Here is a 113,471-nt window from a genome sequence, read left to right on the forward strand (position 1 = left end):
GCCTCATCCGCGGCGGCCTGGCCGTCGACGAGGGCACCGTGCTGATCGTGGGCCAGGGCACCCTGGGCGTGGCCGGAACCGGCAGCGTCTGGACCGTGAGCGAATCCGAGGGCGGGGTGCTGGTGAGCACCTTCGGCTCCTGAGCCGGATGCCCGCACCGATCGCCCCCGCGCTGATCGAGCCCGGCTGGGCGCGGGCCTTCGGGCTCGGAGAGCATGCCGGCCCCGTCGACGTCAGTGCCGTGGCACCGTTTGCGGCCCCGCTCGCCTTCGCTCGGCAGCGGGCCACGGCGGGCGCCGAGGTGCTGCCGGCGCCGGAGAACATCCTGCGCGCCTTCCGGCAACCGTTCGACGAGGTGCGCGTGCTCATCGTGGGCCAGGACCCGTACCCCACGCCCGGGCATCCGGTGGGCCTGGCCTTCTCGGCGGCCGGTGAGGTGCGCCCGGTGCCGCGGAGCCTGGCGAACATCTTCACCGAGTTGCACGACGACCTCGGCCTACCGAAACCGGACGGCGGCGACCTGACCCCCTGGACCCGGCACGGGGTGCTGCTGCTCAACCGGGTCCTCACGGTCGAGGCCGGCGCCGCCGGGTCGCACCGCCGGCACGGCTGGGAGGCCGTGACCGAGCAAGCCATCCGGGCGCTGGCCGGCCGCGGCACGCCGCTGGTCGCCATCCTCTGGGGCAGGGACGCCGAGAACCTGCTGCCGCTGCTCGGGTCGACCCCCGCACTCGTCTCGGCGCATCCCAGCCCGCTCTCGGCCCGGCGCGGCTTCTTCGGCTCCCGCCCGTTCAGCCGCGCCAACGCGCTGCTGGCCGAGCAGGACGCGGCGGCCGTGGACTGGGCGCTGCAGTAATCTGATTCCCATGTGGAGAGGACCCATCCGGTGCTAGAAGAGGAATACCAGCCGCGTCGACGGCTGCCGCGTCACCTGACGCCGGCGCCCGCGCCCGAGGCGCCGTTCGAGTACTCGCTTCGGGATGCGGTGGACACAGATCTTCCCGACATTCGGGAGATCTACAACTACTACGTGGCCAACAGCACCGTCACCTTCGACGAGGATGCGATGACCCTCGCCGAGTGGCGCGACAAGTTCGCCTACCTGAGCAAGCTCGGCATGCCGTTCATCGTGGCCGAGTCGCCGGCCGGACAACTGCTCGGCTACGCGCTGGTGAGCCCGTGGAAGCAGAAGAAGGCGTACCGGTTCACGGTGGAGAACTCGATCTACCTGGGCGCGGCATCCACCGGGAAGGGCCTGGGACGGGTGCTGCTGACCGAACTCATCGAACGCTCGAAGGCCGCCGGTCTCAAGGAGATCATCGCCGTGATCGCCGACCAGGGGGCGGAGGCGTCGATCAAGCTGCACCAGGACTTCGGCTTCGAGGAGATCGGCCGGATGGGCAAGGTCGGCTTCAAGTTCGAGCGCTGGCTGGGCACCGTGCTGTTGCAGAAGAGCCTCAAGTAGGCCGTAGCCCGGCGCTCACCGGCGCGACAGCCGCCCGGTCACCGTCACCACGGTGCGCCGGGGCGACACCGAGGCCAGCCAGGCCAGCAGTCGGTTCTGTCCGCCGCTGACCGCGTGTGGGGGAGTGCGGGGCGTATCGAGCGCATCGAAGGCCGTGCGCATCACCTCGTCCACACTGGCCAGGCGGCGGGGGCCGGCCGTGGAGCGGTGGGCGACGGTGTAGAACTCGGTCTCGGTCGGGCCGGGGCACAGCGCGGTGACCTTGAGCCCGGTACCGCGGGTCTCGTACCAGAGCGCCTCGGTGAGACTGAGCACGTAGGCCTTGCTCGCGGCGTAGACGGCCAGCCGGGGTACCGGCTGGAACGCCGCCGTGCTCGCGACGTTCACCAGCGCCGCGCCCTGCGGATGCGTGAGCGCCGCGCTGAGCAGGCCCGGCAGGAGGGCATGGGTGAGATCGGTGAGCGCCTGGACGTTGACCGCCACCTGGTCGTGCACCGGTGCCTCCGGCGCATCCACCATGCTGCCGAACAGGCCGAAGCCGGCGTTGTTCACCAGGGTGCTCACCCGGACTCCTCGGTCGTCGAGGTCGTGCACGAGCTCGGCGACGGCGCCGGGGGCGGCCAGGTCGAGCGGGATCACGGTGGACACCGTGCCGTATTTCTCGGCCAGGTCCACGGCGAGGGCCTCGAGCCGGTCCAGCCGGCGTGCGGTGAGCACCAGGTCTGCGCCCCGGCGGGCGAGCTCGTGGGCGAAGCCCACGCCCAGTCCGCTCGACGCCCCGGTGATCAGCGCGGTGGTGCCCATCGGGTTGTACAGAGCGGCAGCGTCAGTGCGGGTCATCTTCAGAGGCTACCCGGGCGCAGGCTCCCGCTGCCAGTCCCGGCGCCCGGCGCCCGCATCCGTCCCGGCCGCCGGCCCAACTGGCCCCGAAGCGGACATCTGGTCCCGGCACACCGGGTGCAGATGTCCGGAACGGGGCCAGTTGGCGCGCAATGGGGCGGCGACCGTCCGCCTGCGGCCCCGGGCCGGGGCGGTGATGGGCTCGGTCGCTAGGCTCGGGGGATGGCCGACCTCCACGAACTGACCGCCCTCGAGCAGTGGCGCTCCCTGCAGCAGGGCGAGATCAGCCCCACCGAGCTCACCCGGCACTACCTGACCCGCATCGAGCGGCTGAACCCCGGGCTCGGCGCCTTCGTCACCGTGACCGCCGAGGCCGCCCTCGCCCGCGCCAGGCAGGTGGAAACCGAGGTGCCCCGCACCCGGCCACTGTGGGGGCTCCCCTTCGCCGACAAGGACCTGCAGCAACGCGCCGGCGTGCCCGTGGGGTTCGGCTCCCGGCTGATGCGCGGCACCGTGCCCGAGACAAGCGACCTGCTCGTGCAGGCCCTCGACGAGGCCGGCGGCGTGAGCCTGGGCAAGACCGCCACCCCCGAATTCGGCCTGCCGTCATACACCGAACCCGTGGCTGGCGCTCCGGCCCGCAACCCCTGGAACCCGGCGCTGGGCGCCGGCGGCTCCAGCGGGGGCGCCGCCGTAGCCGTGGCGGCGCGGATGCTGCCGTTCGCCCCGGGCAGCGACGGCGGCGGATCGGTGCGCATCCCGGCCGCCGCCTGCGGTTTGGTCGGGGTCAAGCCGTCCCGCGGCCGGATCCCCGCGGCGAGCGGCCTCGACGTGCCAGGGGGTCTTCCCGTGGCCGGCCCGCTCGCGCGCACCGTGGCGGATGCCGCGCTGCTGCTGGACGCCATGATCGCGCCGGACGGCGGCCGGCCGGCGCATCCGTTCGCCGTGCGGGCACCCGGGGAAGACGAGCAACTTCTCGGCGCCGCCGTTCGCGGCGAAGGCCGCTACCAGCTGGGCGTGATGACCACCTCGGCCTGGGATGACGCCTACGAGATCAGCCTGGACCCGGAGGCGCTGGCCGCGCTCGCCGTGGCTGTCGACGGTTTCACTGCCATGGGCCACGGCATCGAGCAAACCGCCTTGGAGCCGGACCCGAGCTACGCGCCGGCGTTCCGCGCGCTCTGGCAGCTCAGCGCCGCCCGGATTCCCGCCGAAACCACCGAGCAGGAGGCCCTGCTCGAACCCCTCACCCGCTGGCTGATGCACCGCGGACGGGCGTTGGCCGGCCGCGACGTGGCCGAGGCGCTGACCACCTTGGCGACCTACGAGCGCTCACTGATCCGCCAGCTGGGCCGGTTCGACGCCGTGCTCACCCCGGCGCTGGCACTCACGCCCCGGCCCGTCGGCTGGTACGACGCCGTCGACGGCGAACGCAACTTCGCCCAGCAGGTGCAGTACACGCCGTTCACCTCGATGGTCAATGTGTCCGGTCTGCCGGCCATCACCCTGCCAGTGGCCCAGACCCCGGACGGCCTGCCGATGGGCGTGCAGCTGATCGGCCGGCCGGGCGGCGAGGCCACCCTGCTGGCCCTCGGCGCGCAACTGGAGCGCCGGCTGCGCTGGCAGGACCGGGTGCCGCCCGGCGTGTGACGCCTCCGACGGCTCGGCTCGGCGTGTCTTATTTTGAAGGGTTCAAAACAACTGCTACCGTGAGGCATGGCCGCAGCTCGAACGATCACCGCGGAGCAGCGCTCTGCCGGTCAGCACGCGACCGGCCACCACGCCGTCGACCTCGCGACAGACAGCCACGCGGATGACTTCGCCGCCGTCATCCGCGCCGCCGGCCTCAAAGTCACCGCGCCCCGCCTCGCCGTGCTCACCGGCCTGGCCGACTCGGCCCACGCCACCGCCGAGCAGCTCTTCGATACGGTGAGCGCCGGGCTCCCCGGCACCAGCCTGCAGGCGGTCTACGGCGTGCTGAACGCCTTCACCAGCGCGGGACTGGTGCGCCGGATCGAACCGGCCGGCTCCGCCGCCCTGTTCGAACGACGGGTGGGCGACAACCACCACCACCTCATCTGCACCGGCTGCCGCTCCGTGACCGACGTCGAGTGCGTCGTGGGCGAAGCCCCGTGCCTGACACCCGGCGACTCCGCCGGCTTCATCCTGCAGACCGCCGAGGTGACCTTCTGGGGCCTCTGCCCCGCCTGCCAGGCCGGCGCCTTGGCATCCGCCCCCGATCTCTGAACGACACCTTCTGAATGACCTGAACGACCAGCACATGACACAAAGGAGCACCATGACAACACTGCCCCCCACCACCACCCAGACCGGAACCCCGGTCCCGAGCGACGAGCACTCCCTCACCGTCGGCTCTGAGGGCGTCACCGCCCTGCACGACCGCTACCTGGTCGAGAAGCTCGCCCAGTTCAACCGCGAACGTATCCCGGAGCGCATCGTGCACGCCAAGGGCGGCGGAGCACACGGCGTCTTCGAGGTCACCGGCGACGTGTCCGCCTACACCCGTGCCGCGCTGTTCCAGCCCGGCGCCCGCACCGACACCCTGCAGCGCTTCTCCAGCGTCGCCGGCGAGCAGGGCTCGCCCGACACCTGGCGGGACGTCCGCGGCTTCTCGGTCAAGTTCTACACCACCGAGGGCAACTACGACATCGTCGGCAACAACACCCCGGTGTTCTTCATCCGCGACGGCATCAAGTTCCCCGACTTCATCCACTCGCAGAAGCGCCTGCCTGGCTCGGGCCTCCGCGACGCCGACATGCAGTGGGACTTCTGGACCCTCTCGCCCGAGTCCGCTCACCAGGTGACCTACCTGATGGGCGACCGTGGCCTGCCGCGCTCCTGGCGCACCATGCCCGGCTTCGGCTCGCACACCTACCAGTGGATCAACGCAGCCGGCGAGCGCTTCTGGGTGAAGTACCACTTCACCTCCAACCAGGGCAACGTCGAGATGGAAGGCGCCGAGGCCGAGCTCATCGCGGGCGCCGACGCCGACCACTACCGTCGCGACCTCTACGAGGCCATCGACGCCGGCGACTTCCCGTCCTGGGACGTTCACGTACAGGTCATGCCGTACGAAGAGGGCAAGACCTACCGGTTCAACCCGTTCGACCTCACCAAGGTGTGGCCGCACAGCGACTTCCCGCTGATCAAGGTGGGCACGCACACCCTCAACCGCAACCCGGGCAATTTCTTCGCCGAGATCGAGCAGGCCGCGTTCTCGCCGGCCAACTTCGTGCCCGGCATCGCGGCCAGCCCCGACAAGATGCTCATGGCGCGCATCTTCTCCTACCCGGACGCGCAGCGTTACCGCGTGGGCACCAACTACAACCAGCTGCCGATCAACGCCCCGCAGGCACCGGTGCACAACTACTCGCAGGATGGCGCCGCCCGGTACCACTTCAACGACGCCAGTGCGCCGAACTACGCGCCCAACTCGCTCGGCGGCCCCGTCGCCGACGAGGCCCTCGCGGGCGACGGCACCTGGGAGAGCGACGGTGCGCTCGTGCGGAGCGCCGCGATCCTGCGCGCCGACGACGATGACTTCGGTCAGGCCGGCACGCTGTACCGCGACGTCTTCGATGACGCGGCCAAGGCCCGGTTCCTCGAGACGATCACGGGAGCCGTCGGTGGTGTCACCCGCCCCGAGGTCAAGGAACGCGCCATCGCGTACTGGACGAACGTGGACGCCACGCTCGGCGCGAGCCTGCGGCTGAACCTGGCGGACGGCGAAGCGGAGGCCACCTCGGCCAACGTGTCCGCCGAGCCCGTCGGCGTCGGCGAGTATTAAGCACTACTGCACCCCTGGGCCGTGCGGTCGACTCTGGTCGGCCGCGCGGCCCATCCGCGTTTCGCGCCCCGATCGCCGGACGAGCCCCGGTTCACTGGTCGGGCCCCCGTCCGCTGGTCGAGCCCCGGTTCGCTGGTCGAGCTTGTCGAGACCCGGTGAGCATGTCTGCGCTCAGAGGTCGGCTCGCGGGATCTCGACAGGCTCGATCGACGATCGGCTGGCTCGAGCGCGGAGGGGCTCGCGGTATCAGCGGGGGCCGGCTCGATCTCTCAGTTGGCAGACCCTTCCCAGGGTCATACTGAGGTTAGGCATGCCATACTAAGGGCATGCTTACTTCGACAGTCGCTCCTGCGCCGACCGCACGTGTGCGGGCACCGCGCCCCAGCTACCGCCCGTTCGCCGTCTCCGTGGCGCGCGTCCAACGGCTGTCGACTAACTTCACCCGGGTGACCTTCACGGGCCCCGACCTGCATGAATTCGGCACCGCCGGCCTCGACCAGCGCATCAAACTGGTGCTGCCGTTGCCCGGGGTAGGTGTTTCACCGTTCCCTCGCACCGACTCCTGGTACGAGACCTGGCGGGACCTGCCCGATGAGCACCGCAATCCGCTGCGCACCTACACGGTGCGGCACGCCCGCCCGGAGCACCGCGAGGTCGACATCGACTTCGTCACTCACGGTGACGCCGGACCCGCGTCGCGCTGGGTGCGCGCCGCGATCGTCGGCGACGAGGTCGCCATCGTCGGACCGGTCGCCGACGGCGACAACCCGATCGTGGGCATCGAGTGGGCCCCCGGCAACGCCAACACGGTCCTCATCGCCGGCGACGAGACGGCCGCTCCGGCCATCTGCGCCATCCTCTCGGCCCTGCCGCGCACCGCTCGCGGTTGCGCCTACATCGAGGTGCCCGAAGACGGCGACGCGCACGAGACCAACGCTCCCGACGGGGTCACCGTGACCTGGTTGGCCCGGAACGGCGCCTCCCACGGGTCACGGCTCGAAGCCGCCGCCCGGAGCTGGACCGCCAGGTTCATCACCGCCCACCACAGCGACACAGTGCTCCCCGAGATCGACGTCGACGAGTCCATCCTCTGGGAGGTGCCCGACGGGTCCGGCCTGGACGGCGAGCTTTACGCCTGGCTGGCCGGGGAGGCCAGTGTGATCAAGCGTCTGCGCCGATTCCTCGTCACCGACGTCGGCATCGACCGCCGTCAGGTGGCGTTCATGGGGTACTGGCGCGACGGTCGCGCGGAGCACGCGTGACCACCCGCTTCTTCCGCAGGTAGCCGCCCTTTTCCAGGCCCGCTTCGATCTCGTAGCGGTTCTTCAGCGGGTCGCGCCCCGCGATGAAGTACAGCAGTGGGAACAGCATGCCGTAACGCTGCCACTGCACCTTGTGCACGGCCTCGTGCTCGAGCACATCCGCCGTCACGTTCTGGTTGGTGAGGTAGACCGCGCCCACGCAGGAGCCGCCGCGGCCGAACGCCCAGGCGGGAAGGCCGCGGAACACGACCAGGCCGTTTCGGCGTTCGATGCGGCCGGTGCTCCAGATCGCGCCCCAGATCAAACCGACCGTCGTGGCGTAGAGGTACCCGGCCCGGCTGAGCGGTGAGTCGAACAGGATGCGCCGCATCAACTCACCCGGGAGGCCGCGGGCGGGCGACCGTACTCCTCGAGCAGCCGCAGCCAGACCTCGCTGAGGGTGGGGTAGCTGGGCACGGCGTGCCAGAGACGCTTGATCGGCACCTGGCCGACGACGGCGATGGTGGCCGAGTGCAGCATCTCACCCACCCCGGCGCCCACAAAGGTGACCCCGAGCAGCGTCTCGGTATCGAGGTCGACGACCGCGCGGGCCTGGCCGGTGTACCCGTCGGCCAGAACGCTCGCGCCGGCCACGCCGGCGAGGTCGTAGTCCAGCACCCGGGTGCGGTATCCGGCCTTCTCCGCTGCGGCGGCGGTGAGCCCGACCGAGGCGACCTCCGGGTCGGTGAAGGTGACCTGCGGCACGGCCGCGTGGTCGGCGGTGGCGACGTGGGTGCCCCAGGGGGCGTCGTCCACGGCGAGGCCGGCGGCGCGCGCCGCGATGACGTCGCCGGCGGCGCGGGCCTGGTACTTGCCCTGGTGGGTGAGGAGGGCCCGATGGTTGAGGTCGCCGGTGGCGTAGAGCCAGTCACCGGCCAACACGGGGGAGTCACCCTGCACGAGCATGGTGTCGTCCACGCTCACCCAGTCGCCGGGGGTCAGTCCCACGGTCTCCACGCCCAGGTCCTGGGTGCGTGGCGTGCGGCCGGTGGCCACGAGAACCTCGTCGGCCGTGACCGTGCGGCCGTCGGCGAGAACCAGGGTCACCTCGCCCGTGTCGGTGCGTCGGGCGCGGGTGGGGCTCGCGCCGGTGAGCACCTCCACCCCCACATCGGTGAGGGCGGTGGCCACCATCTCGCCGGCAAAGGGCTCCTGGTCGCGCAGCAGTGAGCTGCGCACGAGCAAGGTCACCTTCGCGCCCAGCGAGCGGTACGCGGCGGCCATCTCCACGGCCACGACACCGCCGCCGATGATGGCGAGATGGCCGGGTACGTGCTTCACCGAGGTGGCGTCCCTGCTGGTCCACGGGGAGACGTCGGCCAGGCCGTCGATGTCGGGCAGCAGCGCGCTGGAGCCGGTGCTGAGCACGACGGCGTGTTTCGCGGTGACGATCACCGGGCCATCCGCGGTCTCGACGGTCACCTCGCGGATGCCGCTGAGCCTGGCGGCCCCGCGCAGCAGGTCGATACCGGCGGAATCGAGCCATTCGACCTGGCTCTCGTCGTTCCAGTCGTGGGTGAACTCGGTGCGGCGTTTGAGCACCGCCGCCACGTCGACCTGCCCGGTCACGGCCTCGGCCGCGCCGGCCACCCGGCGGGCGGCGGCGAGCACCGCGCCGCTGCGCAGCAGCACCTTGGAGGGCATGCAGGCCCAGTAGGAGCATTCGCCACCCACCAGTTCGGCCTCCACGATGAGGGTCGTCAGCCCGCCCTGCACCGTGCGGTCGGCCACGTTCTCGCCCACGGCGCCGGCGCCGATCACGATGACGTCATAGCTGCGGGCGGCAGGCGTCGAGGGGGTGGCTGATGTCGGAGTTGTGTCGGGTGTCGAGGTCGTGTCGCTCATCGTCGCAGCCTACCGACCGTACCCGGGAGGAAGCCAGAGTTCGCCATCCGCCGACTTGCCACTTGACGCCCTCTCCCGGTCGTTGAGCGGGCACGAAGTGGCAACTCAGCAACACTCATCCCGGTGAGTTGGCAGTTGACGCCCGGTAGACCCTCGGGTGGGGGCGTGAACTGGCAACTCAGAAGCGTGCGGTGGTGGGGAGCGGCCGTCACCGGCCCTGGAACTCGGCCGGGGTGCGGGAGAGGAACGCCTCCATGCCGATACGGGCGTCCGTCGTGCCGGCCAGCTGGGCCAGGGCGGGCTGCAGTTCGGCCTCGGCCGCGGCGGGGCCGTCCCGCAGAGCGGTGCGGGCGCTGGCCAGCGTTGCCTGCACGGCCAGCGGGGCCTGCGCGGCGATCCGTTCGGCGAGTTCGATGGCGCGATGCAGCTGGCGGCCGTTGGGCGCGATTTCCTGCACCAAGCCCATCCGGTGGGCCTCGCGGGCGTCGAACAGGTCGCCGGTGAGGAGCCAGCGCATCGCATTGCCCCAGCCGGCCGCGCGCGGGAACCGGATCGTGGCTCCGCCGAAGGGCAGGATTCCCCGGCTCACCTCGATCTGCCCGAACCGAGTGGATTCCGCGGCGACGACGATGTCGCTGGCCAGCATCAGCTCGATGCCCAGAGTGAGGCAGGTTCCCTGCACGGCCATGACCACGGGCTTACTCAGGGCGGTACCGTCGACCTGCCACGGGTTGATGCCGCCGTCCGGCACCATGTCCAGCCCCTCGGGGCCCAGCCGCGGGCCGATGTCGGCCAGATCGAGCCCGGCGGTGAAGTGCTCTCCGACGGCGTGCAGCACGCCCACCCGCAGCTCAGGGTCACGCTCGAGCTCCCCGTAGGCCAGGGCGAGTTGCTGCAGCAGGGCGAAGTCCGCCGCATTGCGCTTCTCCGGCCGGTTCAACCCGATCAGGAGCAGGTGCCCCCGGCGTTCGAGCAGGACGCGCGGTTGTTCGAGCAGGACGCGCGGGTCATCCGTGGTCACGTGTGATCTCCTTCGATCGTTCCGTACCTCCCGCGAACTGTGAGTAAAGCCCCGAAAACCCGAGGTTTTGGGCTCTTCTGACATATCCGTGGGTGGTTTCCGCGTGGCTTAACGAGCGCACGCCGCTTTCTGTCTAGGTTTCTGACTGTCAAAGGTTGGAAACTGAAGAACGGAAAACGGCGTGCGTACTGCAAGGATATGGCGGACTCTGCTCGGTGTCGAAAAGACCATCGTTGACGACGTCGATTACGACGACGATGCGGGCGTTTTGGTCGTCGCGGTCCGGCCGATGAAAGCGGCCCGGAACCGGTGTGGGCTGTGCCACCGGCGCAGCCCAGGCTACGACCGTGGTGAGGGTCGACGACGCTGGCGGAGCCTGGATGCTGGCATCATCCAGGTCGTTCTCGAGGCAGACGCCCGCCGGGTGGCGTGCCGTGAGCATGGCGTCACGGTCGCGTCGGTGCCGTGGGCTCGGCACCAGGCCGGACATACCTACCTCTTCGACGACCACGTCGCGTGGCTGGCTACGCAGTCTTCCAAGACCGCGGTTACCGCGTTGATGCGCATCGCTTGGCGCACCGTCGGCGCGATCGTCACCCGGGTCTGGGACGACGCCGCGACCCTGCACGACCCGTTCGATGGCCTCACCCGCATCGGGATCGATGAGATCTCCTACAAGCGTGGCCACAAGTTCCTCACCATCGTCGTGGACCACGACACCGGTCGTCTCGTCTGGGCTGCACCGGGCCAAGACAAAGCCACCCTCGGCACGTTCTTCGACGCCCTCGGCCCCGAGCGTTCCGCACAGATCACGCATGTTTCCGCGGACGGTGCGGCCTGGATCGCCAACGTTGTCGCGGCCCGCTGCCCGAACGCGGTGCGCTGCGCGGACCCGTTCCACGTCGTCAAATGGGCCACCGAAGCCCTCGACGAAGTCCGCCGCGCAGCCTGGAACGACGCCCGCAAAGCCGCCCGCATCAATGACGCCGCGCGGGGCCGCGGCCGACCCCGGAACGGAGCCCCCGAACGCCCCGACAGCGCTCGCGCGGCCGGCATCAGAAACAGCCGTTATGCGCTCTGGAAAAACCCCGAGAACCTCACCGAGAAACAACAAACCAAGCTGGCCTGGATCGTCCAAACCGACCCCCGACTGGCCCGCGCCTACTACCTCAAAGAAGGCCTCAGAGTCATCTTCAAACTCCCGCTCGACCAGGCCAAGGAAGCCCTCGACAAATGGGTCGCCTGGGCTCGCCGCTGCCGCATCCCCGCGTTCGTGAAGCTGCAACGAAGCATCGTGAAGCACCGCGTCGCGATCCTCGCCTCGATAGAACACAACCTCTCCAACGGCCGCATCGAATCCATGAACACCAAAATCAGACTCCTCACCAGAATCGCGTTCGGCTTCGCCTCACCTGACGCCCTCATCAGCCTCGCCATGCTCAGCCTCGGCGGCCACCGACCAGCCCTCCCGGGCCGGAAATGACCCACGGAAGAGTCAGGAGAGCCAGGTTTTGGGGCTTTACTCACAGTTCGCGGAGGGGGGGACTAGCGGGTGAGGGCGCTGATGATGCGCAGGATGCTGGGCAGGTCGTCGCCGGCGGCCTCGGGGGAGGACGGCGCGAAGCCCGCGATGGTGGCCCCGGCCAAGCTGAACTCCGCCCGCAACGCCACGATCGCGGCCGTGAGGTTCTCCACGGCCAGCCCGAACGGGTAGATGTTCGACAGTCCGACGATGGTGGCCGGGTCGAGCACATCCAGGTCGATGTGTAGGTAGATGTGACCGGCGCCGGTGCGCTTGACCGCGGCCACGATGGCGTCGGGCGTGCCGAAGCTCTCCACCGGCACCAGGGGGATGCCCTGCTCGGTGATGTAGACATCCTCGGCCGGGTCGATGTCGCGCACGCCGGCCAGCACCACCCGGTCGGGCGTCAGTCGCGCATCGGGACCGAGCGCGAGGCCGTCCACGCCGTCGCCGAGGATGGCGCGCAGCACCATGCCGCCGAAACCACCCGACTGCGAGGACTCGCTGGTGTGCAGATCGGGATGGGCGTCGAACCAGACCAGCGCGATCTCCCCGGGATGCCGGCGGGACGCGTGCTCCACGGCGCCGAAGGAGACTCCGCAGTCACCGCCGATGGTGAGCACGGGCTCGGAGCTGGTGCGCAACACCGCCAACTGACGATCCCGCACCGCCACCAGCGACGAGAACCGGTGGATGCCGGTGTCCTGCGAGTCGCCGGCCTCGACGGGAACGTCCACGGGGTACGTGACCGAAGAGGGCAGGTCGCCCCGGATCGCCTCCGCCCCGTCGACGAGGCGCATAGCGCGGGGGGAAACAGAACCTTGCCACTGTGGGACGACCACGTAGTTGGGGGACACCCCCTCAGTATGCTCCCTGCCCGCCGCCCGCCGCATCTGCCAGTTCGCGGGCCACCACCGCCGGCCCGCCGGCTAGAGGGCCTGCGGCATATCGCGGTAACGGATGGCCGCGGTCACGGCCTCGCGCAGCTCGAAAGCGTCCAGGCGCGTGCCGTAGCCCGGGGTGTCGCGCTGAATGCGCCATCCCTCGGCGAGCGGACCGAGGTCGACGCTGTCGAATCCGAAGTCGTCCAGAAGCGCGCTGACGCTCTCGCGGGCCTCGGCATCGTTGCCGGCCACAATGAGAGCGCGCCGGTTCTCGGCTCCCGCGGGGAGACCGTCTGTGCTGAGGTCGGCGGCGTAGATGTGGTTGAACGCCTTGACGACCCGCGACTCGGGCAGCAGCTCCTGCAGCAGCTCGGCGGTGGTCGTGGTCTCCTCGTCGAGGGCGACGATGTTGCCGTCCCGCTCGGGATAGTAGTTGTTGGTGTCGATCACAAGTTTGCCGGCCAGGTCGGCAACCGGCAGCGTGTCGATGGCGTGCAGCGGAATGGTCACGATGACGAGGTCGCCGGCCGAGGCCGCCTCGGCCGGGAGTGCCGCGCGAGCGCGCGGCCCCAACTCCGCGATCAACCCGTCGAGGGTGGCGGGGCCGCGGGAATTGCTCACCACGACGTCGTATCCGTTGGCCACGCCGAGGCGTGCGAGCTGACTGCCGATAAGTCCGGCACCGATGATTCCGAGAGTTGTCATGACCGTGACACTACAGAACGGCCCCGGGATGTTCCCGAGGCCGTTCCGTGTGAGGCGCTGTTCCGCCGTGCGCTACTGCTCGATCGACGAGGGCGTGCCGGCCTTCAGAGCGGCCAGGCGGGCATCCACCTCGGTCAGTTCGCCGAGGTCGTCGAGGCTCTCGAACTGCGCGTCGAGACTGGAGGCGGCGAGCTCGCTGGCGCCGCGCACCTTGGCCTCCTCGCGGCGGATCTTGTCTTCGAAGCGGCTGACCTCGCTGGTGGGGTCCATGATGTCGATGCTCTTCACGGCGTCCATCACCTGGGCCTGCGCGGCCGCCGTCTTGGAGCGGGCGATGAGCTCGTCGCGCTTGGAGGTGAGCTGACTCAGCTTGGTCTTCATGGTGTTCAGGCCGGTCTTGAGCTGCTCCACGATCGCGCTCTGGCTGGCAATCTGCGGTTCAGCGTCCTTCGCCTCCTTCTCGGACTGCAGCTGGCGGCCGAGGGCCACCTTGGCGAGGTTGTCGAACTTGTCGGCGTCCACGGTGTTGCCGGCGCCGCGCAGCTCGTCGGCCTTGCGGCTGGCGGCCAGGGCCTTGCGGCCCCATTCGCCGGCGGCCTGCACGTCTTCGCGGTGGTCGTCTTCGAGCAGCCGCAGGTTGCCGATGGTCTCGGCGATCGCGCTTTCGGCGTCGGCGATGCTGTTGGTGAAGTCCCGCACCATCTGGTCGAGCATCTTCTTCGGGTCTTCCGCGGAGTCCAGCATCGCGTTGATGTTCGCCTTGGTGAGCTGGGCGATGCGGCCGAAGATCGACTGCTTGGTCATGTGAGTGTCCTTTCGAAGGGGGTCAACGCTTAGAAACTACCGCGTTCACCTCCGCAAGTACCTGTGTGACCCAGGTCAGGACGGGATACAGAGGGGACGGATAGTGTGAGTTCACACGCCGAAACGCCCAGCCGAACAACTGTCGAGGATTCCGACCATGCCCACCCCCCTGAGCCTGACGATCGTGCCGGGCATCAACGACTCCACCGAGAAGCACTGGCAGACCCGGTGGCAGGCGACGCAGACGGATGCCGTGCGCATCCGCCCCACCTCGTGGGACGAACCCGATCTCGAAGATTGGGTCGCCGCCGTGGACGCGGCCGTCAGCACGCCGGACACGATCATCGTGGCGCACAGCCTGGGCTGCCTGGCCGTCGGCGCCTGGTTGGCGCAGAACCCCGGGCGGGTGCGCGGCGCGCTGCTGGTGGCCCCGCCCGACCGGTCAGGACCGGGCTTCCCGTCGGCGGCCCCGACCTTCCGGGAGGCCGAACCGGCCGTGCTCGGCACCCCGGCCCTCGTTGCCGCCAGCGCCGACGACCCGTACTGCGCCCTCGGCACCGCCCGGAGCCTCGCGGCGGCCTGGGGTGCCGGGTTCGTCGAGGTGGGCAAGCTGGGTCACATCAACATCATGAGCAAGCTCGGCGCCTGGCCGGCCGGCCGTGCCCTGCTCGACGAGTTCGCCGAGAGCCTCGGCGGGATGGTGCGCTGATGACCGACCCGGAGGTGCTCACCCGCCAAACCGTCGACCTGCTGCGCGACCTCATCCGCAACGCCTGCGTCAACGACGGCACCGCGGACTCCGGTGGAGAGCTCCGCAGTGTGCGCACGCTGGAGGGCTTCTTCGCCGGCTCCGGCCTCGACCTCGAAGTGGTTGAGCCGCACCCCGGGCGGGCGTCGCTGATCGCGCGCATCCGCGGCACCGACCCGACCGCGCCGTCGCTCGCCCTCGTTGGCCATATCGACGTGGTGCCCGTGGACCTCGACGGCTGGAGCCGCGACCCGTTCGCCGCCGAGCTCGTCGACGGCGAGATCTGGGGCCGCGGCGCCCTCGACATGCTCTACCTCACCGCCAGTTACGCGGTTGTGATCCGCGACATCGCGATGGGTTCGTTCCGGCCGCGCGGCGACCTGATCTTCGCCGCCGTTGCGGACGAGGAGAGCGGCAGCCGCTACGGAGTCGGCTGGATGACCGAGCACCGGCTCGACCTCATCGACGCCTCCTTCGTGCTCACCGAGTCCGGCGGGGCGCCCGTGGGCGTGCGGCCGTCGATCACCACCACGGTGGGGGAGAAGGGCATCGCCGGCCGGCGCCTGGTGGTGCGAGGCACGCCCGGGCACGGCTCCGCCCCGTGGGGCGCCCGCAACGCGGCCGTGATCGCGGCCGAGGCCGTGGGCCGGCTGGCCCGGTTCGAGGCCCCCGTACAGATCACCGCGGACTGGCGGCACTACGTGTCGGTGCTCGGCCTGCCCGCCGAGCTGGCCGAGCGGCTCACCGACCCGGCCCGCATCGACGACGCGGTGCACGAGCTGGGCAGCCTGGCCGGCTTCGCGCACGCCTCCAGCCACACCACCATTTCGCCCAACATCGTGCGCGCCGGCGAGAAGGAGAATGTCATCCCGTCGCTGGCCTCGGTCGACCTGGACATCCGGGTACTGCCCGGCGTCGACGCCGCCCAGGTAGACGGTTACCTGCGGCACGCCCTCGGCGAGCTGATGGTGGACATCGAGATCGTCGGCGACAGGTTCGAGGCGGCCACCCGGTCGCCCGTCGACACCCCGCTGTTCGCCGCGCTGAGTGCGGCCGTGGCCCGCGCCTACCCCAACGCCGACCTGCTGCCCGTGCTCAGCGTCGGCGGCTCCGACGCCCGCTTCTACCGCCGCCGGGGCATCCCCGCCTACGGGTTCGGCCTGCTCAGCAGGCGCTGGGACTACGGCACCTTCCGGATGCTCTTCCACGGCAACGACGAACGCATCGACGTGGATTCGATCGCGCTCACCGTGGCCGCCCTGGACTTCACCGTGCGGGAGGTACTGGCGTGACGGTGGCACCCGCACTCGTGCAGCTCCACGTCGTGGACTGGGCCGACCCGCGGGCCGTTGGCCTGCGCCGCGCAATGGACGAGGAGGTGGGCCCCCGCTACGCCGACCGGTTCGACAACCCGTCGGCAGAGACCGCCGCCGAGCTGGCGCAGGCGTTCGCGATCGACCCCGACACCATGGTGCTCACCCTCATCGCGACCGTCGACGGTGTGCCCGCCGCGCACGCCGCCCTACGCATGCTCGGCACGGAATACGAGCTGAAGCGCTTGGTCACCCTGCCGGAATACCGTGGCCGGGGTCTGAGCAAGGCACTCATCCGCGCGATCGAGTCGGCGGCGGCCGAGCGGGGCGCGCGCCGGCTGATCCTGCAGACCGGCGACCGCCAGCCCGAGGCCGTGCGCCTCTACGAACACCTCGGGTATAGTCCGATCCCGATCTATCCTCCCTACAGTGCGATCTGGTTCTCGCTCTGCTACGAAAGGATGCTGCCCGCATGACCACGCAGGTTGACACGCTCGTCATCGGTGGAGGAGCCATGGGCTCGGCCGCCGCCTGGGAGCTCGCCCGCCGGGGCCGCGACGTGACCCTGCTCGAGCGCTTCGCTTCCGGGCACAAGAACGGCGCTTCACACGGCGCCTCCCGCAACTTCAACCTCAGCTACACCGACCCCATCTATGTGGCCATGCTCGTGGAGGCGCTGCGGCTCTGGCGCGAGCTCGAGGACGAGACCGACACCCGGCTGCTCGAGCAGGTTGGTCTGGTGAACCACGGGCAGGGGCAGCCGTTCGCCGAGGTGCATGCGGCGCTGTCCGCCGTGGGCTTCGACCCGGAGTTGCTCGGTGTCGAGGCGGCAGCGGAGCGGTGGCCGGGCATCCGTTTTGATACCGACGTGCTGTACACGCCCGAGGCCGGCCGAGTGAACGCGGATGCGTCGGTGACGGCCCTGCAGCGGGCCGCGACCGCCCATGGCGCCCGGGTGCAGCACGGCATGGCGGCCACCCGCCTCACGGTGCAGGGAGACGACTCCGTGCTTGTCGACACCGACACCGAGCAGTTCCGCGCCCGACGGGTGATCGTCACGCTCGGCGCCTGGACCGGCTCGCTGCTCGGCGACCTACTGCCGTTGCCCAGACTGGTGGTGACCCAGGAGCAACCGGCGCATTTCGCCGCGCTCGATACGAGCTTCACCTGGCCGGGCTTCAACCACGGCTACCGGCCCGGCACGCCCGGGTACGAGTACTGGCGCTCACCGGTCTACGGCATGCACACCCCGGCGAGGGGATCAAGGCCGGCTGGCACGGTGTGGGCCCGGTCGTCGACCCCGACCATCGCGACTTCGCCTCGGAGCCTGAGCAACTACTGGCCCTCCGCCGGTACGCCCGCGAGTGGCTGCCCGGCGCCGACCCGGATGCCTTCACCGAGATCAGCTGCACCTACACGACTACCCCGGACTCCAACTTCATTCTTGACCGCCACGGCCCGGTCATCGTGGGTGCCGGCTTCTCCGGCCACGGCTTCAAGTTCACCCCCACCGTCGGCCGGATCCTCGCCGACCTCACGGTCGACGTGCCCGCCCCGCCCCTGTTCGCCCTCGCCCGCTGACCCGGCGTGCCGTGAGATGGCAGTTCAGGCCCTCTGGCGCGCTCCCATTGGGCCTCAACTGGCATCTCACGGGCGGGTGGTTGGGTGAGATGACAGTTGGGGCCCATTTGGCGCGCCGGAGGGGGCGTCAACTGGCAAGTCGCGGGCGCGCAGGCGCACGGTGAGGGCTCGCCGCCGGCGCGAGCGCGGCGGAGGGGCTGCCGCCCGGGCGGGGCTTCTCGCGAATTGCGGCAGAGTGCCTTTTCCGCCGTGCGGACGGGGACTCTTGCGGCAACTCGGTGGAGGCAAGGTCACCGAGTTGCGGCAAAGTGCCCCGTCCCAGGTGCGGCGAGGGGACTGTGCGGCAATTCGAGGGCGCTGCGCTCTGGGCGGCTCAGAATCGGCCGCCACCGCCGCGGCGACCGCGCGTGCCCCCGCCGCCGAAGCTGCCCGGGCTGCGCCCGCCACCAAAGCCTCCACCGCTCGAGCGCCGACCGCCGCCGCCTCCCATCCCGCCGAAACCGCCCCCGCCGCCGAACATGCCGCCGCCGCCCCCACCGCCGAGGATCTGACCGATCAGGATTCCCCCGAGCACGGCGCCCATCGACCCGTTGCTGCCACCGCGGCGACTCACCCCGCCGCCGCCGAAGAAGTCACCGAAGTCGTCGCCGTCGGTGGAGAACCCGTCCACGTCGCGGCGCGCCATGGCCGTGGCCTCGGCGGCCAGGGAGCCGGCCCGCTGCGACACGGCCAGGGCCGCCGCCGGATCGCTCGCCACGAGAGACTCGGCCTGGGCGGTCAACCGGCCGGACTCGGCCAGCCGGGTGCGGGCCTCTGCGCCGACCGCTCCCCGCCGGGCGGTGATGAAGTCCTCCGCGGCCGACACCTGGCTGCGGGCCGCCTGCAGGCTCTGCGTGAGCGTGGCCTGCAGCCGCTGAGCCTGCACCTGGGCGTTCCGCACGCCCTGCAGCGTGGCATCCATGGTGGCGTTGGCGGCCTCGAGGCGCTGGAGCAGTTCGACCGGGTTCACCGGCGGGGCCGCCAGAGCGGCGCGCACACCGCTGAGCGTCTGCTCGGTGCGGGCGATCACACCCGGAACATCGGCCGACGCCTGCCCGGCGGCGGGCAGCTCGCGCGCCGTCGCGAGGTCGGTGTCGAGATCGGCCAGCACCGCCGGGATGCCGGACTCCGCGCGCTGCAGATCGACGGCGAGCCTCTCGACGGCGTCGACGAGCAACTGCGCCTGGTCGACGGCCTCCTCCGCGGCGCGGATGCCGACCGCTGCGGCACTCGGCTCGCTTGCAGCCAGTCGCGCGCGGGCCTCGGCCAGCGCGTTGGTGGCGAAGGTGAGCCGTTCGGCGGCCTGGTCGGGGTTGTCGGCGACCGTGGCGATCGCCTCGGGCGTGTAACGGGTGGACAGCTCCTCCACCCGGGCCTCGGCCCGGTCGAGGCGGGCGTCGATGGCCCCCAGTTCGGTCTCCAGCCCGGCCGCCGCGGCCGGGGCGTCGGCCTCGAGCTTCCGCAGCTCGTCGAAGTCGGCGGCCTGCTCGTCGAGCAGCCGGTTGGCCTCGGTGCAGAGTGCGATGATCTGCCGATACCAGTCGCGCACCTGGTCCTCGGTGTCGGGTTCGGCGTCGTCGAGCCGCTGCTGCAGGGTGAACGCCTCGGACAGCTTCGCCGCGGCGGCGCCCACCGCCGTCTGGAAGGGCGCAGCGGTATCGGCGCCGTACTGGGCGACGGCGAAGCCCACCTCCTGGCCGCTGGTCTTGATGGCGTCGTCGGTCGCGATGAGGGCGCTGGAGGCGTCGCGTTTCAGCTCGGGTGTCGACGCCTCGGCGCCGCCGGGCCTCGCCACCGGGGCCGTGCCGCGGCGCCGCAGCACCCAGATCACCACGGCGATGATGCCGCCCACGACGGCGAGCACGAGCAGCACCGCGATCCAATTGGGAAACCCGCCGCCGCCCGGGCTGGCGTCCCCGGGGGTGACCACCGGGTCGCTGAGCGGCTCGCCGGCCACACTCTGCTGCATAGCCGTGGCCCCGTTGATCGCGGCGCCGGCCCAGTCGTTCACCCGCAGCGACGGTTCGATGGCGGTGCTCTGCACCGCGGCGAGCTCTGCTTCGTCCAACACAAAATCCGTGGCAACCGACAGCTGGTACTGCCGGTCCTGGACCGCCACGGCCAGCAGCACGTCACTGTCGCCGAACCCGTTGTTCACGGCCGTCTGGTCGGCCCAATTCGACGGATCCCCGACACCGTCGAAACTCGACACGTAGGCCACGAAAAGGTCGATCTGGGTGTCGGCGAAGAGCGCGTCGAGGGCGGCGACCACCTCGGGTTCCCGGTCTCCGAGAGCCCCGACGGTGTCGACGATGTGGCTCTCGCCGAAGTTCACCGGGTCATCCGCCCTGGCCGGCGCGGCCGCTCCCAGCCCGGTCCCGACCAGCGCAAGGGCGACGATTGCGATGAGCGCTGCCACGCGGGCGGTAAGCCCGGAAATCGTCGGTCGGATGCGCGGGTGGCCTGGCTGCATGGGGTCCATTTCCTCGGAAGCGCTCACGTGCGGCGTATTTCCCTCGAGCATAGAACCCCTCGCTCTGTTGCGCTCTGTTACCGCCGACCAGATGCCGGCCGGCCGGCTCGGGCACACTGGAGCCACACCAGCACCCGCTGCACCCTGCACGTCACGAGAGGCGAGCCATGACCACCCAGACGCTCGCCACGATGACCGCCCTGCCCACGGCCCGCGAAGACCGCCCCACCCTCGCCGTCGTCGAGGTCACCCGCAGTCGGCCCGACCGCCCCGAGTACCACGCCAAGGTGCAGACCCTCAACGCCACCGTCGTGGACGCCGGGACCGACGGTGGCTGGACCGTCGTGCGATTGGCCGCCGCGGACCTCGACCCCGCCGACCTGCTCGACCTCACCGACTCGGCCGACGCCGTGGTGATCGTCGGCGGGGAAGACATCGACCCGCGCTTCTACGGGGCCCACTCCGGCTACGAGGGCGAGACGGTGCACTTCACCGACGCCGACGCGGGCCAGATCGCGCTCGTGCAGCGCGCCGCCGAACGCGGCACCCCGCTGCTGGGCATCTGCCGCGGACTGCAGATCATCAACGTGGCCCTCGGCGGCGACCTCGTGCAGCACATCGACGACGGCATCCACCGTAATGTCGGCGTGCCCATCGACGAGATCCTCTCGACCCACGCCGTCGTGCTGCGCTCCACGAGCACCCTCGCCGCGGCCCTCGGTGACACCCGCATCTCGGTGCAGAGCGCGCACCACCAGAGCGTCGGCCGGCTCGGCGCGGGCCTCACGCCCGTGGCCACTGCCCCCGACGGCCTGGTCGAGGCAGTGGAACACCGCACTGCGCCGATCACGGGCGTGCAGTGGCACCCCGAGGCTCCGGATGCGCCGGCCGCCCAGCTACCCCTGCTGCTGGCCTCCCTGCAGATTGCGCTCACCCGCTCCGAGGCCGCCCGCGCCGCCTAAACGCGCTTCCCTCATCCGCGAACTGTGACTTAAGCCCCCAAAACCCCGAGTTTTCGGGGCTTAAGTCACAGTTCGCGGGAGGGGACGGGGCGCATCCGGGAGAGGAAGGCGGGCACGTCGAGTTCGTGCTCGAACGGTTCGGCAAGAGTGGTGGCGTCGTAGTAGAGCCCGTCGGCCAGCAGCATCGTGGCACGGGCCAGTTCGGGGTCGCGCAGGTCGTCATTCAGGATGTCGAAGTAGCGGCGGCGCATCTCGAGGACCACGCCGCGGGCGCGGGGGTTGCGCCGGGCCAGTGTGCCGCCGGCCAGCGTGGCGCGGTCCAGAGGACTGTCGACGTACTCGGTGAGCGTCACGTAGTAGGCAGCCGCGCCGTTCGGTGCCGCGCGCATGCGGTCGTACTCTGCCGCGGCGAGCGTCTCAAGCCGCTCGATCAGGGCGGTCTCCAGGCCGTCCCGCGAGCCGAAGTGATAGAGCAGGCCACCCTTGGTCACGCCCGCAGCCTGCGCGACCGCCTCGAGCGAGGCACCGGACCCGCTCGTGCCGATGAGCAGTTCCTGGAACGCGGTGAGGATGCTCTCCCGCGCGCTGTCGCGATGTTGGGCCATGACCGCCACTTTACTGTACCTGGTGGTATAGTCATACTCTGCTGTACCAGATGGTGCAGTAAAGCCCGTCGTTCCGCCCGGAACTCGTTCTCCAGCCAGGTTGATATGAGCACTACGCACCCCATCCGCACTCACTCGGACGCCGAGCCGACCGGTCACCGCGCCGGCCGACGCGAATGGCTGGGCCTGGTCTTGCTGATGCTGCCCGTGCTGCTCATCTCGGTGGACAACACCGTGCTCAGCTTCGCCCTGCCGGCCATCAGCCTCGACCTGCGCCCGAGCAGCACCACGCTGCTCTGGATCGTCGACATCTACCCGCTCGTGCTCGCCGGCCTCCTTGTGGCCATGGGCACGCTCGGGGACCGGGTCGGCCGCCGCAAGCTGCTCCTGATCGGCGCCACCGGTTTCGCCGTGGTGTCGGCCCTGGCCGCCTTCGCGCCCACGGCGGAGCTGCTCATTGCGGCTCGTGCGGTCATGGGCTTCTTCGGCGCCATGATCATGCCGTCCACGCTGTCGCTGCTGCGCAGCCTGTTCCTGGATGCGCGCCAGCGTACCCTGGCCATCGCCGTATGGGCCGGCGCCTTCGCGGCCGGCTCGAGCTTGGGCCCCATCGTCGGTGGCGTCGTGCTGCAGCACTTCTCCTGGGGATCGGTGTTCCTGATCGCCGTGCCCATCCTGGTGCCTCTCCTGCTGCTCGCCGGGTTCCTGATCCCCGAGTCGAAGGACCCGGCGCCGCTCCGGATCGACCTCGTCAGCGTCAGCCTGTCGCTGCTCACCCTCGCGCCGCTCGTCTTCGCGATCAAGACGCTCACGCACGACGGCGTGGGGCTGGTCGGCATCGGTGCACTGGCACTCGGGCTGGCCGCCGGAACTGTGTTCCTGCGCCGACAGCTACGCATCGCCAATCCGCTGCTCGACCTGAGCCTGTTCCGGCACGCGCCGTTCGCCGGGTCGGTGCTGGCCAACTTCCTCGCCGTGTTCAGCCTGGTCGGCTTCCTCTTCTTCGTCTCCCAACACCTCCAGCTCGTGCTCGGCCTCGACCCGCTCGCCGCCGGCTTGCTGTTGTTGCCCGGCGCGGTGCTCTCGGTAGCGGCCGGTCTGACCGCGGCCTATCTCGTCCGCCTCGTGCCGCCACGCCTCGTGATCGTCGCGGGAATCCTGCTCTCGGCCCTGGGCTTCGGCGTGATCATCCTGCTGCGGGACAACCTCACCGCCGGTGTGGTGGCGCTCGCCTTCGGCATCCTGTCGGTGGGCGTGGGCGCTGCCGAGACCATCTCCAACGACACGATCCTCAGCTCGGTACCGGCCGACAAGGCCGGGGCTGCCGCCGGTGTCTCCGAAACCGCCTACGAGCTCGGCGCGGTGCTCGGCACGGCCGTGCTCGGCGCCATTCTCGCGGCGTCCTACCGGGCCAGTGTGGTGCTGCCCGAGGGACTCGGTCGCGCCGAGACCGCTCAGGCCGGCGAAACCCTGGGCGGGGCACTCGGGGTGGCCGGTGACCTTCCTACCGCTCCGGCGGCGGCGCTCACCGAGTCGGCGAGGGCGGCCTTCGACAGCGGGGTGGGCGTGACGTCCCTCATCGCCGTGGTGCTGATGCTCGTCGCGGCGGTGGCCGTGCACCGCAGCATGCGCCCCTCGCGGTAAGCCCTGGCCGGGGTGATACTCAGGGCATGACCTCAACCGGTAGTCACCGCACCCTCGCGCCCAGTCGTCCGCCCGTGCGCTCCGGGGCGGAGAAAACCCTGATCACAGTGGAGGCCGTCACCAGCATCTGCGCGCTGGCCGGCGGGGTTCTATTGATGCTCGCTCCCGACGGTTCGCTGCTCGCCGCGGACCCCGCCGTGCTCGAGGGCAGCCCGTTCGATGACTGGCTGCTGCCCGGCGCCGCGCTCACGCTTTGTGTGGGCGTGGGGTTCGCCGTGGCCGCGGTCTGGCAGTGGCGCCGCGGGCCTTACGCCCGGTTCCTGTCGCTGGCCGCCGGTGTCGGGCTCGTGGTCTTCGAGATCGTGCAGTTCACGGTGATCGGGTCGCATCCGCTGCAGGCCGTGTTCGGTGTGGTCGGCGCGGCCACAGCGTACCTGGCCTGGCGGTTGCCATCGGCTAGGCACGGAGCGACCGGCGCCGCGCGCTAAAGAGCCCGGAACCCGCGCAGGCGCAGGCTGTTGGTCACCACGAACACCGAGGAGAGCGCCATGGCGGCGCCCGCGATCAGTGGGTTGAGCAGCCCGAGCGCGGCAAGCGGAATCGCGGCCACGTTGTAGGCGAACGCCCAGAACAGGTTGGTCTTGATGGTGCCGAGGGTGCGCCGCGAGAGCCGGATGGCGTCGACGACGGCCAGCAGATCGGACCGCACCAGGGTGATGTCGGCGGCCTCGATGGCCACGTCGGTTCCGGTGCCCATAGCGATGCCGAGGTCGGCCGCGGCCAACGCGGCGGCGTCGTTCACCCCGTCGCCCACCATGGCCACGACGTGCCCGGCGGCCTGCAGGGCGCGTATCCGTTCGACCTTGTCGGCCGGCAGAACGCCCGCGAAGACCTCGTCGATGCCCACCTGGGCGGCCACGGTGCGGGCCGCGGTCTCGTTGTCGCCGGTGAGCAGCACAGGCGTCAGCCCCAGACGGATCAGCTGTGCCACGGCAGCCGCACTCGACGGCTTGACCTCGTCGGCCACGACCAGGATGCCCCGGGCGACCCCGTCCCAGGCCACGGCGACGCCGGTCTGCCCGGTCGCTTCGGCGGTGTCGAGCGCGGCCCGCAGTTCACCCGCCAGGGTGATCTGCCACTCGTCGGCCAGCCAGCGTGGTCGGCCGACGAGCACCAGGTGGCCGTCGACCGTGGCCTGCACGCCGAATCCCTGCGCCGAGGCGAACGCCGTGGCGGCCGGCAGTGCGCCCACTCTTTCGAGCGCCCCCTGCGCGATGGCGACGCCGATCGGATGCTCCGAGCCGGCCTCGGCCGCTCCGGCAAGACGCAGCAGCTCGGTGGGGGAGGCCTCGTCGGCCGATGTCGGTGTGATGCCGTGAATCTCCAGCAGCGCCATCTTCCCGGTCGTGACCGTGCCGGTCTTGTCGAGCACAATGGTGTCGACCCGGCGGGTGGACTCGAGGATCTGCGGTCCGCGGATGAGCACGCCCAACTGTGCTCCGCGACCGGTACCCACCAGCAGTGCTGTGGGGGTGGCCAGCCCGAGCGCGCAGGGGCAGGCGATGATCAGCGTCGCCACGGCGGCGGTGAACGCCTGCTCAGCGCCTGCGCCGAGCGCCAACCAGGTGGCCAGGGTACCCAGCGCGATGACGAACACAATGGGGACGAACACCGCCGACACCCGGTCGGCGAGGCGCTGCACGGGGGCCTTGCCCGACTGGGCCTGCTCCACCAGGCGGCCGATGCGCGCCAGTTCGGTATCGGCGCCCACCCGGGTGGCGCGCACCGTGAGCCGGCCGCCCGAGTTGACGGTGGCGCCGACGACGGCGTCGCCCGGGCCCACCTCCACGGGCACGGCCTCGCCGGTGAGCAGGCTCGTGTCGATGGCCGAGATGCCGTCGACCACAACACCGTCGGTGGCGAGTTTCTCACCGGGGCGAACCACGAAGATGTCACCCACCGACAGCTCGGCGATGGGGATGCGCCGCTCGACGGAGTCGCGCAGCACAGCCACGTCCTTCGCCCCCAGGTTGAGCAGCGCCAGCAGCGCCGCGCCCGAACTGGTCTTGGCACGGGCCTCGGCGTAGCGCCCGGCGAGAATGAAAACTGTGACGGCGGCCGCGACCTCGAGGTAGATCTCCGTGCCGCCGGTCATGCTGAAGCTGAGCTGCATGGTCATGCCCGGCACCCCGGCGTCGCCGAGGAACAGGGCGTAGAGCGACCAGCCGAAAGCGGCCAGCACTCCGACGCTGATCAGGGTGTCCATGGTCGCCGCGCCGTGGCGGGCGTTCAGCCAGGCGGCCCGGTGGAACGGCCAGGCACCCCAGACGGCCACCGGGGCGGCGAGCATGAGGGCCAGCCACTGCCAGTTGGTGAACTGCAGGGCCGGAATCATCGACAGCAGGGTCACCGGGATCGCCAGTGCCGTGGAGATCAACAGGCGCTGGCGGAGTGCCGCGGTCTCGGCATCCGGGATGGCCGGGGCGTCGGCCGGGGGCTCGACCGGGGGCGGCGCGGGCAGGGTGGCCGTGTACCCGGTGGCGACGATGGTGGCGATGGCGTCGTCGATGCTGGTGCCCTCGGGGAGCCGCACGGTGGCCTTGTCGGTGGCGTAGTTCACGGTGGCCTCGACCCCGGGCAGTCGGTTGAGCTTCTTCTCGATCCGGGCGGCGCAGGACGCGCAGGTCATGCCGCCGACGAGGAGGTCGACGGGGTCGCTCACGCGGCGGCGCCCGCGTGGGCCGGGTCCTGCAGGTCGTAGCCGGCCTCATCCACGGCGGCCCTGATCTCGGCCAGGTCGGGGGATGCGGCGCTCGTGACATGCACGGTGCTCATGGCGCCGGCCACGAGGTCCACGGTCACCGCGCTCACACCGGCGACCAGGGACACCTCCTCGATCACGCTGGCCACGCAGTGCGAACAGGTCATGCCGCTCACGAGGTAATCGGTGACGGTGTCGGAAGTGCTGTCGAGCTGAGCCATGAGACGAACCTTCTTGTGTTGAACCGGATGCTGCCGAAACTGAGACGGGGCTTGGATACCCCCTCCGGGTACTCTAGCGCACATTCATGATACCGTGAGGGGGTATAGGGCCAGCCGACACCAGGAGCACACCATGACGACCGACGCCGCCGTTCCCGACGCCATCGATCCCCACGCCGACCATTCCCACGACGGTCCGCACGGCTACATCTCCAACAAGGACGATTACCTCAAGCGCCTGCGCCGCATCGAGGGCCAGGCGCGGGGCCTGCAGGGCATGGTCACCGACGACAAGTACTGCATCGACATCCTCACCCAGGTCTCGGCCATGACCAGCGCCCTGCAATCCGTGGCCCTCGGCCTGCTGAACGACCACCTCAGCCACTGCGTCGTCGACGCCGTCGCGACGGGCGGCGAGGAGGCCCAACTCAAGCTCAAGGAGGCCGGCGACGCCATCGCCCGGCTGGTGCGCTCCTAACGCCTCGCGCGTGGGCGCTGCAGCCGCTGGCATTCAAGCCGGCGTCGTCTCTAGGCTGAGCGCATGACAGACGTGCGGGGCATCAGATTCCACCGGCGGATGACCGCGCGCGACACCGCAGAGCCGCACCGGGTGTCGAGCCCCTCGAGCTGCTCTTCGACCTCACGTTCGTGGTGGCCGTGGCGCAGCTGGTGGTGCAACTCGCGCACGGCCTCGAGAGCGGCCACGGGGTCGACGAGATCGCCCCGTTCCTGATGGTGTTCTTCGCCATCTGGTGGGCGTGGATGAACTTCACCTGGTTCGCCTCGGCGTACGACACCGACGACGTGCCCTACCGACTGCTCACCCTGGTGCAGATGGGTGGGGTGCTGGTGCTGGCAGCCGGGGTGCCGGCAGCGTTCGTCGACCAGGATTTCCGGGCCATCACGGTGGGCTACCTCATCATGCGGTTGGGTCTCGTGGTGCAGTGGCTACGGGCCGGCGCCGAGCATCCGGACGGGCGCACGACGGCGTGGCGGTACGCGGCCGGGGTGAGCCTCGTGCAGCTCGGCTGGTTGGTCCGGCTGGCGCTGCCCGAGCAGTTCGGCCTGGCGTCATTCGTGGTACTCGTGGCGCTTGAGCTCGCCGTACCGCCGTGGGCCGAGCGCCCCGGCAGCACCTTCTGGCACCCGCACCACATAGCCGAACGGTACGGGCTGTTCACCATCATCCTGCTCGGCGAGGGTGTGCTCGCCGCTATTTACGGCGTGCAGGATGCGCTCGAAGCGCGCGGGTTCAGCGGCGACCTGGTGCTCGTATCCGTGGCGTCGTTCATCACGGTGTTCGCGCTCTGGTGGCTCTACTTCCTCGAACCGGCCGGGGAGGGGCTCGCGGCCAACCGCGGTCGCTCCTATCTGTGGGGCTACGGGCACTACGGGGTGTTCGTGTCGTTGGCGGCCGTCGGCGCGGGACTCGAAGTGGCCGTGGCCGATGCCGGCCATCACGTCGAGGCGTCGGCGACGACCCTCGCCGTGGCCGTGGCGCTGCCGGTGGGTTTCTTTCTTCTGCTGCTCTGGGCCACTCACGCCGTGCTGGATACGCGGTCGCAGGTGCGGCCGGCCGTGATCCTGCCCGCGGCGGCGGCCGTGCTGCTCGTTCCGCTGCTTGCCGGAACGGTCGGGGTCACCGTCGTCGTGGTCGTCATCGCGGCCATTTGTGTCCTCATCGTGGCCATCACCGTCGCCGACCAGTTGCGCCGAGCCCGCGGCTAGGGCATGGGCACCCAGTAGCCCACCCGCCCAAGCAGCTGGGTCTCCCGGTCGGCGTCGGAGGGGACCTCCACTTCGGGTGGGAACACGCCCATGGCCCGGAACCCCTCGACCTGCGGGCCGATCACTTCCCAGAGGGTGTCCACCAGCGGGGCGGGCAGGGAATAGTCCCAGCCGAGTTGCCGGGCGATCGACCAGGCTTGGAAGGCCCGGTAGATGCTCACGTGCTCGAGGTACTCCCGCACCGGGAAGTCGCCGTAGCTGAGGTGCACGATCTTCTCCGGGTCGAGGTCCTCGCTCACGGCCCGGGTGGCCACGTCGTTGAGCCGGTCGTACGCGGCGATCGGGTCGGCGCTGAGCAGGTCACCGTCGTAGGTGCCGGCGGCGTCGTCGATGGTGCGACCGAGCAGCACATCGGGCACCCAGGCCTCGTCACGGGCGTGCGCGGCAAGCACATCGCGGAGGGTCGGGTCGGGCGTGGAGGACCACGCGGCCGGTGCCGGCAGGCTGAGTTGCTCGGGAGTAATCCGGTCGATGACGGAGCGCAACGCGGCATCCGCCTGGAGGAAGAGCTCTCTCTGCTTCATGCTGGCACGCTAGCACCGGCCCCGGACACGCCGGCAGGGGTAAAGTCTGCATGTGCCCGTCCCGTTCTCTACCTCCGAAGTCACCGACGTGATCGTGGGGTTCCTCGACCCGGCCGCACGCAAGAATCTCGGAATCGCCGTGGCGCTGCTGGGCACGATCTTCCTGGCCCTCGGGGCTCAGCTGCAACACCGTGGCGTGGGCAAGGCCGCCCGGATGCGCGCGTCCGACCGTCAGCGGATGAGCGCCGGCCAACTCCTCGCTCTGCTGCGGCGGCCATCCTGGCTGCTCGGCACCCTGCTGCTGGGCTGCGCGATCCTCCTGCAGCTCACCAGCCTGGGCCTGGCGCCGCTGCTCGTGGTGCAGCCTCTCGGGGTGGCCGCCCTCGTGCTCTCCACCGTCGTCGACTCCCGGCTCGCGCACACCCGGCTCGACGGCACGGTGTTGCGCTCGGTAGCGCTCTCGGTGGGCGGGATCGTCGTGTTTGTGACCATTGCCGCGGTGTACGCCGCCGACCGGCCCATCCGACCGCCGCAGGTGACCATCATCCTGATCCTCCTGGCCGCCGTGCTGGTGGGCTTCGGTCTGGTGTTCGTGTTCCTGCGCGCCCGGCTCACCGCCGTGGCCTGGGTGGTCGGCGCCGGAGTTCTCTACGCCTTCGTCGCCACCCTCGCCAAGCTCACCATCACCCAGCTCGTGTCCGGCCAGATCTCGCTGCTCACCCTGCTGTGCGTGGGCGGCGTTCTGACCGCGGCCGTCGTCGGCGGTATCTTCGTGCAGATCGCCTACTCCTCCGGACCACCCAATCTGGTCATCGCCGGCCTGACCGTGGTAGACCCGCTCGTGGCGGTCGGCATCGGCATCGTGGTGCTGGGCGAGGCCTCCGCCGCGCCGCCCTACGCGCTGGTGGCGTTCGTGCTCGCCGGCGCCGTCGCCGCGTACGGCGTCGTCGGGCTGTCCCGGCACCGACCGCAGTCGACGCTGGAGCCGGCGCCGCTGACGCCAACACCGCCGGAGTAGAGGCCGCCGGACAGGCGCTCTGGATGGGCGAGCCCCACACTGGCAATACCCTCCGAAAGCACGCCCGAATCACGGAGGGCGCCCAGACAACGTCGGTAGCATCGATCTGATGTCAACCGTTCATTCGAAAACCCACCGCGTAGGCCGGTCTTTCGTCGTACTCGGTGTGCTGCTGTTCGTCCTCACGGGGTGCGGGGCGGCCGGGGTGGCCCAAAGCTCTCTGGTGACGTCGTCCGAGACAGACGACACCACTGAGGCGACCGCGACCGACGATGCCGGTGAGCCGGCCGTAGAGGCCACCGGCTGCCCGGCCACTCCGGCCGAGATGCCGGCCGGCGTCGTCAGCGCCGAGATCGCGGATGTCGACGGCGACGGCGAGAACGACACCGAGTGGTACTCCGAAGCCAGCTCTCCCTTCATCTACGGCATCACCACGGCATCCGGGGCCACTCACACGCTCACCGACGATCTGGCCGGGCCTGGCGCGCACAGCGGGTGGACGGCGGCCCTGCACAACGGTGTGGTGGTCACTGTTCTCGACGACGGGCGCAGCGCCAGCCTGCACGCTTTCGTGGACTGCGAATACGTCACCCCGATCGGCGTGGACGGCCGGCCGTACTCCTTCGACATGCAGAACCTGCGCGGCAACGGCACCGGTGTCGGCTGCCTCGAGGTAGAGGGCGGGCTCGAGCTGAACGGCCTGCAGGTCGCCGAAAAGCACGGGGACACCTACGCCCTGATGGCCACCGGGATCACGGTCTCCGAGAACGGGCTATCCGCCATGAACGGCTACACGGCAGTGTCGGGCTCGGTGCCGGAGGACGATAGCCGGGTCACCGCAGCGCAGACCTCGTCCTGCGCCAACGCGGCCGTCGTGAGCACCAGCGGTCAATAGCGTTCACGCCTGACGTGACGGACCAAAGCGCCGCAACCGCTCACCGGCCGCGTTCGTACCGGCTCAGGTTGAGGGTTTCGTCGGCCATGGCCTCGTCCCAGCCCCGCATCGGATTCAGCCAGAGCAGATCGGCCATGGTGATGCTGAACCGGTCGGCGATGGTCTCCAGAGCGTCGAGCGGCGCCACCACATACCCCGACGGGTTCCCCGCGCTGTCGTAGATCACGGTCCCTCGAGCGGTGGGCACCTCGCCCGTATCCCTGACCGCCAGGTCGGGGTGCAGATCCGGCATCGTCCAGGCGAGTTCGGCCGTGGCCAGCACCCGCCCGAAGGTGATGCCGCCGACCTGTTCCCAGAGCACGGCCGTGCGCATCCAGCTGGGATCGTTCGTGATCAACTGGTCGCCGTACCCGTTGCCGGAGGCGATGTCGAAGCTCTGCCGGTCTGCCGTGAGCACCGGGGCGTCGGCGACGTAGCTGTGCGCGGTTCGGAAACGGGCGGTCGACGCGTCGTGGGTGAGGGCGTTGAGCTCGAGGGTCACGGTGTTCTCGGTGGGGCCGAGGTCGAGGTTGAGCACGCTCAGGGTCAGCCGGCCGGAATCCGTGCTGATCTCGACGCTTCCCGACACGGAAACCGTGGTGCTGGCGTCGAAGGTGCCCGTGCCCAGCACGGTGCCGGCAGCCAGGTCGTACAGCTCGGTGATGGGCTGGGGAGCCGGACTGGCGGTGCTCGGGCTCGGAGAAGGGGCGAGCCCCTGACCGGTCGTACACCCGCTCACAGCCACCAGGACCAGGGCAATGCCCCACACTCGCCGCCGCGTCGCACCCGTCATCGTGACCCCCCGGCTGCAATCTAGCAGTGGCCTGGGCCGGCACACAGCGCCACGGGAATTGCAAACACGAGGTGTACCTGAAACTCTATGGAGTGGGGGGCTTCGAGCGCGAGGTCCAATCAGACACGACGGAGAGAGCGCGACCATGACGCAGCGGGGGCTCGGGGCGGCACACGGCGCGGTGGTGCGGCTCGTTCCCGACTATGCGGGTACGGTGCTCTGGTTTCCGCATCCGGTGGCGTACGTGCATACCCGGTTGCATCCCGATCTGATCACAGACCTGATCCGCTGGGAGCTCGGGTACTACGACGCCCTCGATGCCGACTTCAACTGGCAGAGCCCAGCCCACGCGAGCGCCTTCACGAGCAACGGCGTCGCCCTCGCCTTGCGTCTGGCCGTGCAGCTGGGCGCCGGCTTCGACGTCGAGTTCGCAACCTACGAAGCGGGCGTGGCCAGCCGACGGTTCCGCAGTGAACTGCCGGCCGACAACCCGCGCGCCGCCGCGGCCTTCACAGCGCTGTCCGCCCGGCCGGCCGCCAGCTGGGCTCCGACCGGTTGGTCGACTCGAGCGCTGCGCGACACCATCGGACTGTGATCCCGGTGCTGCCCGAACTCACGGCCCCTCCCGTCACGGCCCAACGTCTCCCTGCCCCTGCCCTGACGCTCGCTCCTCGCTGAGCCGCCCGTCGGCGTCGAGGGCGAGCCAGTCGGTGATGCCCAGTCGGGCGAGAAAGACATCGTCGTGGCTGACCACCAGCAATCCGCCGCGGTAGGAGCCCAGCGCCCCGACCAGCTGGTCGACGCTCTGCCGGTCGAGGTTGTTGGTGGGCTCGTCGAGCACGATCAGCTGCGCCGGCGGGTCGGCCAGCAGCAGCCGGGCCAGACCCACCCGGAACCGCTCACCGCCGGACAGGCTGCGCACCGGCCGCCCCACTGCATCCCCGCGCAGCAGGAATCGGGCGAGCCGGCCGCGCAGCTCACCGGGGGAGGCCTGCGGGGCCGCGGCGCCCAGATTCTCCAGGGCGGTGAGCTCCCCGTCGAGCCCGTCGAGCCGCTGGCTGAGGTACCCGATGCGCTCGGTGTGCGCGGTCGCGGTGGCCAGGCCCTGCCGGGCCGTCTGCGGATGCACGAGAGTCTCGAGCAGGCTCGTCTTACCCACTCCGTTGGGCCCGGTCAGGGCCACCCGGGCCGGGCCGTGCAGCAGAAACGTGCGATTGCTGCCGGCGAGCTCGGCCAGCCGCTTACCGCTGGGCACCTGCGGGTCGGGCAGGTCCACGCGAATGCTCTCGTCTGAGCGCACCCGGTCGGATGCGTCGGCCGCCGCCCGGCGCGCATCCGCCACCTTGCCGTCGGCCTCGCGGTGCAGCTTGCCCGCCGACACCTGCGCGGCGGACTTGCGCAGCCCCATCACGATCTTGGGCACGCTCTTGTTCTCGTACTCGCTGCGCGCGAAGCGGCTGCGGCGGGCGAGCTTGGTCTCGGCCTCGATGCGCTGGGCCTTCTCCTTCTTCACGGCCTGGTCGGCGGTGCGCTGTGCCTGCACCGCCGCGGCTTGTTCGCGGTCGCGGTGCTCGAGGAAGGCGCTGTAGGGTCCGCCGAAGACCGTGAGGCCGCCCGCGTACAGCTCAGCGGTGTCGTCCATGAGCTCGAGCAGCGTGGTGTCGTGGCTGACCACGACGAGCGCGCCCGGCCAGGAGCGCACCAGGGTCGCCAGCCGGGCGCGGGCCGCCCGGTCGAGGTTGTTGGTGGGCTCGTCGAGCACGGTGATGGGCGACTTCCTCAGGAGAAGGCCCGCGACGGCCACCAGGATGGCTTCGCCGCCGGACATCGCGCCCACGGGTCGGTCCAGGTCGGCCTCGGCCAGCCCCGCCGAGCGCAGCGCCTCGCCGGCCTGGCTCACCAGGTCCCAGTCGTCGCCGAGCACGTCGAAGTGCCGCTCCTCGACATCGCCGGCCTCGATCGCCCGCAGCGCGTCGAGCTTGGCGCGCACCCCGAGCAGGTCGGCCGCCGTGGCGGTCACGCCCAGGGTGAGCGTCTGCGGTAGGTAGCCGACGTCGCCGGACAGCACGACGCTGCCCGTGCTGGGGCTCAGCTCGCCGGAGATCAGCCGCAGCAGGGTGGACTTGCCGGAGCCGTTGGCGCCGACCAGGCCGGTGCGGCCCCGGCCGAAAGCGGCGGTGAGGCCCGTGAGAGCGGCGGAGCCATCAGGCCAGCTGAGGCCCACATCCGTCAGAACAATGGTCGAAGCGTGTGCAGGTGAAGTGTGTGTCGCAGCCATGGGGCTCCCCGTCGTCAGTGAAAGCACTGACCCCGGATGCCGCGGCACGGCCGATCGACGGGTGTCAGCGCGTGAGCGCGTAAACGGCGAAGAGCTTCACTGGTTGAGCCTGACTCTGGAGGATGGGACCGTTCCAGTCTGGCATGGACCGGGCGGTGTCGTCCATGATTCCCCGGAGGAGAGACACCGCGCGCTCGGTTGAGCGAGGGGATCGCTCTGTGGCAGCTCACAGTGTCAGGTCGAGACTAGTCAACCTCCGCGCGCTACCCTGAGGCCACAGCGAGAGAATGCGGGGCGTGCGGTGTTGGGATCGTTATGGGTGTGGATCGTCCTGGGCCTGATCGCCCTCGGCTACGCGGCCGCCATCGGTTTCGCCACCCGGTCATTGCTGGGCACCACGGTGGGTTGGCTGCGCACCACGCTCGTGGCGGCGCTGGTGTTCATCGGCTGCTGGCCGTTCGCCTACTTCACCGCCACCCAGGCGCGGCTGATCACCGAGAACGGCGACCTCAAGGTGCCCGCGATCGTGTTGGTGCTGTTCGTCGCGCTGGCCTTCGGTTGGGTATTCGCATTCGGCATGGCGCTGTTGGTGGCGACGGAGGCTCTGTGGCCCACCACCGCCGCCAACCCGGTGGATGCGTTCCGGGCCGCACTGCACCGGCGTCGGCGCACCAAGCGCTATCTGCAGATCCTCACCCTGCTCTCCCGGCACGGTATCGGCTGGATCGTGCAGGAGCGCCCCGGCGCCGCTCTGCGTCAGCAACGGGTGGGTGGCCGGGCGCCGGAAGCCTTGGTTGCCGCCATCAACGATGCCGGCGTCACCTTCGTCAAGCTGGGCCAGCTGCTGTCCACCCGTCGGGACCTGCTGCCGCACAGCTACACGGTGGCGCTCGCGTCATTGCAGTCGGGGGCCACGACACTGCCGTGGCCTGCCGTACGCGCCGTGATCGAGGCGGAGCTGAAGGCCCCGCTGGAGACCGTGTTCGCCACCGTGAACGAGGAGCCCCTCGCGGCGGCATCCGTGGCGCAGGTGCACGCCGGTACCCTGCTCGACGGCACGGCGGTGGTGCTCAAGGTGCAGCGCCCAGCGGCCGCCGCCCAGGTGGCCGCCGACATCGACATCATCGTGCGGCTCGCTCAGCGGGTGGAGAACCAGACCAGCTGGGGCCGGGATTTCGGGGCGGTGTCGCTCGCGGAGGGGTTCGCGAGGTCGCTCCGGAACGAGCTGGACTACCGCATCGAATTCGCCAGCACGCAGCAGATCGGCAGTGTCGTCGCCTCGTCCGCCGCCGCCGAGGTACTCGTCGTGCCGCGGGTCTACTCGGAAGCCAGCACCCGGCGCCTGCTCACCATGGACCTCATGGATGGGGTGCCGCTGAACGCGGCGGGGGAGCAGCTCGACCAGATGTGGCCGGAGGAGCGGGCCGCGCTCGCCGCGGCGCTGCTCGACGCCGTGCTCGAGCAACTGATCGTCACGGGCATCTTCCACGGCGACCTGCACCCGGGCAACCTGATGCTGCTCGGCGACGGCCGGATGGGCATGATCGACTTCGGCAACGTCGGGGTGCTCGAGCGCAGCATGCGGGAGGGCCTGGTCACCCTGCTGCTGGCCGCGGCCCATGACGATGACGTCGCCACGACGGATGCGCTGCTCCTCGTGGTCGAGGCGCCGGCCGACGCCGACATCAAGGGTCTGCAACGCGACCTGGGCCGCATGCTCACCCTCGCCCGGCACAGCGCTGAGGGCGAGGGATCGGTCTTCACCGCCATGCTCGACATCGTGCGGGAACACCACCTGGCGATCCCGTCCACCCTCGGCCTGGCGCTGCGCTCGCTCACCACGCTCGAGCGCTGCCTGGCGATCCTCGACCCCAACTTCGACATGGTGAGCACCGCGTTCGAACGGGTGCCGCACTTCCTGCGTCGGCTGTTCACCCCGCAGTCGGTGCTTGGCTCGGCCCAGGCTCAGGTGGCCGTGCTGCGCACCACCGCCCGTCGGCTGCCGCGCCGGTTGGAGACCATCAGTGCGGCGCTGGAGAAGGGCACCTTCAGCGTACGCATTCGCGCCTTCTCCGAACCGGACGACCGCTGGTGGCTCGGCTCCGTGGTCATCGAGACCATCGGCGCACTCATCGCGATCGCCGCGGTGAGCCTGGGCGTGGTGCTCGTGGTGTCCGACGCCGGTCCCGACCTGGTCTCCGGGGTGCGGCTCTACGCCTTCCTCGGCGCCACCATCGGCCTGGTCGGCTTCGTGCTGATCATCCGGGCGCTCCGGCAACTGTTCCTGCGGCATCCGCAGTAGCCTCGCCGGCGGCCCGTTTCCGGAACGCGACCATGTTCATCCGGTTGCCGCAACGCACGCTGCAGAACCGCTTAGACCCGTTGCGGGACAGGTCCACCAACAGCCCGTCGCAGTGCTCCGCCGCACAGGCGCGGAGCCGCCCGCTCTCGTCGCTGCGGATCACGTCGACGAGAGCCAGGGCCACCTCCACCAGAATCCGTTCGGCCAGCGGGGCGGCCGGGTCGGTGGCGTGCAGGTGCCAGTCCATGCCGTCGTGCCGCATCAGCCGGGGGAGCGCCTGAGCGCTCTGCAACAGGCCGTTCACCTCGAGGGCCGCGTGGTCGCGATCGAGCGTCCAGATGCGCCGCAGACGTTCCCGGGTGGCGCGCACCTCGGTCAGCTCGGCCTCGGTGCGGTCCAGGCGTCCGGAGAACCGGTGAGCGTCGAATAACTGCACGACCTGGGCGGGGGAGATGAGCTCGTCGAGCCCGCTTTTGGTGGCTCCGGCTACGGTGTTGGCGAGGTCGACGGTGAAGGCCAGACTCGCCTCGGCGTCAGGGGCAAAATGCAAATTGACTCCTTACTTATGATCACACTATCTTCATGATTAGCGCCCCGGCAAGACCGCTGACCCGCCCGGCGTACAGGAGCCCCATGAACCGCTCGTCCACCTCGCTCGGCCTGGTCATCGCAGTCGTCGCCGCGGCCACCTTCGGCCTGTCCGGCGCCCTGGCCAAGCCGCTGCTCGAGAGCGGCTGGAGCCCGGCTGCGGCGGTCACCGCGCGGGTGCTGATCGGCGGAATCGTGCTGTCGCCGCTTGCGGTGCTGTCGTTGCATGGCAAGTGGGCACTGCTCTGGCGCGCCCGCTGGCGGGTGCTGGCGATGGCACTGATCGGCGTCGCGGCCACACAGCTGCTCTACTTCGGGGCAATCGAACGCATCCCCGTGGGTACGGCTGTGCTCATCGAGTACATGGCGCCGTTGCTACTGGTGGGCTGGGCGTGGGCGCGCAGTCGGCGCAGCCCCAAGGCCGTCGTGCTGATCGGCTCCGTTGTGGCCCTGGCCGGCCTGGTGCTCGTGGTGTCGCCGGGCGGATCGGCCAGCTTCGACGTGCTCGGCCTGCTGCTGGCCCTGGGGGCGATGGTGGGGTGCGCTATCTACTATCTTGTGGCGGCGCATCCCAGCGACGGGCTGCCGGCTGTGGCGCTAGCCGGATTCGGCCTGCTGCTCGGCGGCCTGCTGCTGGGCCTCGTCGGGCTGTCCGGGCTCGTCCCGTTCCGCACGTCCACTGCCGACGTGCCGATGTTCGGCGCCGAGGTGCCGTGGTGGCTGCCGCTCCTGATCATCGGCGTGGTGGCCACGGCCGTCGCCTACTCCACCAGCATCGCCGCCAGCGAGATGCTCGGCTCCCGGCTGGCGTCGTTTGTGGGCCTGCTCGAGGTGGTGGCCGCCACCTTCTACGCCTGGCTGCTGCTGGGCGAGCAGCTCACCGTGCCGCAGCTCCTCGGGGGGCTGCTGATCCTCATTGGCATCGGTTTCGTTCGCTCGGAGAAGACGGATGCCGTGATCGAACCGGCATCCGTCCCCCTCGTGGAGCCCCTCGGGACCGAGGAGCTGCCCGGCCAACCGGGCTAGTGGGCGACGACGGGTTCGGCGTCCTCGCTCAGGTGCGCGTTGGCCAGGGACAGGCCGTGGCCCATCCGGCGGAAGAGCAGCGCCGCGATGATGCCGCCGACGGCGAAGAACCCGGCGCCCCACCAGTACGCGGTGGCGTAGCTGGTGACGGCGGCCTGAGCGGCCACCTCGGCCGTGGCCGGTAGGTGCGCGGCCACGTAGTCGGCCGCCGCGGTCGCCGCCAGGGTGTTCAGCAGGGCCGTGCCGATGGAGCCACCGACCTGCTGGCTGGTGTTCACCATGGCCGACGCGACGCCGGCGAATTGGCGGTCGACCCCCAGCGTGGCGGTCTGCATCGAGGCGGGCATGATCGAGCCCATCGCGAAGCCCAGGATCAGCAGCGGCGGCAGCACATTGGCCGCGTAGGTGCTGTCGAGGTCCAGGTTGGTAAGCAGGATCATGCCGATCATGCCCAGTGCCATGCCGAACGGCACCATGATCTTCGGGCCGAACCGGGGCACGAAGATGTTCGTCGACAGCTGCGCGGCAAGCACCAGCATCGCGATCATCGGCAGGAACGAGAAGCCGGTCTGCATCGGGGTGAAGCCCAGCGAGGTCTGCAGGTAGTACGTGACGAACAGGAAGATCCCGAACATGCCCGCGCCGGCGACCATCACCGAGAGGTATGCGGCGCCGCGGTTGCGGTCGAGCACGATCGAGAGTGGCAGCAGCGGATGCGCGGCCTTCCGCTGCCAGAGCACGAACGCCACGAGCAGCACCACGGCGCCGCCGAGCATTCCCCAGGTCAAGGGCGAGTCCCAGCCATCGGTCTCGGCGTTGGAGAACCCGTAGACCAGGCCGAAGAGGGCCGCGGAGACCAGGAGGGTGCCGGGGATGTCGAGCTTGGGCCGGGGACCGGTGCGCTGGAGGGTGTCGACGAAGATCGCGGCGCCGATGACGGCCACGACGGCGATGACGACGTTGATGTAGAGGTTCCAACGCCAGTCGAAGTACTCGGTGAGGAAGCCGCCGAGCAGCAGGCCCACGGCGCCGCCCGCGCCGGCGATCGCACCGAAGACACCGAAGGCGCGAGCGCGCTCCTTGGGAATGGTGAAGGTGGTGGTGAGCACCGCCAGGGCGGTGGGGGCCAGCAGGGCGCCGAAGGCACCCTGCAGGGCGCGGGCGGCCACGAGCCAGCCGAAGCTGTCGGCCGCGCCGCCGAGCGCAGAGGCGATGGCGAAGCCGATGAGACCGATGATGAAGGTGCGCTTGCGGCCGATCAGGTCGGAGAGTCTGCCGCCGAGCAGCAGCAGGCTGGCGAAGGCGAGAGAGTATGCGGTGACGATCCACTGGCGGTCGCCATTGGAGAAGCCGAGGTCGGCCTGGGCGGAGGGGAGGGCGATGTTCACGACCGTCGAGTCGAGCACGACCATGAGCTGAGCGAGGGCCACCACGCTCAGGGTCCACCACCGACGGGAATGGGGCACTGATGTGCTCGTCGCGGGAGACGAAGCGGGGATCGTTTTAGACATAAACGCGACTCTATACGATACTGTGGAGTTCCGGATCTTAACAGTTCCTGAATTTACGCCCGGTAACATGTGGAGTTGTACAGGGAAAGTCCGGCGCCTGCCGACGCACAGGCTGGTGGCGCATAATTTCAGGATCCGGCAGGGTCCGGAACCCAAGACCTACAGAAATGGAGATCGCCGCAATGACGCAGGTCGAAGCCGGTGCGCTGGATGGTGCTGTGGTCGAAACCACTGTGCTCGAAACCACGGTGCTGGAAACCACTGTGATCGAAACCAAGCTGGGCCGCAAGCGCGACCACACCCGCGACCCGGAGATCCTCGCCGCGGCGCTCGAGGTTCTCGCCGAGACCGGTTTCGACGGCATGACCATCGACATGGTCGCCACCCGAGCGAAGGCCGGCAAGGCCACGCTCTACCGCCGCTGGCCGTCCAAGAACGAACTCGTGATCGACGCTGTCGCGTGCATGAAGCAGGCCGACCTTGACCAGTCCCGGCTGCCGGACACCGGCACGCTGCGCGGCGACCTGGTGGCGATGATCAAGCCCCGCACCATTGAAGATGCTGTCAAGAAGATGCAGATCATGGCCGGCGTTATGTCGATGATCTCGGCGACACCCGATCTCGCGGACGCGGCCAACGATGCCCTCTTGAAGCCGCGGGCCGCGGCCAACCGGTTCCTCATCCAGCGCGCCATCGACCGCGGAGAGGTCGACCCCGGCTGCGACATCGACGCCCTGTGCATCGTCACCCCCGCCATGGCCACCTACCGCACGCTCATCGAACGCAAGCCCGTTGACCGGGACTTTCTCATCTCGCTCATCGACGGCGTGCTGCTGCCGGCCCTCGGCCTGCGCGGCGGCGACCCGGCGCGGCGCGGTAAGGTTGCGCCACCGGCCTCGTAGCCGGCGGAGTTCCATCTCGACGAAGAGAGCGTGTCATGTCCGGCAAGTATGAATTGACTGCAGACCGATCCGGGGGCTATGTCTTCAAGCTCAAGGCCCACAACGGCCAGGTCCTGATGACCTCGGAGAGCTACCAGACCAAGGCGGACGCCCTCAAGGGCATCGAGATCGTCAAGGCGGATGCAAAGGGGCGCGTCGTCGACCTCACCGAGCCCAAGTAGGCCCGACCACCCCCACGCGAGCTCGGTTCAGAGCTCGGTGTCGGCCACCGCGAAGGTGTCGCAGGCATCAGCCCCGCCGGTGTAGCCCGTCTGGAACCACTTCTGACGCTGTTCGCTCGACCCGTGTGTCCAGGTCTCCGGGTTGACCTGACCCTGGGCCTTCTCCTGAATGCGGTCGTCACCGATGGCGGATGCGGCGTTCAGCGCATCCGCCATCTGGACGTCCGTGATCGGGTCGAGCAGTGGGACGCCGTCGGCATCCGTGGTTTCGGTCGCCGAGCCCAGCCAGGCGCCGGCGAAGCAGTCGGCCTGCACCTCGAGGCGCACGGCATCCGAGGTGGGACCGGTCTGGGAGGTGTCTGCGCTGGCGAACGTGCCCGCGAGGTTCTGGATGTGGTGGCCCCACTCGTGACCAACGACGTAGAGCTGGGAGAGCGGGCCGGCCGTGGCACCGAACTGGCTGCGCAGCTCGTCGTAGAAGGCGGTGTCGAGGTAGATCTGCTGGTCACTCGGGCAGTAGAACGGCCCCACCGCACTGGTCGCCGAGCCACAGCCGGTGTCGACGGCCTGCTCGAACAGGTTGATGGTGGGGGAGGCGTACCCGATGCCCATGGCCGGCGCTTGCTCGGCCCAGTACGCGTCGAGCGAGTCGTAGGTGAGTCCCGCCCGGCATTCCACGTCGGCATTGGCGTCGGAGCCGGTCTCGCAGTTGGTCAGGGCGGTGCCCTCGCTCTGGCTGCCGGCGCCGCTCGTGCCGCCGCCCACCAGGCCGGTGAGGTCCACCCCGAGCAGCTGCGAGAGCAGCACGATGGCGACGAGGCCCAGGCCTCCGCCGCCGACGGCGAGGCCGGTGCGGCGGCCCGATTTGCGGACCCCGCGGCCGGAGTATTTGGCGTCGTCGTTAAAAGTCATTCCTCGACAGTATGCGATCCTCAGTTCTGCCCGGTGCCGCCACGACGCGGCACACGGGGCGAATACTGGCGCTCGGTCGGCCCGCCTGTCACACTGCGGTCATGAGAAGTCTCGGGGTCCTCGTGCTGGCAATCGTCGGTGCCGGGCTGCTCGCCCTGGGCGGATGCGGCGGCGGTGCGGCCCCCGGCGCCGGTGCCGGGCCGGGCGGGTTCCCCCGGCCGGCCGCGGCGGGCGAGGTGCTCGCCCAGGGCCTGGTGCTGCACAAAGACGGCGAAGACCCCCAGCTCTGCCTGGGCTCGGTCGCCGAGTCGTACCCGCCCCTGTGCGGAGGTCCGCCGATCGTCGGCTGGGACTGGGCGACGGTGGAACAGTCCGAGAGCGCATCCGGGGTCACCTGGGGCAGCTATGCCATCACCGGCACCTGGAATGCCGCAGTCTTCACGGTGACCCAGCCTCCCATCCCGCTCTCGCTCTATGACCCGCTCCGGGTTGACGACCCCCGTGAGGACCCGCAGAACGCGGGCGCGAGTGACGAGGCCACCCTGCTGCGCCTGCAGGAGGAACTGCATTCCGCGGACTACAGCCCCTCCCAATTCACCGACTGGTCGGAGGCGCCGATCCTGTCGGACTGGACTGCGAACGGGTACCTCTGGGTATCCGTGATCTACGACGACGGCTCGATCCAGCGGTTCATGGACGACCAGTTCGGCACCGGTATCGTCGCGGTGCTGACCGCGCTGCGGGATGTGGGCTGACGGGTTCGCCGCCGTAGGATCGAGGGCATGGCCCTCCTCCACAAAGCAGACCTGACGCCCACCAAGATCGAACTGCTCAGCGGCTGGGTACCCAGTCAGCCGTGGTTCTCCGGTGAGGCGGATGCGCCGCTGGAGAACATCGCCGCGTACCGTTTCGATGACCCGGACGGCCAGGTGGGCATCGAGACGATCCTCGTGAGCGCCGGCACCGGCCCGGTGCTGCAGGTTCCCGTGACCTACCGGAACGCGCCTCTCGCAGACGCCGAGGCCGCCCTCATTGGAACCACCGAGCACTCGGTGCTGGGCAAGCGATGGGTCTACGACGGCGCGGGCGACCCGGTCTACCTTGCCGCCGTCGCCACGGCCGCGTTGACCGGCGGCCGCCAGGCCGAACTGCAGATCGAGATCGACGGCGAGATGGTCCTCCGCGAACCGACGGCCGTGGTCGCCGGCAGTGGAGCGCCAGGCGGACCTCCCGTGGCTCTGCCCGGGCGCGGCGAGATCAGCATCAGCGAGGCGCCGGGCGCCGCCGTCGTGGCGGCCGGTCCGCTGCGGATCGTCGTGGCCCGCGTGCTCGACGACGACGACGTGCTGGCGAACCAGGCGCCCGACTCGGCCACCCACGAGGTGCTCGCCGGCACCTGGCCCCAGCAACCCAGTCTGCGCACACTTGTGCTGGTCGGGGTCGTCACCGGCTAGGCGAAACCGGCAGACTGGAGCGATGGACGAGGACGGATTCGACCAGGAGGATCTCGAGGAGATCGAACTCGACGAGCCCGGTCCGCCCTGCCCGGCCTGCGCCACGGAGATGACCGAGGACGGCGTTGACACGGCCGAGGGGCTCGAGTCCTGTCACCGCTGCCCGCGCTGCAAGCTCGTGATCGTCATTCCGGGGCTCAGCGACCGGTAGCTGAGGCTCAGGCGCCGAGCGGCTCAGTTACGCCCGGCCGGAGCCGCTCCACGATGGCCACCCTGGCCGCACGGCCCACCGCGGTGGGCAGCAACGGGTAAACGTGCACCTGCCCGACGCCCTCGTGGAACTCCAGGTCGACCCCGGCCGCGACGGCTTTGTCGACCAGGAGATGGGCATCCGGGTTCAGCACATCCCGTGTTCCGCTGAACACCGTCAGCGGCCCCAGGCCCGCCAGGTCGCCCATCAGCGGACTCACCACCGGGTCCAGGATGTCGTCGGACCCCTTCCAGAGATCGGCGAGCACTTCACCGCCAGGGGTCGCCAGCCAGGGGTCGCTCGGCTGCACGGTGGGGATGAGCGGGTTGCTCCAGGAAAGGTCCAGGGCGGGGGAGATCAGGACGGTGCGGCGTAGCGTGATGTCGTGCTCGTCCCGCAGCACGAGAGCGGCGGAGAACGCGATCTGACCTCCGGCGGAGTCGCCGGCCAGGCAGGTGCTGCCGTACCGCTCCAGGTTGCCCCGCACCAGGTCCACGACGCCTGCGGCCACGACAGCGGCGGTTCCGAACGGCACGAGCGGATAGATCGGCACGGTGACGGTGGTGTTCGCTTCCGCGGCGATCTGCGCGGCGAGGTGCCAGTGTTGCCCGGCGATCTGGTTCACCCAGCCACCGCCGTGCACGTACACCACGCTGCCAGTGGGGCTGCCGTCCACGGGCGCGATCGTATAGACCGGCCAGGCCGCACCGGAGACTGTCACCCGAACGTCACGGCGCAGCCGGCTCGGCGGCCCGTACGGCGTCGGCCGAAGCTCGCGCTCGCGCACATGCCGGCGCGCTCCCTCCGCAGTGACGAAGACCCGGTTCGCGCGCATCAGTCGGAGGGCGGGAACGATGACGCTGCTCGGGAGAGTGACCATGTCTACATTGTCGCGGACATCTGCCGGCGTTGACCGGTCGCGGCTGGTCGACGGCTGGCCTTCCCGTGTTCACCCCGAACAGCCATACTGAGGCCATGACCACACCCCTGCTCGGCGACCGGGTACATTACGCCGGCGTGGCCTGCCTGCTGGTGGCTGTCGTCACCTTCATCGCCGCGGTCGCCGTCTTCATGGCGGGTTTCGAGCCGGCGTTCCTGGCCATGCCGTTCTCCCTCGCACTCTTCACCCTCGGCATCGGCGTGCTTTGCGTCGGTCGCCGCTAGTGATCACTTAGCCCCTGGCTTGACCGCCTGGAGCGTGTACGACAGCGGCGCCACGCCGGCCAGAGTGCTCAGCGCGAACTCCCCATCGGGCCGCTCGATCATTTGGCCGGGCAGCGCCTCCCACGGCACGCTGTCGTGTTCCACGAGCATCGTGAGGTTCAAGCCCGCGTTCAGGAGCGCCGTCACGATCTCACCCAGGCCGTGATTCCACTCGTAGGTCTTCGTGGCCGTCATCGGGCGGTCGGTCTGCACGTAGGTGGAGTCGTCATCCCACTCCAACGGGGCCTCGTGTTCGAAGTACGGGAACCGCAGGTGCAGATCGTCTCCCAGCCTCTCGTCCATCGCCCAGAGAATCGGATGTCCCTCCCGGAGGAACAGTCGACCGCCGGGTGCCAGCAGCCCGGCCACGACGGCGGCCCAACGGTCGATGCTCGGCAACCAGCAGAGCGCCCCGATCCCCGTGTAGACCAGATCGAAACCGCCCGGTTCGAGTACCGAAAGCGCCGAGTACACGTCGGACTCGACGAAGTCCACCGTGTCACCGGTCTCCTGCACGAGGGTGCGAGCCTCAGCGAGGGCTACCGGGGAGAAGTCCAGCCCGGTGACGTGGGCGCCGAGCCGGGCGAGGGAGAGCGTGTCGGTTCCGATGTGGCACTGCAGGTGCACTGTGCGCAGCCCCGCGACATCGCCCAGCCGGTCGCGGTCGAAGCGCACCACATCCGATAACAGCGTCGGGTCGTCCACGTAGCGCTGCACCTGGTAGCCGAGACCGGTGCGTGCTGCGTGAGCGGATGCCCGATCGTCCCAGTTGGCCCGGTTCGTGTCCAGGAAATGCTGCATGGTGGTCCTCGTCCTGCCCGGGGTTGGCGAGCCGACCAGACTAGCGCAGACCGGGCGGCGAGGAATAGAGCGCGCGCCGCTCGACGTTAACCCCACTGTGCCGACGAGCCGGGCCGCAGAGACCGGTTCTCAGGGCGGACCCATGCAACGCTCAGTGGCACCTGCGAAACTAGTCAATTCATCTTTCGAGAACGCAAGGAGACCCCATGCCCACCATTGACGTCACCGAGACCACGTTCGGCGAGACCCTGGCGGCCAACGAGATCGTGCTGGTGGATTTCTGGGCCGACTGGTGCGGTCCGTGTAAGCAGTTCGCCCCCACTTACGCGGCGTCGTCGGAGCAGCACCAGGACGTGGTGTTCGCCAAGGTCGACACCGAAGCCGAGCAGCAGCTGTCCGCCGCAGCAGGCATCCAGTCGATCCCCACTCTGATGGCCTTCCGTGAGGGCGTGCTGGTGTTCTCCCAGCCCGGAGCGCTGCCCCCGGCAGCCCTCGAGCAGGTGGTCACGGCCGTGAAGGGACTGGACATGGCCGACGTGCACCGCCAGGTGGCGGCGCAGAAGGCCGAGCAGCAGGCCGCCGCCCAATAGGGCCGGCTCAGCAGGGCGCCCAATAAGGCGACTTCGCACCACACACCACAAAAGGTGGGCAGAGATTTCTCTCTGCCCACCTTTGTGTTGATGCAGGTGTTACTTGGCGGTCACCGTGAGGAGAGCGTCTCCGACGGCGACATGGCCGGTGGCGGCCTGGTCGATGGAGCCGAACTTCTTCGGGTTCGTCACGAGCACCGGAGTGACCAGCGAGTAGCCGGCTTCCTCGATGATCGCGCGGTCGAAGGTGACCAGCGGGGTGCCGGCCTCGACCCTGTCGCCAGCCTTGACCTTGACGTCAAAGCCCTTGCCGGCCAGGTTGACGGTGTCGATGCCCACGTGGATGAGCATTTCGATGCCGCCGTCGAGCATCAGGCCGAAGGCATGGCCGGTCGGCTGAGCGACCAGGACCTTGCCGGCCGCCGGCGCGAAGACGGTGTCTCCGGTCGGGTCGACGCCGACGCCGAGGCCCACGATGCCCTTGCTGAACACGGGGTCCGGCACCTCATCGAGCGGTACGACGATGCCCTCAACCGGCGAGCCGATCGTGGCGAGCACCGTGGCAACCAGGGTGGCCGTGCCGCCGGCGGCGGGTGCCGTGGCGGGAGCCGTGCTGGATGCGACGGCAACCGGAGTCGCAACAGGAGCGACCGGCGCGTGCTTGGCCTCTTCCATGGCGGTGTCAGCGGCGAGCTGAGCGGCCGCTTCGGCCTTCTGCTCGGGCGAGAGGTAGCCGGAGAGGATCACGAGGATCATCGCGGTGAAGAACGACGCGGCCACGGCGACCGCGTACAGCGGGATGTTGTTGAAGGCCGGGATGGTCAGCAGCGACGTGAACACGAATGCGTTGGTCGTGACGCCACCGCCGAGGCCGATGATGACACCACCGACGAGGCAACCGACGAGCATGCGCGGGTAGATGCGCTTGAACCGCAGGTGGATGCCGTACAGCGACGGTTCGGAGATACCGCCGAGCAGTCCGGCGGCAAGAGCACCCGTCGCGGTCTGCTTCATCTGGCTGTTCTTGGCGCGGATGGCGAGGACCAGCACGCCGGCAGTGGCACCGAAGCAGGCGAAGTTCCAGGCGCCCATCGGGCCCTGGATGAAGTCATAGCCGAGGGACTGGATGTTCAGCAGCATCACGGCGTTCAGCGGCCAGTGCAGTCCCAGCGGAACCATGAACGGGTAGGCCAGCGGGATGACGATCGCGAAGATGAGCGGGGAGAAGTCGTTGATGGACTTGAGGAACTCTCCGATGGCCGCACCGCCGAAGACGCCGATCGGGCCGATGAGGAAGGCCGTGACGGGGATCATCACGAGCATGCTCAGGAACGGGACGAAGATCAGCTGGACGCTGGACGGGATGACCTTCTTCAGGCCCTTGGTGAGCAGGGCGAGAACGGCCGCCATCAGCAGCGGCGGGAAGACCTGCGAGCTGTAGTCGGTGACGGTGAGCGGCAGGCCGAAGATCGACACGATCGCGGCCTTGCCGTCGAAGACGGTCTGGGCACCGTCGGTGGCGGCGAGGGCGGAGAAGCCCGGCAGCATGACAACGGCCATGATGCCGAAGCCGACCCACGGGTCGGCGCCGAGGCGCTTGGAGGCGTTGTAGGCGACCATGAGCGGCAGGAAGACGAACACGCCCTGCCACATCAGGTTGATGAAGGCCCAGCCGGGCTCGAGCGTGACGCCGGGGGCGTTCCACGCGGGGATGACACCGAGGGTGGCCATCAGCGCCATGAACGTGATGAACAGCGACGCGCCCAGCAGAGCGCCCAGGATCGGGCGGAAGGAGTCGGAGAGGACCTCGAAGAAGGTGTCGAGCCCGGCGAATTTGCCGCGGGGGCCCTTCGCGCGCTCGGCGGCCTTGATGTCGTCGGCGCTTTCGCCGGTGCCGACCTTCTTCATTTCGGGCAGCGCCAGGATCTCGTTGTAGACGGTCTCAACCGCGCCACCGATGACGACCTGGTAGCGGTCCCCGGACTGGGGAACGGCGCCCAGAACGGCGGGGATGGCTTCTACCTGGGTCTGATCGATTCCGGATGCGTCCTTGAGCGTGAAGCGCAAGCGAGTCGCACAGTGGGTGAGGGCGACGACGTTCGACGCCCCACCGATACTTTGAATAATGTCTTTAGCGGGTGAGGTCGCCACCTGGATCTCCTTATGGTGTGGGTGCCAGACGCGTGGTTCCCGTCTGGTACAGCTCAGTGCGAACCGGGTTGGCCGACTGAGAATATCCTGTCAAATTTCACACACCACTTGAAATTTACACTGTTCGGGAATCGAAATTTGGGTCGAAGGTCCCGGGGGAGTGTGTTCAGGGTAGGCGGCGGGCCCGCAGCACCACGTCTTCGGTGTGATGCGCCCCGGCGCCGGTGCTCACGTGGCGGGGCCGAACTTCGTCGACCTCGACGGTCCAGCTATCGTCCAGCCGCGCGGCAACATCCGCCGGACTCACGTAGTCCTGGGGGTGGAACCCGTGCGCGGCGGCCTGCTCCACGCTGGGCAGGGAGTGGTGCACCACGAGGAGCACGCCATTCGGCGCCACCGCGTCAAGCAGGGCGCGTTCGGACGCGGCGTCGTGGGTGCGAAGCAGTGCGGGGTACTGCGCCGAGACCACGTCGAAGGACTCTGGGGCAAGCGCCGCCTCCACCAGGCCGACGTGCAGCCAGTGCACCTGAAGGCCGAGGGCGTCGGAGCGCTCTGATGCCCGGCCCAGTGCCACCTGGGAGACGTCCAACGCCGTCACGTCCCAGCCGTGGGCGGCCAGCCAGAGTGCATCGGCACCCTCACCGCAGCCGACGTCCAGGATGCGGCCGGGCCTCATCCCCTCCAGTTCGGCCACCAGGGTCACGTTCGGCTGCCCGCTCCAGAGTGCCTCCGCGCCGGCATACCGCTGGTCCCAGAGATCCTGGATGTCGCGGGGGTCCTGTGGCGTATGCACGGTCGGTGTGTGATCGCTGATCTGGTCCATCATGGCAGCATGCAGGCCCGGCGGTCCGCGGCGAAATCGGATTGCCGATCCGGCAACCCGATGGCTCGGTCAGCGGCGGGAGTCGGCCTCCGGGCGCAGTCGGATCAGCCGCTGCGGGCCGTCCTCCTGCAGCTCGGCCACGTCGCTGCGCGACGAGAGGAAGTCGGTGAACGAGCGGAAGCCGAGCGGCTTCTCGTTGAAAGACGGGTCCATGCGGCGCATCTGGTTCTTCACGGTGCCGGTGTTGAGCCACTCGTCGGCGTCGCCCTTGGCGTGGCCGATCTGCAGGGCGCGCACGAGGAGTTCTGTGGCAAGCGATTGCGGGTCGATGTCGTCGGCCGGTTCCAGGTCATCGAACTGCGAGTCCTCGGTGTGCGAGAACATCGGGATGGTGGTGAGCTTGCGCGCCGTGCTCGGGGGAGTCTCAGGCTGTGTCTCCGTGCGCTCGGACGAGCGTCGGCCGGACTTCGGGCGCTCGGCGGACGTCGCGGCGGCCGCTGCGGCGGTGGCCTTGTCGATGCCGGGGAGCGAGTCGTAGTCCTCGAACTCGTCGCAGGCGGCGGCGAGCGAGGTGCTCGTAGAGCCGGCGACGCCAATGCCCACAACGAAGCGGCCAAGGCGCTTCGACTTCTGGGCCAGGGCGATGTAGTCCGAATCGCCGGCGACGATGATCACGTGGGTGAGGTCGGGCAGCCGGAAGAGGTCTTCGACCACGTCGACGGCGAGGCGGATATCGGCCCCGTTCTTGGTGCCGCGGGTGGTGGTGGTGAACAGCTGGGTGAGGTCAACCGCGCGGGACATCAGCTGACGCTGGTAACTCGCGTTCACCGGCACCGACCAGTCGGCATAGGCGCGGTTGACTACGAGAGTGCCGAACGAGGCGGCGAAGTCGATGATGGCGTTGAAGTCCACGGTGGCGGCGGCCAGGCGTGCGGCGACCTCCGGGTCGGCGTCGCGGCTGGTGCGATCGAAGTCGCGGATGCCGTCGCGCTGGAACGCGTTGCGGCCATGCAGCTGCTGGTAGCGCGAGATGACGATGTTGTCGAAGTCGATGTACAGGCCAACACGGGCATCGGTCGGTTCGGTCATGGTGAGCTCCTCTTAGCCGCAGGCGGAAGACTCAATAGCGATCCGGTATCTCCAGTCTGGTGCGCGGGGTGCGGCGAGGGCAAGTTGCGTACCCCCTGCGGGCGCCGGCTCACCGGCTCATGTCGCCCACGTCCGGCACCGATCCCGCCCAGCCGTAGCGCAGCAGAACGGCGCCCTTCTCGCTCGCTGCCTCGGCGGCGAGCAGCGTGAGGGACGCGGGCGGTCCGTCATCCGGGAAGAGCCGTTTGCCGGGGCCGACGACGATCGGGTACACCCAGAGATTCAGCTCGTCGAACAGCCCCTGGGCCACCAGGGTGCGGGACAGGTCGATGCTGCCGATCACGTGGATCTCCTCGTGCCGCTCGCGCAGGGCGGCCAGCTCCGCGACGAGGTCGCGGCCGAGCAGGTGCGAGTCGCGCCAGTCCAGCTGCGGCCGGCCTCTCGAGGCGACGTATTTGGGTATCGCGTCGAACTTGCGAGCGATGGCGGAGTCGGCGCCCTCCAGCTGGTGCGGCCAGTAGCCGGCGAAGATGTCGTAGGTGCGGCGGCCCAGTAGTAGGGCGTCCATGGCCTCGATTCCCGCGGAGATCTGGGTGCCGTCGGTCTCACTGATCAAGGGCGCCTGCCAGCCTCCGAACCTGAAGCCGCTGTCGGTGTCCTCGTCGGGTCCGCCGGGGGCCTGGGCGACGCCGTCGAGGGTGGTGAAGTGGTCGATGTGGATGCGGCCGGTCATGTTGAGGTCTTCTCCTGGTTGGTGTTGCCGGGGCCGAAGCGAAGGCGGCGGGTGACAAGTTGTCGGGCCACCTGGCTCAGAGGCATCTGGTGTGAGCGGGCATGTTGACGGATGAGTCCGAACGCCGCCTCGGTGGACACCGGGCGGCTCGTGTGTCGTGCAGGAACGGGCGCGCAAGCTCGGAGATTTGCCCTCGGCCGTCAGAAAGGGCATCCGATGCGATCCGGAACGCATCCTGTGCCATCGCTACAACTCCTCCCTCGTTTTCTACTGTGTCTGCGCGAGCCGCTGGACCTGCCAGTTGTGCACGTCGGGCAGCCACTCCAACAGCGCATCCGGGCCGACCCTGGGGTCATCGATCGTTCGGCCGTCGCGCAGGTTCTGCACGTACGCGCGATCCAGCACGATCCGGGCCCGCAGCTGCTCGGCCCCGCCGACGGAGCCGTGACCGGGGATGACGGCATTCGTGTCGCCGGCCACACCCTCCAACAGCCGCAGCGCGTCGAGGTAGTCCTCGATCGGAGTCTCGGCCGCCAGATCGAGGAACGGCATCAGGATGTCGCTCAGCATGTCGCCCGCGACGAGCACGCGACTCGCTTCGAGCACCAGCGCCGCATGGCCGACGGCATGGGCCTGGTGCTCGATGATGCGCACCGCCGGACCGTCCCAAGGAATCTGCGTGGCTCCGGCGGGCAGGCCCGTGACGAGACCAAGCAGCTCCATCGGGATGTCCTCGGCGTGCTCCGGCGGAAGCCCTTCGGCGATCTGGTCCTGCCAGTCCGCGTTCGAGAGGAACTCACGCATCAGTGTCGCGCAGCGAGACGTGGCGTACCGGGGCACGTCACCGAACTCCTCGTGCCACAGCATATGATCCCAGTGCGGATGCGTGGAGAAGCTGGCGACGACGGGCTCGCCCAGCTCGCGAAGGTCCTGTGCCAGGTGCGCCAGCTCCTGGCCGGTGATGCCAGGATCGATGAGCAGCACGCCGTGCTGCCCCTGCACCACAACGGAATTGCTCTGCAGGAACTCGCTCTCGTGAACCAGAACGCCCGAGGCGACGCGCTTCAACATGCAATGCCTTTCGTTTGTGGTGTTCAACAGCCTGGTGTGACGGTAATCCGGCCCAGGGGCCGGTGCAAGCACTTCGGGTGAAGTGGATGACGGGTATCCGGGCAGGTGCGCGCACACATTGCAAGAATGCAGCCATGCCCAGCGGCCCGAACGAACTCAGCGTCCATCGCGCAGCAGATTTCACGGGCCCCGACGCCGACGCCGTGAGTCGCCTCGTGGAGACCTGTGTGACGCACACCGAAACCGAAAAGCTGCTCATCTGGGTGGCTCCGGCGCCCAGCTGCCGGGAATCGGCACGGATCATGAGTGGCACCGACGGCCGATGGCGAGGATGCTGGTGCGCATGGCAGCACACACAAGAAGATCGACAGCGTGGCGGTGGGCCAAGGTGATCCTGTCGGCGTTCGTGGCGGCAGTCGGGGCAGGGTCATCGGCTATAGCCGTCATGACATTCGGCGGGCGCGCCGGTCCAGGAGATCTGCCCACGACACCGCCGCCGAAGGAATACCGTCCGTGATGGACCCGGTCAGTTCTTCTGCAGCTCCTCGGCGAGCATCACGATGATGCCGCTGGGCCCGCGCACGTAAGTGAGCTTGTAGACGTCCTGATAGGTCGCCACACCGCGGAGCGGAAAACACCCGTGCGTTGCGGCTATCGCGAGGGCGTCGTCGAGGTTGTCGACCGAGAAGGCGACCCGGTGCATGCCGATCTCGTTGGGCAGGGTGGGCTCCGTCTCGATCGCGTCGGGGTGGAGGTATTCGAAGAGTTCCAGGCGGCCGTGACCGTCCGGCGTCTGGAGCATCGCAATCATGGCGTGGTTGCCGTCCAAACCGACAGCAGTGTCGGTCCACTCACCACTGACCTCGTCTCGGCCCAGAACCGTGAGGCCGAGGTCGGTGAAGAAGGAGATAGTTGCTTCAAGGTCGCGTACGGCGATGCCGACATTCTCAAACTTGATGGACATATCGTTCATGCTAATCAGCGGGACGGCTGCGGGGGCGGGTTATTGCCGGTATCGACTTCGACGAAGAACTCCAGCAGGTTGTCGCGCATTGGACGCCACGAGCGAGAGTCCTCGTGTTTACAGCGCGGAGGAGGACAGGAATTCCTGTCGCGAGAAACCCGGCCCTCATCGATCACACCGGGATGTTGAATCGACACTCTCGTTCGCCCATGGAGATGCTCCCACGAGCCCGCACTCACGCTGCCGTCAGGAGATCTGCGTGGTTTTCCCGCCGCAGGAAGTCGATGACAGCATCACGGCTCTTCTCGAGGCACACGATCCTGTTCTCCACAACGCGCAGTTCCCGAGCGAGCTCCTCCGCCAGAGCCCGGTTGCTAACGGCGGCCTGATCTTGCGCTGTCGGAGCAACTCGTGGAATGAACGGTGCCGATCCTGTTGGACGAGTTGACCCAAGACCCGGACAACATGACGCGAAAGTACCGCCTGCACACACGCACCTCGCGCGACGAGGTCGCCGAGGAGCGTGGATCAGGCGGCTGTGCTCTAGCTGCAAGCTCTCAGATCGAGTTGCTCCTGCCGTAGCGTCATGTGGTCTGCTGGAAGCCATCCCGTCCCAATCCGAGAGGTTTGCCATGCACCCGTTCCCGACCCCGCCCCGAGACGTCCTGATCGGCGACGCCGCGGCGTTCGTCGGCGTCACTCCGCGGACGATCCGCCACTACCACCAGATTGGCGTGCTGCCCGAGCGGGAGCGGGGCGGCGACGGCCGCCGCCGGTACGGCTACGCGGACATCATCCGGCTGCTCTGGATCCGCCGCATGGCCGACGCCGGGATCGCCCTCGACGACATCCGCGACGCCGTCGGCGCCGCACCGAGCGGCGCCGACGGAGAGGACGAGATCGCAGAAGTTCTCGCGCGACTGGAAGACACCCTCGCCGCGCAGCAGGCCGAGCTGCAGCGGAAGCGCGCCTCGGTGCAGCGGATGCAGACCCTCGGCAGTCGGCTGGGATTGCTCGACGATCTCGTCTCCGGTCGCCTCGAGGGCGCGCCTGAGGGCTCGCTGCGACAGGATGACCTGGACGTTCTGCTGGTCACCGAACGAATCTTCGGTCCGCTCGGCGCCGTCATGCAGGCGGGCCGTTTCCTCGCTCTGGCCCGCGATGCCGGGCTGCGCGCCGAGTCCGACCGCGTCGATGCCGCCGAGGAGGCGCTCGACGACACGGTCGCCCTCGACGACCCCCGGGTGGCGCAGGTGGCGGCCGAGCGGCACGCCTTCGAGACCGCGCTGATGCGCGTCATCGAGGAGTCCGGTCAGCTGGAGGAGGACGACAACATCTTCAACACCTGGGACGAGCTGCACCCCCCGAGGACACCGACGCGGCGCCCGACCCCAACCCGGCAGAGGGCTCCCGCGCGAGGAGCGCGGCGGAGATCATCCGAAGCATGCCCTACGACTTCTCCCCGGCGCGCCTGCGAAGCATGGAGCTGGCGGTGCAACTCGGCGCGGTGGCGGCGGCGCCCTAAGCGGGAATGCAACCCTGATGTCGCTTCTCATTCTCGTCTGCACGAGTCCTCACACTCGCATGCACGGTGCACCGCACGAAGTGAATCATCCGTTGAGCGGAATTCCCCCTGCCTCGTATCCCATATGTATTTAGCCACTCAGGTTAGGATGGCCCTGACCCCAGCGAGTGGACACCTCACAAGAGAGAATGTTCACTATGGCAAGATCACGTCGGGACTTCACCCCTGAGTACAAAGACGAGGCCGTGAAGCTGGTCATCACCACCGGCAGGGCGGTCGCGACCGTCGCCCGCGAGCTCGGAATCAACGAGGCGACGCTGGGCCGGTGGGTGAGTGCATTCAAGGCGCGGAACGAGACCGGGCAGACCGAGGTCACGGAGTCTGAACGGGCCGAGCTGCTGCGGCTTCGGAAAGAAAACACGGACCTGAAGATGGATAGGGCGTTCTTGAAAAAAGCGTCCATCTTCTTCGCCCAGGAAGCATCGGATACGAACGGCAAGCGTTCGAACTGATGCTGGCGGAGAAGACCAACTTCACCATCACCCGCATGGTCCGCCTCCTCGACGTCTCCCGGTCCGGCTACTACGCCTGGGTCGGCCGGCCGCCATCGCCGGCGTCGATCCGTCGGGTGCATATCGAGCAGAAAGTCGCCTTCTTCCACGGCGATTCCGACGAGGTCTACGGCGCCCCGAGGATCCTGACCGATCTCCGCGCGGACGGAGAGATCATCTCCCGCAAAACCGTCGCCGCGACCATGCGGCGCCTCGGATTGGCGGGTATCTGCCCGAAGAAATGGAAGACGACCACCATCATCGACCACGCTGACGCGTACCCGGTCGACGCGGTCAAACGCGAGTGGGACACCGGGGCTTTGAACCAGGTCTGGGTCGGCGATATCACCTACCTGAGGACCTGGGAGGGGTGGGTGTACTTGGCGACCGTCATCGACGCCCACAGCCGCCGCGTCATCGGCTGGGCCATCGCCGACCACATGCGCACCGACCTCATCCAGGACGCCCTCCGGATGGCCCTGGTGCTGCGCGGGGACCGTCCGGCGACGGTGATCTTCCACTCGGACCGCGGCACCCAGTACGCGTCGGAACAGATCACCCTCTTCGCGGCCAAGAACGGCATCACCCGGTCGATGGGATACACCGGAATCTGCTGGGACAACGCCATGGCCGAGAGCTTCTTCGCGACGTTGAAGACCGAGTTCTACTACCGCCGGGTTTGGCCCACCCGGGCGCGCGCGATCCAAAGCGTCGCGGAGTGGATCGAGGACCGCTACAACCGCCGCCGCCGGCACTCCTCGATCGGGCACGTCACCCCAGTGGACTTCGAGATGCAATACTCGTCACAGGCCGCAGAGATCCAACTCGCCGCTTAACCCGTGTCCACTCTCCGGGGTCAAGGCCAGGAGGCATGCCCGACAGAGGCGATGATCGAGCGAGTATCAGCTGCCGTCGATGGTGAACTGCACTCTTTGTATCTCGCTGAGGCATGACAGTCGGGCCTTTGAGAAATACGATTCAGCCGCCTGCAGATCCACAGTAGAGCTCCAGAATTCGCTGGCGGGGGCGAAGTTGTATCCCATCACGCCAGGGTCGACCGCTACCTCGTCGACGCACTGCAATGTCGCTTCCGAGGGAGGCTCTGAAACGAAGGCACTGAGAGATCGATCTTTCGTCTCGAATCCGCTTGAGTATGAGGCGAGGTCACTGTCGATGACGGTAACGAAAGAGGATTCCGCGGGCAGGAACGCCTGATAGGCCTCCATGCTCGCTGCGAAGGCGGTGGAAGTGAGCCCTTCCGCTGCCAGCGACGAAACGAGTTGGAGGTTGGTCCCGTCATCGGAGTTGCGAGGGTCGCCCAGCCAAGACGCCCGAAGCCACGCATGATCTACTGCGCTGCTGACAACTGCACGGTCCACGATCTGTATCCGAGCCCAATTTGAGGCGTCGTCTGCGGAAAGACTAACCGCGTTACCCGCTGCAAACAGGGTGACGTACACGGTGACGTCGGCCTTGGGATCGACTCGGGTTCGTACCCATTCGGTGATGAGTCTGGCCGTGGAATCTACCTCCGCAGATTCTCTCTCATCACTCAAGATGACGTCGAAGACAACAAACGTTCCTGGCTCGAGGAACCCCGACAGCCAGTTTCTCGTGTGAACGCTCTTGACTCCCGCCACCGAACTGACGTAGTCGATAAACGCAGCCTCCACGGTTGAGGAACCAACCAGCTGCGGTACTTGGGCCGAGCAACCAGCTGTGAGAATGATGGCCGGCACAAGCGCGAGTATTCCAAACCATCTGAGCGCAGTTGCTCGTTGAAGAGTCCTGAACATCTACCCGCCTTCCCCCCATCGCAAGCCTAACCGCGCGCCCAGCGGCCGACGATTGCGATTGGGTGGCAAACAAGTCCTCCCGAGACAGGGAGGTCCCGCAAATGAGAACACGCGAGCAGTAACGACCCACCCGTCGGTGCCCCACGACCGGCCGACGGACTCGTACTTGATGGGTTATGAAGCAGCTGCGTTACGAGACATATTTCTCCTCGGTTCCGGGCGGTCCATTCAGGATTCATTGCTAATCCGCAGCGGACGTGATGCACTAAGAAGACACTGTTGATCGGGGGACACAGATGTCCGACGCCATTCTTATCGCCGCCATCGGCCTAACATTCGCGTTGGTGATTCTGATCCGAGGGCTTCGCCGCCGGCGCCTGCGCGAAGCAGCCGCCCCGGTCGGAGCCGCCGCAAGTGTACTCCGAGACGTGTATTCAGGTAGAGGAACCCACGCACAAGCCGCCGCGGAATTCGACCCGGCACCGTCGACATCGATGACTTTCGACGGGGAAGACCCTCTTCAAGGTCATGGATTGAAGCCCTCCAATGCGGCACCGCGCGACTGAGCTGCAGTCGGTAGCCGTCCATAGGTGGCTGGCCACTACATCTCGTCAGGGTCCCGGCCCACCGGCCGATTAAGCCCAACGCCCCGTGGAACCTGTACCTCGAGATAAACCACGAAGGTACGGCCCGACCCATTATTTTCTGCCCATCCCACGACCGTTTGGATGGAATCAACGTCGGTGAGCTACCACTCGTCCGATGCACCGTTCTCATCGTGGAAGTACACACGGTAGCTGGGCTGGTCCTGTTCCCAGTTCGAATCCCGTGGATCGACACCCCCTGCAACGACGCTCATGCCGTCCGGCTACTTCGGACCGCCACTAGCGCCTGTCTTGTCCTCGGCGCTTTGCAGCGGCGATCTGGGATCGATGTTCGGCGGACTAACTCTTGCCTGGCCCTGACTCGAAGCGAGTATTTAGCGTCACGAATCCCATGGCGTTCGACACGCTGGGGTTACGAGAAACGTTCGACTGACAGGGCGCTTCGCTATGCGACAAGATATGGGAATGGATCGCGCGTCAAACCACCTAGTCGCAGCGCTCGAAGAGCCATCGGGAACGCGCACTCGACTCCTACTTCGTCGGGAGTGGGCATTGGTTCGCGCAGTATGGGGTGACGTCGAGGTCGATGCCGACCTTGTCATCCGCCGGCGCGCGGGCGGGGTCGAGGTTCTGCGCACTGCCGCTGACGTCGGCGACCCCCACGTCCTCCTGGACACCGTGTGCCGCGACCTCGAAACCAAGACCGTCGAGGAGTTCATACGTGAATGGCGCGTTCTCGACTGAGGCTCAGCACCCTGGGCGTCGGGCCACCCCTCACGAGGTAGCTCTCCGGATCGGCCGCATCTGTGCAGCTTCGTCGAAACCACGACGGTTGCCCAGGTCGGCCGCGCTGGCGATGCGGTCGACCGATTCGTCGGCGTCCGCGTCTTTTCTGCCCACCGCGCGATTTGCGTGCCACCGAGATGCTTGTGCCTCGCGTCGAGAACAGCGGAGTCAGCCCAGATGCGCATCCGATCGAGTAGTCCATACAGGGTGATGCGGCCGGGCTGCCTGCGGAGTACCTTCCCGGCATGAGAGGCACCCAACTTGACGAACTTGGCCCGGTCGTGGCGAAGGCTGCAGTGGTAGTTGCCGCAGTGGCACCCGGGCCCGGCATTCGCCGACGTCGTCTTTAGCGAGCGGTCAGTGTCTGCTCCGGCATCTCATCTAATTCGGGTGATTAAGTACTCTCCGTGCCGTCTCACACCGTGTCGCCTGCTTCGAATGAAAGTGGTTCAGTGATGAATTCGCAAGAAACTCTTCCGTTTCCTCCTACCCCGTCGGCAAGTACTGCGGGGCGAACGATGCAGGAGTCGGTGTATGGCCAACGTGTGACGCCGCCGCGCTTACCCGCAGATGCGCCGAACATCCTGATCGTTCTGATCGACGATGCTGGCCCTGGGCTACCGGACACCTTCGGTGGTGACGTGCGGACGGACACGTTGTCACGGGTCCTCAACGAGGGCATCGGGTTCAACCGATTCCACACCACGGCGATGTGTTCCCCCACGCGAGCATCGTTGCTATCGGGCCGCAACCATCACCGGATCGGCAATGGTCAGATCGCTGAGCTGGCGAACGACTGGGACGGCTACGCGGGTGAGATCCCAAAGTCCAGCGCCCTCGTTGCGGAAGTTCTGAAAGATTACGGCTACGCGACCTCTGCTTTCGGTAAGTGGCACAACACGCCAGCGCTGGAGACAGGAGTGACGGGCCCGTTCCACAACTGGCCGACTTCCGACGGCTTTGAGTATTTCTACGGCTTCCTGGCAGGTGAGGCTTCACAGTACGAGCCGAACCTGGTCCGAAACACGACGAGCGTGTTGCCGCCGAAGACCCCCGAGGAGGGATATCACCTCAGCGAGGATCTCGCCGACGACGCGATCGGATGGTTGCGCAACCACAAGGCGTCCCAGCCGGATAAGCCGTTCCTGATGTACTGGGCAACGGGCTGCCTGCACGGCCCGCACCACATCATGAAAGAGTGGGCCGACAAGTACGCCGGCCGTTTTGACGGCGGCTGGGACGAGTACCGTGACCGGGTGTTCGCTCGGGCAAAAGAGACGGGCTGGATACCCGGCGACACAGTTCTAACGGAGCGAGACTCACGGATGCCGGCGTGGGAGGACGTCCCTGAAGACGAGCGTGCATTCCAGGCGCGCTTGATGGAGGTTGCAGCCGGTTTCGCTGAGCACGCCGATGTGCAGGCTGGTCGGGTCGTCGACGAGGTGGAGAGCCTCGGGTATGGCGAGAACACGATGATCCTTTACATCTGGGGCGACAACGTTTCCTCGGGCGAAGGCCAGAACGGCACGATCAGTGAGTTGCTGGCGCAAAACGGTATTCCCTCGACCATCCCGATGCATATCAAAGCCATGAACGATATGGGCGGTCTGGATGTCCTTGGTACCCCGAAGGTCGACAACCAGTATCACGCCGGATGGGCGTGGGCCGGGAGCACCCCCTACAAGGGCATGAAGCTGCTCGCCTCGCACTTGGGCGGTACCCGCAATCCCATGGCCATCCGTTGGCCGGCGAAGATCGTGCCGGATTCGGAACCCCGGACCCAGTTCGTGCACTGCACCGATATCGTTCCCACGATTTATGACCTCGTCGGTATCACTCCTCCTCGAGCCGTCGACGGCATTCCCCAGGACCCGATAGACGGGTCGAGCTTCAAGGCGGCGCTCAATGACGGCGATGCGAAAGAGACCCATCTCACCCAGTACTTCGAGATCATGGGCAGCCGGTCGATCTACCACGACGGCTGGATGGCGTCAGCGTTCGGACCGAGGGCGCCCTGGCTGCCCGGTCTCCCGCCCGGCATCCACGACTGGACACCCGACCAGGACGTATGGGAGCTCTACAACCTCACCGAAGACTGGTCGCAGGCCAACGACCTCGCTGAGCAGAACCCCGAGAAGCTGGTCCAGATGAGGGAACTTTTCGCCATGGAAGCGGCGAAGAACAGTGTCTACCCCGTCGGTGGCGGCCTGTGGATTGCGACTCTGCACCCCGAGCTTCGAATTTCGACTCCGTACCGTAACTGGGACTTCACCGGTGATATGACACGGATGCCCGAATTCATGGCACCCGCTCTCGGAAACCGGGCCAATAAGGTGACGATCAACGCGACCGTGCCCGACCATGGCAACGGAGTGCTCTACGCGCTCGGTGGCGCCGGAGGCGGCCTGACGTGTTACATGGACGACGGGTTCCTCTGCTACGAGTACAACATGTTCATCATCCAGCGGACGAAGATCCGTTCCGACCGCCGGGTGCCTGCCGGTGAGTCTCAGATCGTGATCGACACCAGTTACATTCAAGCGCGCCCCGGCGGCCCGTTGAATGTTGCGATGACCGTCAACGGTGAGAACTACGGCGCGGGTACTGTACCGATCAGTGTGCCGTTGCTGTTCTCGGCGAACGACTGCCTCGACGTCGGAACCTGCCTCGGCGGCCCTGTATCGCTCGACTACTACGACAAGGCACCCTTCTCCTTCACTGGCCAGATCCGCACGATGAATGTGCGCTACACCACATAGGGAGCGACACTGAAATCTTCGCGGTCATCGGTGACCGCGCCCCGTCACGATCTCGCACATCATGATCCGATTTGCCCAACCGCAATGAAGATTCTCACTTGTGAGGTGTCCACTCGATGGGGTCCGGGCCACAGTGCCAGGCGGGACAGATGCCCGGCGTCTCTTGACGCATGGGTTCAAGGCGGATGGGTTACGAGACACATCCGCCCGGAGCACCGGTCAATTCATTCCGAGAAAGTACGCAAGAGATCGTCATCGTGCAGTTCAGCAGGTCGGCCAGCAATGTCGAATTCGCGCCTCTGTGGCGACTATCTGTGGTTGCTCCGTGTCACTTGTTTCCGATGACGAGGATGCTGCCCGCGCGGCCACCATAAACTTGTCGAATGTTCGTTCGTTCTCTGGGGTCGGGTCGCCCGCTTGTGGCTCTACACGGATTTGGGGTTGACCATCGGATCATGCTCCCGTTGGAGCAGGCCGTCCGCGATGCTCCGTGGCGAAGGGTCTATCTGGACCTTCCGTGGGCGGAGGGAGCGACGGTGTCGACAGCAGCCAGTGCGCGGGATGTCGCCAAAGAGGTTCTCGCGGACATCCGCGAGCACCTCGGTGCCGAGCCTTTCGCCATTGTTGGGCAATCGTTTGGTGGAATGATCGCTCGTTACATTGCGCATGAACTTCGCAGTCAAGTACTTGGCGTTGCCACACTCGCCGGGGTTGTCGAAGCGAAGCACGATGCCCGGAAGGTTCCTGATCGAAGTGTCTTGGTCGTAGACCAATCGGTCCTTGATGAGGCAGGGGACTCGCGTGATGAATTCACGGCCGACCACGTCGTGCAAACAGCCGATACCTTTGCCGCTTTCACCGAGTACGTCCTACCAGGTTCCCGAGGGTCGAACCAAGCGGTGATGGACCGTATAGCGGCAGAGTACGCACTACCTGTCGAACCGGAAGTCCAGCACCCTCAGCCCTTCATGGCGCCCTCTCTGCACGTTTTTGGTCGGCAGGACGCTGTGGTCGGGTATGAAGACGGTTGGGCGCTTCGGGACCACTACCCACGGGGAACCTTTGCCGTGCTCGATACTGCGGGACACAGCGTGCATCTCGAACGACCGGACTTGACGGCCGCCCTCTTCCGAGACTGGCTCGACCGTATGGACGCTACTGGCCGATAGAACGCTGGTGGGGCGATGGAGAACGAATCCATGCGCGGCATGAGAAGCTTCCCCAGCCAGAAACCGCGGCGTGTCTAGCTCCAGTGGTGGCTTCACATGCCGGCACTTTCGCAGTTCGCGGCGGAAGGCTTGAAATGACGGAGGGACTTGAACCAGCGATCCAAACTTCATCTCCTCGGCTGTCGGTCGTAAAGCTTTGGTGGTTGTTCACCATTGGTGCTCTCATCGTCACCTTCCTCGTGGCGCGGTGGGTTGCGATCTCCATCATGACCACTATTAATGCGGCAGCGTTCGCGTGTTAGCGGCCATGACAAACTGCCCATAGGCGGCCACGGAACTGCCCACTGACGGCCAGTAGAACTGCCCGCTGGTGGCCATGAGATCTGCCCACTTCTATTTCTGAACCCCCGCCCGGTTACACGGCGGGAGCCCCTTCCTGGGTTTTGATGACGGTGTCTAGTCGCATCAAAGTCGCCCAGGAAGAGGCCCTGAATGAAGTTTGACGGAGAAATCATGGAAATACTCGCTGCCTACGACCTGACCGGGTCGTTACGAGCAACAGCCGAGCTCACCGGCTGCTCGCACCACACCGTTGACCGGCACGTCGCGGCCCGCGACGCCGGCCGGCCGATCGCCGAGCCCGCGTTCCGGGGCCGGGTCACGGACCCGTTCCTACCCAAGATCGAGGAATGGGTCGAGAAGTCCCACGGCAAGATCCGCTCCGACAAGGCCCACGAGAAGCTCCGGGCCTTGGGCTATGACGGTTCCGAGCGGTCGACCCGGCGGGCGGTCGCGCAGGTCCGCGCCGCGTTCCGGCTGGGCCAGGTGCGAGTGCACCGACCGTGGATTACGGAGCCGGGCATGTGGTTGCAGTATGACTTCGGCGACGGCCCCGTCATCGACGGCAAGAAGACCGTGTTGTTCGTCGCCTGGCTGGCCTGGGCACGGTTCCGCATCGTGATCGCGTTGCGCGATCGGACGGCGCCGAGCGTGTTTGCCGCGCTGGATCGCACCTTCCGAATGTTGGCGGGCACCGACCTACGTCCTCACCGACAACGAAAACGGTCACCGTCTCGCACGTTGCCGGGGTTCCGGTGCGCAACCCCAGACGGTCGAGTTCGCCCGGCACTACGGCGTGACCGTGCTGACCTGCCAGCCCGCGGACCCGGCTTCCAAGGGTGGGGTGGAGTCGTCGGTGAAGTTGGCTAAGGCTGACATCGTGCCCAAAGACACCAACCTGCGCCTTGAATACGCCTCGTTCGCCGAGGTCGAGGCGGCCTGCGAAACGTTTATGGTCGAGGTCAACAACCGGGAGCACCGCGCCACCAAACGCAAGCCCTCGGCGATGCTCGAGGAGGAACGACCCCGGCTGCACCGGGTCCCCGACACGGCGCACACCGTCGCGCTGGGCTTGACCCGCGCCGTTCCGGAGAACACGCCGATGGTCACGTTCGAGACCGGCCAGTACTCCGTCCCGGCGCACCTGCTCGGCGCCCGCGTGTTCGTTCGCAGCCACGGCGTTGGCGCCGACGAGCAGGTCGTCATCGTCCACGTCGGCACTGACGGACCCGTCGAAGTCGCCCGGCACCACCGGGCCCGGCCCGGCAGCCCACGTATTGACGACGCCCACTTCCCGGACCACCGGGAGAAGATCCCCGGCGACTACACGATCACCCCGCGCAGCAGCGCAGAAACGGAGTTCCTCGCCATCGGCGCCGGCGCGCACGCCTGGCTACTCGAAGCCGCCGCGGCCGGCACCGCGAGGATGAACGTGAAGATGGCCGAAGCTGTCGCGCTAGCCAAGATCAGTGGCACCGCCCGAGTCGACACGGCACTGGGTCAAGCGGCGACTTACGGGCGTTTCGCGACCGGTGACCTCGCCTCCCTCCTCGGGGCAGGCGGCGCCCGCCCGCCCGCTCGGACAGCGACGGAGACCAGCTCGCTCGCGCAGGGCACCGCTGGGTGGGCTGCGATCGGGCAGGCCGACGGCGACACGCTGGAGCAAAGCGCATGAGCGTCACGGCAACCGCCGCGCCCGCGCTGCCGGCTGAGCTGGAAGTGTTGATGCGGCAGCTGAAGATGCCCTACGCCCGCGCCCTGGCCCCCGAGCTCATCGCGACCGCCCGGGCGCAACGATGGGAACCCACCGAGATCATCAAGGCCCTCTTCGTCGAGGAAGTCACCGGCCGGTCCCGGTCGATGCTCGCGACCAGACGCCGCGCGGCAGGGTTCCCGACCGGGAAAACGTTTGACACCTGGGACGAGACGGCGTCCTCGATCCCGGTGCCCACCCAGCATGCGCTCCGCACGTTGGAATGGATCGGCCGGAAGGAAAACGTCGTCGTTTGCGGGCCCTCCGGGACCGGGAAGACGTTCTTCCTCGAGGCCCTCGGTCAGCAAGTCGTCGAGGCCGGCATGCGGGTCGCCTGGTTCCGACTCGAAGACCTCGGCGCCCTCGTCAGGGCGCACCGCGCCGACGACTCCGTCGGCCGGGTCGTGGCCCGGATCCTGCGCTCGGACTTGATCGTGATCGATGACAGCGGGCTGCTCGAAGTCGGCGCCGACGCGGCCGAGGGCCTCTATCGACTCGTCGATGCCGCCTACGAGAAACGGTCCATCGCGATCTCGTCGAACCTGCACCCGGCCGGCTTTGACGAGCTCATGCCCAAGACCCTCGCGACGGCGACCGTTGACCGGCTCCTGCACCACGCCCACGTCTGCCAAACCTCGGGCGACTCAATCCGCCTCACCCAGGCCCTCGCCGGGAAGGGCGTCACGAAGATGAGTTAGACCACCAACGACCGCGCATGGCCAACGCCACCAACACCCAGGTGGGCAGATCTGTTGGCCATGAGTGGGCAGTTTCCGTGGCCACCAGCGGGCAATTCTGCTGGCCGCCTACGGGCAGTTCTTAATGGCCATTGACACGACAGTGAGCAAGTGGCGCTCAACCGCAATGTCGATGGCGCTCAGGAGCGCAAATACTCACCACTACGGCATTAGCCGAGAAACCGTCTATGCCTACCTCCGTGCCGAGGTCTGAACGTCACGTTGTGCAGGCGACCGTGAACAGCTGACCCTTCATGGTCGCCTGCACCGGCGGCGGATACACGCGGTGGGCCGTGCAGACGACCTCGAGAAACGACACTTTCGCCGCTATGTGGCGGCGTTCTGTGATCGCTATTTGGCGCATCGCCCCGCGACCGAAGCTCTATTAAGAACTGATCGATGGCGGAGGCGGTCTACCTGCCACCTGTGCATGGTCGTGACCCGGTCGGCCAGATCGGTACCAGCGGTGTCCGCGTGCGTATCCGGAACAACTCTGGACTGTATAGTCCTCGGAGGCTACGTTCCAGTGAACGGCTAGTAATCACAAGCCGTTAAATCAAACGGGAGGTCCTAGCGTCGCCTGCGGTTCCGGGCTCCGTCACTTGCACCAGGTGCCAGCCTGCAGGGTCGCCGTAACTTGGAGTTCGGTATCGAGCACGATCACGTCGGCACGGTTACCGGGCGCGAGACGGCCTCGGTCTACTAGGCCGATCATGTCGGCGGGGTTCTGGGTGGCGGCGCGCACCGCGACATCCACGGGTATACCCGCCGTGTGTACGGCGTAGCGCACGGCATTGCTCAATGTGAGCACGCTGCCGGCGATGGTGCCATCGGCCAAACGTGCCTGGCCATCGGCGACGCTCACGTCGAGGCCGCCAAGCTTGTAGGCGCCTTCGTCTGCGCCAGCGGCGGCCATGGCATCCGTCACGAACACGGCCCTGGAGGGGCTCCCAACGATGAAGCGCACGATGGCCGGGTGCAGGTGCACCCCGTCGGCGATCAGTTCGGCGAACACCGAGGGGTCTTCGAGCAAGGCAAGCGCGGGGCCGGGCTCCCGCTGATGGATCTGCCGCATCGCGTTGAAGACATGCGTGCCGGCTGTGGCACCCGCAGCAATCGCCTCGCGGGTCACGTCGTAGTTCGCATCGGTGTGCCCGACCGCGGCCACGGCCCCGTAGCCCACGATTTTCCGCACGGCGGCGAGGCCGCCCTCGAGCTCCGGTGCGATGGTGACCATACGAACAGTGCCGCGACCGGCGCGCATAAGCCGATCCACGCTCTCGGCATCTGGCGTGCGAAGCAAGTTCTCGTCATGAGCACCGCGGTGCGCTGGGCTCAGCCACGGACCCTCCAGGTGGATGCCGGCTAGGACACCCTGTTCGACGAGCCCGGCAAGTGCTGACACGGTGCGTACGAACTCGTGGAGCGGAACTGTGACGAGGCTGGCCATCATGGTGGTGGTGCCGTGGGCGAGGTGGGTCGCGGTAATCTGTGCCACGGCGAGGGCGGTGTCCGCATCGTTGAAGCTGCTACCGCCTCCGCCGTGGGTGTGAATGTCGACGTATCCTGGGGCCAGGGTACTCTCTGGGAAGCTGAAGTCAGCGTCTCGAGGTGGCATCCCCGCACCGCAACCGACGATTCGACCAGCACGGATATCGACCCAGCCTGGCGAGTGCACGCCCTCCGGGGCGATGACGGTACCGCCGGTGATCATCATCGGTACACCCTGGTCCCGGAGGTTCCCACCCAGTGCGTTGGAGCTCGGGATTGGGAAAGTTCCGGACGGGGTGCGGGTGAGCGGTGTCATAACTATTGCTCCAAGGATTCAATTGCGGTTTTAGGCTAAAACGTATCGACACGGCCCCAGATGCTGAGCGCCCAGTCGAGCTGACCAGCGGCGGTCTAGATGCCTGGCCAGGGCTTGTGAGCCCACGCGTAACGGTAGTAGTCGAGGTTTTCGAGTTTGGAGGCGGCCGCTTGATCCACGATCACAGTCACGCGTGGGTGTAGCTGGATCACGGAGCCCGGCTTACTTGAGCTGACTGGTCCCTCCACGGCGGCGGCGACGGCATCTGCCTTTTCTAGTCCGAAGGCCAACAGGATGAGGTGCCGCGCACGCAGAATGGTTCCCAGGCCCTGCGTCATGCAGTGGATCGGTACGTCGTCGATCGAGGGGAAAAAGCGGGCATTATCAATCCGGGTCTTCTCGGTCAGGGTCTTGATGCGCGTCACGGAAGCGAAGGAAGAGCCTGGTTCGTTGAAACCGACGTGTCCGGTGCGGCCAATGCCGAGAATTTGTACGTCCACGCCACCGGCGGCAACGATGGCGGCCTCGTAGTCGAGTCCCGCTGTTCGGACGGTGGCAGGGTCGCCGTTAGGGACCTGGATGTTTGCGGGATTGAGCCCGAGCGGCACGACCACGTCGCGGGTAATGACCGAGCGGTAGCTCTCGGGATGATCGGCCGGTAAGCCCACGTACTCATCGAGGGCGAAGCCGCGCACTCGGGAGACGTTGATCGGGTTCGCCGTGAGGGACGCAGCCAGAGCGGCGTAGACCGCCAGCGGAGTTGATCCGGTAGCAAGGCCGAGCACAGCATCGGGCTTCCGCAGCATTAGGGAACGAATTGCTTCCGCCGCGAGCGTTCCCGCTGCGGCCTCACTGTCGACAAAAACTACTTCGGCCATTATGTACTCCAAATTCGGTCTACGGATGTTTCGGGTGGTGCGGGCGGCACCGGCCTTCCGGGGTCGCGAGTGGTATACCCGCGACCGCGGAAGGCCAATGCCTAGATGGTGCCAGTCGGAACCCTCGCTGGGTCAGACCCGGTGCAGTTAGACGGTCGTTCCCGTGGAATCCGCGGCTGCCGGGTCCTGGATCTCATCGTCGCCACGGCCGGGGGTTTTCAGGTTCCACTTGCGGATGACGAAGCGGAAGAGGAAGTAGTAGATCGCTGCGTAACCAAGTCCGATCGGGATAAGCAGGAGCGGTTTCTCGGCCAAGCCGAAGTTCAGAATATAGTCGAACGTGCCGGCGCTGAACGTGAACCCGTCCCGGATGCCGAGGGCGTTGACGAGTGCGAGCGAGGAGCCGGTGAGGACCGCGTGGATGACGAACAACGGGAACGCCACGAACATGAAGGAAAATTCGAGCGGCTCAGTGACGCCGGTAAGCATGGCGGTGAGGGCACCAGAGAGCATGATGCCACCGACAATCTTTTTCTGCGTCGGCTTGGCCTCGTGCCAGATGGCCAGCGCGCCGGCAGGGAGCGCGAACATCATGATGGGGAAAAATCCGGTCATAAATGAGCCCGCGGTGGGGTCACCGGCGAAGAAGCGGCCGATGTCTCCGGTGGCACCGTTGTAGTCGCCGATGACAAACCACACAAGGGAGTTGAGGATGTGATGCAGGCCGACGGGGATGAGTAGCCGGTTGGTGGTGCCGTAGAGGAATCCACCCCAAATGTTATTGGTGGTAACCGCCTCACCGAATCCGGTCAGCCCATTTGCGAATGCGGGATAGACGAAGCTGAGTAGGACACCAAGCACCAGAGCCACGAGGGCGGTAACGATCGGTACGAACCGGCGTCCGCCGAAAAACGCGAGGTAGCTGGGCAATGAGATCCGGTGGTATTTTTGCCAGAGCAGGGCGGAGACGATGCCCATCAAAATTCCGCCGAGCACGCTGTAGTTGACGAGGTCTTGTGTTCCGCCCTTGGCTGGCAATCCCAGGACCAACGGCGACATTGCCTCGCCGACCTTGGAGAAGACGAGGTAGCCCACGACGGCAGCCAGGGCCGTGGAACCATCGGCCTTCTTTGCGAAACCGATCGCGACGCCGACCGCGAAGAGCAGCGGGAGCGCACCGAAGAGCGCACCGCCGGCAGCTGCGATGACGGCGCCACCGGTTTCGAAGCCGGGGATCCCCCCGAGCAGGTCAGGCTGGCCCAGACGCAGGAGCAGGCCTGCGGCCGGGAGAGCGGCGATCGGAAGCATGAGGCTGCGGCCGACTCGTTGAGCCTGGGCAAGCCCAGGAATTCTTCGTTTTGTACCCGCGTCTGCGTCGATGCTGGACATGGATCCTCCTGTGGTGGGTTGGGGCTGATGAAAATGTTTAGGGCTGGCGTTGCAGATTGAGAGTCATGTGCACCTGGTAGCGGTCGCCGCGGTACCACGAGGTGACGTACTCCACGGATGTCGAGCCGGTTGACGAGGTGCGACGGAACACCATGAGCGGAGCGCCCTCGGCGACTCCCAGGACCTCAGCAGAGACTGCGTCTGCGGTTTCGGCCCAGAGGGTCTGCTCGGCGTTGTCGATGCGAAGCCCGTATTCAGTCGCGAAGGTCGCGTAAAGCGAGCTGCTTAAGTCTTTGCTCTCGAGGTCGGGAAGCAGTTTCGCCGTGTAGTAGCCGCGCTCAAATGCCATCGGGATACCGCCAGCAAGTCGAAGTCGGTTGATCTCGTAGACCTGCTCGTTTGTTCCGAGGCCGAGGGCAGCCCGCACCTCCAGCGGAGCGTCGACCAGGGCGAAGGCACTCACAATCGTCGTCGGGATAAGTCCGCGTCGGCGCATGTCTTCGGTGAACGAAGCCAGGTGCAGGTCGCTCTGTACGCGCTCTCCGGCCACGAAGGTTCCCTTACCCTGCACCCCGTAGAGCATGCCTTCCTCGACCAGTTGGCGAATCGCTTCGCGCACCGTGGATCGACTCACCCCGTACTGGGCCATCAGCTTCCGTTCCGCGGGAATCGCGGCATGCGGAGCTAACGTGCTCTCGATCCGCTCCACCAAGATTGCTCGCAACTGCGCATGCTTGGCCACCGGGCCTGCCTTAAGGACGCCGCTCTCGTCCTGAATCTTCATCATCGTGTCGCTCTCGCTCGTCGGTCGCTCTCCAGCATAGGACCACTTTTCATATTTGGTTCTTACTGGTACGATCCAATTGTTCGATGACGAAACCCCGGCGACTCGTTTGTCAATACCCCCGCCGTACGGATTCTCAGAGAGCCTGAGAATCAGGACAGCATCACCCCACAGGAGGAAATGAAGATGAGCAGCAAAGCGGAACAGATCCTGGCGGGCCTCGGGGGATCCGGCAACATCGTCGAGATCGAGGCCTGCATTACCCGCCTACGAACCGAAGTCACTGACCCCGCCCTTGTGGATGAGGCAGTGCTCAAGGCGGCGGGTGCCCACGGGGTATTCCGGTCGGGGACGATCATTCAGGTCATCGTCGGCCCCGAGGCGGACAACCTCGCGGAAGACATAGAGGACATTCTGTGAGCTCGTTCTCACCAGTGGTCGTGCTTGCACCCGTTCCCGGTCGAGCCGTGGCTATCGAGGAAGTCCCGGACCCTACCTTCGCCCAGTCGATCGTGGGCCCGGGCGCGGCAATCGACCCGCCGCGCGGCATCGTGGATGCCATCGCACCGATTAGCGGCAAGCTCCTCAAAGTATTCCCCCACGCGTATGTCATCCTCTCCCCTTGCGGGCTCGGCGTGCTGGTTCACCTCGGCATCGACACTGTCCAATTACATGGTGAGGGGTTCACACTCCGCGCAGCCCAGGGAGACACTGTCACCGCAGGCGACGTCATCGTCACATATGACGTGGCCGCCGTAGCGGCAACCGGGCGCAATCCGATCGTGCCGGTAATCGTTCTGGAAAGAAAGGCCGAAGACATCACATTGGCGGACGCCGTCGCCGCTGAAGCCGAGCTCGCGTCGGGCGACGCTTTTCTGACGGTCCACGTCTGACAGACACGGCCGAGCTTTCAATTAGACCCACAACCTCGGCCTCGATTTTTGCCATTGCCGTCTACTTTGTAGATGTATTCGTAAGGGCAAACAACGGCGGTGATTATGTCTCGAAACCCTAGGGAGACAAGACGTCTCATCGCCGCCGTACCGGCGTTGCATTATGTTGCGGCGCTGCGCGGGACGATGATTCTCTCAACTATGTCTCGTAAGTTGGGGGCTGATTTCAGGTATCCGTCGTTAGTTCTGCGACACCCAAAATCGGTTGGTCCGCTTGAGATGTCACCGAGGTGGTGTTCCCGAGGGCTTCGCGCCAGTTCGTCCGATAAGTGCCTCCCGTGGCGTTGTCAGTCGGTTCTCATGCTGAGGTAGCGGTAGACGGTGGCACGGCTGGTGCCGATGATCTTCCCAATGTCAGCTGGTTTCAGGCCTTGTGCCTTCAGGTCACGGGCGCGTTTGACGTTGCCATGATCGGCGGTGACTTCGCGCCGTCCGGCTTTCCGCCCGTGGGAGGCCGCCACGGCCATGCCAGCGCGGGTGCGTTCGGAAAGTTGGTCGCGTTCCAGCTGTGCGAACGCGGAGATGATGGTGACCATGGCCCGGGCCATGGCGCCGCCGAGTTCGCTGTCCGGGTCGGTAACGATGCCGTCACGCAGGGAGCGGAACTTGATGCCGCGCTCGGTGAAGCCGTCCAGCAGTTCCAGGAGGTGGCGGGTGTTGCGTCCGAGCCGGTCGAGCTTCCACACGACAACTTCGTCGCCTCGGCTGAGGCGCTCGAGCATTTTGTCCAAGTCGGGACGACTTGTCGTGGTCCCGCTGACCCCCTGGTCGCGGTAGATGCGTTCGCAGCCGGCGGCTTCAAGTTCCCGGATTTGCATCTCGGTGTTCTGGTCTGCCGTGCTCACCCGGGCATACCCAAGTCTCGTCATGTCGCTCGTCTTTCCGCTATCTCGTCAAAGGACGTGTTGACGTGTTCTTGAGAATCTCAGCGTGAGACACGTTGTTGAGACAGGTTGGGAGGTTGACACGCCGTAAATATTCGGGGTGGTGGGGGAGTGGGGCTTGTTCTCGTCAAAGGAACCTTTGATGAGACCAAGTTATTCGGCTGAGGGGTGCTGGCCATGATTGTGGGTGGGGCCTGTACGTTCAACTCAGTGGTCTGGTGTCAGGCGGTGGTCCGGTCTGCTGGAGTCAGCGTTGAAGCTTCCGAAGATGGGGTCCCACTCAACAATGGTGAGGTCGCTGATCTGACCGTGGATGTCGTAGGGGTCGTCGGCGACGATTTGCTCGGCTTCGTGACGGTCTTGCGCGACGAGAACGAGGATGGCTTGCTTCTGCTCGGTGCCGATGAGCGGTCCGGATGCGCGGAGCTTGCCGTCGTGGAGGAGCTTCATTAGGTATTGCACGTGAGCGTCGAGATGTTCGGCCCATCCTTCCTTGTCAGGGTGCGTGAAGGTGGCGATGTAGAGGGTCATGATTTTCCTTCGGTGATTCTGGTCAGTGTGCGGATTGGACGTGGTGCGGTCGTAGAGGTGGGTGACGAGCCATCCCACGGCGACTCCGACGATGGCGGTGATGCCGCAGAAGATGAGAGCCCTGCCAAGCCTGGATTCGAGGGCGCCGCTGAGGTAGAGCGTTGATGGGACTGCTGTCGGATTGATTGAACCGCAGGGTTTGTTGTTTTCAAGCCGCGTGAGCGGCTGGTTCAATCATCTCAAACTCGATTGGGGGTGAGCTGTCCGGGTCACCGGAGGCCCGGGCTGCGTGCTGCGCAGCCCGGTCCGTGGCCACTTTCGAGGCTCCCTACACGGGTCGAGTGCCTTGGAAAGCTTTAGTTTTCCGAGGCGCTCACCGCATGAAGACGAGGACTCTGATCCGGTCTAACTCGCTGTGGCCCGGCTTGGAAAAAGCGATAGCGGGCAAGTCGGTCACGAGGTCCCGCGTGAAGGCTCTGATCCTTTCAGGAACGGTCGAGCTGCCGAGGGACGTTCAAGGCCCGCCGCTGTCGCGGCGGGCCTTGAACCATTGGTCCTTTGCCTTCTTACGGTTAGCGTCCGAAGATCTACTCCTGCTGTGCAAAATCCTTCACGTAAGACAGAACGACAACCTCATCGCCGGCTGATTCGCATTCTTTCCACCCGCTTATGGAGTTGCCCTCCACGAGCAGCAGCGCCTCAAGTTCGTCGCTCGGCATAATGTAGCCGCGAGACGGCTCGATCGATTCACCAATGTTCACCTCACCGTTCGCCAGTCTCACAACGTTGGGTTGCGTGTCCGCCAGCTGCGTGCCAACTGGCCACACAGCGAGGCGTGACGTCTCCGTCTCAGAATCGATGATGACGACGCATCCTCCGGCGACCCCGACACGGCCTTCAATGTCGTACGGCTTGCCTTCAGGAAGGACGGTCCCTGAAGTGACTGTAGTGACTTGGTCAGTAGCAGGATTAGTACTCGCTTGGTCAGTACCAGGATCAGTGCTGTCAAGGTCTGGCGCAGCCGAGCTGCAGCCGGCCAAGACGACTGCGACCGCAAGTATCGCCGCCGCATTACAGGCCTTCTGCATTATCCGACCCATAGGCTGACACCAAGTCGGTTGAGAGCGTTCGGCAGGGTGCTGAAGACAGATCCTCCGTCAACCGCCCCCGAGTGGATACCGTAGGCCACCTGATAGCGATACCAAGGGCCACCGCTGTCGCCTGGTTCGGTGATGTGCTCTGCCGTCCCGCGCAGTGGGCCGACTCGATAGTAGGCATTTCCATCCGGAATCCAGGCGCTGTAATACACATCCTGTTTAGCGACCACCTTGGTGCAGTCATCCGTGTTTCTTCCATACACGCAAATCGAAGTGCCGGTAGCGGCGTTAGCGGCCTGGGTAAATGCGCGGGTAGTGCCGCCGATATACGTTCTGCCTGAGAGCATGTACTTGCTCCAGTTCCAACGGAAGTCACCGCCATTGCCCACGTCGGTGGTTAGCAGCGATCCGGGATAGGGGCTGTTGAAGGCATTGGCGACACCGTCATAAGTCCCGGTTCCTGGACAATGTCCTGCCGTGAGCAGTCCTAACTCCGCACCCCCGTTTCTCTTGATCGGAAACGCAGTCGTGCATCCGCCAAGCGACAGGCCGCCGTTAGAAGCTTCAGTGGAGATCAAGTCCTCATTGGAAGATTCAACGTTGACACCAAAATTCGGAGGCAGGATTTCATCAGCCGTCAGCGACTCTTCTACCTGCACGCCTCTCGACGCTTCATTGCCAGCTTCGTTGCCCGATTCGGAACCGAATCGAATTTCAAAAGTCTGAGTTGCGCCTTCCCGGAACACAACCACCTGGTCGAAGCCACCCCGGAAGGTCTCGGCTTGCCTCAGGAGGTCCGATGCTGAGGTATCAACTTCAACGGCCGAATACCCCATGTTCTCCTGGATGGTCACACTCGTTAGCTTGTCCAGGAGAGGCATGGCGCCCTCCGGCGTAGCCGACCTGAAACCGATCCAACCTGATACGGAATCATCGTTAATTACTGCTTCGGCGAAATCCTCAGGAAAGGCTACCGCGAGCTCGGTGGTTGCTACGTTGAAATCTGATTGCCAGATTCCAACCTCGTCTTCGACGTCCAGACCTGCTGATTCACCCTTCGACTCTTCGGTATGCACGCTCGCGGATTGCGACGCGGCAGCGGCGGGAGACTGAACGACCGGAATTCCCACCAGCGGAACTGCTAAAACCATTGCTGCAGTAACTATAAAACTTGTGACCCTTGACTTCACTTTCCCCCCAAATGTTGCATTTGGGGGCAGCTTGGCAGTATCAGCGGCGAATGTCCACGTATCCCACCTAACGGATAGGCGACAATCGTCTATACCCAGCATCAACGAACACAAAAGCCAAAACTAACCCCCACCTTCGAGTCGTGGCTTGTTCCGCGCATGCGTGCACAGCTCTCGATTTTAGGACGGCTCCCCGAAGGGCGTCGAGCGGCTCCCGCTTTTCGCAGGTTAGGCGGCCATACGCCTTGGTGATGGCGGGACTGCCCCCGGTTTGGTTGACTCCTAACCTGTGGAGATTCGTCTTCGCTGGAAGGATGTCATCATGCCCAAGCCCTACCCACCGGAGTTCCGACGCGATGTTGTCGCGGTCGCCCGGAAGCACGAAGCGCCGCTGAATCAGATCGCGAAGGACTTCGGGATCTCGGAGTCCTGCCTGGCGAACTGGCTGAAGAAAGCCGACGTCGAGGAAGGCGTCAAGCCGGGCGTGACCGAGAAGGAATCCGCCGAACTGCGGGATGCGAAGAAGCGCATCCGGCTCCTCGAGCAGGAAGCCGAGGTCATGCGCCGGGCCGTCGCCTATCTTTCCCGGGACGTCAACCCAAAATGATCTACCCGCTGGTCCGTGAACTGGCCGTCGACGGTGTCCCCGTCACGGTGACCTGCCGGGTTTTGCGCTTCTCCAAACAAGCGTTCTACCAATGGAAGCGCGACCCCATCTCCCAGCGCGACTGGGACGACGCCCACCTCACCAACGCCGCCTGGGATATCCACCGAGACGACCCCGCGTTCGGCTACCGGTTCATCTCCGACGAGCTCGGCCAGGCCGGCCTCACCGCGGGTGAGAACCGGGTCTGGCGGCTGTGCTCGCAGCAACGGCTCTGGTCCGTGTTCGCGAAGAAACGCGGCCTCACCCGCAAGGCCGGCCCTCCCGTCCACGACGACCACGTCAAACGGAAATTCACCGCGACACGCCCGAACCAGCTCTGGCTCACCGACATCACCGAGCACCGCACCGACGAGGGCAAGATCTACCTCTGCGCGATCAAAGACGTCTACTCGAACAAGATCGTTGGCTACTCGATCGACTCGAGGATGAAGGCGTCCCTGGCCGTCGCAGCCGCCCGGAACGCGATCGGCCAGCGCACCATCGACGGCACGATTTTGCATTCCGATCGCGGGTCTCAATTCCGGTCCAACGCCTTCATCCGGGTGCTGAAGAACAACGGCATCACCGGGTCGATGGGCCGCGTCGGCGCGTGCGGCGACAACGCCGCGATGGAGTCGTTCTTCGCCCTGCTGCAGAAGAACGTCCTGGACCGTCAGCGGTGGTCAACCCGGGAGGAACTGCGGCTCGCGATGGTGGTCTGGATCGAGCGGACCTACCACCGCAAGCGCCGCCAACGCCGCCTCGGTAAGCTCACCCCGATCGAGTTTGAGACAATAAACGTGGCCCTCAAAGCCGCCTGAAACCACTAACCCTTTGAGTCAACTGAACTCGGGGCAGTCCCGGCCCCCAGAACCTGCGCACCCACGAATTCCCCTCCGACGTAGACGGTTCTTCACCCTCGACGACAACTGCGTCAACGTCGCACGATCTCAACGCCGCGGCACTTCCGCCAGGTGGCACTACGGCGCCGGTACCTGTGAATGGTCAGTGCGCTCACCCGATGGTGAGGATTCTCGCCAGTGGCCTAGCTGTACTGCGCCACAAAACAATCACAGAACGCCGCCACAAAGCGCCAACAATCACACACCGGACCGCCCGAAACTTCGCGGCTGGGATTAGAGCTGCGGAAGTTCGACTGAGTGTCCTAGAAAGCTTTACCTTTCTGAGATGCTTCAGAGTCAAAAGTTGACTGTCCGAATCACCCGTTCGCTGTCTCGCGATCTGACGGATAGAAGCCCAGAGCAATGGGACCCGGCCAACCTTCGCCGAGTCCCATTGGTCACGTCCCTGTGAGTGGTGTGGTTTCCCGCTCTTGAGCGTTGCTTCGTTAACGTGAAGAGCCACCGTGTGGCTATGGCGGCTTTAGTGGTAACCACCAGGGCGATCTAAGCGGGACCCACTTCGGCTGTTTCGGGGTAGCTGGGGCAATTTAGGCCGGACCCACCTTCACCGTTGCCGCAACGTGTTTTCGTTGCTCAGGGTGGAGGTTTCGGATGGAGTCTCGGGTGGAGTTGTTTGCGCGGATCCGGTGGGATGCGCGCGTGGAGGGCCTCTCGTTCAGGGAGCTGGCTCGAAGACACGGCGTGGGACGACCGACGGTGCGGCAGGCCCTTATGCAGGCGGAACCGCCGGCCCGGAAACCGCGGGTCCGGACGGCGCCTCGGTTGGACGTGTTCAAGGCGGCGATCGACGAGATGCTTCGCTAAGACCTGGATACCCCTCGCAAGCAGCACCACACCGCAAGGCGGGTCTTCGCTCGTCTGGCCGAGGAGCACGCCGCGGCGGAGCTGTCATATTCGACGGTCCGTGACTACGTCCGTCGACGCCGCCCGGAGATCGATGTCGAGGCGGGCAGGCTGCCAGAGGTATTCATCCCGCAAGAGCACGCCCCAGGCGCGGAGGCGGAGGTCGATTTCGGTGAGGTTTGGGTGGTGTTGGCTGGGGTGACGCTCAACAGCAGTCGTCGTGCTCGACCTCACGCTCACCAGTCAACGCCGACACCGGGATTTTGCAAGCCTCTCCGCGCCAGGCCTCGAGGCCTTCGCGGGCGGCGAAGACCACGATCACCAGCGCCGCGACCGAGTCCGCCCACGCCCACCCGAACAGGATGTTCAGCAGCAATCCGACGAGGAGGGCGGCAGAGAGATAGGAGCAGATCAAGGTTTGCTTCGAATCCGCAATCGCGGACGCCGAGCCCAGTTCCCGGCCGGCACGTCGTTCCGCAAAACTCAGGAACGGCATTACCGCCAGGCTGACCGCAGCCAAGACGACTCCGACCGAGCTGTGATCTGCCTCTCGCACACCGAGCAACGACAATCCTGCGTCGATGGTCACATAGACGGCGAGGGCGAAAAACGACCAGGCAATGATTCGGAGGGCCGTCTTTTCGCGCTTCTCGGGGTCGGGGGCAGCGAACTGCCATGCCACAGCGGCCGCGGAGAGAACCTCGACGATGGAGTCCAGACCGAATCCGATCAGAGCAGCCGATGATGCGGCGCTTCCGGCCGAGATTGCGATGATGGCCTCGACGACGTTATAGGCAATCGTCGCCGCGACGATCCACCTGATCCTCCGCCGCAACTGCAGCTTCCGCGCCTGCCGGATCTCGTCTTGTTGGACCTCGTCGACACGTCCCGGCACTGGGTCGCTCATGCGCCACTCCCGCAACACAGCGGCACATCGCACGCCTCATCCAGGCACTCAGCTCCGTCATCGACCGCGAGAACAACGTCTACCAAAGCGACAAGCGCACGGGTCACATGCGGATCCGCGATCTCATACCGGGTCGAGCGGCCCTCGGGAACGGCTGCCACGATCCCGCAGCCTCGCAGGCAGGACAGATGATTGGACACGTTCGATCGCGTCAACTCCAACTCGCGCGCCAGAACGCCCGGATATCCAGGGCCATCCAGCAGCGAGAGCAGGATTCTGGATCTTGACGGGTCGGCCATCGCCCTGCCCAAACGGTTCATCACGTCCACCCGCGAAGCAATAGTCAGCATCCACTGACGTTACATCGCCTACTGACCAATCGCAACGGCGCCGACGGCGAGTGGGTCCGGCCTAAACTGTCCCAGACACCCCGAAACAACCGAAGTGGGTCCCGCTTAGATTGCCCGGGTGGGTCCCAAATAACTTGACATAGTCAACCCCACGTTCACGTCAGCTGAACCCGTCGTACCCCTTCGGCGCTGACTCGCGGCGTAGGGAAAGCGTATAGATCATCGGATACGGCGCATGCGTTCTGTGTAGAGCTCTCGAGCGGTGAGGCTTCGGGAGGACGCTGGTGAGGTGAATAGTGCGCGAACGGTCAGTTCGGGAATCTTGCTCAACCGGTGGCTCTCCCCGGTCGTTGATGGGCGATGTCGGTGGGGAAGTTACACCGTCGCGGTGGGGCGGTACGGCAGCGTCGCCTACAGGCTCGTGGTTTACCCGCCTGGGATATCGGCGAGACAACGGCGATGGGTGCGGCTCTGGCGCGGCTGGCCGATACTGGGCCTCGTGTGCGTTCTGGGCGCGTTCATGATGATGGCTGAGGCCGGCGCCTCAATACTTGTCATCCTGACCGGCTCCACCGCGTTTTATGCGCTCGGGGCTGTGGCCGTGGTCCGTGGGGCTGGCCCGGTCCGGAAACAGGTCATCGAGCTGACGGCGGCCAGATCCACCCTTGTGCCCGATTCCCGCCACACCCGCGAATGTAGATACTTGGCGTCCCTGGCCGCGACACTGGCGACCGCGGACCATGCGCTGGAGGAAGGACTGTCAACGCCGGCGGAACACGAGATGGTGTGGTCTGCCATCTACTCGAATGCCGAGCATCACCTGGCCCCGGCCCGAACCGTCAAGTAGCCACCAGTTCCAGGAGGGACGAAGCTGGTGGCTGGGGAATTAGCAGTAGGTGGCGGCAGCTGTCTGCTGAATTTGTTGTTCGGCTACGTCCCGCCAGGGCAATACCAGGTACGGGTCGAAGGGGCTGAGCGAAGCACGCTGGTTGATGCGTTCTGCGAGTAGCCCAGGTTGGGCGCAGTCCGCGACGAGCAGCACCGTGACGGTCACGTAGGCTCCGCAGACCCGTTCTAGGTGCGCGTGGGTGCGTTCGGCAAACCCGTCGGCGATGTCGAGCACCGCGCTCTCATGCAGGTGCGGTGGCTCGGCGATTACGAAGATGACGTGCTTGAGGTGGGGCAACCACTCGCATTGTCGCTGGGTAGACAGGATCTCTCGTCGCAGACGGGACTTTAGCCCTCGGGCCGTGAGCGCGGCATCTGCGCTGGTATCGATCCCTGTCGCCACCGCCCGGATTGCTCGCCGCCGGAAGGGGCGCCCGGGTTGCGGACGGGACGCGAGCACGTTTGGCAGCTGTGACAAGGTGTGAAGAGCAGCCATTGTGTCGCCACGGAGGACGATCGTCGGCGCGGTGACCGGCGGCATCTCCAGCTCGGCGTTGAGGCTCATTTCAAGCACGCGTGGCTGAACGGGAGATCATCCGGCTCGTCGGGCCACTCATCCTTGAGATGACCCGGAAAGCTGACGTGGCGACGGACGTCGCTGAGAGGGACGGCACCTTCACACGGTACGGCGATCAAATCACCGACAACGACATCGGCCGGCAGCCAGACCCACTGCATATCCTCCTTGGGACGGGGCCGCAGTTGCATGCGCTTGAGGTGGGCGACACTGCGGCGACCGACCACGCGGGCGGCGGACAGGATCGGGCGGCAACGCTCCAGCTCGGCGTCGACCCACACGACGAGGCGCCGGTGTGAATCGGTAAAACCTGTCTCCTCCACCCGGGTCAGCAGAACGGTGATGAATCGTCGTGGCGACGTCGAGTGCCGCTCGCCGGCGTCGGGTGCCGTGCCGATTCGTACCGCGGGAGTCTGGTCGTGGCTGGTGCCCAGTAGAGGGACCCCATTGATGATGAGGTCGTCCTTAGTGTGAACGGTTCCATCCGGCCAGCAGCCGGCGTCGGCTGGTCGGTGCGTCAGGGTTGACCTGGCCAGGATGCTGGACATGAGAGTCATGAGTGCTCCTCCATGGTTTTGTGGTGGATTGTGGGATGGGTCACGCGAGCTGCTCTAACCAGGTGAGTTCAGCGGCGATGTCTTCGAGGTCTACACAAGTGTTGGTCAGTACCGCTGGTCGAGCACGGATGTCCCGGAGTGCGACGACCCCGGTGCACGGGATGGCGAGCAGGTCGCCTTCGCGGAGATCGTCGGGCAGTTCCATCACGGCGCGCCCGATGCTGGGCGTTTCATGGGATTCGCCGGAGAGCAGAATAGCTTCGGTGCTCTTGACTGTGGAGGCCCGCCCGATGAGTCGGGTCTCTCGCCAGGTGGCGTTGACGGCATCCAGGCACGCATCGATGAGGACAACCCGTGCCGCATCGAAGTTCTTCATCACCGCAGTGACTTGCACAACGACCACGGCGGCGTCCTGGTAGGGCGATCTGCGCCCGTGCGTACCGGGGATGACAGCGGCTGCGGTGTGCACACAGGGTGTCTGACACACCTCGACGAGCCGGGTCATCGAGACACCGCACACGATGACGTCGGTTGTGGTGACTTGAGAGGACTCCGGCCACGCATCGATGCTGAGGGGGTCGGAGATCGAGCGGCGGAGGGAGGGCATGATCGCGGTGAGAGTCATGAACGCGCGGCCGTGCGTCGGTCGCTCGGTTTAAGAGGCTCCGATGTGCTGCTGTCAGGTGTTGTCATAGTTCAGTCCTACGGGCTCGTTGACGGGAAAACTCTCTCTCTAACGGAACGCATGCGGTTTTCTCACTGAATCGAACGGAACCGTTACGGGGCGGCCGAGCGCGGTTGCGTCCACGCGCGAACCGGGGTACTGGGCGAGGCCAATCAGCGTGGGATGAGAAGGGGTGTAGGGATCCCGTTAGGTTCGGGCGATTCGCCGTTTGGATTCTGTTAGGGCTGGGATTTCGCCGGGACCGGAGGTGTCTAATCGGATGTCGTGCCGCTGCGGCATCCATGTCCCGCTCTCGGGTCGTGTGGTCCTTCTCCAGATGGAGTTACTTGTGCTTGACATTGTTACGTGCTCGGCGTCATCGCCGTGTTCGCGCTTGTCGGCGTCATCGGCTGGGGGGTCGAGAAGCTGTGAACTTCTTTGACCTGCTTGCCGCGGCGTTGGCCGTTGCCGCTGTGGTGTACCTCGTGGTCGCCCTCGTGAAACCGGAGCGATTCTAGATGGACGTTTTCTTCGCGATTCTCCAGGTAGCGACCCTGGTACTCATACTCGCCCTGCTCTATCGTCCCCTGGGCGACTACATGGCCCGCATCTATACCTCCAGAAAAGACCTGAGAGTTGAACGCGGCTTCTATCGCGTCATCGGGGTGGATTCCAGCGTCGAACAGACGTGGAAGTCATACCTTCGCGGTGTTCTCGCGTTCTCTGTCGTAGGCGTGCTTCTCGTGTATCTCCTGCAGCGCATCCAAACCGTCCTTCCTTACTCTTTAGGACTCCCTGCGGTTCCGGAAGGGCTGTCGTTCAACACCGCAGCATCGTTTGTAACGAACACGAACTGGCAGTCGTACTCGCCCGATGTGACGATGGGCTACACCGTACAGATGGCCGGCTTGGCGGTGCAGAACTTTGTCTCCGCGGCTGTGGGTATCACGATCGCCGTTGCGCTGATCCGCGGTTTCACGAAACGAGAGTCGTCTACCATCGGAAACTTCTGGGTCGACCTGACCCGCGGGATCGTGCGGCTGCTCTTGCCTCTGGCTGTAGGCGGGGCCCTGGTCCTGATCGTGAGCGGAGTGATCCAGAACTTCAACGGTTTCACTGAGATCACCACCCTCAGCGGCGGGTTGCAAAACGTGCCCGGTGGCCCGGTCGCGTCGCAGGAAGTCATTAAGAACCTCGGCACTAACGGTGGCGGTTTCTTCAACGCCAACGCGTCACACCCCTTCGAGAACCCCAACGCCTGGACGAGCCTGGTTCAGAACGTCTTGATGCTGATGATCCCGTTCGCCCTCCCGCGCACTTTCGGTCGCATGGTCGGCAACCATAAACAGGGCTACGCGATCCTCGCCGTCATGGCATCGATCTACATTGCCTCATTCACCGCCCTCACCCTGCTTGAGCTCAACGGTGCCGGAACAGCGCCGGAGCTTGCCGGTGGTGCTATGGAGGGTAAGGAACAACGGTTCGGCATCTTCGCTTCCACCCTGTTCACCTCAACGAGCACCCTGACGTCGACAGGTGCGGTCAACTCGATGCACGACTCCAACACTGCACTCGGTGGAATGATGCCGATGCTCAACATGATGCTCGGCGAGGTCGCCCCAGGCGGCGTTGGCTCTGGCCTTTACGGGATGCTGGTCCTAGCGATCATCGCGGTCTTCGTCGGCGGACTGCTGGTCGGCCGTACTCCCGAGTACCTGGGTAAGAAGATCGGGCCGAAAGAGATCAAACTCGCAAGCCTCTACATCCTGGTTGTTCCCACCATCGTGCTGATGGGCACAGCATTGAGTTTCGCGATCCCCGCAGTGCGGGCAGACGTGGAATCAACGTCGATCTGGAACCCCGGCATCCATGGGCTCTCCGAGGTGCTTTACGCATTCACCTCCGCGGCCAACAACAACGGATCTGCATTCGCCGGGCTCACCGCGAACACTCCCTGGCTGAATACAGCCCTCGGTGTTGCGATGCTTCTCGGCCGGTTCATCCCGATCGTGTTGGTGCTCGCCTTGGCCGGTTCCCTCGCCTCCCAGGACAAAGTGCCGGCGACCGCAGGAACTCTGCCCACGCACCGGCCCCAGTTCGTGGGTCTTCTTATCGGCGTGACGCTGATCATCACTGCTCTCACATATTTCCCCGTACTCGCGCTGGGTCCCCTAGCGGAAGGGCTGCAGTAACTATGTCCACCACAACCACAACCACTACGGCGCCGCACACACCTGACGCCATACGCGCCCCGAGATCGCAAAGCGCCTTCAGCGCCGAGCAAATGATCGCTGCCGTACCCGGAGCATTTAGAAAGCTCGATCCTCGCCAGATGTGGCGCAACCCCGTCATGTTTATCGTGGAGGTTGGTGCAGCGTTCACGACGGTGCTCGCCGTCGCCGAACCATTCCTGGGCGGCCCGGAATCCTCGGGCGGTTCCGCCGTGCCGGCGTCCTTCACCTGGGGCATCGCCGTGTGGCTGTGGCTGACCGTGCTCTTCGCCAATCTGGCCGAGTCCGTCGCCGAGGGTCGCGGCAAGGCGCAGGCAGACAGCCTGCGCAAGACCCGCACCAGCACGACCGCCCACACGGTCACTGGGTACAACCCCCATGGTGATCCCGCCGCAACGACAACGCCCACCCGGGAGGTGTCCTCCGCGGATCTGCAGCTCGGGGACGTGGTTGTCGTCGTCGCCGGCGATCTGATACCGGGCGATGGCGACATCATCTGGGGAATCGCCTCGGTCGACGAATCAGCCATCACCGGCGAATCTGCTCCGGTGGTTCGCGAATCCGGTGGTGACCGCAGCGCCGTGACCGGAGGCACAAGGGTGCTTTCCGACCGCATCATTGTGAAGATCACCAGCAAGCCTGGCGAGACATTCGTGGACAGGATGATTGGCCTTGTCGAAGGCGCGTCCCGCCAGAAGACACCCAACGAGATCGCCCTGAACATTCTCCTGGCCAGCCTCACGATCATCTTCGTCATCGTCACGCTGACCCTGAATCCGATCGCGTCGTACTCTGCGGCGACAGTCAGCCTCCCGGTCTTGGTCGCCCTTTTGGTCTGTCTGATCCCCACCACCATCGGCGCGCTGCTTTCCGCGATCGGCATCGCAGGAATGGACCGGCTCGTGCAGCACAACGTTCTGGCCATGTCCGGGCGCGCCGTTGAAGCCGCAGGCGACGTCACGACGCTGCTGCTGGACAAGACCGGAACCATCACCTACGGCAACCGGCGCGCATCCGAATTCGTCACCCTCGAGGGAGTCCACGCCGACGAGCTCATCCGCACGGCTGCACTCTCTTCGCTGGCTGACCCGACACCGGAAGGTAAGTCGGTGGTCGACCTGGCCGGGGTAGAAGGGATCCACGTGGGCGAATTCGCGCCCGGTGACATCGTCCCCTTCACCGCACAAACTCGGATGAGCGGACTCGATCAGCCCGACGGTACCCAGATCCGCAAGGGCGCCGGCTCCGCCGTCATCGCCTGGATCGAACAGGATGGCCGGGTGGCCAGTTCCGTCCTGGCTGATCTGGACGACCACGTGGAGCGCATCGCCAACAGCGGTGGCACCCCGCTCGTCGTTGCGGTGAAGTCCGCCACCGGCGAAGGCCGTATTCTCGGTGTCGTTCACCTCAAAGACATCGTCAAGGAGGGCCTGAAGGAACGCTTCGCCGAGATGCGCGCTATGGGCATTCGCACGGTGATGATCACCGGCGATAACCCGCTGACAGCTAAAGCGATCGCAGCCGAAGCGGGCGTGGACGACTTCCTCGCCGAGGCCACCCCTGAAGACAAGCTCGCTCTGATCCGCCGCGAACAGCAGGGCGGCAACCTTGTCGCCATGACCGGTGACGGCACTAACGACGCCCCAGCGCTCGCGCAGGCGGACGTCGGCGTGGCGATGAACACGGGAACCTCAGCCGCAAAAGAAGCCGGCAACATGGTCGACCTTGACTCGGACCCGAGCAAGTTGATTGACATCGTGAGAATCGGAAAGCAGCTGTTGATCACCCGTGGGGCGCTCACCACGTTCTCCATCGCCAACGACATCGCCAAGTACTTCGCCATCATCCCCGCCATGTTCATGGGGGTCTTCCCCGGCCTGGCAGTGCTGAACATCATGGGTTTGCATTCCCCATCCTCGGCCGTGCTCTCAGCGATCATCTTCAACGCCATCGTCATCGTCGTCTTGATCCCGTTGGCTCTGCGCGGGGTGAAGTACCGTCCGCTGAGTGCGTCCAAGATCCTCAGCCGCAACCTCCTCGTTTACGGCGTCGGCGGCGTCATCGCGCCCTTCATCGGAATCAAGCTGATCGATATTATCGTCGGCTTGCTTCCCGGCTTCTAAACCCGTGCTCCATATCAGAAAGAAGATCTCATTATGAGCGCACCACGCTCGGGTATCGCGCATTACTGGGTCGCCCTCCGCGCCATGCTCGTCTTGACCGTCGCCCTCGGAGTGGCCTACCCGCTCGTCGTCACCGGGATCGGGCAGGTCGCCCTCCCGGCCCAGGCAAACGGATCCATCGAAACCGTGGACGGTGACCCCGTGGGATCTGCCCTGATCGGGCAGTCCTTCTCCGACGCCGAAGGGAACCCGCTTCCCGAATGGTTCCAGCCCCGCCCATCGGCTGCCGGAGACGGCTACGACGCCGGTGCCTCCAGCGGATCTAACTACGGGCCAGAGAACGCTGACCTGATCGCCGCGATCAAGGAACGCAAGGCGCAGATCGCCGAGTTCAACGGCGTCAGCCCTGACGACATCCCCGCGGATGCCCTCACGGCGTCATCATCCGGTCTGGACCCGCACATCAGCCCGGAGTATGCCCTACTCCAGGTCGACCGGATCGCAGCGGCACGGGATCTCTCCGCGGATGACGTTCGCGCACTGGTCGAGGAGCACATTCAGGCCCGAGACCTGGGCTACCTCGGCGAGCCGACAGTGAACGTGCTGCAGCTAAACATCGCTCTCGAAGCCCTGCAGGCTTAGCGATGAAACGAGGGCGGCTACGAGTGCTGCTCGGTGCCGCCCCCGGCGTCGGGAAAACCTACACGATGCTCGAGGAGGGCAAACGTCTCCTCGGTGAAGGCCAAGACGTGGTGGTCGCGGTCGTGGAAACCCACGGCCGCGCCGCCACGGCCGCCATGGCCGACGGCCTCGAGGTCATCCCACGCATGACGATCCTGCACCGCGGCGTCGAACTGACCGAGATGGATCTTGCTGCGGTGATCCTGCGGAAACCCGACATTGCCTTGGTTGACGAGCTGGCGCACACGAACGCACCCGGCTCCGAACACGACAAACGGTGGCAGGACGTGGAATCCCTGCTGGCTGCGGGAATCGACGTGATGTCGACAATCAACATTCAGCACATCGAATCTCTCAACGACGTCGTGCAACAAATCACCGGTGCACCGCAACGCGAAACCGTCCCAGACGAAGTACTCCGCGCTGCCGACCAGATCGAAGTCGTAGACCTCGCCCCCCAAGCGTTACGTGGACGCTTAGCCGATGGCCGTGTTTACCCAGCCGAACGCATCGACGCGGCTTTGTCGAACTACTTCCGCTTGGGCAACCTCACCGCGCTGCGAGAACTCGCCCTGCTCTGGCTGGCGGATGAGGTCGATACCGCGTTGAAGTCATACCGTGCCGAGCATGGAATCGATAGCAAATGGGAAGCCCGAGAACGAGTGGTCATCGCACTCACCGGTGGTCCTGAGGGAGAAACCCTCATCCGACGCGGCGCACGAATCGCTGCCCGCTCCGCAGGCGGGGAGCTCCTCGCGGTACATGTCACCAGCCAAAACGGGCTTAGATCCGCGCACCCGGGCGCGCTTGGACACCAGCGAACCCTCGTCGAGACCCTCGGCGGAACCTACCACCAGGTCGTCGGTGACGATATTCCCCACTCTCTGGTCGAATTCGCCAAGGGCGCCAACGCCACACAACTTGTCATAGGAGTTAGCCGGAGAAGCCGCCTGATGGCCGCGCTCACCGGTCCCGGAATCGGGTCCACCGTGATTCGCGAATCCGGCAACATCGATGTGCACATCGTCACGCACGCCGCCGCCGGAGGCCGCTTCGCGCTTCCTCGACTCGTCGGCGCAGTCACCATGAAACGACGCATCCTGGGTTTTGTTCTCGCCCTGCTCGGCGGCCCACTGGTGACCTGGCTACTCGCGTCGTTCCGAAGCCCGGAATCGATCACCAGCGATGTCCTCACCTACCAGCTCCTGGTCGTCCTCGTCGCCCTGATCGGTGGGATCTGGCCCGCCCTTTTTGCGGCTTTCCTCTCGGGCCTCACTCTCGATTTCTTCTTCGTCGAACCCATCTACACCATCACCGTCGATGAGCCACTGCATCTGTTTGCGCTCGTACTGTACGTGCTCAACGCTGCCCTGGTCAGCTACGTTGTCGATCAAGCCGCTCGCCGCACCCGAGCAGCGAAACGCTCCGCAGCGGAGTCCGAACTGCTCGCCACCATCTCCGGGAGCGTCCTCCGGGGCCAAAGCGCCCTCCAAGCGTTGATCAGCCGCACTCGGGAAGCGTTCAACCTCACCGGGGTACGGCTGCTCGTCGACGGGCAAATTCTCGTCGGGGACGGAGAACCCACCGAACCCGCACACTTCACCACAGTGCCAGTGGGGACCCGTGCCACCCTTGAACTTCATGGGGGCGACTTGCAGGCATCAGAACGACGGCTGCTCGCGGTGATCGCCGCCCAGATCGATGCTGCCATGGAGCATTCTGCCCTTACCGCGACCGCCAACGAGATCGGGCCACTAGCCGAAACCGACCGGGTGCGCAGTGCCCTGCTCACCGCCGTCGGTCACGACCTACGCCGCCCACTCGCCGCGGCCACCGCCGCGATCAGCGGATTACGCTCAACCGACGTTTCCTGGTCCACGAGCGATCGTGACGAACTTATCGCCACCGCAGACGAGAGTCTGCAAACTCTCGCGGTACTTGTGACCGATCTCCTTGACGTTAGCCGAGTCGAAGCCGGCGTTCTCGGCATTTCCCTCGACGTTCTCGATGCGGGGGACGTGATCCTGCCGTCACTGGATGAGCTGAAGCTAGGACCGCAAGCTGTCGAGCTTGACCTGGACCCGAATCTGCCCTCCCTCATCGCCGACCAGGGACTGCTCCAACGAGTGGTGGTGAATCTACTCGCGAACGCTTCCCGCTTCGCCCCGCCCGGCACACGAGTGCGCATCTCCACCAGCAGCTTTGGTGGCACCGTCGAAATCCGTGTCATCGACCATGGGCCCGGTATCGCCCCCGAACGGCGCGACGATATCTTCGTTCCGTTCCAACGGCTCGGTGACACGGACAACCTCACGGGCCTGGGCCTGGGGCTCGCTTTAGCCAAGGGCTTTACCGAAGGAATGGGCGGCACCCTGGAAACCGAGACTACGCCCGGCGGCGGACTAACGATGGTTGTCTCCCTGCCCGCGGTGCACCCCGACGGCACGGACTCAGCGTCAGAAAAGAATTACTCGCACATCAAAACGGAACCCGCTGCGACTGCGGCCCAGGAGAGCATATGAAGATCCTTATTGCCGATGACGATCCACAGATACTTCGCGCACTGCGAATCACCCTCGGGGCACGCGGCTACGAAATAATTACTGCGGTGAACGGTGCGGAAGCACTAAACGAAGCCATTGCGCAACGCCCCGACATCTTCATGCTCGATCTCGGTATGCCCGAACTCGATGGCATCCAAGTCATCCAAGGACTCCGCGGCTGGACTCAATCGCCCATTCTTGTTGTTTCCGGACGAACCGGTGCCGCAGAAAAAGTTGAAGCCCTCGATGCTGGCGCAGATGACTACGTCACGAAACCATTTTCGATCGATGAACTCCTCGCGCGAATACGCGCTCTGACGAGACGGGTTCCGAACCAAGAAGCCGCACCCATCACGCGCATCGCAAAAATCGAGATTAATCTCGCGGCCAAAACCGTCACCAGAGACACACCAGATAGCACCCAACTCGTTCGGCTCACGCCGACGGAATGGCAAGTCCTGGAAGTACTTGTCCAGAATGCAGGAAAGCTCGTCACCCGTCAGAGTCTCCTGACCGAGATCTGGGGGTCCGAACACATCACTGACACTGGCTACCTTCGCCTCTATGTCGCACAGCTACGAAAAAAAATCGAGCCCGATCCCAGCCGACCGCGCTACCTGCTAACTGAGCCAGGGATGGGATACCGGTTCATGCCGGACCGCCGTCGGGAGCATCCGCCCGTGGCCAACGTGGACGCACAGTGACGAGGCGCTGCTGGACGTGGGCGACTGGCTCAGGCGTTACCACTCGGCGGTCGCAGACTTCGTCCCGCCCCCTGGCTCACGGTGGCGTGAGGGTCTGGCTTGGGAGCCCGGCCAAATCATTGGGCACAACGACGCGGCGCCGTACAACGCGGTTTGGGATGAAAATGGGCTTGTAGGGTTCGTTGACTGGGACATGGCTGGTCCAACTACGCCCGCCGCTGATCGCGCTTGGGTCGCATTCTCCTGGGTGCAGCTCCACGCACGGCAGGTCGTCGTGGACGAAGGATTTGCTGCGTTCGGAAAACGCCGTGATCGTCTAGAGACGTTTCTCCAGTCCTACGGATGGGGCGGCACGATCAACGATGTGCTCGAGCTCGTCGGCCAACGCATCCACACACAACTCGATCTAAGTAACCTGCACCAACGGTCAGAAGCGTTTCGCGCATAAAGCATTCACCCGGCTGAAGAACACGAGTGGCAGCGGTTTTGTTGCTCGAGTTGCGTATGGTTTCCGTGATGGAAATGATATCGTGATTTAACACAAGGCCGACGCCTCGCATCGGCCCCGACGGAAGACACGGTAATGACGCCCAGCTCCCCTCTCACCGACCGTTCGATGCCCGTGCGCGTGGCCATCACGACCGGCGATCCCGCGGGGATCGGACCCGAGCTCGTTGCCCGGCTGCTGACCGAACTCGCGGCCGATCCGAGCCAGTATGTCTCCGTCTACACCACCGGACCCGAGCTTGACCGGGGCTTCGACCAGGCCGGTGCCGGTGCCGACCGTGCCGCCGTCGACGGAGCCGAGCACATCACCATTGTCGACAACGGTGCCGGCTTTGGGAACATGCCGGTGGCGGTGGCCTCTGAAGAGGGGGGCCGTTGGGCGCTGCACAACCTTGAACTCGCACTGGCGGCCCACGAACGTGGTGACGTGGATGCGATAGTTTTCGCGCCGCTGAACAAATCCTCACTGCACCAAGCCGGTATGCACGAGAACGACGAGCTGCGCTGGTTCGAGAAGCGCCTCGGCGTCACCGGAGTGGTGTCGGAGCTGAATGCGATCAACGGCCTCTGGACCTCCCGCGTGACCTCGCATGTTTCGCACCGGGATGCCCCGGCTCAGATCACAGCGGCCCGGGTGCTTGGGGCAGCGAGCCTGCTCAGCGCCTACCTCGTCGGATCCGGCGTGCCGCGCCCACGGATCGCCGTGTGCGCGCTCAACCCGCATGGCGGCGAAGGCGGTAAGTTCGGCCGCGAGGAGATCGACGAGATCAGGCCCGGCGTCGCTCTGGCCCGCGAGGCCGGCATCGACGCTGTGGGACCGTTCCCTGCCGACACCCTCTTTCTCCGCGCCCGCGACGGCGACTTCGACGGTGTCGTGACGATGTACCACGATCAGGGCCAGATTGCGATGAAGATGATCGGCTTCGATGGCGGCGTGACTGTAGAAGGTGGAATCGGCATTGCCGTCTGCACGCCGGCGCACGGAACCGCCTTCGACCGCGTCGGCGCGGGCACTGCATCCGTCACCTCCACCCGCAACGCCTACTTCCTCGCCCGCTCGCTGGCTGCCACGGCGACCACGCTCACCGCCTGATGGCGGGCCTCGGCCTGGAAGCCGCGCTTGCCGCCGCGCCACGATCACGGTCCGTCGACCAAGAAGAGTTGCGCCGCGCCGCGGAGGCGGGCCCCACGATCGTGGTGCTCGACGACGACCCGACGGGCACGCAAACCGTCACGGACCTCCCGATCCTTACTCGCTGGGAGGCAGGTGACCTCCACTGGGCGTTCGAGCAGCCCGGCACCGGCTTTTGTGTGCTCACCAACTCGCGCAGCCTCTCGGCACCCGACGCGCGGGCTCTCAATGCGAGCGTGCTCGAGTCCGTGCACACCGCGGCCGCCGGCCGGCCGTACGCCGTCATCAGCCGCGGTGACTCGACCCTGCGGGGTCACCACATCGACGAAATCGACGAAGCCTGTGGCACGTTGGCCCGCGTGGGCTGGGGCAGCGTTGACGTGGTCGTGGTCGTGCCGGCCTTTCCGGATGCCCGCCGGGTGACGGTCGACTCCATGCACTGGATCTTCGATGGCGGCGCCTGGCTCCCGGCAGGCGAGTCCAGCTTCGCCGCGGACGCGACGTTCGGGTACACCTCGAGCGACCTGCGCGAGTTCACCGAGGAACGGTCGCACGGTACCCGGCCGGCGCACGACGTCGACCAGATCACCCTGGCCAAGGTGCGCGGGGACCCGCTCGAGCTGGTCGAATTGATCGTTCGGGTGAGCGGCGGCCGGCACGTTGTCATCGACGCCGCTGACGAGAACGACCTGCGCGGAATCGCCCTCGCCGCGATGCGAGCCGAGGCGCGCGGGCGGCGGCTGCTCTACAGGTCCAGTCCCGGACTGCTCCGTCCCCGGCTGGCCCAGGAGCGGCAGGCGCCGCTCACGTCGGCCGCGGTGGCAGCCGCCGTCGCCCGGGCGCGCCCCGCCACTAGGCACGGCCTGGTCGTGGTGGGCTCTCACGTGCCGCTGAGCAGCCGCCAGCTGGCACATCTCGTAGCCAACGACGCGCACGTGCACCAGGTCGTCATTGACGTTCCGGCCCTGGTGCGGGGCTCAGACCCCGCCGCCGTTCTGGGTGAAATGGTGCAGAGCGCCGTGGAGGCCCTCGCCGATGGCGACGTCGTGATCTCCACCTCGCGGGAACGGGTGGACGGCGCCGACGGCGCCGACAGCCTCCGCATCGCGCGGGCCGTCTCCGAGGCGCTGGTGACAATCACCCGGGAGGTGCTCAGACGGGCCCGGCCGGCATTCCTCATCGGCAAGGGCGGCATCACCTCCAGCGATCTCGCCACCGCCGCCGTGGGACTGCGTCGGGCCACCATTCTGGGCTCGCTCCTGCCCGGCATGGTCTCGGTCTGGCAGTCCGGTGACGCCGGCCTTGACGGCGTCGCGGCCACGCCATACGCCGTCTTCCCCGGCAATGTGGGCGGCGATGACGCGCTCACTCAGGCGATCGCGGCCTTTCGCGCCGGGGCGAATTCAATCGGGTAGGTGTCGAGGTAGTCCTGAATCGCGACGACGGCGCCGCCTCTGGCCCACTCGTAGAAGTCCATCGGCTCAATGCGCGTTGCGATCGGTAACGCCCAGCCCGGGCGGTCGCTGTCGATACCCGCGGCGACGGAGTCGGGGGCCGTTGTAGCCAGCCCGATGCCCTCGCCGGAAAGCAACACGTCCTGGATTCCGGTGAGCATCGACACCGACGAGATCAGCCGGCCCAATGCCGTCGCCGACTCCTGCACCACCCGGGCGGCCACGGGATCGCCGCTCGCCGCGAGCGCGAGCACCTCGTCGTAGGTCACGACCCTGCCCAGACCGATCGACACGGACTGGCAGATGCTGCCGGACGAGAGGTAAGCCATCGCGCAGCCCCGGTGGCCGTCGGCGCAAATGGGGCCGGTGCGGTCGATCACGAAGTGCCCCACCGTGGGAGCATTCGGGTGCTCGCGGCGTACCACGCTGTCGTGGATGACGAGCGAGCAGCCCACTCCCACGCCGACAGTGATGAGGGCGAAGTCGCTGTGTCCCCGGCCCATGCCGAACCAGAGCTGTGCCTGGGTGAGTGCGAGCACGTCGTTCTCAACCACCGTACGGAGGTCGGTGCGCGCCGCTACGGCCTCGGTCAGGGCGACATCGTGCCAGTCGAGCGACCGGGAGACATTCACCATCCTGCCGTCGAGAGAGTGCCCACCGAGCGCGACGCCGATACGTTCTGAGCGACAGACATCTCCCAACAGCGACTGGGATATCGCCACGATGCCGTCGGTCACCGCATCGGGTGTCGTCGACGCCAACGGGCTACTCGCGCGCGCCACGATCTCGGCGCGGGCGTTGGTGACCACCGCGTAGAGGGCGTCGACATTCACCTTGACCCCGAGAAAACGAAGCTCTCCCGACACGTCCAGCGGCCGCGCGATGCGACCGTGCACAGGGTCGGCCTGCGGTTCGCCCTCAACGAGCAGGCCAGAGTCCACAAGCGGTTTGGCCAGCCGCGTGAGGCTGGCAGGGGAGAGGTTCAGCCGGCGGGCCACCTCGCTGCGCGACAGCGGGCCGTTCTTGACCACTTCCCTGGCGGCAGATCTGGCTGACTCGATGGCCATCGTTCCTGGAGCGACTTCTCTGACACTCACGTTTCACACCCCAATTATGCTTAGGCCGAAATCCTAAGCTCTGACGACACTGCTTTTGCTTCCAAAAATATTCTATTGAGCACTCACCGCGCCCGGCGTCGTAATCACGGGCAAGTGAGCTTCGTTCGAGAATGACTTGACGCCAAGTGTTTTCTATCGTAATAATATTAGACGTCGCACGAAGCCCGCAGGGCCCTAGGCAAGGAAGCCAAAATGTTGTCAGAGACCCCCCGTCTGTTCCATCTTTTGGCGGGCGGTGTCAGCGTGGTCATCGATGCGGGGGGCTTTGGGGTTCCCCAGATCGTGCACTGGGGAGCACCTCTCGATGGCGACACGGCGGCCGCACTCGAGCAGCTCGCCACGGCAGCACGGCCCCAGATCGTGTCCAATAGCATCGACGTCCACGTGCCGTTGGGCGTGCTCCCCGAGCAGGCCGCTGGGTGGGCCGGCACGCCGGGCATTTCCGGTCACCGCGACGGAGCCCACTTCACTCCGCTGCTGGCGCTTACCGCCGCATCCGTGGGTGGCTCGCCGGATGCCAGGTTCGCCGACCGCCGTTTCGTCGCCGACCTGGCCGATGTGGATGCGGGACTCGAGGTGGTGCTTGTCATCGAGCTGTCCGAGTCCGGGGTGCTGCGCTCCCGGGCCACCGTCACCGGTACCGGTGCCGGTGTGTACACCCTGGACGGCCTGCAATTGGCGCTGCCGGTGCCGCTGCATGCGCAGGAGATCCTCGACTTCACGGGCCGGCACGTGCGGGAAAGTAGCCCGCAACGGCACGCCTTCACCTTCGGCAGCCACGTGAACGAGGGCCGCCGCGGTCGTACCGGACACGACGCGTCACTGTTGTACGCGGTCGGCTCAACTGGCTTCGGCTTCCAGACCGGTGAGGTCTGGGGCGTGCAGGTGGCGTGGAGCGGAAACCACCGCACCTACGCCGAACGGATGCCGAACGGTCGCGGCGTGGTCGGCGGCGGCGAGTTACTGCTGCCCGGCGAGATCCGGCTGAACGACGGCGATTCCTATACCAGTCCGTGGCTCTACGCCTCCTACGGAACCGGACTCGACGAGCTCAGCGCCCGGTTCCACGCCTTCGTGCGCACCCGGGTGGGTTACCCCACATCACCCCGCCCGGTCGTGCTGAACACCTGGGAGGCCGTGTACTTCGATCAGAACCTCGACACCCTGCTGGCGCTTGCCGACCGGGCCGCCGAAGTGGGCGTGGAGCGCTTCGTGCTCGATGACGGCTGGTTCCACGGCCGCCGCGACAAGTCCGCCGGCCTCGGCGACTGGCGTATCGACGACACTATGTGGCCCGACGGGCTGGATCCGCTCGTGCAGCGGGTGCGTGCGCTGGGCATGCAGTTCGGACTGTGGTTCGAGCCCGAGATGATCAACCCCGATTCCGACGCGGCCCGCGAACACCCCGAATGGATCATGTCGCCCGGGTACCGGCTGCCGCCGACCGCGCGGTTCCAGCAGGTTCTCGACTTGGCCAACCCTGAAGCGTTCGCGCACGTGCTCGAGAGCATGAGCGGTCTAGTCGCCCGGTATGACATCGATTTCATCAAGTGGGACCACAACCGCGACCTGGTCGATGCGGGCCACCCGGGTGCCGGCGTCGCCGGTGTGCACGACCAGACCCTCGCCTTCTACCGGCTGGTCGACGAACTGCGCTCCAGGTTTCCCCGCCTGGAGATCGAAGCCTGCTCCTCTGGCGGCGCCCGCGCCGACCTTGAAGTTCTCGAACGAAGTGACCGCATCTGGGCCAGCGACTGCATTGACGCCCTCGAGCGGCAGCGGATCGAACGCTGGACTGGTCTCACCGTGCCGCCCGAACTCATCGGTTCGCACGTGGGTGCAGACACCGCGCACTCCACCAAGCGGGTGCATGACATCTCGTTCCGTGCCGGCACCGCCATCTTCGGCAGCTTCGGCATCGAGCAGAATCTCTCGCTCGCCAGCGCTGACGAGGTCGAACGGCTCACCCAGTGGATCGCGCTCTATAAAGAGATGCGCGGCTGGATGCACCGCGGCACCGTGGTGCGCGGCGACCACCCCGACCAGGCGTACTGGCTGCGCGGCGTTGTCTCCGTCGACCGCGACGAGGCGCTCTATTCCTTCGTGGCGATGGCCACCTCGGTGCAGAACCCGCCCGGGATGGTGCGCCTGCCCGGGCTGGACCCTGAACGCGTGTACCGGGTTGCGCCGTTGGCTCCTGGCACCGGCATCCTCACCTTCAACCACCACGCCGCCCCGGCCTGGTGGGTTGACGGCATCGAGCTGAGTGGACTGACCCTGGCCCGGGTGGGCCTGCAGGCGCCGGCACTCGCGCCCGAACATCTCGCCCTGGTGCACGTCACCTCGATCACTTGCACGGAAGGCTGAGTCCGATGACTGCACCTGCCACCACTCGCCGGGCAGCCAGCCCGGCCCGGATGCCTGCGCCCCCGCGCTCGAAGAAGAATCTGTTCGGCCTGAAGCGACGGGAAGCGATCGCCGCCTGGCTGTTCGTGGCCCCCGCGCTCATCGGCTTCATCGCGTTCTACCTCTGGCCTGCACTGAGCGGGCTCTATTACAGCTTCACCGACTTCGACCTGCTCACCGCGCCCGAGTTCATCGGGCTGGAGAACTACAAGCGGCTACTCAACGACCCCCTGTTCTGGAACGCGCTCGGCACCACGAGCTGGTACGTCCTGATCAACATCGGCTTGCAGACTGTGCTCGCCCTGGGCATCGCGGTTCTCATGCAGCGGCTCACCCAGTCAATGGTGGTGCGCGGCGTCGTGATGCTGCCGTACCTGATCGCCAACGTGATCGCGGCGCTGGTCTGGTTCTACATGTTCGACTTTCAGTTCGGCATCGTGAACGAGATCATCGACGGCATCGGGCTTGACCGGGTCGCCTTCTTCGGTGAAAGCGAGTGGGCCATTCCGACCGTCGCCTTCATCAATGTCTGGCGGCACATGGGCTACACCGCGCTGCTGATCTTCGCCGGACTCCAGGCCATCCCCAAGGACGTCTACGAGGCTGGAGCCATCGACGGCGGCTCCGAGCTGCGGATGTTCCGCAGCATCACGCTTCCCCTGCTGCGGCCGGTGCTGGCGATGGTGCTCGTGGTCACTGTCACCGGGTCGTTCCAGATCTTCGACACCATCGCGGTTACCACGCAGGGCGGCCCGGTCAACTCAACCCGGGTGATCAACTACTACATCTTCGACATGGCCTTCAACCGATTCGATTTCGGTTACGGCTCGGCAATGGCGCTCGCGCTCTTCGTCTTGCTCGCCGTTTTCACCTTCGTGCAATTGCGCCTGACCCGCGCCAACAAATCCGACCTGGGATGAGCCGACCATGACAACGATTATCAACGCCCCGGCAGTCACCGACCCCCAAGAGCTGACCCGGCCCCGGCGCCCGGGCCGACGTGCCAAGCCCAAATTCACCGTGGGCCGGACCTTGGCCTGGGTAGCCCTCGGCGGGGTCATGCTCATCACTCTCATTCCGTTCTACTGGATGCTGCGCACCTCGTTCTCCACCTCCACCTCGCTAGGCAGCGACCCAGGTTCGCTACTGCCCGTGGACTTCACCTTCGGCGCCTACGAGCGAGTGCTGGGCCTGGCCACCCCAGCCGAGGCGCTCGCGGAAGGCGGCTCGGGCGCATCCATCAACTTCTGGGCCTACCTGCGCAATTCCCTGATCGTGGCCACCGTCACCACGATCGGCCAGGTGCTGTTCTGCTCGATGGCCGCGTACGCGTTCGCCCGTCTGCAGTGGCGCGGTCGTGACCTGGTGTTCTCCACCTTCATTGCCGCCCTTATGGTGCCGCCGATCTTCACCACCATCCCCAACTTCGTCACCATCCGCGAATTGGGCCTGCTCAACACCTACGCTGGCATCATCTTGCCGACGCTGTTGATGACCCCGTTCGCGATCTTCTTCCTGCGCCAGTTCTTCCTCGGCATCAGCCGGGAAGTAGAGGAGGCGGCGATCATCGATGGCGCGGGACCGCTGCGCCGGTTCTTCCAGGTGATCTTGCCGTTGGGTTCAGCGCCGATCGCGACCCTCGCCATCCTCACGTACATCACCTCGTGGAACGAGTATTTCTGGCCGCAGCTGGTGGGCCGGGAAGAAGAGGTGCGGGTTCTCACCGTCGCGCTCGGTGTCTTCAGGTCGCAGACCCCACAGGGTGGGCCGGACTGGGCTGGCCTGATGGCGGCGACCCTGATCGCTGCGCTGCCCATCCTCATCATGTTCGTCTTCCTCGGCCGCCGGGTGATCAATTCAATCGGCTACTCCGGCGTCAAATAGTTCCCCACAGCACACCAACCACCTGCACCACGAAAGGGAAAGAAATGAAGAAGACCACGAGAGCACTTGCGCTTCTCGCAGCAATGCCGCTGCTTGCTCTGACCGCCTGCTCGGGCGGCGGAGGCAGCGATGCCGGCGCAGATGCCAAAGGTTCGATCACCTACTGGCTCTGGGACTCCAACCAGCAGACCGCCTACCAGCAGTGCGCCACCGATTTCGAGGCGGCGAACCCTGGAACCAGCATCAAGATCGAGCAGTACGGGTACGACGACTACTTCCAGACGCTCACCACCAGCCTGGTCGGCGGCAATGCCCCCGACGTGATCACCAACCACCCGTCGTTCTTTCCGCAGTTGGCCAGCACCGGTCAGCTGCTCGCCCTCGACGACGTCGTAGAGAGCGAAGGCATCGACTTCGACGACTATCAGGCAGGCATCCCCGAGCTTTGGGTCGGTGAAGACGGCGACCGTTACGGTATGCCGAAGGACTGGGACACCGTCGCCACCATCTACAACGAGGCCTATCTCACCGAGGGGGGCCTCACCCCGAAGAGCCTGGCAAATCTGGATTGGAACCCTGAAGACGGCGGTACCTGGGAGGACACCATTGCGCACCTGTCAATCGACAAGAACGGCGTGCGCGGCGACGAGGCAGGCTACGACCCCGACAACGTCGAGGTGTACGGCCTCGGCCTCAAGTCGAAGTCGGGCATCGGCGCGTTCGGCCAGACTCAGTGGAGCATGTACGCGCTCAGCGCCGGCTGGGAGTACTCCGACAAGAACCCGTTCGGCACCGACTTCAACTACGCCGCCGACGAGTACATCGACACCATCGCCTGGTGGCGTTCGCTGATCGAGAAGGGCTACATGCCGAGCTACCAGGCCGCGTCCTCCGGCGTTGGCATCAAGGATGCCTTCGGCGCAGGCAGCTACGCGCTCGTCACCGACGGCAGCTGGAACGCCCGCAGCTACTACGGTTTCGAGGGCATCGACGCCGGAATCGCCCCGCTGCCGACCGGCCCCACAGGTGAGCGCGTCGGCGTGCTCAACGGCCTCGCCGACTCGGTGCTTGCCTCCACCAAGAACCCCGAGCTGTCCAAGAAGTGGGTGGGCTACATGTCCACCGAGGCCTGCCAGGACGTCGTCGCCGCGGCCGCGGTGGTCTTCCCGGCCCTGAACAGCTCGAGCGAGAAGGCACGTGAGGCCTTCAGCGCCGCCGGCATCGACGTCTCGGTCTACTTCGACGCCGTCGCCGCCGGGTCCACCGAACTCGCGCCGATCGCCAACCACTGGGTGGATGTGCTCGCGATCATGGAGCCCGCCGTGGAGCAGGTGCTCATCTTTGAAGCCGAACCCGAGACGCTCAAGGAGGCCGCGGCCGAGGTCGACAGGCTCTTCGCCATCGACTGACCCTTTCCACGATCCGCGAACGCGGCGACTGCCTCCGCCCGGTAGTCGCCGCGTTGGTGTTGTCGCCGGTCAACAACAAATGGTCAGCATGGCAGTTCAATGGTCTAGCCCGCGAGGAACGCGCGCAGCGCTCCCGCGATCTGAGAGACGTAATCCTCACCCACGGGCGGGACCCCGAGCGAATGAGCGCCGCTCTCGCGGGGGTAGAAGAATCGCACCCGCGACTGCTCTAACCGCCTCTCGGGCAGACCCAAAAAGCCAACCCGGAACCTAACGCCTACTGGCCGACCGGCGTACTTTCCTGCTCAGTGCGATGTTCGCCCGGTGCCGCATTCCCGGCTCCGGTTTTGGCGGGAGATGCAGGGGTCGGCGCTGCCCGCTTTACGTCGCGTGTCGCGATCCCGAGACGCCCGGCGACCTCCGCGCAGGCAGCCCCGGCGGCCACCATTTGCGCAATCGCTGCGTCAGCGCTTCGGCGTCGGTCAGCCGTGTACGCTTCGGTTTGCGCGCGGATGCGCGCAACCTCTTTTCCGGCGAACTCGTTCACGTCACCGATCTGTTCCATATAGGCGAAGTAATCCACGGCTATGGACTCTAGCTTGTCCTCACGTTTCCGAAACTGCGCCGACTTCTCGCGTGCGAGCTGACGGGCGGCGGTGAGTTTTGCGGACTTGCGTGACTCACGGGGACGTAACCGCATCGGGTGCACAAATGTTGATTCCTAGGTGACGAGAATCCAGTCGGCGGGACGTCTCACAACTCATGGGATACAAGACGCGAGCCGCCCTCGGAGCCATCGTGGCAACCAGATCGATGCGCCAAATATCGATCACAGAATGCCGCCACATAGCGCAGCAGCCCACACCCTTCAGCGGTGGATTCCCCGCAGCTTAGAAACGATCGTTTTTGGATTGCATGCGTAGCCGATTTGGGGGCGGCTTCCGTGTGAAGTTGATCGGTACGAGGGGATGTCCCTAAGACCGCAGCGTCTACGCGGACCATTGCCCGGTTTCGGTGAGCACGATCAGCGAGACCCACTAATCCCTCGGCTCCGCGGAACCAGGGCTACTTGCTGCGCGGCTGATTTCATGCTTAGGCCTCGGTTCCGCCGTCCACGCGCAGCACGACGCCGGTGATGAAGGAGGCCTGGTCAGAAAGGAGGAAAGCGGTCGCGTTGGCGATGTCCTCGGGCTGGCCCAGATGCTCCATAGGGATCTCGGCGGCGTAGGCGGCCTTGGCCTCGGCAGGCAGGGAAGCCAGCGCCGCGGTTTCAATGGCACCGGGGGCCACGGCGTTGATGCGGATGCCTTGTTCGGCTGTTTCCTTGGCTACGCTGCGGGTCAGGGAAACCACGCCGTGCTTTGCGGCACCATAGGGTTCAAATGCGGGGTGGCGCTGATGCCTGCCAGCGGGGCGATGTTCACGATCGAACCACGTCCCTGTTCCAGGAAGTGGGTGATCTAGGATTGACTGGCCAGGAAGGTGCCGCGCAGGGTGACGTTGATGGTCCGGTCCCAGTCCGCGGCGGTAGTGTCCTGGACCGGCTTGGGCGTCGCGCCGACACCGGCGTTGTTCACCGCCATGTCCAAACGGCTGAAGGATTCCAGGGAGAAGGGAACCAGCGCGTCGACCTCTTCGGCGTCGGCGACATTGGCGTGCTTGTAGGCCGCTCGTCCTCCGGCGGCCTCTATGAGCGCCACGGTTTCGGCGCCGGCTTCGTCGTTGACGTCCGAGACGATGATCGAGGCACCGTGGCAGCCAGACGCAGGGCAATGGCGCGTCCGATGCTGGCTCCGGCTGCCGTGACGAGGGCTACTTGGTTTTCAAAAAGCAGTGGAACGCTCTTCTTTCTGGGTAAATCTACTGTCGTAATAGGGGTGGTGTGGCGGTCCTATCCGGATAGGGCCTCGCGCCGTGATTCCCAGCGCCGCAGCAACAAGGCGACCAAGACTGCTGCGGCGATTCCAACGACCGTGAAAATGACTCGCTCAATGGTCAGCTCGAATCCGCGCTCGACATCGCCAAGGGAGGCGAAGATCAACAGCATCGGCGTTAAGGCCAGTGCTTGCATGAGGTATGCCCCGCCCATGGAATACCAGACAAGGAAGAACAGGCACAGTACAGCCACTATGACTGCGCCCCAGACGGGCAGGAACAACACCGCCAGCAAGGCGATCATTGCGCCCAGGAAGGTGCCGATGAGGCGTCCGTTGAGGGTCTCGCGCCGCTGATTGGCTAGCGGCCGCAGGGCCATCAGGACGGTCACCGCGACCCAGTACCCGTGGGGGATGTTGTTGGTCAAGGTCCAGTACATGATCGCGGCACACAACAGACCCACCGCGATCCCGTGTTCCCACGCGGTGCGCTTTTCCACCGGAAGGGTCGGGGCCTGGAACTTGAGCAGGCGGGTGATCAGGGCTCCGGCCACCCCTCCGGCAAGAATCCACAGCACCGCGGCCCACCAGGTTAAGTTGATCGGGCCGGGCCCAAAGAGGATAACCATGACCGGAGTCAGCGAGAGCAGTCCGGCTGAGCGCTTGTTGGTGGCTGCAGAGAGGACTGCTGAGACGAACATGAGAACCGCGACGGCCCAGGGTGTTGAACCCGCCAGGGACGCCATCCCGCCCAGTGCGGCACCTATGATCACCAGCAGTGCTGCCTGGCGCGGCTTGCTCACGGGAGTGACCGCCATCCCCAGGCCCATGGCCAGTCCGAATCCCATGCTGGCCGAGGCCCCTCCGAGCACGCTCACGATGACCGATGGAATCATGATTGCCACCAAGAGCTTGAGCGTTGTGGGCAGGGTCCCGGGTCGTGGACGGCTAAAGATCACCATGGTGTCGTTGCCTTTGCATGGGTTGGTGGTAAGCGGGAGTACCCGCTCTCAGCCTGCGGACGGCTGAAAAGATCAGCTTAAATACCTACGATACCGTCGCGAATTTACCCCGCACCGCCGAACGAGCACCATTATCCTTATGGCAGAAGACGCCCCGAAGATCCGTGTCGTATGCTACCCCCGCAAGATGCGCGGGAGGGTGCCTGGGCTGTTGGCCACGCCTGTCCGCGCCCTAGATGAGTGAGTCCTAATGGTCGTAGGCGATGAGGGATCGTTTGTTGGGTGCTTGGATAAGCCAGTTGTGCCAGATTCCGGCGGCGAGGGCGAGTAGTCGGCCGGCGACGCGGGAGTAGAGCCCCAGGAGGGTGCGTCCGCCGTGGTCTTCGAGGGTGAGTTGGCCTTTGAGGGTGTCGAAGACGGACTCGACCCATTGGCGGATGCCGCCGAGTTTGCCAAAGCGTTTCTTCTCGTCCTTTCGGTCGGGCCGGATGAGGTGCGCGCCGAGTTCGTCGGTGATGAAACGTACTGGCCGCGGTCGTGTTTTCGCATATTGCGGCGAAGCTTGCGGCTGATCGTCGACGGTGATCGGCCAAGTCGCCTGGAGATCTCCCGGATGGAGAATCCGTCTCGCCTGAACAAAGCGATCCGATCACGTTCGATCAGGCTCAGGTACCGTTCGTGTCTGTCTGCCTCAGCAAGTCGTAGCGGCGCGATCCCACCACGTTGAGATCTCCAACGGTGACCGGTCGTGCGTCCGATCCCGACGCGCTTCGCGGCGGCGATCGGTCCGATCCCGGCAAGGATGAGTTTCCAAGACTCGTCTTCGCGGTTGAGGTTTCTCTTGCGCCCACGTCTGGCCATCTTCACACTCCAAATCTTGGTGGAGTGTTGCGACGAGACCTAGAACTCGCCAGGCGTTTATGGCCCTGTTTTTAGTTGGCGTTAACACTATCGGCTCCGTCGAGCCGGACACCGGCTGGGCAGACTGATTCGACTCTGCTCGGTGACCTCAAGAACCACGAGGTCGTTCGGCCTCACCTTGCTGACCCAAGAAGGATCCTGGTGGCCGTTGTTCCGAGTCAAATCACTGGCGGCGGAGCGCTCGCACCAGAAGCCAGACGCCAATTGCGAGGTTCGCTAGCGCGAACGCTACCGTGGCGTTCCAAATGACCACAGAAGCAAGTGGCAGCACCAGCTGATCGCTTGGCAGAGCCATCGCGGCACGGGACTGCAGCTCCGCGATCGTAAAGTAGCCGGCGATGAGGAGGCCTGCTCCCGGGGGTGCGACGATGGCGACAACTTTCTCCCATCGGCGCCATGCGGGTGAGAGCCACACCAGTATGTAACCCACGACCCACCCCACGATCGGCACAATGAGCCCGCCAACAGCGACCGCGAGCGAAGCGACAATGACGTAGACACGCGAGCTGAGGCCGGATCTTGCCTGCGGCGGTTCAGCGCCCTCCCGGGCCTCCGAGGCAATGAATGTTGGATCGCCGAGCTGAATAATGCGATCCCGTGCTTCATCCGGCGGGAGTGACGCCAGCTCTTCAGCGATGCCCAGGCGGATCTCACCGGCAGTACTCTTCGGGACGTCCGCAAGCGCAACATCCAGCTGGTGAAGGTAGGCGGCAACTTCCACGGGTTGTTCAGTGCTCGACACTCTTTTCCTCTCCCACAAAGTTCGACACCGTCGTAACGAAACTCGGCCATTGCTCGCGGAACGCCGCGAGCTTCTGTATGCCTGCCGGTGTCAGACGGTAGTACTTCCGAACGGGACCCACACCCGAGCTCTTCTCGAATGCCGTGATGAATCCACCTTCACGAAGGCGGGTCAGTACCGGGTACAGGGTGCCGATGCCGGCGATGACGCCGGGGGCGGACAGAGACTCGGCTAGTTGCCACCCATACATCGGCTCGCGGGAGAGAGAGCCGAGTATGCAGTACTCGACCACACCCTTCCTAAGCTGCGAACCAATCTCGGCTATCATGTGAGACACGCTAGCATGCGAAACAAGTTACCGACAGGCTGCGGTGACTAATCACTGTCTCGTATCCCGACTGTGTCGTATCCGATGTGCGATTTCAAACGGTCGTAGCAACAGGGGCTATTTCTTTCCTCGAGACTAGCTCGCTGAGCAGGTCAGCCGGGGTGCTGCGTTTGAGGGTTCTGCGGGGTCGATCGTTGAGTTCCGTGGCCACTTCGAGAAGGCGTTGAGGGCTGTGGGCGTTCAAGTCGGTGCCCTTCGGGAAGTACTGTCGCAGCAGGCCGTTGGTGTTCTCGTTCGAGCCGCGTTGCCAGGGCGAGGCTGGATCGCAGAAGTAGATCGGAACGCCGGTAGCTTTGGTGATCTCCACGTGCCGGGCCAGTTCGGTTCCCTGATCCCACGTCAACGAACGCCGCAACAGCATTGGCAGGCCGTCCAGCGCGTCGATGAGCCCGTCGTGAAGCGCAGCGGAGCTGTGGCCGTTGGGCAGGTGCACCAGGACAACGAACCGGGTCGTGCGTTCAACGAGAGTCGCGATTGCCGATCCGGACGCGGATCCGACGATCAGATCGCCCTCCCAGTGGCCGGCGACCTTCCGGTCGTTGGCCTCTGTGGGCCGTTCGCTCAGCATCACCTTGTCGCGGATCTTGCCCGGCGCGTTCAGCTGTGTTCCCCGTGGTTTCCGGGCGGAACGGCCCCGTCGCAGGTGCCGATGCAGGCGCACTCCGACGTAACCGCGGCTCTGAACGTAGAGGCTTTGATAGATCGACTCGTGCGAAACCTGGAGCTCGGCCTGGCCGGCGAACACGACCGCGAGGTCATCACTGATCTGCTGCGGACTCCAGTTCTTCCGCAACCGCTCCTCCACGACGGCGGCCAGCAGCCGGTCGTCGAGCTTGCTCGGCTTGGGCCGGCCGGCTCTGATCACGCAGCGTTTGTGTGCGGCATAGGGTCGGTAGCTGCGCGTTGTCGGGTGGCAATTGCGACGCAGCTCACGGCTGATCGTCGACGCGGAGCGCCCCAGATCCCGGGCGATCGCGCGCACACCGGCGCCGCCCAGCCGCAGATCTGCGATGCGCAGACGCTCCTCTTGACCCATATAGCGCCCCGACGCCGGCACGGCCGGGACGGGTATTCGACCGCCGGCGGCCTTGATCCACCGGTATCCCTGTTTGCGATTCACTCCCATAGATTCACACGCGGCCGCCGCCGACATGCCCTCGCGAACCCGTTCCCAGAACAGGTTCTCGCGTTCCTTCATGACCACTCTCGACGCCATCACCAACACCTCACTCATACGGTGTTGCTACGACCCCTTGAAGCCGCCGATGGGATATGAGGCAGCGAGGTATTTGCCATCTTCTGTATCGAGCCCGCTGCGGAACAACGAGGCGCAGAAGAAATCGACATGAGAACAACCCGTTGGCGCGTTCGTGGCGGTAGGGTTACCGCAAGAATCGGACCGAGTTGGTATACCAATTGTCCGCGAATAGGGGGGCCGTAGTGCCCGAAAAGGAAGCATGGTTCGGTCCGAAGAAAATCGGCTTCGGCTGGGGACCGCGAACATGGCAAGGGTGGCTGATCATGGCATTCATCACCGCCGCGGTGGTTGGCATAACCATCTTCGGAGCCTCCCAGAGCGGATAGATTTGCGCCAGCCCACAGGAGACTGATTGTCGCCGCGTTTCACAATCAGCCTCATTGAGAGAAAGCGCCTCATCGTGAATACACACAAACCCGGGCAAGCGGGCATTCGTGATGTCGTCGCGGCGTCCACGCTCTGGGCGCCACTGGTCGCTATCGCGACAACGTTGGCAGCGTGGAGGAATTTACTCCCGACCGACCTGCCCCGTCAGTGGGGTAGCGATGGCGTGAGCTCGACGTGGCCGACGGGGGTCGCGATCGCCCTCCTCACGCTAATTTCCCTCGGTTCGGCGATCACGGCAACGATCGCGCTTCGACCGGGCGCAGCCCGGAGTCGTCGGACAACATTCTTGTGGGCCGGGTTCGCCGCCGGACTAGCGTGCGGCGCCTGGCTGCTGGTTGCGGGTTCAACAATCTCCGCCGGCGCGAATGCCGAGCCCGAGGTGGGTGCGTGGCCCCTGCTTCTCATGGTGCTGATGGGGTACGGCCTAATCCCTTTCCTGATCGCACATCGGTGGGTGGACGATGCACCCCAATCGCCCGCTGTGGTGGTCACTATTGCACCTACTGAAACTGCCGCGTGGATCACGACCGTAACGGTGCCGCTATTCGCTCTGACAAGCCTTGCGCTTCTAATCACCGCAGCGGTCCTGTTCTTCCTCGCAGCGCGCAACGGCACAGCGGGAGAAGATCTCTGGGGCGCAGCGGTCTTGGCGGTCATCTCCGTACCGTTGCTGGCGTTCGCGCGACTGCGCATAAGTGCCGACTGGCGCGGTCTCAAAGTCGTTACGGGGATATTGGGAATCTCGCTGAAGTCAATTCCGCTGACGGCCATCGAGTCAGTTCGCACCGACATTCTGGAACCCACGCAATGGGGCGGCTGGGGCTACCGATTCATGCCAGGCAAATCAGCAATCATCCTCCGCGCCGGCGCCGGAATCATCATCAACCTCACCAATGGCAAACAATTCGCGCTCTCGCTGAAGGCCCCCGAAATCCCTGCCGCAGTCCTGTCAACGATGATCGCTTCCGACGCCTAGCGGCGGCGGGTGTCTCACAACCTCAGAGTGTCGAAACCCATGGGTTACGTGACGCAGCTAGTCAGCGTCCCATGCTCGTTTTGGTGGTGAGTTGGAGTATGCCCACAGCACCATACTCATCATGAACGCAAGAACTCCACTCCCCATCAAGGCCATCGCGGGCACCCCCAGGTAGGGACTGAAAGTGTTCATTTTCTCCGGCATTGAATATCGTTCGCAATACATTCCGTCATAGGCGGCGCTGGCGCTGCTAGGTTCACGAGATGCTCCGCATTCGACAGACACGTTGGAAAATTGCTTACGTTGTCGCCTGCAACATCTTGCTCGCGCTCAATGGCCTGTTTTTCCTCCCCCTGATTCCGTGGCCGGCCGGCTGGGTGATCGGAAACGCACTTCTTATCCTGTTGGTTTTCGGCGGAACACGATCCTTCCGCGGTGCGGGCGAACCTCTCGCGGCGCCCCGCGCCCGGTGGCGGATGACCTCTCGGCCTCGATCTGGCTTCATTGTTGGCTCGCTATTTGTCCTCAGTGCTGCCACTAACGTCTACTCCGCGATTTCAATGCCCACGGAACTTACGTTCAACTACGCCGCTGACGCGGTCCTCGATGGGGCGTTGGCGTTCTTGTTTCTCCGGTCGTCAGTCCGGATGCAAAGGGTGCAGCCGGAAACTGTGCCGGAACCTGAGGGCCCGCCACTGTGGAAACCAATCAAGCGCTAGACGTCACATCAATGAGCTTGTTGTAACAGCCTTAAGGAACCGCCGGAAGAAGGCACCTGAACCAAGCGCCAATGTCTCGAAACCCGACTGTGTCTTAACCCATGCGTTGTGCGACACGGAGCGATCACAGAACACCGCCAAAGAGCGTCGAACTCCACAGTTTTCAGCGGAGTCGTCACTGCGTTGTCACGTAATCGAACGTATAAATGACAGGGGTCGATCATGCTCGTCGGATACGTGCGAGTCTCGAAGGCTGACGGGTCACAGAGCACCGATCTGCAACGAGACGCGCTCTTATCCGCCGGTGTCAAGGCCGATCATCTTTACGAGGATCAGGCCTCCGGGAAGAAAGACGATCGCCCACACTTGGCGGCCTGCCTGAAAGCACTTCGAAAAGGCGACACCCTCCTCGTCTGGAAGCTCGACCGTCTCGGTCGTGACCTGCACCACCTCGTGAACACGGTTCACGACCTCACCGACCGTGGCGTCGGCCTCAAAGTTCTCACCGGGGAGGGCGCAGCCATCGACACCACAACCGCACCCGGCAAGCTCGTCTTCGGCATCTTCGCCGCCCTCGCAGAGTTCGAGCGCGCGCTCATCTCCGAACGCACCATTGCGGGACTCGCGGCGGCGCGCGCGCGCGGCAGGACCGGCGGGCGCCCGTTCAAAATGACGCCGGCCAAGGTCCGCCTGGCGATGGCCGCCATGGGTCAGAAGGAGACGAAGGTGGGCGAGCTCTGCACAGAGCTCGGCGTCACCCGGCAAACGCTGTATCGGCACGTGTCGCCATCCGGAGAACTCAGACCCGACGGCGAGAGAGTCATCTCAAGGCGAAAGGTGCATTCCTAAGCCCACCGGCACCGCTCACGTGCACGGGCAAAGCGAAGCAAGGATATTGCGTTACCCGCACTTGGGATGCTGCGGTTGTCTGAGACACCGCCTCGAGCGCATGACGCCCGGTCATCGGGCATATTGTCGCGGTACGCGATGAAAGCCACGACGACAAGGGAGCGCCCTCTGGGCGCACGGGGATCGTTTCCGGAATCGCACAGCAACGCAGACACGCGTTCAGGATGGCGATCGCAGCAGCGTGGTGCTTACTCGTTGTACAGGACAGAATCCGCGTCGCCGCCAGGCTGATCTCTACGCAATCCAGGGCGGCGAGGAAACAAGCGGTGCCTTCCCCGTTATCGCCCAGACCTAGGCACGCGTCGGCGCAGTCTTCGCTCACGTGAATGAGGACATCGCATGCGTCCTCGCAGACCCGAATCCGTTGCCGCATCAGAGCGACATCCGCTGTGTTGTCCCGCATATGGACACGGTAACCCGGGGGCACCGGAACTCACAGCATCCATCCCTGTGAAGCCGGCGCGAGAATTCGAATAGGTGGATACAGTGTGATCGTTGCGAGGCCTACGCGATGTGGAGTGGAGGGGCACCAGTCATATTTACAAACTGAATGAGACGCCCAAATGGGACACTTGATCTACAACTCGAACCTGACGATCTTCTTCGATGATCGGACCCTCGCTCACCTGCAAGCAGTCATCGCTAGCAAGTTGCGCCACAAAGAGGGCTTTCATTTCACCTGGCGGGACGAGGCGAGTGCCGGGAGCGGCAGTAGAAATGTGATCTGGGTCTACCCCGGAGTTTCTCTCGTCTACGTCTACTCCAGCAGTCACACGCCCAGGATCAATCCAGAGTGGATCAGTGCATTGCTCGGTTCCGCGAGCACCCCCGATGGCCTAACCGTCTTGCCCGAGCCACTGTCCGCCAGCGCTGGCCAGCACTTGCTTGCCTCGCTCAGAGAGCACTGATGGATTCTACGAGGAGCAGCCCCACGCCGGAAGACAACCAAAGGCGTTAGGTGAAAGCAATCCTGCAAGCGATAACGTCCGCGGCCACCGCATCCACAGATAGTCCTGTGGATTCCGCATAGTCCACGAGGCGTTGCAAGGCATGGTCTGGATCAGTGTGGGTCTGAGCAATGATCACTCCGGTTGCTTGGTGCACCTCAGAGTTGTACCAGCTGGTGGATGGGACTGCCCCGAGTTCAGTTGACTCAATGGGTTAGTGGTTTCACGCGGCTTTGAGGGCCACGTTTATTGTCTCAAACTCGATGGGGGTGAGCTTGCCAAGGCGGCGTTGCCGGCGCTTGCGGTGGTAGGTCCGCTCGATCCAGACAACGATCGCGAGGCGTAGTTCATCCCTCGTCGCCCATCGCTGCCGATCGAGGACGTTCTTCTGTAGCAGCGCGAAGAATGACTCCATCGCGGCGTTGTCACCGCATGCGCCGACGCGGCCCATCGAGCCGGTGATGCCGTTGTTCTTCAGCACCCGCACGAAGGCGTTCGAGCGGAATTGAGAGCCACGATCGGAGTGCAGGATCGTGCCTGCGATGGTGCGCTGGCCGATCGCATTGCGGGCAGCGGCGACGGCCAGAGAGGCTTTCATTCTGGAGTCGATGGAGTAGCCGACGATCTTGTTCGAGTAGACGTCCTTGATCGCGCAGAGGTAGAGCTTGCCCTCGTCCGTGCGGTGCTCGGTGATGTCGGTCAGCCAAAGCTGGTTCGGGCGTGTCGCGGTGAATTTCCGCTCGACGAGATCGTCGTGCACGGGCGGGCCCGCCTTGCGCGTGAGGCCACGTTTCTTCGCAAACACGCTCCAGAGCCGCTGCTGGGAGCAGATCCGCCAGACCCGGTTCTCGCCCGCGGTGAGGCCGGCTTGGTGGAGTTCGTCGGCGATGAAGCGGTAGCCGAACGCGGGGTCATCGTGGTGGGCGTCCCAGGCAGCGTTGGTGAGGTGGGCGTCGTCCCAATCGCGCTGCGAGACGGGGTTGCGCTTCCATTGGTAGAACGCTTGTTTAGAGAAGCGCAAGACCCGGCAGGTCACCGTGACGGGAACACCGTCGACGGCCAGTTCGAGGACCAGCGGGTACATCATTTTGGGTTGACGTCCCGGGACAGGTAGGCCACAGCGCGGCGCATGACCTCGGCTTCCTGCTCGAGCAGTCGAATGCGTTTCTTCGCTTCTCGCAGCTCGGCGGATTCCTTCTCGGTCACGCCCGGCTTGACGCCTTCTTCGACGTCGGCTTTCTTCAGCCAGTTCGCCAGGCAGGATTCGGAGATTCCGAAGTCCTTCGCGATCTGTTTCAGCGGTGCTTCGTTCTTCCGGGCGACCGCAACGACGTCACGGCGGAACTCGGGTGGGTAGGGCTTGGGCATGTTGACATCTTTCCAGCGAAGACGAATCTCCACAGGTTAGGAGTCAACTAAACCGGGGGCAGTCCCGATCGCCTGAATGGTTGCTGGCTTTCGATGGTCATTCAAGCCTGGCTTTCCGCCTCAATTTCGGGTGGCGAGGCTCGCATTCATTCTGAACCACGTACCCCGAATGCGTCAATATGCCAATTTCTGTGAGCTGTCTCGAGCCGGACGAGCTGTTCAGAGGTGTGCAAATTCGTGCAGACCAGCACGAAGAGCGACAAGTGCACCGTGATCTGGCGCCGTGCAGACGAGCGGGAAGATCCGTGCAATCGAGTACGAGAAACGACAATATCGGTGATTAATGGGTTCCGGAGAGTCACATAACTACGTCGCGTAACCCCGTGACCAAATTGCGGTGCGCATCGTTAGTTATGAGACAGCGAAGGAGCATCGTGAAGAAGCTGATCGGTTACGCGCGAATATCGACTAGAAACGGTGCCACGGACGGACAGCGGGCCGAGCTCTTGGCGGCCGGCGTTCGGCGCGATGACCTCTATGTCGATGAAGGGAATTCCGGAGCTCGAGCACCTCGTCCTCAGCTTGATGTCGCCGTCACCGCGCTTGAGCCCGGTGACACATTCGTGATCGTGTCTTTGGACCGGCTGGGTAAATCGACGCAGAACGTGCTCGCGTTCGCCGAGGGCCTGAGCGGCCGCGGGGTTGAGCTTCGGGTCCTCAATTTCTGCGGCGGCGATGTCGACACGGCGACACCGCCGGGACCCATGCTGTTCACGACCATGGCTGCTCTGGGGCAGATGGAGCACGAAATCAAGCGTGAACGCGTGCTCGACTCGATCGATAGGCGCCGAAAGGCCGGCAAGAACCTTGGTGGCCGGCCACGAAGAATCACGAACCGACAGATCCGCAACGCCAATCGACTCATGGAAGCCGGAGAACCGACGGCACAGGTCGTGCGCGACTTCGGTATGTCCCGCGCCACGTTCTACCGCCGCGCCCGTGCCCTGGGATTGATGCCAGATCAATCCGGCGACGAGACACCGGAAAGCGGCGACGCCGCCTAACGTGCACTTCGTAGCGTGACGTGGGAAAAGTGTGCCCCCAGGCAGATTCGAACTGCCGCCCCTGCCTCCGGAGGGCAGTGCTCTATCCCCTGAGCTATGGGGGCCCAGGAACCTCTAGGTTAGCATCCCTGGGCTGCGGTGTTGGCCCCTCACGTGGGCAGGGAAGTCGAGGCGCACCGGGCGCGTGACGGCGGCCTAGAAGGGTGGGGTCTCGTCGGTCTTGGGCGGAGGCTCGGAGGCCGGTGAGGTTAGGGGTGGTGAAGTCGGTGTGGATGCCGGTCCTGCAGCGTCCGGCGTCCCCTTCGTGGGTGGCTGCCCGGGTGTGGGCGGCTGGAGGGCGGCGCGGACGAGGTCCTGGGCGCGGGGGTTTGTGTAGGTTTTGCCGCCGGGGGTGGTCCAGGTGAGGGTGCCGTCGGGCGCTTGGCGGGTTGTGAAGCTGCTTTGGTGTTTGAGCCTGTGGTCGGGCCGGCACAGGCTGACGAGGTTGCCGGCGCTGGTGGGGCCGCCGGCGCTCCAGGCTTGGGTGTGGTCGATCTCGCTGTGGATCGCTTGGCGGTTACAGCCCGGGGCCTGACAGGTGTTGTCGCGGATCTGCACGTACCGGCGGAGGTCCGCCGGCGGGTTGTGCGAGTCCCGGTCGACGGAGAGGGTGCAGCCGGTGTGCGGGTGGGTGAGGATGCGGGTGAAACTTGTCGCCGTACCCGTGAGGCGCCGGGCGGTTTCCAGGTCGATCGGCCCGTAGCCGTCGAGGATGGCGGGTTGTTGGCTCTGGCCGAGGAGGGTGAGCACTGGGACGGTGATGTGCACGGTGCCGCGGATGCCGCGGCCGAGTGTGCCGTCGGCTCCGATGCCGTCCAGGAGTAGATCGCGGTAGGCGTCCGCTCGGCGTTGGTCGCGAGTGCGGCACACGATCGGTACCGCCTCCGTGTCAGTGTCAGTGTTCGTTGGTGGGTGCGGCTCCGGTGTCGCGGTGTCGTCGTCGTTGACGGCCTTGGCAATCTGGGTGAGGCGCTCATAGATCGCCTGGGCCTCGTCGGCCTTGAGATAGGCGTTCAGCCACGACATACCGTTGGCATCGGGGCGGAGCACCACCCGGCGCTCACGGATGCCCGCGTTGACGCGGTCTTGGAGCGGCACGGGGTGCAGGGCTTCGAGGAGTTCCCGGGCGACCTTGGCGAACTTGCCGGGGGTGAGTTTCTCGGCAGCCGTCAACGTCATCTCTTCCAGTCGCGGCAACACATGGTCGGGCAGGTCAAGGGGGAGTGATGCCGTGACCTCCATCAACTTCATAACGTGGCCCCACCCGATCCGGCCGTCGGCTAGAGCCTGGTGGAACAAAGGGAGCTGCTCTGTGAGGCGGGCGGCGTCGCAGATCATCATGCCTGCGGTCTGGAAGTTCATCCGCAGCGCGCAGCCGACCTCGGCTGCCAAGGCCCGACGGGCGAGTTCTTCGTCGGCCCACGCCGGACCGTGTTTCCCGGTGTCTGGGTCGTTGCGGCCGGACTCGATTGGGTCACCGGCGAGGCCGGCGATGATCCACCGGTCGTGGCCGAGCTGGTCCAGCTCGGCCAGCAACCGGGTGCGTTCGGCATACGCGGCGGCGATGACCTTCGCGTTGGCGATCAGCGGGTCGATGACCACGCTGATGGCTTCGGCGACCGGATCGACGTAGTCATTGGAGGACCCGTCGGGGGAGTCTTCCGGGGTGCTGTCTGGTGTGGCATTCGAGGTGGCCATAGGGACAGTGAATCACCAGCCACCGACACCGTGCATCCCAGTAAATCAGCGGTGGAGAACCCGAAAAGACAGCCGCCTGTGGAGGAGGGGCGCCCCTCCACGCGACCAGCTACAGGTTGCCGAGAACCGAGACGACGATGCGCTCGGCGTCGCCGGGCTCCGCCATGCCGGGGGAGGCGACGGCTACCCAGTAGCCCTTGGTGAAAACCTGGGCGGTGCTGGCGGACTTACTGAAGTAGCCCTCCACCTCAGGGGCGGTGCCGTAGGTGGGAACGATGTCGCCGTCGGCGAGAGCCGCATCCTTGAGGGTGTTCGTCAGAGTCTCATTCGGCATGGCCAGCGAGACCTCGATAACCTCACCGCTGGACTGGTTGATCCACCCGCAGGACACACCGCTATACGTGGTGGCGGTCACGGCGGTGTCGCTCGTCGGCGCGTAGTTGGGGTCCACGCTGTAGTTGGGGTTGATCGCGTACACGTCATCGGCGGTGAGGATACCGTCGCAGGTCTTGTCGACGGCGGCACCTTCGGCGGCGGGCGACGGCGTGGCCGACTCGGTGGGCTCAGCGGTGGCGGTGGCCGTCGCCGTGGGCTTGCCGGTGGCGGAGCTGCTGGCCGACGGCGTCGCCGTTGATCCTGAGCCACCGGCCGGCGCGCATCCCGCCAGGGCG

The 113,471-nt window shown here is 66.0% G+C and carries 107 protein-coding genes, 1 tRNA gene and 6 pseudogenes (2 of these 114 running past the window's edge); 59 read left to right on the forward strand and 55 right to left on the reverse strand.

Features of this window, described 5'->3' with window-relative positions; translation table 11 throughout:
• The 3 genes in view from KY500_RS01275 to KY500_RS01285 are tightly spaced (at most 30 nt apart) and all read left to right on the forward strand, a layout consistent with a single transcriptional unit that may run on beyond the window.
• On the forward strand, positions 1–143 hold the final stretch of the coding sequence (locus tag KY500_RS01275) for a Type 1 glutamine amidotransferase-like domain-containing protein (protein WP_255579672.1). The gene continues 643 nt to the left of window position 1, outside the view; only the last 143 of its 786 coding nucleotides appear in the window; the start codon falls outside the window, past its left edge; it ends in the stop codon at positions 141–143.
• Positions 144–148: 5 nt separating this feature from the next.
• On the forward strand, positions 149–856 hold the full coding sequence (locus tag KY500_RS01280; protein ID WP_219902019.1) for a uracil-DNA glycosylase: 708 nt from the start codon (positions 149–151) through the stop codon (positions 854–856).
• A gap of 30 nt (positions 857–886) precedes the next feature.
• The gene (locus KY500_RS01285; protein WP_219902020.1) at positions 887–1,465 is read left to right on the forward strand and encodes a GNAT family N-acetyltransferase; all 579 of its coding nucleotides are present in this window, start codon (positions 887–889) and stop codon (positions 1,463–1,465) included.
• 15 nt (positions 1,466–1,480) lie between these two features.
• Here KY500_RS01285 and KY500_RS01290 read toward each other — a convergent pair whose 3' ends face one another.
• Positions 1,481–2,305, reverse strand: a complete 825-nt coding sequence (locus KY500_RS01290; protein WP_255579674.1) for an SDR family oxidoreductase — start codon at positions 2,303–2,305, stop codon at positions 1,481–1,483.
• A gap of 222 nt (positions 2,306–2,527) precedes the next feature.
• On the opposite strand from KY500_RS01290, the gene KY500_RS01295 reads away from it, so the two are divergent.
• From KY500_RS01295 to KY500_RS01310, 4 genes are all read left to right on the forward strand, one after another.
• A complete protein-coding gene (locus tag KY500_RS01295) occupies positions 2,528–3,955 on the forward strand; it encodes an amidase (protein ID WP_219902021.1) in 1,428 nt (475 codons plus the stop codon).
• A gap of 66 nt (positions 3,956–4,021) precedes the next feature.
• A complete protein-coding gene (locus tag KY500_RS01300) occupies positions 4,022–4,552 on the forward strand; it encodes a Fur family transcriptional regulator (protein WP_219902022.1) in 531 nt (176 codons plus the stop codon).
• 52 nt (positions 4,553–4,604) lie between these two features.
• Positions 4,605–6,113 (forward strand): catalase, encoded by a 1,509-nt coding sequence (locus KY500_RS01305; protein WP_219902023.1) that lies wholly within the window; start codon positions 4,605–4,607, stop codon positions 6,111–6,113.
• A 326-nt stretch (positions 6,114–6,439) separates the two neighbouring features.
• The gene (locus KY500_RS01310) at positions 6,440–7,375 is read left to right on the forward strand and encodes a siderophore-interacting protein (protein ID WP_219902024.1); all 936 of its coding nucleotides are present in this window, start codon (positions 6,440–6,442) and stop codon (positions 7,373–7,375) included.
• Here KY500_RS01310 and KY500_RS01315 read toward each other — a convergent pair.
• From KY500_RS01315 to KY500_RS01325, 3 genes are all read right to left on the reverse strand, one after another.
• The gene (locus tag KY500_RS01315; protein WP_219902025.1) at positions 7,335–7,745 is read right to left on the reverse strand and encodes a Fe-S oxidoreductase; all 411 of its coding nucleotides are present in this window, start codon (positions 7,743–7,745) and stop codon (positions 7,335–7,337) included. The genes KY500_RS01310 and KY500_RS01315 overlap by 41 nt on opposite strands.
• Positions 7,745–9,259, reverse strand: a complete 1,515-nt coding sequence (locus KY500_RS01320) for an NAD(P)/FAD-dependent oxidoreductase (protein WP_219902026.1) — start codon at positions 9,257–9,259, stop codon at positions 7,745–7,747. Before KY500_RS01320 ends, KY500_RS01315 begins: the two co-directional genes overlap by 1 nt.
• A gap of 208 nt (positions 9,260–9,467) precedes the next feature.
• Positions 9,468–10,280, reverse strand: coding sequence for a crotonase/enoyl-CoA hydratase family protein (locus KY500_RS01325; protein WP_255579678.1), 813 nt, complete (start codon positions 10,278–10,280; stop codon positions 9,468–9,470).
• A gap of 181 nt (positions 10,281–10,461) precedes the next feature.
• On the opposite strand from KY500_RS01325, the gene KY500_RS01330 reads away from it, so the two are divergent.
• Positions 10,462–11,763 (forward strand): ISL3 family transposase, encoded by a 1,302-nt coding sequence (locus KY500_RS01330; protein WP_219901511.1) that lies wholly within the window; start codon positions 10,462–10,464, stop codon positions 11,761–11,763.
• Positions 11,764–11,825: 62 nt separating this feature from the next.
• Here the strand turns inward: KY500_RS01330 and KY500_RS01335 are convergent, their stop codons facing one another.
• From KY500_RS01335 to KY500_RS01345, 3 genes are all read right to left on the reverse strand, one after another.
• A complete protein-coding gene (locus KY500_RS01335) occupies positions 11,826–12,602 on the reverse strand; it encodes an arginase family protein (RefSeq protein WP_255579679.1) in 777 nt (258 codons plus the stop codon).
• A gap of 129 nt (positions 12,603–12,731) precedes the next feature.
• Positions 12,732–13,391, reverse strand: a complete 660-nt coding sequence (locus KY500_RS01340) for an NADPH-dependent F420 reductase (RefSeq protein WP_219902029.1) — start codon at positions 13,389–13,391, stop codon at positions 12,732–12,734.
• 72 nt (positions 13,392–13,463) lie between these two features.
• Complete coding sequence (locus KY500_RS01345; RefSeq protein WP_219902030.1) at positions 13,464–14,195, reverse strand: PspA/IM30 family protein; 732 nt, start codon at positions 14,193–14,195, stop codon at positions 13,464–13,466.
• A 157-nt stretch (positions 14,196–14,352) separates the two neighbouring features.
• Here KY500_RS01345 and KY500_RS01350 point away from each other — a divergent pair, with 157 nt between their 5' ends.
• From KY500_RS01350 to KY500_RS19680, 5 genes and pseudogenes are all read left to right on the forward strand, one after another.
• Positions 14,353–14,904, forward strand: a complete 552-nt coding sequence (locus KY500_RS01350; protein WP_219902031.1) for an alpha/beta hydrolase — start codon at positions 14,353–14,355, stop codon at positions 14,902–14,904.
• Positions 14,904–16,235: a M20/M25/M40 family metallo-hydrolase gene (locus KY500_RS01355; RefSeq protein ID WP_219902032.1), complete on the forward strand. Its 1,332-nt coding sequence runs from the start codon at positions 14,904–14,906 to the stop codon at positions 16,233–16,235. The genes KY500_RS01350 and KY500_RS01355 overlap by 1 nt, the downstream gene beginning before the upstream one ends.
• Positions 16,232–16,732 carry a GNAT family N-acetyltransferase gene (locus tag KY500_RS01360; RefSeq protein WP_219902033.1) on the forward strand — a complete coding sequence of 167 codons (501 nt, stop codon included), beginning with the start codon at positions 16,232–16,234 and terminating at the stop codon, positions 16,730–16,732. Before KY500_RS01355 ends, KY500_RS01360 begins: the two co-directional genes overlap by 4 nt.
• A gap of 38 nt (positions 16,733–16,770) precedes the next feature.
• Positions 16,771–17,322, forward strand: a pseudogene (locus tag KY500_RS19675) (FAD-dependent oxidoreductase); the annotation flags it as partial.
• A 215-nt stretch (positions 17,323–17,537) separates the two neighbouring features.
• Positions 17,538–17,837, forward strand: coding sequence for an FAD-dependent oxidoreductase (locus KY500_RS19680; RefSeq protein WP_370626919.1), 300 nt, complete (start codon positions 17,538–17,540; stop codon positions 17,835–17,837).
• 373 nt (positions 17,838–18,210) lie between these two features.
• Here KY500_RS19680 and KY500_RS01370 read toward each other — a convergent pair whose 3' ends face one another.
• The gene (locus KY500_RS01370) at positions 18,211–20,376 is read right to left on the reverse strand and encodes a TPM domain-containing protein (RefSeq protein WP_255579682.1); all 2,166 of its coding nucleotides are present in this window, start codon (positions 20,374–20,376) and stop codon (positions 18,211–18,213) included.
• A 140-nt stretch (positions 20,377–20,516) separates the two neighbouring features.
• On the opposite strand from KY500_RS01370, the gene KY500_RS01375 reads away from it, so the two are divergent.
• Entirely contained in the window at positions 20,517–21,311 is a 795-nt protein-coding gene (locus KY500_RS01375; protein ID WP_255579683.1) for a gamma-glutamyl-gamma-aminobutyrate hydrolase family protein, read from the forward strand.
• A 65-nt stretch (positions 21,312–21,376) separates the two neighbouring features.
• Here the strand turns inward: KY500_RS01375 and KY500_RS01380 are convergent, their stop codons facing one another.
• Positions 21,377–21,916, reverse strand: coding sequence for a TetR/AcrR family transcriptional regulator (locus KY500_RS01380; protein ID WP_219902034.1), 540 nt, complete (start codon positions 21,914–21,916; stop codon positions 21,377–21,379).
• Positions 21,917–22,021: 105 nt separating this feature from the next.
• Between KY500_RS01380 and KY500_RS01385 the strand changes: the two genes are divergently transcribed.
• Positions 22,022–23,560 (forward strand): MFS transporter, encoded by a 1,539-nt coding sequence (locus KY500_RS01385; RefSeq protein WP_219902035.1) that lies wholly within the window; start codon positions 22,022–22,024, stop codon positions 23,558–23,560.
• A gap of 26 nt (positions 23,561–23,586) precedes the next feature.
• On the forward strand, positions 23,587–24,048 hold the full coding sequence (locus KY500_RS01390; protein ID WP_219902036.1) for a hypothetical protein: 462 nt from the start codon (positions 23,587–23,589) through the stop codon (positions 24,046–24,048).
• Here the strand turns inward: KY500_RS01390 and KY500_RS01395 are convergent.
• Positions 24,045–26,249: a cation-translocating P-type ATPase gene (locus tag KY500_RS01395; protein ID WP_219903233.1), complete on the reverse strand. Its 2,205-nt coding sequence runs from the start codon at positions 26,247–26,249 to the stop codon at positions 24,045–24,047. The genes KY500_RS01390 and KY500_RS01395 overlap by 4 nt on opposite strands.
• Positions 26,250–26,278: 29 nt before the next feature.
• On the reverse strand, positions 26,279–26,542 hold the full coding sequence (locus KY500_RS01400; RefSeq protein WP_219902037.1) for a heavy-metal-associated domain-containing protein: 264 nt from the start codon (positions 26,540–26,542) through the stop codon (positions 26,279–26,281).
• 133 nt (positions 26,543–26,675) lie between these two features.
• Between KY500_RS01400 and KY500_RS01405 the strand changes: the two genes are divergently transcribed.
• A complete protein-coding gene (locus KY500_RS01405) occupies positions 26,676–27,020 on the forward strand; it encodes a metal-sensitive transcriptional regulator (RefSeq protein ID WP_066593443.1) in 345 nt (114 codons plus the stop codon).
• Between the two features lie 179 nt (positions 27,021–27,199).
• Positions 27,200–28,270, forward strand: a complete 1,071-nt coding sequence (locus KY500_RS01410) for a low temperature requirement protein A (protein WP_255579685.1) — start codon at positions 27,200–27,202, stop codon at positions 28,268–28,270.
• On the opposite strand, the gene KY500_RS01415 is transcribed toward KY500_RS01410, so the two are convergent.
• A complete protein-coding gene (locus tag KY500_RS01415; RefSeq protein ID WP_219902038.1) occupies positions 28,267–28,854 on the reverse strand; it encodes a hypothetical protein in 588 nt (195 codons plus the stop codon). The two genes, KY500_RS01410 and KY500_RS01415, sit on opposite strands and share 4 nt — an antisense overlap.
• A 52-nt stretch (positions 28,855–28,906) precedes the next feature.
• On the opposite strand from KY500_RS01415, the gene KY500_RS01420 reads away from it, so the two are divergent.
• Positions 28,907–29,872: a DMT family transporter gene (locus tag KY500_RS01420; protein WP_255579687.1), complete on the forward strand. Its 966-nt coding sequence runs from the start codon at positions 28,907–28,909 to the stop codon at positions 29,870–29,872.
• A 109-nt stretch (positions 29,873–29,981) separates the two neighbouring features.
• Positions 29,982–30,767 (forward strand): hypothetical protein, encoded by a 786-nt coding sequence (locus tag KY500_RS01425; protein ID WP_219902039.1) that lies wholly within the window; start codon positions 29,982–29,984, stop codon positions 30,765–30,767.
• 40 nt (positions 30,768–30,807) lie between these two features.
• On the opposite strand, the gene KY500_RS01430 is transcribed toward KY500_RS01425, so the two are convergent.
• Complete coding sequence (locus KY500_RS01430) at positions 30,808–31,599, reverse strand: hypothetical protein (RefSeq protein ID WP_219902040.1); 792 nt, start codon at positions 31,597–31,599, stop codon at positions 30,808–30,810.
• 145 nt (positions 31,600–31,744) lie between these two features.
• On the opposite strand from KY500_RS01430, the gene KY500_RS01435 reads away from it, so the two are divergent.
• Complete coding sequence (locus KY500_RS01435; protein ID WP_219902041.1) at positions 31,745–32,194, forward strand: hypothetical protein; 450 nt, start codon at positions 31,745–31,747, stop codon at positions 32,192–32,194.
• Between the two features lie 33 nt (positions 32,195–32,227).
• Here KY500_RS01435 and KY500_RS01440 read toward each other — a convergent pair whose 3' ends face one another.
• Positions 32,228–33,877, reverse strand: coding sequence for an ABC-F family ATP-binding cassette domain-containing protein (locus tag KY500_RS01440; RefSeq protein ID WP_219902042.1), 1,650 nt, complete (start codon positions 33,875–33,877; stop codon positions 32,228–32,230).
• Between the two features lie 319 nt (positions 33,878–34,196).
• Between KY500_RS01440 and KY500_RS01445 the strand changes: the two genes are divergently transcribed.
• A complete protein-coding gene (locus KY500_RS01445; RefSeq protein WP_219902043.1) occupies positions 34,197–36,179 on the forward strand; it encodes an AarF/ABC1/UbiB kinase family protein in 1,983 nt (660 codons plus the stop codon).
• On the opposite strand, the gene KY500_RS01450 is transcribed toward KY500_RS01445, so the two are convergent.
• Positions 36,136–36,729 carry a CGNR zinc finger domain-containing protein gene (locus tag KY500_RS01450; protein WP_219902044.1) on the reverse strand — a complete coding sequence of 198 codons (594 nt, stop codon included), beginning with the start codon at positions 36,727–36,729 and terminating at the stop codon, positions 36,136–36,138. The genes KY500_RS01445 and KY500_RS01450 overlap by 44 nt on opposite strands.
• 83 nt (positions 36,730–36,812) lie before the next feature.
• Between KY500_RS01450 and KY500_RS01455 the strand changes: the two genes are divergently transcribed.
• Positions 36,813–37,793 carry a DMT family transporter gene (locus KY500_RS01455; RefSeq protein ID WP_219902045.1) on the forward strand — a complete coding sequence of 327 codons (981 nt, stop codon included), beginning with the start codon at positions 36,813–36,815 and terminating at the stop codon, positions 37,791–37,793.
• On the opposite strand, the gene KY500_RS01460 is transcribed toward KY500_RS01455, so the two are convergent.
• Positions 37,790–39,259, reverse strand: coding sequence for an MFS transporter (locus KY500_RS01460; RefSeq protein ID WP_255579690.1), 1,470 nt, complete (start codon positions 39,257–39,259; stop codon positions 37,790–37,792). The two genes, KY500_RS01455 and KY500_RS01460, sit on opposite strands and share 4 nt — an antisense overlap.
• A gap of 227 nt (positions 39,260–39,486) precedes the next feature.
• Between KY500_RS01460 and KY500_RS01465 the strand changes: the two genes are divergently transcribed.
• Complete coding sequence (locus KY500_RS01465; protein WP_219902047.1) at positions 39,487–40,206, forward strand: TetR/AcrR family transcriptional regulator; 720 nt, start codon at positions 39,487–39,489, stop codon at positions 40,204–40,206.
• Positions 40,207–40,241: 35 nt separating this feature from the next.
• Positions 40,242–40,427, forward strand: a complete 186-nt coding sequence (locus KY500_RS01470; RefSeq protein ID WP_066593492.1) for a DUF1508 domain-containing protein — start codon at positions 40,242–40,244, stop codon at positions 40,425–40,427.
• Positions 40,428–40,454: 27 nt separating this feature from the next.
• On the opposite strand, the gene KY500_RS01475 is transcribed toward KY500_RS01470, so the two are convergent.
• Positions 40,455–41,339 carry a neutral zinc metallopeptidase gene (locus KY500_RS01475; protein WP_219902048.1) on the reverse strand — a complete coding sequence of 295 codons (885 nt, stop codon included), beginning with the start codon at positions 41,337–41,339 and terminating at the stop codon, positions 40,455–40,457.
• A 101-nt stretch (positions 41,340–41,440) separates the two neighbouring features.
• Between KY500_RS01475 and KY500_RS01480 the strand changes: the two genes are divergently transcribed.
• From KY500_RS01480 to KY500_RS01490, 3 genes are read left to right on the forward strand one after another with little or no spacing between them, the layout of a single operon-like run.
• Positions 41,441–42,094, forward strand: a complete 654-nt coding sequence (locus tag KY500_RS01480; protein ID WP_219902049.1) for a hypothetical protein — start codon at positions 41,441–41,443, stop codon at positions 42,092–42,094.
• Between the two features lie 27 nt (positions 42,095–42,121).
• Positions 42,122–42,793 (forward strand): hypothetical protein, encoded by a 672-nt coding sequence (locus KY500_RS01485; RefSeq protein WP_219902050.1) that lies wholly within the window; start codon positions 42,122–42,124, stop codon positions 42,791–42,793.
• 22 nt (positions 42,794–42,815) lie between these two features.
• The gene (locus KY500_RS01490; RefSeq protein ID WP_219902051.1) at positions 42,816–43,004 is read left to right on the forward strand and encodes a hypothetical protein; all 189 of its coding nucleotides are present in this window, start codon (positions 42,816–42,818) and stop codon (positions 43,002–43,004) included.
• A 7-nt stretch (positions 43,005–43,011) separates the two neighbouring features.
• Here KY500_RS01490 and KY500_RS01495 read toward each other — a convergent pair whose 3' ends face one another.
• Positions 43,012–43,923 (reverse strand): alpha/beta hydrolase fold domain-containing protein, encoded by a 912-nt coding sequence (locus KY500_RS01495; RefSeq protein ID WP_219902052.1) that lies wholly within the window; start codon positions 43,921–43,923, stop codon positions 43,012–43,014.
• Positions 43,924–44,018: 95 nt separating this feature from the next.
• Between KY500_RS01495 and KY500_RS01500 the strand changes: the two genes are divergently transcribed.
• A complete protein-coding gene (locus tag KY500_RS01500; RefSeq protein WP_219902053.1) occupies positions 44,019–44,207 on the forward strand; it encodes a hypothetical protein in 189 nt (62 codons plus the stop codon).
• Between the two features lie 3 nt (positions 44,208–44,210).
• Here KY500_RS01500 and KY500_RS01505 read toward each other — a convergent pair whose 3' ends face one another.
• Complete coding sequence (locus KY500_RS01505) at positions 44,211–45,047, reverse strand: bifunctional 2-polyprenyl-6-hydroxyphenol methylase/3-demethylubiquinol 3-O-methyltransferase UbiG (RefSeq protein WP_219902054.1); 837 nt, start codon at positions 45,045–45,047, stop codon at positions 44,211–44,213.
• A 206-nt stretch (positions 45,048–45,253) separates the two neighbouring features.
• On the opposite strand from KY500_RS01505, the gene trxA reads away from it, so the two are divergent.
• Positions 45,254–45,637 (forward strand): thioredoxin, encoded by a 384-nt coding sequence (trxA, locus tag KY500_RS01510; protein WP_219902055.1) that lies wholly within the window; start codon positions 45,254–45,256, stop codon positions 45,635–45,637.
• A gap of 99 nt (positions 45,638–45,736) precedes the next feature.
• On the opposite strand, the gene KY500_RS01515 is transcribed toward trxA, so the two are convergent.
• The 6 genes from KY500_RS01515 to KY500_RS01540 form a co-directional block, all read right to left on the reverse strand.
• Positions 45,737–47,788, reverse strand: coding sequence for a glucose PTS transporter subunit IIA (locus tag KY500_RS01515; protein WP_219902056.1), 2,052 nt, complete (start codon positions 47,786–47,788; stop codon positions 45,737–45,739).
• Positions 47,789–47,954: 166 nt separating this feature from the next.
• The gene (locus KY500_RS01520) at positions 47,955–48,581 is read right to left on the reverse strand and encodes a bifunctional 2-polyprenyl-6-hydroxyphenol methylase/3-demethylubiquinol 3-O-methyltransferase UbiG (protein WP_255579696.1); all 627 of its coding nucleotides are present in this window, start codon (positions 48,579–48,581) and stop codon (positions 47,955–47,957) included.
• A 99-nt stretch (positions 48,582–48,680) separates the two neighbouring features.
• Entirely contained in the window at positions 48,681–49,700 is a 1,020-nt protein-coding gene (locus KY500_RS01525; RefSeq protein WP_219902058.1) for an NYN domain-containing protein, read from the reverse strand.
• Between the two features lie 109 nt (positions 49,701–49,809).
• Positions 49,810–50,433 (reverse strand): dihydrofolate reductase family protein, encoded by a 624-nt coding sequence (locus KY500_RS01530; RefSeq protein ID WP_219902059.1) that lies wholly within the window; start codon positions 50,431–50,433, stop codon positions 49,810–49,812.
• A gap of 267 nt (positions 50,434–50,700) precedes the next feature.
• The gene (locus KY500_RS01535) at positions 50,701–51,504 is read right to left on the reverse strand and encodes an MBL fold metallo-hydrolase (RefSeq protein ID WP_219902060.1); all 804 of its coding nucleotides are present in this window, start codon (positions 51,502–51,504) and stop codon (positions 50,701–50,703) included.
• 526 nt (positions 51,505–52,030) lie between these two features.
• Complete coding sequence (locus tag KY500_RS01540; protein ID WP_219902061.1) at positions 52,031–52,468, reverse strand: VOC family protein; 438 nt, start codon at positions 52,466–52,468, stop codon at positions 52,031–52,033.
• Positions 52,469–53,100: 632 nt separating this feature from the next.
• On the opposite strand from KY500_RS01540, the gene KY500_RS01545 reads away from it, so the two are divergent.
• Positions 53,101–54,222 carry a MerR family transcriptional regulator gene (locus tag KY500_RS01545; protein ID WP_255579699.1) on the forward strand — a complete coding sequence of 374 codons (1,122 nt, stop codon included), beginning with the start codon at positions 53,101–53,103 and terminating at the stop codon, positions 54,220–54,222.
• Positions 54,182–55,380 (forward strand): annotated as a pseudogene (locus tag KY500_RS01550) (IS3 family transposase). The gene KY500_RS01545 and the pseudogene KY500_RS01550 overlap by 41 nt, the downstream one beginning before the upstream one ends.
• Before the next feature lie 66 nt (positions 55,381–55,446).
• Here the strand turns inward: KY500_RS01550 and KY500_RS01555 are convergent.
• Entirely contained in the window at positions 55,447–56,340 is an 894-nt protein-coding gene (locus KY500_RS01555; RefSeq protein ID WP_219902062.1) for a hypothetical protein, read from the reverse strand.
• A 1,157-nt stretch (positions 56,341–57,497) separates the two neighbouring features.
• On the opposite strand from KY500_RS01555, the gene KY500_RS01560 reads away from it, so the two are divergent.
• Positions 57,498–57,689, forward strand: coding sequence for a hypothetical protein (locus KY500_RS01560; RefSeq protein ID WP_219902063.1), 192 nt, complete (start codon positions 57,498–57,500; stop codon positions 57,687–57,689).
• Between the two features lie 30 nt (positions 57,690–57,719).
• Here the strand turns inward: KY500_RS01560 and KY500_RS19055 are convergent, their stop codons facing one another.
• Positions 57,720–57,845 (reverse strand): hypothetical protein, encoded by a 126-nt coding sequence (locus tag KY500_RS19055; RefSeq protein WP_255579700.1) that lies wholly within the window; start codon positions 57,843–57,845, stop codon positions 57,720–57,722.
• 341 nt (positions 57,846–58,186) lie between these two features.
• Here KY500_RS19055 and KY500_RS01565 point away from each other — a divergent pair, with 341 nt between their 5' ends.
• From KY500_RS01565 to istB, 4 genes and pseudogenes are all read left to right on the forward strand, one after another.
• Entirely contained in the window at positions 58,187–60,490 is a 2,304-nt protein-coding gene (locus tag KY500_RS01565) for an arylsulfatase (RefSeq protein WP_219902064.1), read from the forward strand.
• 383 nt (positions 60,491–60,873) lie between these two features.
• Complete coding sequence (locus tag KY500_RS01570; RefSeq protein ID WP_219902065.1) at positions 60,874–61,659, forward strand: alpha/beta fold hydrolase; 786 nt, start codon at positions 60,874–60,876, stop codon at positions 61,657–61,659.
• A 492-nt stretch (positions 61,660–62,151) separates the two neighbouring features.
• Positions 62,152–63,673: pseudogene (gene istA / locus KY500_RS19600) on the forward strand (IS21 family transposase).
• Positions 63,670–64,449: an IS21-like element helper ATPase IstB gene (gene istB / locus KY500_RS01580; RefSeq protein WP_219902066.1), complete on the forward strand. Its 780-nt coding sequence runs from the start codon at positions 63,670–63,672 to the stop codon at positions 64,447–64,449. Before istA ends, istB begins: the two are co-directional and overlap by 4 nt.
• Before the next feature lie 637 nt (positions 64,450–65,086).
• On the opposite strand, the gene nagA is transcribed toward istB, so the two are convergent.
• From nagA to KY500_RS19605, 4 genes are all read right to left on the reverse strand, one after another.
• The gene (nagA, locus tag KY500_RS01585) at positions 65,087–66,205 is read right to left on the reverse strand and encodes an N-acetylglucosamine-6-phosphate deacetylase (RefSeq protein WP_219902067.1); all 1,119 of its coding nucleotides are present in this window, start codon (positions 66,203–66,205) and stop codon (positions 65,087–65,089) included.
• A gap of 185 nt (positions 66,206–66,390) precedes the next feature.
• Entirely contained in the window at positions 66,391–67,173 is a 783-nt protein-coding gene (locus KY500_RS01590) for a glucosamine-6-phosphate deaminase (protein WP_219902068.1), read from the reverse strand.
• 147 nt (positions 67,174–67,320) lie between these two features.
• On the reverse strand, positions 67,321–68,562 hold the full coding sequence (locus KY500_RS01595; RefSeq protein WP_219902069.1) for a PTS transporter subunit EIIC: 1,242 nt from the start codon (positions 68,560–68,562) through the stop codon (positions 67,321–67,323).
• 37 nt (positions 68,563–68,599) lie between these two features.
• Positions 68,600–69,349, reverse strand: a complete 750-nt coding sequence (locus tag KY500_RS19605) for a GntR family transcriptional regulator (RefSeq protein ID WP_304505689.1) — start codon at positions 69,347–69,349, stop codon at positions 68,600–68,602.
• Between the two features lie 159 nt (positions 69,350–69,508).
• Between KY500_RS19605 and KY500_RS01605 the strand changes: the two genes are divergently transcribed.
• Both KY500_RS01605 and KY500_RS01610 read left to right on the forward strand, forming a co-directional pair.
• A complete protein-coding gene (locus KY500_RS01605) occupies positions 69,509–69,766 on the forward strand; it encodes a glucose PTS transporter subunit EIIB (RefSeq protein WP_255579899.1) in 258 nt (85 codons plus the stop codon).
• Positions 69,763–70,239: a PTS glucose transporter subunit IIA gene (locus KY500_RS01610; protein WP_219902071.1), complete on the forward strand. Its 477-nt coding sequence runs from the start codon at positions 69,763–69,765 to the stop codon at positions 70,237–70,239. Before KY500_RS01605 ends, KY500_RS01610 begins: the two co-directional genes overlap by 4 nt.
• Positions 70,240–70,586: 347 nt before the next feature.
• Here the strand turns inward: KY500_RS01610 and KY500_RS01615 are convergent, their stop codons facing one another.
• From KY500_RS01615 to KY500_RS01630, 4 genes are all read right to left on the reverse strand, one after another.
• Entirely contained in the window at positions 70,587–71,168 is a 582-nt protein-coding gene (locus KY500_RS01615) for a recombinase family protein (RefSeq protein WP_219902072.1), read from the reverse strand.
• A 222-nt stretch (positions 71,169–71,390) separates the two neighbouring features.
• Positions 71,391–71,948 (reverse strand): YciI family protein, encoded by a 558-nt coding sequence (locus KY500_RS01620; protein WP_219902073.1) that lies wholly within the window; start codon positions 71,946–71,948, stop codon positions 71,391–71,393.
• Positions 71,949–72,301: 353 nt separating this feature from the next.
• On the reverse strand, positions 72,302–72,802 hold the full coding sequence (locus tag KY500_RS01625) for a hypothetical protein (protein WP_219902074.1): 501 nt from the start codon (positions 72,800–72,802) through the stop codon (positions 72,302–72,304).
• A complete protein-coding gene (locus KY500_RS01630) occupies positions 72,802–73,962 on the reverse strand; it encodes a S1 family peptidase (protein ID WP_219902075.1) in 1,161 nt (386 codons plus the stop codon). Before KY500_RS01630 ends, KY500_RS01625 begins: the two co-directional genes overlap by 1 nt.
• Before the next feature lie 361 nt (positions 73,963–74,323).
• Here KY500_RS01630 and KY500_RS01635 point away from each other — a divergent pair.
• A protein-coding gene (locus KY500_RS01635; protein ID WP_219902076.1) for an IS3 family transposase occupies positions 74,324–75,468 on the forward strand; the annotation gives its coding sequence in 2 pieces (ribosomal slippage) (positions 74,324–74,603 and positions 74,603–75,468; 1,146 coding nt in all).
• Positions 75,469–76,161: 693 nt separating this feature from the next.
• Positions 76,162–76,614: pseudogene (locus KY500_RS01640) on the forward strand (IS21 family transposase); the annotation flags it as partial.
• A gap of 4 nt (positions 76,615–76,618) precedes the next feature.
• Here the strand turns inward: KY500_RS01640 and KY500_RS01645 are convergent.
• On the reverse strand, positions 76,619–77,320 hold the full coding sequence (locus tag KY500_RS01645) for a cation transporter (protein ID WP_219902077.1): 702 nt from the start codon (positions 77,318–77,320) through the stop codon (positions 76,619–76,621).
• Positions 77,317–77,670 (reverse strand): helix-turn-helix transcriptional regulator, encoded by a 354-nt coding sequence (locus KY500_RS01650; protein WP_219902078.1) that lies wholly within the window; start codon positions 77,668–77,670, stop codon positions 77,317–77,319. Before KY500_RS01650 ends, KY500_RS01645 begins: the two co-directional genes overlap by 4 nt.
• A gap of 289 nt (positions 77,671–77,959) precedes the next feature.
• On the opposite strand from KY500_RS01650, the gene KY500_RS19685 reads away from it, so the two are divergent.
• Positions 77,960–78,517 carry a DUF6611 family protein gene (locus tag KY500_RS19685; protein WP_370626920.1) on the forward strand — a complete coding sequence of 186 codons (558 nt, stop codon included), beginning with the start codon at positions 77,960–77,962 and terminating at the stop codon, positions 78,515–78,517.
• A 39-nt stretch (positions 78,518–78,556) separates the two neighbouring features.
• On the opposite strand, the gene KY500_RS01660 is transcribed toward KY500_RS19685, so the two are convergent.
• From KY500_RS01660 to KY500_RS01670, 3 genes are read right to left on the reverse strand one after another with little or no spacing between them, the layout of a single operon-like run.
• A complete protein-coding gene (locus KY500_RS01660; protein WP_219902080.1) occupies positions 78,557–79,123 on the reverse strand; it encodes a hypothetical protein in 567 nt (188 codons plus the stop codon).
• On the reverse strand, positions 79,120–79,692 hold the full coding sequence (locus tag KY500_RS01665) for a hypothetical protein (RefSeq protein WP_219902081.1): 573 nt from the start codon (positions 79,690–79,692) through the stop codon (positions 79,120–79,122). Before KY500_RS01665 ends, KY500_RS01660 begins: the two co-directional genes overlap by 4 nt.
• A 40-nt stretch (positions 79,693–79,732) precedes the next feature.
• The gene (locus tag KY500_RS01670) at positions 79,733–80,317 is read right to left on the reverse strand and encodes a hypothetical protein (protein ID WP_219902082.1); all 585 of its coding nucleotides are present in this window, start codon (positions 80,315–80,317) and stop codon (positions 79,733–79,735) included.
• Between the two features lie 467 nt (positions 80,318–80,784).
• Here KY500_RS01670 and KY500_RS01675 point away from each other — a divergent pair, with 467 nt between their 5' ends.
• From KY500_RS01675 to KY500_RS01715, 9 genes are all read left to right on the forward strand, one after another.
• On the forward strand, positions 80,785–80,874 hold the full coding sequence (locus KY500_RS01675) for a potassium-transporting ATPase subunit F (protein ID WP_219902083.1): 90 nt from the start codon (positions 80,785–80,787) through the stop codon (positions 80,872–80,874).
• The gene (gene kdpA, locus KY500_RS01680; protein ID WP_219902084.1) at positions 80,875–82,548 is read left to right on the forward strand and encodes a potassium-transporting ATPase subunit KdpA; all 1,674 of its coding nucleotides are present in this window, start codon (positions 80,875–80,877) and stop codon (positions 82,546–82,548) included. It begins immediately after the preceding gene.
• 2 nt (positions 82,549–82,550) lie between these two features.
• Positions 82,551–84,710 carry a potassium-transporting ATPase subunit KdpB gene (gene kdpB / locus KY500_RS01685; protein WP_219902085.1) on the forward strand — a complete coding sequence of 720 codons (2,160 nt, stop codon included), beginning with the start codon at positions 82,551–82,553 and terminating at the stop codon, positions 84,708–84,710.
• Between the two features lie 33 nt (positions 84,711–84,743).
• On the forward strand, positions 84,744–85,352 hold the full coding sequence (gene kdpC, locus KY500_RS01690; protein ID WP_219902086.1) for a potassium-transporting ATPase subunit KdpC: 609 nt from the start codon (positions 84,744–84,746) through the stop codon (positions 85,350–85,352).
• Between the two features lie 2 nt (positions 85,353–85,354).
• Complete coding sequence (locus tag KY500_RS01695; RefSeq protein WP_219902087.1) at positions 85,355–87,913, forward strand: ATP-binding protein; 2,559 nt, start codon at positions 85,355–85,357, stop codon at positions 87,911–87,913.
• Positions 87,910–88,638, forward strand: coding sequence for a response regulator (locus KY500_RS01700; protein WP_219902088.1), 729 nt, complete (start codon positions 87,910–87,912; stop codon positions 88,636–88,638). Before KY500_RS01695 ends, KY500_RS01700 begins: the two co-directional genes overlap by 4 nt.
• Before the next feature lie 16 nt (positions 88,639–88,654).
• Entirely contained in the window at positions 88,655–89,086 is a 432-nt protein-coding gene (locus tag KY500_RS19690; protein WP_219902089.1) for a phosphotransferase, read from the forward strand.
• 135 nt (positions 89,087–89,221) lie between these two features.
• Entirely contained in the window at positions 89,222–90,238 is a 1,017-nt protein-coding gene (locus KY500_RS01710; protein ID WP_255579706.1) for a 4-hydroxythreonine-4-phosphate dehydrogenase PdxA, read from the forward strand.
• On the forward strand, positions 90,238–91,692 hold the full coding sequence (locus KY500_RS01715) for a four-carbon acid sugar kinase family protein (protein WP_219902090.1): 1,455 nt from the start codon (positions 90,238–90,240) through the stop codon (positions 91,690–91,692). Before KY500_RS01710 ends, KY500_RS01715 begins: the two co-directional genes overlap by 1 nt.
• On the opposite strand, the gene KY500_RS01720 is transcribed toward KY500_RS01715, so the two are convergent.
• Positions 91,647–92,798, reverse strand: coding sequence for an ROK family transcriptional regulator (locus tag KY500_RS01720; protein WP_219902091.1), 1,152 nt, complete (start codon positions 92,796–92,798; stop codon positions 91,647–91,649). The genes KY500_RS01715 and KY500_RS01720 overlap by 46 nt on opposite strands.
• A gap of 243 nt (positions 92,799–93,041) precedes the next feature.
• On the opposite strand from KY500_RS01720, the gene KY500_RS01725 reads away from it, so the two are divergent.
• From KY500_RS01725 to KY500_RS01740, 4 genes are read left to right on the forward strand one after another with little or no spacing between them, the layout of a single operon-like run.
• A complete protein-coding gene (locus KY500_RS01725) occupies positions 93,042–95,216 on the forward strand; it encodes an alpha-galactosidase (protein WP_219902092.1) in 2,175 nt (724 codons plus the stop codon).
• Positions 95,217–95,221: 5 nt separating this feature from the next.
• The gene (locus tag KY500_RS01730) at positions 95,222–96,175 is read left to right on the forward strand and encodes a carbohydrate ABC transporter permease (protein WP_219902093.1); all 954 of its coding nucleotides are present in this window, start codon (positions 95,222–95,224) and stop codon (positions 96,173–96,175) included.
• Positions 96,176–96,182: 7 nt separating this feature from the next.
• Positions 96,183–97,139 (forward strand): carbohydrate ABC transporter permease, encoded by a 957-nt coding sequence (locus tag KY500_RS01735; RefSeq protein WP_219902094.1) that lies wholly within the window; start codon positions 96,183–96,185, stop codon positions 97,137–97,139.
• Between the two features lie 44 nt (positions 97,140–97,183).
• On the forward strand, positions 97,184–98,548 hold the full coding sequence (locus tag KY500_RS01740; RefSeq protein WP_219902095.1) for a sugar ABC transporter substrate-binding protein: 1,365 nt from the start codon (positions 97,184–97,186) through the stop codon (positions 98,546–98,548).
• A gap of 277 nt (positions 98,549–98,825) precedes the next feature.
• Here KY500_RS01740 and KY500_RS01745 read toward each other — a convergent pair whose 3' ends face one another.
• The 9 genes and pseudogenes from KY500_RS01745 to KY500_RS01785 form a co-directional block, all read right to left on the reverse strand.
• Positions 98,826–99,131 (reverse strand): hypothetical protein, encoded by a 306-nt coding sequence (locus KY500_RS01745; protein ID WP_219902096.1) that lies wholly within the window; start codon positions 99,129–99,131, stop codon positions 98,826–98,828.
• A 509-nt stretch (positions 99,132–99,640) separates the two neighbouring features.
• Positions 99,641–100,066, reverse strand: coding sequence for an SDR family oxidoreductase (locus KY500_RS19080; RefSeq protein WP_255579902.1), 426 nt, complete (start codon positions 100,064–100,066; stop codon positions 99,641–99,643).
• Positions 100,009–100,290 carry an SDR family NAD(P)-dependent oxidoreductase gene (locus KY500_RS01755; protein WP_219903237.1) on the reverse strand — a complete coding sequence of 94 codons (282 nt, stop codon included), beginning with the start codon at positions 100,288–100,290 and terminating at the stop codon, positions 100,009–100,011. The genes KY500_RS19080 and KY500_RS01755 overlap by 58 nt, the downstream gene beginning before the upstream one ends.
• A 149-nt stretch (positions 100,291–100,439) precedes the next feature.
• Positions 100,440–101,318 carry an FUSC family protein gene (locus KY500_RS01760; protein WP_219902097.1) on the reverse strand — a complete coding sequence of 293 codons (879 nt, stop codon included), beginning with the start codon at positions 101,316–101,318 and terminating at the stop codon, positions 100,440–100,442.
• A gap of 313 nt (positions 101,319–101,631) precedes the next feature.
• Positions 101,632–101,904, reverse strand: a pseudogene (locus tag KY500_RS01765) (IS982 family transposase); the annotation flags it as partial.
• Positions 101,905–101,981: 77 nt separating this feature from the next.
• Positions 101,982–102,245: pseudogene (locus KY500_RS19085) on the reverse strand (IS30 family transposase); the annotation flags it as partial.
• Positions 102,246–102,468: 223 nt separating this feature from the next.
• The gene (locus KY500_RS01775; protein ID WP_219902098.1) at positions 102,469–103,047 is read right to left on the reverse strand and encodes a hypothetical protein; all 579 of its coding nucleotides are present in this window, start codon (positions 103,045–103,047) and stop codon (positions 102,469–102,471) included.
• Positions 103,034–103,375 carry a PadR family transcriptional regulator gene (locus KY500_RS01780; RefSeq protein ID WP_219902099.1) on the reverse strand — a complete coding sequence of 114 codons (342 nt, stop codon included), beginning with the start codon at positions 103,373–103,375 and terminating at the stop codon, positions 103,034–103,036. Before KY500_RS01780 ends, KY500_RS01775 begins: the two co-directional genes overlap by 14 nt.
• Positions 103,376–103,469: 94 nt before the next feature.
• Positions 103,470–104,669: an IS30 family transposase gene (locus KY500_RS01785; protein WP_219902100.1), complete on the reverse strand. Its 1,200-nt coding sequence runs from the start codon at positions 104,667–104,669 to the stop codon at positions 103,470–103,472.
• A gap of 376 nt (positions 104,670–105,045) precedes the next feature.
• Between KY500_RS01785 and KY500_RS01790 the strand changes: the two genes are divergently transcribed.
• The 3 genes from KY500_RS01790 to KY500_RS01800 all read left to right on the forward strand — a co-directional run bounded on the left by KY500_RS01790 (position 105,046) and on the right by KY500_RS01800 (position 108,592).
• A complete protein-coding gene (locus KY500_RS01790) occupies positions 105,046–106,056 on the forward strand; it encodes a hypothetical protein (protein WP_219902101.1) in 1,011 nt (336 codons plus the stop codon).
• Between the two features lie 941 nt (positions 106,057–106,997).
• Positions 106,998–107,624 (forward strand): recombinase family protein, encoded by a 627-nt coding sequence (locus KY500_RS01795; protein ID WP_219902102.1) that lies wholly within the window; start codon positions 106,998–107,000, stop codon positions 107,622–107,624.
• Between the two features lie 623 nt (positions 107,625–108,247).
• Entirely contained in the window at positions 108,248–108,592 is a 345-nt protein-coding gene (locus KY500_RS01800; RefSeq protein ID WP_219902103.1) for an ATP-dependent DNA ligase, read from the forward strand.
• A gap of 46 nt (positions 108,593–108,638) precedes the next feature.
• Here the strand turns inward: KY500_RS01800 and KY500_RS19695 are convergent, their stop codons facing one another.
• Both KY500_RS19695 and KY500_RS01810 read right to left on the reverse strand, forming a co-directional pair.
• On the reverse strand, positions 108,639–108,788 hold the full coding sequence (locus KY500_RS19695) for an ANTAR domain-containing protein (protein ID WP_219902104.1): 150 nt from the start codon (positions 108,786–108,788) through the stop codon (positions 108,639–108,641).
• 66 nt (positions 108,789–108,854) lie between these two features.
• A protein-coding gene (locus KY500_RS01810; RefSeq protein ID WP_219901418.1) for an IS3 family transposase occupies positions 108,855–109,999 on the reverse strand; the annotation gives its coding sequence in 2 pieces (ribosomal slippage) (positions 108,855–109,720 and positions 109,720–109,999; 1,146 coding nt in all).
• 434 nt (positions 110,000–110,433) lie between these two features.
• Here KY500_RS01810 and KY500_RS01815 point away from each other — a divergent pair.
• On the forward strand, positions 110,434–111,063 hold the full coding sequence (locus tag KY500_RS01815; protein WP_219902105.1) for a recombinase family protein: 630 nt from the start codon (positions 110,434–110,436) through the stop codon (positions 111,061–111,063).
• A gap of 32 nt (positions 111,064–111,095) precedes the next feature.
• Here KY500_RS01815 and KY500_RS01820 read toward each other — a convergent pair.
• From KY500_RS01820 to KY500_RS01830, 3 genes are all read right to left on the reverse strand, one after another.
• Positions 111,096–111,167, reverse strand: a tRNA-Arg gene (locus KY500_RS01820).
• 91 nt (positions 111,168–111,258) lie between these two features.
• Entirely contained in the window at positions 111,259–112,800 is a 1,542-nt protein-coding gene (locus tag KY500_RS01825; protein ID WP_219902106.1) for an HNH endonuclease signature motif containing protein, read from the reverse strand.
• Positions 112,801–112,909: 109 nt separating this feature from the next.
• Positions 112,910–113,471, reverse strand: partial view of an iron ABC transporter ATP-binding protein gene (locus KY500_RS01830; RefSeq protein WP_219902107.1) — the 3' portion only. Its footprint extends 86 nt past the window's final position; 562 of the gene's 648 nt are visible here — the last part of the coding sequence; the start codon falls outside the window, past its right edge; its stop codon occupies positions 112,910–112,912.

This window comes from Cryobacterium sp. PAMC25264 (genome assembly GCF_019443325.1).
Classification (GTDB): domain Bacteria; phylum Actinomycetota; class Actinomycetes; order Actinomycetales; family Microbacteriaceae; genus Cryobacterium.

Bases quoted from the DNA above. Each gene is read 5' to 3' on its own strand.
- KY500_RS01280 (WP_219902019.1), top strand. From the start codon at position 149: ATGCCCGCACCGATCGCCCCCGCGCTGATCGAGCCCGGCTGGGCGCGG.
- KY500_RS01290 (WP_255579674.1), bottom strand. From the start codon at position 2,305: ATGACCCGCACTGACGCTGCCGCTCTGTACAACCCGATGGGCACCACC.
- KY500_RS01295 (WP_219902021.1), top strand. From the start codon at position 2,528: ATGGCCGACCTCCACGAACTGACCGCCCTCGAGCAGTGGCGCTCCCTG.
- KY500_RS01300 (WP_219902022.1), top strand. From the start codon at position 4,022: ATGGCCGCAGCTCGAACGATCACCGCGGAGCAGCGCTCTGCCGGTCAG.
- KY500_RS01305 (WP_219902023.1), top strand. From the start codon at position 4,605: ATGACAACACTGCCCCCCACCACCACCCAGACCGGAACCCCGGTCCCG.
- KY500_RS01310 (WP_219902024.1), top strand. From the start codon at position 6,440: ATGCTTACTTCGACAGTCGCTCCTGCGCCGACCGCACGTGTGCGGGCA.
- KY500_RS01315 (WP_219902025.1), bottom strand. From the start codon at position 7,745: ATGCGGCGCATCCTGTTCGACTCACCGCTCAGCCGGGCCGGGTACCTC.
- KY500_RS01320 (WP_219902026.1), bottom strand. From the start codon at position 9,259: ATGAGCGACACGACCTCGACACCCGACACAACTCCGACATCAGCCACC.
- KY500_RS01335 (WP_255579679.1), bottom strand. From the start codon at position 12,602: ATGCGCCTCGTCGACGGGGCGGAGGCGATCCGGGGCGACCTGCCCTCT.
- KY500_RS01340 (WP_219902029.1), bottom strand. From the start codon at position 13,391: ATGACAACTCTCGGAATCATCGGTGCCGGACTTATCGGCAGTCAGCTC.
- KY500_RS01345 (WP_219902030.1), bottom strand. From the start codon at position 14,195: ATGACCAAGCAGTCGATCTTCGGCCGCATCGCCCAGCTCACCAAGGCG.
- KY500_RS01350 (WP_219902031.1), top strand. From the start codon at position 14,353: ATGCCCACCCCCCTGAGCCTGACGATCGTGCCGGGCATCAACGACTCC.
- KY500_RS01355 (WP_219902032.1), top strand. From the start codon at position 14,904: ATGACCGACCCGGAGGTGCTCACCCGCCAAACCGTCGACCTGCTGCGC.
- KY500_RS01375 (WP_255579683.1), top strand. From the start codon at position 20,517: ATGACCACCCAGACGCTCGCCACGATGACCGCCCTGCCCACGGCCCGC.
- KY500_RS01380 (WP_219902034.1), bottom strand. From the start codon at position 21,916: ATGGCCCAACATCGCGACAGCGCGCGGGAGAGCATCCTCACCGCGTTC.
- KY500_RS01385 (WP_219902035.1), top strand. From the start codon at position 22,022: ATGAGCACTACGCACCCCATCCGCACTCACTCGGACGCCGAGCCGACC.
- KY500_RS01390 (WP_219902036.1), top strand. From the start codon at position 23,587: ATGACCTCAACCGGTAGTCACCGCACCCTCGCGCCCAGTCGTCCGCCC.
- KY500_RS01395 (WP_219903233.1), bottom strand. From the start codon at position 26,249: ATGACCTGCGCGTCCTGCGCCGCCCGGATCGAGAAGAAGCTCAACCGA.
- KY500_RS01400 (WP_219902037.1), bottom strand. From the start codon at position 26,542: ATGGCTCAGCTCGACAGCACTTCCGACACCGTCACCGATTACCTCGTG.
- KY500_RS01405 (WP_066593443.1), top strand. From the start codon at position 26,676: ATGACGACCGACGCCGCCGTTCCCGACGCCATCGATCCCCACGCCGAC.
- KY500_RS01415 (WP_219902038.1), bottom strand. From the start codon at position 28,854: ATGAAGCAGAGAGAGCTCTTCCTCCAGGCGGATGCCGCGTTGCGCTCC.
- KY500_RS01425 (WP_219902039.1), top strand. From the start codon at position 29,982: ATGTCAACCGTTCATTCGAAAACCCACCGCGTAGGCCGGTCTTTCGTC.
- KY500_RS01430 (WP_219902040.1), bottom strand. From the start codon at position 31,599: ATGACGGGTGCGACGCGGCGGCGAGTGTGGGGCATTGCCCTGGTCCTG.
- KY500_RS01435 (WP_219902041.1), top strand. From the start codon at position 31,745: ATGACGCAGCGGGGGCTCGGGGCGGCACACGGCGCGGTGGTGCGGCTC.
- KY500_RS01440 (WP_219902042.1), bottom strand. From the start codon at position 33,877: ATGGCTGCGACACACACTTCACCTGCACACGCTTCGACCATTGTTCTG.
- KY500_RS01455 (WP_219902045.1), top strand. From the start codon at position 36,813: ATGAACCGCTCGTCCACCTCGCTCGGCCTGGTCATCGCAGTCGTCGCC.
- KY500_RS01465 (WP_219902047.1), top strand. From the start codon at position 39,487: ATGACGCAGGTCGAAGCCGGTGCGCTGGATGGTGCTGTGGTCGAAACC.
- KY500_RS01470 (WP_066593492.1), top strand. From the start codon at position 40,242: ATGTCCGGCAAGTATGAATTGACTGCAGACCGATCCGGGGGCTATGTC.
- KY500_RS01475 (WP_219902048.1), bottom strand. From the start codon at position 41,339: ATGACTTTTAACGACGACGCCAAATACTCCGGCCGCGGGGTCCGCAAA.
- KY500_RS01480 (WP_219902049.1), top strand. From the start codon at position 41,441: ATGAGAAGTCTCGGGGTCCTCGTGCTGGCAATCGTCGGTGCCGGGCTG.
- KY500_RS01485 (WP_219902050.1), top strand. From the start codon at position 42,122: ATGGCCCTCCTCCACAAAGCAGACCTGACGCCCACCAAGATCGAACTG.
- KY500_RS01490 (WP_219902051.1), top strand. From the start codon at position 42,816: ATGGACGAGGACGGATTCGACCAGGAGGATCTCGAGGAGATCGAACTC.
- KY500_RS01495 (WP_219902052.1), bottom strand. From the start codon at position 43,923: ATGGTCACTCTCCCGAGCAGCGTCATCGTTCCCGCCCTCCGACTGATG.
- KY500_RS01500 (WP_219902053.1), top strand. From the start codon at position 44,019: ATGACCACACCCCTGCTCGGCGACCGGGTACATTACGCCGGCGTGGCC.
- KY500_RS01505 (WP_219902054.1), bottom strand. From the start codon at position 45,047: ATGCAGCATTTCCTGGACACGAACCGGGCCAACTGGGACGATCGGGCA.
- trxA (WP_219902055.1), top strand. From the start codon at position 45,254: ATGCCCACCATTGACGTCACCGAGACCACGTTCGGCGAGACCCTGGCG.
- KY500_RS01525 (WP_219902058.1), bottom strand. From the start codon at position 49,700: ATGACCGAACCGACCGATGCCCGTGTTGGCCTGTACATCGACTTCGAC.
- KY500_RS01530 (WP_219902059.1), bottom strand. From the start codon at position 50,433: ATGACCGGCCGCATCCACATCGACCACTTCACCACCCTCGACGGCGTC.
- KY500_RS01535 (WP_219902060.1), bottom strand. From the start codon at position 51,504: ATGTTGAAGCGCGTCGCCTCGGGCGTTCTGGTTCACGAGAGCGAGTTC.
- KY500_RS01540 (WP_219902061.1), bottom strand. From the start codon at position 52,468: ATGTCCATCAAGTTTGAGAATGTCGGCATCGCCGTACGCGACCTTGAA.
- KY500_RS01545 (WP_255579699.1), top strand. From the start codon at position 53,101: ATGCACCCGTTCCCGACCCCGCCCCGAGACGTCCTGATCGGCGACGCC.
- KY500_RS01555 (WP_219902062.1), bottom strand. From the start codon at position 56,340: ATGTTCAGGACTCTTCAACGAGCAACTGCGCTCAGATGGTTTGGAATA.
- KY500_RS01565 (WP_219902064.1), top strand. From the start codon at position 58,187: ATGAATTCGCAAGAAACTCTTCCGTTTCCTCCTACCCCGTCGGCAAGT.
- KY500_RS01570 (WP_219902065.1), top strand. From the start codon at position 60,874: ATGTTCGTTCGTTCTCTGGGGTCGGGTCGCCCGCTTGTGGCTCTACAC.
- istB (WP_219902066.1), top strand. From the start codon at position 63,670: ATGAGCGTCACGGCAACCGCCGCGCCCGCGCTGCCGGCTGAGCTGGAA.
- nagA (WP_219902067.1), bottom strand. From the start codon at position 66,205: ATGATGATCACCGGCGGTACCGTCATCGCCCCGGAGGGCGTGCACTCG.
- KY500_RS01590 (WP_219902068.1), bottom strand. From the start codon at position 67,173: ATGGCCGAAGTAGTTTTTGTCGACAGTGAGGCCGCAGCGGGAACGCTC.
- KY500_RS01595 (WP_219902069.1), bottom strand. From the start codon at position 68,562: ATGTCCAGCATCGACGCAGACGCGGGTACAAAACGAAGAATTCCTGGG.
- KY500_RS19605 (WP_304505689.1), bottom strand. From the start codon at position 69,349: ATGATGAAGATTCAGGACGAGAGCGGCGTCCTTAAGGCAGGCCCGGTG.
- KY500_RS01615 (WP_219902072.1), bottom strand. From the start codon at position 71,168: ATGACGAGACTTGGGTATGCCCGGGTGAGCACGGCAGACCAGAACACC.
- KY500_RS01625 (WP_219902074.1), bottom strand. From the start codon at position 72,802: ATGCAGAAGGCCTGTAATGCGGCGGCGATACTTGCGGTCGCAGTCGTC.
- KY500_RS01630 (WP_219902075.1), bottom strand. From the start codon at position 73,962: ATGGTTTTAGCAGTTCCGCTGGTGGGAATTCCGGTCGTTCAGTCTCCC.
- KY500_RS01645 (WP_219902077.1), bottom strand. From the start codon at position 77,320: ATGAGCGACCCAGTGCCGGGACGTGTCGACGAGGTCCAACAAGACGAG.
- KY500_RS01650 (WP_219902078.1), bottom strand. From the start codon at position 77,670: ATGCTGACTATTGCTTCGCGGGTGGACGTGATGAACCGTTTGGGCAGG.
- KY500_RS01660 (WP_219902080.1), bottom strand. From the start codon at position 79,123: ATGAGCCTCAACGCCGAGCTGGAGATGCCGCCGGTCACCGCGCCGACG.
- KY500_RS01665 (WP_219902081.1), bottom strand. From the start codon at position 79,692: ATGACTCTCATGTCCAGCATCCTGGCCAGGTCAACCCTGACGCACCGA.
- KY500_RS01670 (WP_219902082.1), bottom strand. From the start codon at position 80,317: ATGACTCTCACCGCGATCATGCCCTCCCTCCGCCGCTCGATCTCCGAC.
- kdpA (WP_219902084.1), top strand. From the start codon at position 80,875: ATGGACGTTTTCTTCGCGATTCTCCAGGTAGCGACCCTGGTACTCATA.
- kdpB (WP_219902085.1), top strand. From the start codon at position 82,551: ATGTCCACCACAACCACAACCACTACGGCGCCGCACACACCTGACGCC.
- kdpC (WP_219902086.1), top strand. From the start codon at position 84,744: ATGAGCGCACCACGCTCGGGTATCGCGCATTACTGGGTCGCCCTCCGC.
- KY500_RS01695 (WP_219902087.1), top strand. From the start codon at position 85,355: ATGAAACGAGGGCGGCTACGAGTGCTGCTCGGTGCCGCCCCCGGCGTC.
- KY500_RS01700 (WP_219902088.1), top strand. From the start codon at position 87,910: ATGAAGATCCTTATTGCCGATGACGATCCACAGATACTTCGCGCACTG.
- KY500_RS01710 (WP_255579706.1), top strand. From the start codon at position 89,222: ATGACGCCCAGCTCCCCTCTCACCGACCGTTCGATGCCCGTGCGCGTG.
- KY500_RS01715 (WP_219902090.1), top strand. From the start codon at position 90,238: ATGGCGGGCCTCGGCCTGGAAGCCGCGCTTGCCGCCGCGCCACGATCA.
- KY500_RS01720 (WP_219902091.1), bottom strand. From the start codon at position 92,798: ATGGCCATCGAGTCAGCCAGATCTGCCGCCAGGGAAGTGGTCAAGAAC.
- KY500_RS01725 (WP_219902092.1), top strand. From the start codon at position 93,042: ATGTTGTCAGAGACCCCCCGTCTGTTCCATCTTTTGGCGGGCGGTGTC.
- KY500_RS01730 (WP_219902093.1), top strand. From the start codon at position 95,222: ATGACTGCACCTGCCACCACTCGCCGGGCAGCCAGCCCGGCCCGGATG.
- KY500_RS01735 (WP_219902094.1), top strand. From the start codon at position 96,183: ATGACAACGATTATCAACGCCCCGGCAGTCACCGACCCCCAAGAGCTG.
- KY500_RS01740 (WP_219902095.1), top strand. From the start codon at position 97,184: ATGAAGAAGACCACGAGAGCACTTGCGCTTCTCGCAGCAATGCCGCTG.
- KY500_RS01760 (WP_219902097.1), bottom strand. From the start codon at position 101,318: ATGATTCCATCGGTCATCGTGAGCGTGCTCGGAGGGGCCTCGGCCAGC.
- KY500_RS01780 (WP_219902099.1), bottom strand. From the start codon at position 103,375: ATGATAGCCGAGATTGGTTCGCAGCTTAGGAAGGGTGTGGTCGAGTAC.
- KY500_RS01785 (WP_219902100.1), bottom strand. From the start codon at position 104,669: ATGAGTGAGGTGTTGGTGATGGCGTCGAGAGTGGTCATGAAGGAACGC.
- KY500_RS01795 (WP_219902102.1), top strand. From the start codon at position 106,998: ATGCTCGTCGGATACGTGCGAGTCTCGAAGGCTGACGGGTCACAGAGC.
- KY500_RS01800 (WP_219902103.1), top strand. From the start codon at position 108,248: ATGGGACACTTGATCTACAACTCGAACCTGACGATCTTCTTCGATGAT.
- KY500_RS01825 (WP_219902106.1), bottom strand. From the start codon at position 112,800: ATGGCCACCTCGAATGCCACACCAGACAGCACCCCGGAAGACTCCCCC.